Source organism: Celeribacter persicus (assembly GCF_003050785.1).
Lineage (GTDB): Bacteria > Pseudomonadota > Alphaproteobacteria > Rhodobacterales > Rhodobacteraceae > Celeribacter > Celeribacter persicus.
This window is the reverse complement of the sequence record NZ_QAOH01000009.1, coordinates 56,850-144,597: the sequence shown is the minus strand read 5'-3', so window position 1 is coordinate 144,597 and position 87,748 is coordinate 56,850. Positions and strand designations below refer to the sequence as shown.

At 60.2% G+C, this 87,748-nt stretch carries 86 protein-coding genes (1 of these 86 running past the window's edge); 48 read left to right on the top strand and 38 right to left on the bottom strand.

Features of this window, described 5'->3' with window-relative positions:
- Positions 1-390: 390 nt before the first annotated feature.
- The 7 genes from C8N42_RS22085 to C8N42_RS13100 all read left to right on the top strand — a co-directional run bounded on the left by C8N42_RS22085 (position 391) and on the right by C8N42_RS13100 (position 6,514).
- Positions 391-519: a hypothetical protein gene (locus tag C8N42_RS22085; RefSeq protein ID WP_281261416.1), complete on the top strand. Its 129-nt coding sequence runs from the start codon at positions 391-393 to the stop codon at positions 517-519.
- The gene (gene pcaD, locus C8N42_RS13125) at positions 516-1,409 is read left to right on the top strand and encodes a 3-oxoadipate enol-lactonase (RefSeq protein WP_107817025.1); all 894 of its coding nucleotides are present in this window, start codon (positions 516-518) and stop codon (positions 1,407-1,409) included. The genes C8N42_RS22085 and pcaD overlap by 4 nt, the downstream gene beginning before the upstream one ends.
- Entirely contained in the window at positions 1,366-2,136 is a 771-nt protein-coding gene (locus C8N42_RS13120; RefSeq protein ID WP_245890118.1) for an alpha/beta fold hydrolase, read from the top strand. The genes pcaD and C8N42_RS13120 overlap by 44 nt, the downstream gene beginning before the upstream one ends.
- 53 nt (positions 2,137-2,189) lie before the next feature.
- Positions 2,190-3,401 carry a TCR/Tet family MFS transporter gene (locus C8N42_RS13115; protein WP_107817024.1) on the top strand — a complete coding sequence of 404 codons (1,212 nt, stop codon included), beginning with the start codon at positions 2,190-2,192 and terminating at the stop codon, positions 3,399-3,401.
- A gap of 94 nt (positions 3,402-3,495) precedes the next feature.
- Entirely contained in the window at positions 3,496-3,684 is a 189-nt protein-coding gene (locus C8N42_RS13110) for a hypothetical protein (RefSeq protein ID WP_107817023.1), read from the top strand.
- A gap of 321 nt (positions 3,685-4,005) precedes the next feature.
- Positions 4,006-5,520 carry a succinyl-CoA:acetate CoA-transferase ScpC gene (scpC, locus tag C8N42_RS13105; RefSeq protein ID WP_107817036.1) on the top strand — a complete coding sequence of 505 codons (1,515 nt, stop codon included), beginning with the start codon at positions 4,006-4,008 and terminating at the stop codon, positions 5,518-5,520.
- A gap of 70 nt (positions 5,521-5,590) precedes the next feature.
- On the top strand, positions 5,591-6,514 hold the full coding sequence (locus tag C8N42_RS13100) for a peptidoglycan DD-metalloendopeptidase family protein (RefSeq protein ID WP_107817022.1): 924 nt from the start codon (positions 5,591-5,593) through the stop codon (positions 6,512-6,514).
- Between the two features lies 1 nt (position 6,515).
- On the opposite strand, the gene C8N42_RS13095 is transcribed toward C8N42_RS13100, so the two are convergent.
- Positions 6,516-7,820, bottom strand: coding sequence for an NAD(P)/FAD-dependent oxidoreductase (locus tag C8N42_RS13095; protein ID WP_107817021.1), 1,305 nt, complete (start codon positions 7,818-7,820; stop codon positions 6,516-6,518).
- Positions 7,821-8,009: 189 nt separating this feature from the next.
- Here C8N42_RS13095 and C8N42_RS13090 point away from each other — a divergent pair, with 189 nt between their 5' ends.
- The 4 genes from C8N42_RS13090 (at position 8,010) to C8N42_RS13075 (ending at position 11,747) form a co-directional block, all read left to right on the top strand.
- On the top strand, positions 8,010-8,816 hold the full coding sequence (locus C8N42_RS13090; RefSeq protein ID WP_107817020.1) for an IclR family transcriptional regulator: 807 nt from the start codon (positions 8,010-8,012) through the stop codon (positions 8,814-8,816).
- A gap of 380 nt (positions 8,817-9,196) precedes the next feature.
- Complete coding sequence (locus C8N42_RS13085) at positions 9,197-10,069, top strand: glycosyltransferase (RefSeq protein WP_107817019.1); 873 nt, start codon at positions 9,197-9,199, stop codon at positions 10,067-10,069.
- 46 nt (positions 10,070-10,115) lie between these two features.
- Positions 10,116-10,361 carry a cupin domain-containing protein gene (locus C8N42_RS13080; RefSeq protein WP_107817018.1) on the top strand — a complete coding sequence of 82 codons (246 nt, stop codon included), beginning with the start codon at positions 10,116-10,118 and terminating at the stop codon, positions 10,359-10,361.
- Between the two features lie 6 nt (positions 10,362-10,367).
- A complete protein-coding gene (locus C8N42_RS13075) occupies positions 10,368-11,747 on the top strand; it encodes a phosphomannomutase (protein WP_107817017.1) in 1,380 nt (459 codons plus the stop codon).
- Positions 11,748-12,022: 275 nt separating this feature from the next.
- On the opposite strand, the gene C8N42_RS13070 is transcribed toward C8N42_RS13075, so the two are convergent.
- On the bottom strand, positions 12,023-14,290 hold the full coding sequence (locus tag C8N42_RS13070) for an adenosylcobalamin-dependent ribonucleoside-diphosphate reductase (protein WP_107817016.1): 2,268 nt from the start codon (positions 14,288-14,290) through the stop codon (positions 12,023-12,025).
- Between the two features lie 124 nt (positions 14,291-14,414).
- On the opposite strand from C8N42_RS13070, the gene C8N42_RS13065 reads away from it, so the two are divergent.
- Positions 14,415-14,834, top strand: a complete 420-nt coding sequence (locus tag C8N42_RS13065; RefSeq protein WP_107817015.1) for a DUF1489 family protein — start codon at positions 14,415-14,417, stop codon at positions 14,832-14,834.
- A gap of 49 nt (positions 14,835-14,883) precedes the next feature.
- On the opposite strand, the gene hisG is transcribed toward C8N42_RS13065, so the two are convergent.
- From hisG to hisS, 3 genes are read right to left on the bottom strand one after another with little or no spacing between them, the layout of a single operon-like run.
- Entirely contained in the window at positions 14,884-15,582 is a 699-nt protein-coding gene (gene hisG / locus C8N42_RS13060; RefSeq protein ID WP_107817014.1) for an ATP phosphoribosyltransferase, read from the bottom strand.
- On the bottom strand, positions 15,582-16,679 hold the full coding sequence (locus tag C8N42_RS13055; RefSeq protein WP_107817013.1) for an ATP phosphoribosyltransferase regulatory subunit: 1,098 nt from the start codon (positions 16,677-16,679) through the stop codon (positions 15,582-15,584). The genes hisG and C8N42_RS13055 overlap by 1 nt, the downstream gene beginning before the upstream one ends.
- The gene (gene hisS / locus C8N42_RS13050) at positions 16,679-18,163 is read right to left on the bottom strand and encodes a histidine--tRNA ligase (protein ID WP_107817012.1); all 1,485 of its coding nucleotides are present in this window, start codon (positions 18,161-18,163) and stop codon (positions 16,679-16,681) included. Before hisS ends, C8N42_RS13055 begins: the two co-directional genes overlap by 1 nt.
- Positions 18,164-18,308: 145 nt before the next feature.
- Between hisS and C8N42_RS13045 the strand changes: the two genes are divergently transcribed.
- On the top strand, positions 18,309-18,521 hold the full coding sequence (locus C8N42_RS13045) for a SlyX family protein (RefSeq protein ID WP_107817011.1): 213 nt from the start codon (positions 18,309-18,311) through the stop codon (positions 18,519-18,521).
- Between the two features lie 3 nt (positions 18,522-18,524).
- On the opposite strand, the gene C8N42_RS13040 is transcribed toward C8N42_RS13045, so the two are convergent.
- The 3 genes from C8N42_RS13040 to dnaE are packed head-to-tail and all read right to left on the bottom strand — an operon-like array spanning position 18,525 to position 23,628.
- Entirely contained in the window at positions 18,525-19,052 is a 528-nt protein-coding gene (locus tag C8N42_RS13040) for a hypothetical protein (RefSeq protein ID WP_107817010.1), read from the bottom strand.
- Entirely contained in the window at positions 19,049-20,110 is a 1,062-nt protein-coding gene (locus C8N42_RS13035; protein WP_107817009.1) for a hypothetical protein, read from the bottom strand. Before C8N42_RS13035 ends, C8N42_RS13040 begins: the two co-directional genes overlap by 4 nt.
- Positions 20,110-23,628 (bottom strand): DNA polymerase III subunit alpha, encoded by a 3,519-nt coding sequence (dnaE, locus tag C8N42_RS13030; RefSeq protein ID WP_107817008.1) that lies wholly within the window; start codon positions 23,626-23,628, stop codon positions 20,110-20,112. Before dnaE ends, C8N42_RS13035 begins: the two co-directional genes overlap by 1 nt.
- 228 nt (positions 23,629-23,856) lie before the next feature.
- On the opposite strand from dnaE, the gene C8N42_RS13025 reads away from it, so the two are divergent.
- The 8 genes from C8N42_RS13025 to C8N42_RS12990 all read left to right on the top strand — a co-directional run bounded on the left by C8N42_RS13025 (position 23,857) and on the right by C8N42_RS12990 (position 33,733).
- Positions 23,857-25,218 carry a xanthine dehydrogenase small subunit gene (locus C8N42_RS13025; RefSeq protein WP_107817007.1) on the top strand — a complete coding sequence of 454 codons (1,362 nt, stop codon included), beginning with the start codon at positions 23,857-23,859 and terminating at the stop codon, positions 25,216-25,218.
- Positions 25,218-27,620: a xanthine dehydrogenase molybdopterin binding subunit gene (gene xdhB / locus C8N42_RS13020; protein ID WP_107817006.1), complete on the top strand. Its 2,403-nt coding sequence runs from the start codon at positions 25,218-25,220 to the stop codon at positions 27,618-27,620. Before C8N42_RS13025 ends, xdhB begins: the two co-directional genes overlap by 1 nt.
- Positions 27,617-28,540, top strand: coding sequence for a xanthine dehydrogenase accessory protein XdhC (gene xdhC, locus C8N42_RS13015; RefSeq protein ID WP_107817005.1), 924 nt, complete (start codon positions 27,617-27,619; stop codon positions 28,538-28,540). The genes xdhB and xdhC overlap by 4 nt, the downstream gene beginning before the upstream one ends.
- Positions 28,537-30,048, top strand: coding sequence for an ABC transporter ATP-binding protein (locus tag C8N42_RS13010; RefSeq protein ID WP_107817004.1), 1,512 nt, complete (start codon positions 28,537-28,539; stop codon positions 30,046-30,048). The genes xdhC and C8N42_RS13010 overlap by 4 nt, the downstream gene beginning before the upstream one ends.
- Positions 30,045-31,130 carry an ABC transporter permease gene (locus C8N42_RS13005; RefSeq protein WP_107817003.1) on the top strand — a complete coding sequence of 362 codons (1,086 nt, stop codon included), beginning with the start codon at positions 30,045-30,047 and terminating at the stop codon, positions 31,128-31,130. Before C8N42_RS13010 ends, C8N42_RS13005 begins: the two co-directional genes overlap by 4 nt.
- The gene (locus C8N42_RS13000; protein ID WP_107817002.1) at positions 31,130-32,056 is read left to right on the top strand and encodes an ABC transporter permease; all 927 of its coding nucleotides are present in this window, start codon (positions 31,130-31,132) and stop codon (positions 32,054-32,056) included. The genes C8N42_RS13005 and C8N42_RS13000 overlap by 1 nt, the downstream gene beginning before the upstream one ends.
- A 39-nt stretch (positions 32,057-32,095) precedes the next feature.
- Complete coding sequence (locus tag C8N42_RS12995) at positions 32,096-33,178, top strand: BMP family ABC transporter substrate-binding protein (protein ID WP_107817001.1); 1,083 nt, start codon at positions 32,096-32,098, stop codon at positions 33,176-33,178.
- A gap of 201 nt (positions 33,179-33,379) precedes the next feature.
- Positions 33,380-33,733, top strand: a complete 354-nt coding sequence (locus tag C8N42_RS12990) for a carboxymuconolactone decarboxylase family protein (protein WP_107817000.1) — start codon at positions 33,380-33,382, stop codon at positions 33,731-33,733.
- A gap of 78 nt (positions 33,734-33,811) precedes the next feature.
- Here the strand turns inward: C8N42_RS12990 and C8N42_RS12985 are convergent, their stop codons facing one another.
- Positions 33,812-34,252 carry a hypothetical protein gene (locus C8N42_RS12985; RefSeq protein WP_107816999.1) on the bottom strand — a complete coding sequence of 147 codons (441 nt, stop codon included), beginning with the start codon at positions 34,250-34,252 and terminating at the stop codon, positions 33,812-33,814.
- Between the two features lie 237 nt (positions 34,253-34,489).
- On the opposite strand from C8N42_RS12985, the gene panC reads away from it, so the two are divergent.
- The 3 genes from panC to C8N42_RS12970 all read left to right on the top strand — a co-directional run bounded on the left by panC (position 34,490) and on the right by C8N42_RS12970 (position 37,457).
- Positions 34,490-35,338, top strand: a complete 849-nt coding sequence (panC, locus tag C8N42_RS12980) for a pantoate--beta-alanine ligase (protein WP_107816998.1) — start codon at positions 34,490-34,492, stop codon at positions 35,336-35,338.
- Between the two features lie 37 nt (positions 35,339-35,375).
- Positions 35,376-36,200, top strand: coding sequence for a 3-methyl-2-oxobutanoate hydroxymethyltransferase (gene panB, locus C8N42_RS12975; protein WP_107816997.1), 825 nt, complete (start codon positions 35,376-35,378; stop codon positions 36,198-36,200).
- A gap of 339 nt (positions 36,201-36,539) precedes the next feature.
- Positions 36,540-37,457 (top strand): pirin family protein, encoded by a 918-nt coding sequence (locus C8N42_RS12970; protein ID WP_107816996.1) that lies wholly within the window; start codon positions 36,540-36,542, stop codon positions 37,455-37,457.
- A 50-nt stretch (positions 37,458-37,507) separates the two neighbouring features.
- On the opposite strand, the gene C8N42_RS12965 is transcribed toward C8N42_RS12970, so the two are convergent.
- The 3 genes from C8N42_RS12965 to C8N42_RS12955 form a co-directional block, all read right to left on the bottom strand.
- Positions 37,508-37,705 (bottom strand): CsbD family protein, encoded by a 198-nt coding sequence (locus C8N42_RS12965; protein ID WP_107816995.1) that lies wholly within the window; start codon positions 37,703-37,705, stop codon positions 37,508-37,510.
- Positions 37,706-37,773: 68 nt separating this feature from the next.
- Positions 37,774-37,980 (bottom strand): CsbD family protein, encoded by a 207-nt coding sequence (locus C8N42_RS12960; RefSeq protein WP_107816994.1) that lies wholly within the window; start codon positions 37,978-37,980, stop codon positions 37,774-37,776.
- 100 nt (positions 37,981-38,080) lie between these two features.
- Complete coding sequence (locus C8N42_RS12955) at positions 38,081-39,094, bottom strand: 2-hydroxyacid dehydrogenase (protein ID WP_107816993.1); 1,014 nt, start codon at positions 39,092-39,094, stop codon at positions 38,081-38,083.
- Between the two features lie 217 nt (positions 39,095-39,311).
- Here C8N42_RS12955 and C8N42_RS12950 point away from each other — a divergent pair, with 217 nt between their 5' ends.
- Genes C8N42_RS12950 through C8N42_RS12940 form a run of 3 tightly spaced genes read left to right on the top strand, consistent with a single transcriptional unit; the run spans position 39,312 to position 41,695 of the window.
- The gene (locus C8N42_RS12950; protein WP_425430526.1) at positions 39,312-39,794 is read left to right on the top strand and encodes an SH3 domain-containing protein; all 483 of its coding nucleotides are present in this window, start codon (positions 39,312-39,314) and stop codon (positions 39,792-39,794) included.
- A 5-nt stretch (positions 39,795-39,799) separates the two neighbouring features.
- Positions 39,800-40,789: a capsular polysaccharide export protein, LipB/KpsS family gene (locus tag C8N42_RS12945; RefSeq protein WP_107816991.1), complete on the top strand. Its 990-nt coding sequence runs from the start codon at positions 39,800-39,802 to the stop codon at positions 40,787-40,789.
- A 27-nt stretch (positions 40,790-40,816) separates the two neighbouring features.
- On the top strand, positions 40,817-41,695 hold the full coding sequence (locus C8N42_RS12940; protein ID WP_107816990.1) for a cation diffusion facilitator family transporter: 879 nt from the start codon (positions 40,817-40,819) through the stop codon (positions 41,693-41,695).
- A 38-nt stretch (positions 41,696-41,733) separates the two neighbouring features.
- Here C8N42_RS12940 and C8N42_RS12935 read toward each other — a convergent pair whose 3' ends face one another.
- The 6 genes from C8N42_RS12935 to C8N42_RS12910 form a co-directional block, all read right to left on the bottom strand.
- Entirely contained in the window at positions 41,734-43,758 is a 2,025-nt protein-coding gene (locus C8N42_RS12935; RefSeq protein ID WP_107816989.1) for a M3 family metallopeptidase, read from the bottom strand.
- 66 nt (positions 43,759-43,824) lie between these two features.
- The gene (locus C8N42_RS12930; RefSeq protein ID WP_107816988.1) at positions 43,825-44,865 is read right to left on the bottom strand and encodes a HesA/MoeB/ThiF family protein; all 1,041 of its coding nucleotides are present in this window, start codon (positions 44,863-44,865) and stop codon (positions 43,825-43,827) included.
- A complete protein-coding gene (dut, locus tag C8N42_RS12925; protein WP_107816987.1) occupies positions 44,862-45,329 on the bottom strand; it encodes a dUTP diphosphatase in 468 nt (155 codons plus the stop codon). The genes C8N42_RS12930 and dut overlap by 4 nt, the downstream gene beginning before the upstream one ends.
- Before the next feature lie 46 nt (positions 45,330-45,375).
- On the bottom strand, positions 45,376-46,575 hold the full coding sequence (coaBC, locus tag C8N42_RS12920) for a bifunctional phosphopantothenoylcysteine decarboxylase/phosphopantothenate--cysteine ligase CoaBC (protein ID WP_107816986.1): 1,200 nt from the start codon (positions 46,573-46,575) through the stop codon (positions 45,376-45,378).
- Positions 46,576-46,640: 65 nt separating this feature from the next.
- Positions 46,641-47,474: a ChaN family lipoprotein gene (locus C8N42_RS12915; RefSeq protein WP_107816985.1), complete on the bottom strand. Its 834-nt coding sequence runs from the start codon at positions 47,472-47,474 to the stop codon at positions 46,641-46,643.
- Positions 47,471-48,352: an RNA polymerase factor sigma-32 gene (locus C8N42_RS12910; protein ID WP_107816984.1), complete on the bottom strand. Its 882-nt coding sequence runs from the start codon at positions 48,350-48,352 to the stop codon at positions 47,471-47,473. Before C8N42_RS12910 ends, C8N42_RS12915 begins: the two co-directional genes overlap by 4 nt.
- 144 nt (positions 48,353-48,496) lie before the next feature.
- Between C8N42_RS12910 and cobU the strand changes: the two genes are divergently transcribed.
- The 4 genes from cobU (at position 48,497) to C8N42_RS12890 (ending at position 51,961) form a co-directional block, all read left to right on the top strand.
- Positions 48,497-49,018, top strand: coding sequence for a bifunctional adenosylcobinamide kinase/adenosylcobinamide-phosphate guanylyltransferase (gene cobU, locus C8N42_RS12905; RefSeq protein ID WP_245890116.1), 522 nt, complete (start codon positions 48,497-48,499; stop codon positions 49,016-49,018).
- The gene (locus C8N42_RS12900) at positions 49,015-49,584 is read left to right on the top strand and encodes a histidine phosphatase family protein (protein WP_107816983.1); all 570 of its coding nucleotides are present in this window, start codon (positions 49,015-49,017) and stop codon (positions 49,582-49,584) included. The genes cobU and C8N42_RS12900 overlap by 4 nt, the downstream gene beginning before the upstream one ends.
- Positions 49,585-49,659: 75 nt before the next feature.
- Positions 49,660-50,346, top strand: coding sequence for a glutathione S-transferase (locus C8N42_RS12895; RefSeq protein WP_107816982.1), 687 nt, complete (start codon positions 49,660-49,662; stop codon positions 50,344-50,346).
- 103 nt (positions 50,347-50,449) lie between these two features.
- Complete coding sequence (locus tag C8N42_RS12890; RefSeq protein WP_107816981.1) at positions 50,450-51,961, top strand: YifB family Mg chelatase-like AAA ATPase; 1,512 nt, start codon at positions 50,450-50,452, stop codon at positions 51,959-51,961.
- Here the strand turns inward: C8N42_RS12890 and C8N42_RS22080 are convergent.
- From C8N42_RS22080 to rsmI, 5 genes are all read right to left on the bottom strand, one after another.
- A complete protein-coding gene (locus C8N42_RS22080) occupies positions 51,954-52,292 on the bottom strand; it encodes an alpha/beta hydrolase (protein WP_281261415.1) in 339 nt (112 codons plus the stop codon). The genes C8N42_RS12890 and C8N42_RS22080 overlap by 8 nt on opposite strands.
- Positions 52,293-52,309: 17 nt before the next feature.
- Positions 52,310-52,828, bottom strand: coding sequence for an alpha/beta hydrolase (locus C8N42_RS22075; protein ID WP_107816979.1), 519 nt, complete (start codon positions 52,826-52,828; stop codon positions 52,310-52,312).
- Positions 52,825-53,760, bottom strand: a complete 936-nt coding sequence (gene gshB, locus C8N42_RS12875; RefSeq protein WP_107817034.1) for a glutathione synthase — start codon at positions 53,758-53,760, stop codon at positions 52,825-52,827. Before gshB ends, C8N42_RS22075 begins: the two co-directional genes overlap by 4 nt.
- 225 nt (positions 53,761-53,985) lie before the next feature.
- Positions 53,986-54,369, bottom strand: coding sequence for a YraN family protein (locus C8N42_RS12870; RefSeq protein ID WP_107816978.1), 384 nt, complete (start codon positions 54,367-54,369; stop codon positions 53,986-53,988).
- Between the two features lie 6 nt (positions 54,370-54,375).
- Entirely contained in the window at positions 54,376-55,233 is an 858-nt protein-coding gene (gene rsmI / locus C8N42_RS12865) for a 16S rRNA (cytidine(1402)-2'-O)-methyltransferase (protein ID WP_107816977.1), read from the bottom strand.
- A gap of 116 nt (positions 55,234-55,349) precedes the next feature.
- Between rsmI and C8N42_RS12860 the strand changes: the two genes are divergently transcribed.
- The 3 genes from C8N42_RS12860 to murJ are packed head-to-tail and all read left to right on the top strand — an operon-like array spanning position 55,350 to position 60,848.
- Positions 55,350-56,528 carry a penicillin-binding protein activator gene (locus tag C8N42_RS12860; protein WP_107816976.1) on the top strand — a complete coding sequence of 393 codons (1,179 nt, stop codon included), beginning with the start codon at positions 55,350-55,352 and terminating at the stop codon, positions 56,526-56,528.
- Entirely contained in the window at positions 56,488-59,310 is a 2,823-nt protein-coding gene (locus C8N42_RS12855; RefSeq protein ID WP_107816975.1) for a [protein-PII] uridylyltransferase, read from the top strand. The genes C8N42_RS12860 and C8N42_RS12855 overlap by 41 nt, the downstream gene beginning before the upstream one ends.
- Positions 59,307-60,848, top strand: a complete 1,542-nt coding sequence (gene murJ / locus C8N42_RS12850) for a murein biosynthesis integral membrane protein MurJ (protein ID WP_107816974.1) — start codon at positions 59,307-59,309, stop codon at positions 60,846-60,848. Before C8N42_RS12855 ends, murJ begins: the two co-directional genes overlap by 4 nt.
- A 126-nt stretch (positions 60,849-60,974) precedes the next feature.
- Here murJ and C8N42_RS12845 read toward each other — a convergent pair whose 3' ends face one another.
- A complete protein-coding gene (locus tag C8N42_RS12845) occupies positions 60,975-61,673 on the bottom strand; it encodes a rhomboid family intramembrane serine protease (RefSeq protein WP_107816973.1) in 699 nt (232 codons plus the stop codon).
- A gap of 78 nt (positions 61,674-61,751) precedes the next feature.
- On the opposite strand from C8N42_RS12845, the gene trpS reads away from it, so the two are divergent.
- Entirely contained in the window at positions 61,752-62,768 is a 1,017-nt protein-coding gene (trpS, locus tag C8N42_RS12840) for a tryptophan--tRNA ligase (RefSeq protein ID WP_107816972.1), read from the top strand.
- 70 nt (positions 62,769-62,838) lie between these two features.
- On the opposite strand, the gene C8N42_RS12835 is transcribed toward trpS, so the two are convergent.
- A complete protein-coding gene (locus C8N42_RS12835) occupies positions 62,839-63,423 on the bottom strand; it encodes a L,D-transpeptidase (protein WP_107816971.1) in 585 nt (194 codons plus the stop codon).
- Between the two features lie 408 nt (positions 63,424-63,831).
- Between C8N42_RS12835 and C8N42_RS12830 the strand changes: the two genes are divergently transcribed.
- The 10 genes from C8N42_RS12830 to C8N42_RS12785 all read left to right on the top strand — a co-directional run bounded on the left by C8N42_RS12830 (position 63,832) and on the right by C8N42_RS12785 (position 72,538).
- On the top strand, positions 63,832-64,287 hold the full coding sequence (locus C8N42_RS12830) for a universal stress protein (protein ID WP_107816970.1): 456 nt from the start codon (positions 63,832-63,834) through the stop codon (positions 64,285-64,287).
- A complete protein-coding gene (locus C8N42_RS12825; RefSeq protein ID WP_107816969.1) occupies positions 64,287-64,751 on the top strand; it encodes a DUF2267 domain-containing protein in 465 nt (154 codons plus the stop codon). The genes C8N42_RS12830 and C8N42_RS12825 overlap by 1 nt, the downstream gene beginning before the upstream one ends.
- Positions 64,752-64,834: 83 nt before the next feature.
- The gene (locus C8N42_RS12820; protein ID WP_107816968.1) at positions 64,835-65,398 is read left to right on the top strand and encodes a NifU family protein; all 564 of its coding nucleotides are present in this window, start codon (positions 64,835-64,837) and stop codon (positions 65,396-65,398) included.
- A gap of 20 nt (positions 65,399-65,418) precedes the next feature.
- Positions 65,419-65,865: a GNAT family N-acetyltransferase gene (locus C8N42_RS12815; RefSeq protein ID WP_245890113.1), complete on the top strand. Its 447-nt coding sequence runs from the start codon at positions 65,419-65,421 to the stop codon at positions 65,863-65,865.
- Positions 65,866-66,088: 223 nt separating this feature from the next.
- On the top strand, positions 66,089-67,078 hold the full coding sequence (locus C8N42_RS12810; RefSeq protein WP_107816967.1) for a BMP family lipoprotein: 990 nt from the start codon (positions 66,089-66,091) through the stop codon (positions 67,076-67,078).
- Positions 67,079-67,090: 12 nt separating this feature from the next.
- Positions 67,091-68,692, top strand: coding sequence for an ABC transporter ATP-binding protein (locus tag C8N42_RS12805; protein WP_107816966.1), 1,602 nt, complete (start codon positions 67,091-67,093; stop codon positions 68,690-68,692).
- Positions 68,689-69,786: an ABC transporter permease gene (locus C8N42_RS12800; protein ID WP_107816965.1), complete on the top strand. Its 1,098-nt coding sequence runs from the start codon at positions 68,689-68,691 to the stop codon at positions 69,784-69,786. Before C8N42_RS12805 ends, C8N42_RS12800 begins: the two co-directional genes overlap by 4 nt.
- A gap of 3 nt (positions 69,787-69,789) precedes the next feature.
- Complete coding sequence (locus C8N42_RS12795; protein ID WP_107816964.1) at positions 69,790-70,752, top strand: ABC transporter permease; 963 nt, start codon at positions 69,790-69,792, stop codon at positions 70,750-70,752.
- A gap of 131 nt (positions 70,753-70,883) precedes the next feature.
- Positions 70,884-71,792, top strand: a complete 909-nt coding sequence (locus C8N42_RS12790) for a sulfite exporter TauE/SafE family protein (protein WP_107816963.1) — start codon at positions 70,884-70,886, stop codon at positions 71,790-71,792.
- Positions 71,792-72,538 carry a TIGR02186 family protein gene (locus C8N42_RS12785; RefSeq protein WP_107816962.1) on the top strand — a complete coding sequence of 249 codons (747 nt, stop codon included), beginning with the start codon at positions 71,792-71,794 and terminating at the stop codon, positions 72,536-72,538. The genes C8N42_RS12790 and C8N42_RS12785 overlap by 1 nt, the downstream gene beginning before the upstream one ends.
- On the opposite strand, the gene C8N42_RS12780 is transcribed toward C8N42_RS12785, so the two are convergent.
- The 5 genes from C8N42_RS12780 to ccrA form a co-directional block, all read right to left on the bottom strand.
- Complete coding sequence (locus C8N42_RS12780; protein WP_107816961.1) at positions 72,535-74,091, bottom strand: ATP-dependent DNA helicase; 1,557 nt, start codon at positions 74,089-74,091, stop codon at positions 72,535-72,537. The two genes, C8N42_RS12785 and C8N42_RS12780, sit on opposite strands and share 4 nt — an antisense overlap.
- Before the next feature lie 41 nt (positions 74,092-74,132).
- Complete coding sequence (locus C8N42_RS12775) at positions 74,133-74,771, bottom strand: acyl-homoserine-lactone synthase (protein ID WP_107816960.1); 639 nt, start codon at positions 74,769-74,771, stop codon at positions 74,133-74,135.
- Between the two features lie 159 nt (positions 74,772-74,930).
- The gene (locus C8N42_RS12770) at positions 74,931-75,644 is read right to left on the bottom strand and encodes a helix-turn-helix transcriptional regulator (RefSeq protein ID WP_107816959.1); all 714 of its coding nucleotides are present in this window, start codon (positions 75,642-75,644) and stop codon (positions 74,931-74,933) included.
- On the bottom strand, positions 75,598-75,807 hold the full coding sequence (locus C8N42_RS21390; RefSeq protein WP_146168272.1) for a hypothetical protein: 210 nt from the start codon (positions 75,805-75,807) through the stop codon (positions 75,598-75,600). Before C8N42_RS21390 ends, C8N42_RS12770 begins: the two co-directional genes overlap by 47 nt.
- Before the next feature lie 313 nt (positions 75,808-76,120).
- Positions 76,121-77,401, bottom strand: coding sequence for a crotonyl-CoA carboxylase/reductase (gene ccrA, locus C8N42_RS12765; protein ID WP_107816958.1), 1,281 nt, complete (start codon positions 77,399-77,401; stop codon positions 76,121-76,123).
- A 390-nt stretch (positions 77,402-77,791) separates the two neighbouring features.
- Here ccrA and C8N42_RS12760 point away from each other — a divergent pair, with 390 nt between their 5' ends.
- The gene (locus C8N42_RS12760; protein WP_107816957.1) at positions 77,792-79,786 is read left to right on the top strand and encodes a protein meaA; all 1,995 of its coding nucleotides are present in this window, start codon (positions 77,792-77,794) and stop codon (positions 79,784-79,786) included.
- Positions 79,787-79,789: 3 nt separating this feature from the next.
- On the opposite strand, the gene C8N42_RS12755 is transcribed toward C8N42_RS12760, so the two are convergent.
- Positions 79,790-80,320 (bottom strand): DUF4329 domain-containing protein, encoded by a 531-nt coding sequence (locus C8N42_RS12755; RefSeq protein WP_107816956.1) that lies wholly within the window; start codon positions 80,318-80,320, stop codon positions 79,790-79,792.
- A 66-nt stretch (positions 80,321-80,386) separates the two neighbouring features.
- Here C8N42_RS12755 and deoD point away from each other — a divergent pair, with 66 nt between their 5' ends.
- The gene (gene deoD / locus C8N42_RS12750; RefSeq protein WP_107816955.1) at positions 80,387-81,097 is read left to right on the top strand and encodes a purine-nucleoside phosphorylase; all 711 of its coding nucleotides are present in this window, start codon (positions 80,387-80,389) and stop codon (positions 81,095-81,097) included.
- Positions 81,094-82,083 (top strand): aldo/keto reductase, encoded by a 990-nt coding sequence (locus C8N42_RS12745; protein WP_342747972.1) that lies wholly within the window; start codon positions 81,094-81,096, stop codon positions 82,081-82,083. Before deoD ends, C8N42_RS12745 begins: the two co-directional genes overlap by 4 nt.
- A gap of 52 nt (positions 82,084-82,135) precedes the next feature.
- On the opposite strand, the gene C8N42_RS21635 is transcribed toward C8N42_RS12745, so the two are convergent.
- The 7 genes from C8N42_RS21635 to sdhA all read right to left on the bottom strand — a co-directional run.
- A complete protein-coding gene (locus C8N42_RS21635; protein ID WP_170109298.1) occupies positions 82,136-82,306 on the bottom strand; it encodes a hypothetical protein in 171 nt (56 codons plus the stop codon).
- A gap of 157 nt (positions 82,307-82,463) precedes the next feature.
- Positions 82,464-82,658, bottom strand: coding sequence for a hypothetical protein (locus tag C8N42_RS12740; RefSeq protein ID WP_107816954.1), 195 nt, complete (start codon positions 82,656-82,658; stop codon positions 82,464-82,466).
- A gap of 159 nt (positions 82,659-82,817) precedes the next feature.
- Positions 82,818-84,242, bottom strand: coding sequence for a cell envelope integrity protein CreD (creD, locus tag C8N42_RS12735; RefSeq protein ID WP_107816953.1), 1,425 nt, complete (start codon positions 84,240-84,242; stop codon positions 82,818-82,820).
- 118 nt (positions 84,243-84,360) lie between these two features.
- A complete protein-coding gene (locus C8N42_RS12730; RefSeq protein WP_107816952.1) occupies positions 84,361-84,987 on the bottom strand; it encodes a sulfotransferase in 627 nt (208 codons plus the stop codon).
- 124 nt (positions 84,988-85,111) lie between these two features.
- Positions 85,112-85,891 (bottom strand): succinate dehydrogenase iron-sulfur subunit, encoded by a 780-nt coding sequence (locus C8N42_RS12725; RefSeq protein ID WP_107816951.1) that lies wholly within the window; start codon positions 85,889-85,891, stop codon positions 85,112-85,114.
- 147 nt (positions 85,892-86,038) lie between these two features.
- The gene (locus C8N42_RS12720; protein WP_107816950.1) at positions 86,039-86,833 is read right to left on the bottom strand and encodes a polysaccharide pyruvyl transferase family protein; all 795 of its coding nucleotides are present in this window, start codon (positions 86,831-86,833) and stop codon (positions 86,039-86,041) included.
- Positions 86,834-86,899: 66 nt separating this feature from the next.
- Positions 86,900-87,748: the 3' portion of a succinate dehydrogenase flavoprotein subunit gene (gene sdhA / locus C8N42_RS12715; protein WP_107816949.1), read on the bottom strand. 960 nt of this gene lie beyond the right edge of the window; the window shows 849 of its 1,809 coding nt (coding positions 961-1,809); its start codon lies off the right edge, out of view; its stop codon occupies positions 86,900-86,902.

The window sequence follows — 87,748 nt, the reverse complement described above, 5'->3', positions numbered from 1 at the left end:
CCTCAAGGCTTCCTACCACCCCAGCCATATTCCTCTACATCAATGAAGCAAGGCCCGACGGACCAACTCCGCCGGAAAATGCCCCTGTTTTATGCTTTTATACCCCTCCGCAGAGCTCACGCTGCTTATTTTCCCTCATCAGGGAGAGGGATTAAGTATAAACAATGATGATAAATCATAAACTTATATGACTTCTGATCTTAAGAGCAGTATTCTGCCTTCTCTACTCATAGGGAATGATGGTCTTCCTAGATTGTAGTCACAAACCTGACGATCATTTCGGTCTCAAGGGATGTTCGACGTGAGGATAATGGCGCCAAGCGTCACCCTCACCGTCTATCTCTGGCGCTCCAGTGTGGCGAAAACACCCATCTGCTGACGCGTGACTGCATGACGGAAAACCAGCCCAACCGTCCCGACATGATCGCCACAGAGGTAAAAGATTGCGGCCATGTGCCCTTTCTCAACGGACCCGAAAGCCTCAATGTGATCGCGCGGTTTCTGGAGGTATTGGCATGAGAATCGACCTTGGCGACATCACCCTCAACGTGGAAGAGAGCGGACCGGGCAATGGCGCGCCGGTGATCTTTGCCCATGCGCTCGGCACCAACCTGCACCTTTGGGACGAGGTGTTGCCACATCTGCCCGAGGGGCTGCGGCTTATTCGTTACGACCTGCGCGGCCATGGTCTGTCGGATGCGCCGAAAGGCCCCTATGCCATGGGCACGTTGGTGCGCGATACCGAGCGGCTGCTCGATCATCTCGGCGTGAAGGACGCGGTGTTCGTCGGCATTTCCATCGGCGGGTTGATTGCGCAGGGGTTGGCGGTCAAGCGGCTCGATCAGGTACGCGCGTTGGTGCTGTCGAATACCGCGGCCAAGATCGGGGCACGCAGCCTCTGGGACAAGCGTATCGCCGAAATCCACGACAAGGGACTTCAAAGCATCGTCGCGCCCACATTAGAGCGCTGGTTCGCCCCCGGTTTTCGCAAGACGGAAGCCGCCAGACGCTGGGGCCAGTCCATTCTCGACACCCCGCTCGAAGGTTATCTCGGCTGTGCCGCCGCCATTGCCGGAACGGATTTTTACACACCCACCTCGGGGTTGCGCCTGTCGTGCCTTGGCATCGCGGGGGGCTATGACGGTTCGACCCCGCCCGATCTGGTGCGCGAGACCCTGAGCGTCATTCCCGGTTCACGGTTTGAGCTGATGCGACGCTCCGGCCATTTGCCGCCCGTGGATGCCCCCGAAGATTATGCCGCCCTTCTGGGTCAATTCCTGATCGAGATCGCCCATGAAAAGCGCAATCCCAATCCGCATGATCATATTCCGAACCTCGGGCACGACCATCGTCACGATCACCATCATGACCACGACCATGATCATTCCGGGGGCTGCGAGCATGACTGATCCTGCGATCCTTTTGATCCATGGCTCCGCCCACGGCGCATGGTGTTGGCGCGATCTTCTGGCGGAATTGCACAGGCGCGGGATCAACGCACGCGCCCTCGACCTGCCGTCTCATGGCATGGACAAGACTCCTTATGCGGAGATCACCCTCGACAGCTACCGCGACGCGGTCCTTGCCGACATCGCCGCGCACGGCAATAGCCCCGTGATGCTGGTCGGCCATTCCGCCGGAGGTTACGCGATCACCGCCGCCGCCGAGGCCGCGCCCGAGCGGATCGCATCGCTTATCTATCTCTGCGCCTATGTGCCAAAGGACGGGATGAGCCTCGGCGATATGCGCCGCGCCGCGTCGGACCATCCGGTGCTGGGGCTGATCGAAAAGACCGCCGACGGGCTGGCCTTTCGTTTCAAATCCAACGCCGGTGTCGAGGCGCTTTGCCACGATTGCTCCGATGAGGCGAAAACCTATGTCCGGGCGCATCTCGGCCCGCAGGCGATCCGCCCGCAGGAGACCCCGCTGCGTGTGACCGAGGCCTCGCGCGCCCTGCCCCGTCACTATGTGATCTGCGAAAACGACCGTGTGATCCCGCCCGTTGAGCAACGCAAGATGTGCGCGGGCTGGCCCGAGGGAACAGTACATTCCCTGTCCTCTGGGCATTCTCCTTATTTCGCCCAGCCCGAGCGGCTGGCCGACACGCTAGACCGGATTTTGCACCAAACCAGATAGACAGCCGCAATCCGACAGGCCACAAAGGCGGAGTTGTTTTCAGGAAACGCCCCATGCCCCGCAATCTGCCGCTGATTTTCATTGTCACCACCGTGCTGATCGACGGCATGGGCATCGGGCTGATCTTTCCGGTGCTCCCGACGCTGATCCGGGAACTAACCGGCCAGACACTCGCCGACGCCGCGCTTTGGGGTGGGGTTCTGGCGACGGGCTTTGCCGTGATGCAGTTTTTCTTCGGGCCTTTTGTCGGCAATCTATCTGATCGCTTCGGGCGCAAACCTGTGCTGATCGCAGCGCTCTTCGTGATGATGATTGACTATCTGATCATGGCGCGGGCGCATACCATATGGCTCTTGCTCATCGGACGGCTGATCGCCGGAGTTTCGGCAGCCACGCCTGGCACGGCCGCCGCATTCATGGCAGATATTTCCAAACCCGAAGAGCGCGCGCGCAATTTCGGCTATATTCACGCGGCTCTTGGCATTGGCTTCGCACTCGGGCCGGTGATTGGCGGGATGCTTGCCACCGTGGACACGCGCGCTCCCTTCTATGCCGCCGCCGGGGTTGCCGGTCTCAACATGCTCTTCGGCCTGATCGTCATGCCCGAAAGCCTTGCGCCGGAAAAACGCCGCGCCTTCTCATGGTATCGAGCCAATCCCTTCGGTGCCTTTCGCGCCATTGGTCGGCTCAAGGGCCTCGCCGGTCTGCTCGCTGTCTTTGCCCTCTACGAGACCGCCTATTTCGTCTACCCGGCGGTCTGGTCGTTTTACACAGAGGAACGGTTCGGATTCGACACCGCCACCATCGGGCTCACGCTTTTCGCCTTTGGCGCGACTATGGGACTGGCACAGGCGGTTCTGGTCGGGCCACTGGTCAAGCGCTTCGGCGCCTATCGCGTGGCGATGGGAGGCATCCTCCTCGACGCTCTGGTCTTCATCACCTTCGGCCTCACGGCTAGCGTGCCGCTGGTCTGGATCATGTCCGTGCTCTCCGGCATTTCCGCGATCTCCATCCCGGCGCTGCAATCCATGATGAGCAGCGCCACCCCCGACGATCAGCAGGGCGAGTTGCAGGGCGTCACCGGGTCCATCGCCGCCCTCGCCACCATCGTGAGTCCCTTGGTGATGACCGAGATTTTCGCCACCTTCACCCGTCCCGACACAGTGTACTACCTGCCCGGAGCGCCATTTCTGCTGTCGCTGGTGATCGTCCTGATCGGCGGCGTGATCCTCCATCGCTGGCAGGGACGGCACGGGCGCATTTGACGCCCAGTCACAGATCTTTGACCAATTTGATCTGGATACGGGACCTGTCGCGCATTTCATGTTATACTGTGATCTGGAAAGAAGGAGGAAAATCATGACACGCCATATTACCGACACGTCGCATCGTGCACCCGGCAATAATCGCCTCATCCATTTTCTTGCCCTTGATCGCGGTGCTTCCCGCGCCCGGATTTGGGACAAAATGGATCGCGCCCGCAAAGATTCGAAAGCCGCATCGCGCGTGAAACAATTCCTGCGGATCGACCGCGGTCGTAGCGCCTGAGTCGATACAGTTCCGTCTGGTTCGGGCCCGTTTACGACGGGCCCGTTTTCATGTGCACAGGTCGAAGCTTTCAGTTTGCATATTATTGCCAAAAACTGTTTGCAAATTGTCCATCCCAAATACTTATTGCAAATATTGATTCAAAAATCTGTGCACAGATGCATACCGGGTATGCTTCCGCAGAAATCTCATCAATTGGGCTGGAAGCCCCCCGCGCCACGCGCATAGTGCGCGCAATAAGGACAACTCGGGGAGGAGGCTGGCCTTATAATATTGCTCTCAGCTCTCCCCGTGACCGCATTCCACAATGGAGAGACTGTCGTGACCACCGCCCGCCGCCCTGTGCCGCAATTCCTGCAATCCAAGATCATGTCTGCCGAAGATGCCGCCAGCCTCGTGGAGAATGGCGCGACCGTCGGGATGAGCGGATTTACCGGGTCGGGCTATCCCAAGGCGGTGCCTCTGGCACTGGCGGCACGGATCGAGGAGCGTCACGCTCAGGGCGAGAAATTCCGCATCAAGATCTGGTCCGGCGCCTCTACCGGTCCCGAGCTCGACGGCGCACTCGCCAAGGCCGACGGCATCGACTTCCGCCTGCCCTACAACTCCGACCCGATTGCCCGCGAGCGGATCAACAAGGGCGAGATGAAATATTTCGACATGCACCTGTCGCAGGTTGCGCCGATGGCCTGGCAAGGTTTTCTCGGCAAGCTCGACACCGCCATCGTCGAAATTTCCGGCATCACGCCCGAAGGCGATCTGATCCCCTCGTCTTCCATCGGCAACAACAAGACCTGGCTGGAATGCGCCGACAAGATCATCCTTGAACTGAACTCCTGGCAGAGCGAACATCTCGACGGGATGCATGACATCTATTACGGCACCGCCCTGCCCCCGGCGCGCCGGGCGATCCCGCTGATCAAACCGGACGACCGCATCGGCCAATCGCATTTCAAGGTGGACCCGTCGAAAATCGTCGCCATCGTAGAAACCGACACGCCGGACCGCAACGCGCCCTTTGCCAAGCCGGACAAGACCGCGCTGGACATTGCCGGGCACCTGCTGGAATTCCTGACCCATGAACTGAAAATGGGGCGGATGCCGAAGGAGCTTCTGCCGCTGCAATCGGGTGTGGGCAACGTGACCAATGCCGTGCTCGCCGGTCTGCTCGACAGCCCGTTCGAGAACATGACCGCCTTCACCGAGGTGATTCAGGACGGGATGCTCGACATGCTGGATGCGGGCAAACTGCGTATGGCGTCCGCCACTGCCTTCTCGCTCTCGCCGGAAGCCGCCGAGAAATTCAACGCCGAGGCGCATCGCTACCGTGACAAGCTGATCCTGCGCCCACAAGAAATCTCAAACCACCCCGAGCTTGTGCGTCGTCTGGGCTGTATCGCGATGAACGGGCTGATCGAGGCGGACATCTACGGCAACGTCAATTCCACCCATGTGATGGGCTCGCGCATCCAGAACGGCATCGGCGGCTCGGGCGACTTTGCGCGTAATGCGTTTGTTTCGATCTTCATGACACCTTCGACCGCCAAAGGCGGCGCGATCTCGGCCATTGTGCCCATGGCCTCCCATGTGGATCACATCAATCAGGACGTTCAGGTCATCGTGACGGAACAGGGCCTCGCCGATCTGCGCGGTCTCGATCCGAAGCAGAAAGCCGAACTGATCATCAAGAAATGCGCACATCCGGCCTACCGCGACATGCTGCGTGACTATTACGAGCGCGCGAAGAAAAGCTCCTTCGGCGGACACGCGCCCCACGATCTGCGCGAGGCGCTGAGCTGGCACCAGAGGTTCATTGACACCGGTTCGATGAAATAAGCTCAAAGGCCCTCTTCGGAGGGCCTTTTTGTCTCTGGCCTCTACCCGGTCAATCGGTCAGGGTACCACCATGAACCGCAGACCTATGACAGACTTCCCCTGCACGCTCGCCGCAGAACTTGCCCATGCGGATGACTTGCATCAGGCTCTTTTGCGCGCACTTGACGGCATCCAGATCAGTGAAACAGAGGCCGACACGCTCCTTCAGCGACTTCGACGCGAGGCTGGGGAGGCACTGGCCGACCGCCTCGACCGGCTTGATGCCGGATTTCTCACCGCTGTCATTCGCTATGCGGCGGGCCATATGCCTATCCCTGCCGCCGATGCAATTCAGAACTACCTAAACAACGCAGAGGTCGCCCCTGCGATGTGGCCTGACCCGCTTGATACCGCACTCACCGCCCTGCCCTCGGACCGTCCCGGGATGCCCGCCTTTTCCGACCGGGCGTTTGACGCTTGGTTCGCGGCGCTCGCCTCTGGAAAAATGCTCTATGGCTACGGGCTTTATGGCGAGAAACGTGCGGTCTATCTCGCCGATCAGTATCGCGACGCTTCCGGACCGGAACCACGGTCGCGCCATCTCGGTATCGACATTTTCGCCCCGGCGGGCACGGCAATCCATGCGCCACTTCCCGGCCGGGTACATCGTGCCGCGTATAATGCCGATCCGCTCGATTACGGCCACACGCTCATCCTCGAACATGAAACGCCTGAAGGGACACCCTTCTGGACGCTCTACGGCCATCTCGGGCAACCCGTCGTCATGGAGGGCATGGAAATCACCGCCGGACAACGCATCGCCCCTCTGGGGGACTGGCATGAAAACGGCGGCTGGGCACCGCATCTGCATTTTCAGGTGATCACCAGCCTACTCTCGCAAACTGGCGGTAATTTCTACGGCGTCGGGCATGATAGCCTCTGGCCGGTCTGGTCGCAGATTTCCCCCGACCCGAACCTGATCCTCCGCCTGCCCACGCGGGCTTTCCGACTCTGAGCTACGCCGCGCGGCGGAAGCGGGTGAGACGAAATGGCGAAGGATCGACAATGGGTGTCGCGCCCGTCACGATATCCGCCATCAGATGCCCCGCCCCCGGTCCCGTACCGAAGCCATGGCCGGAAAAGCCCGAGGCGATGTAGAAATTCGGCAATTTCGGCACTTCGGAAATCACCGGCACCGCATCGGGCGTAGCGTCGATCAGCCCCGCCCAGCTTTGCGTCATCTTGAGCTTTCCAAAGGCCGGATAAGCTTTGATCGTGTTGGCCCAGGCGTTTTTCAAATCACGCTTGACGGGTTTCGGATCGAGCGTGCGCATCAGTTCGAAGGGCGTGACCTCATCGTTTTTCCAATGGCGCGCACGCTTCCAGTCCTCGAAGAAATAGGACGTCAGACCCAGACGATATTCATGCATCGACTTCAAAGCGGTCGGCAGGAAATCAAAGAACAGCCGGAAACTGTCGAGGGTCAGGGGCGCGAGGTTGTCATTGCGGATCGCCACCGAATAGCCCCCGTCGAGACGGCGACGAAATGCGAAATCCGGTCCGCCCACGGCAAGATCGGGCAGGCTCTCGTCGGGCGATGTGCGCATCACCGTGTTGATCACCGGCAGGGTCGGGAAATTCAGCCCGAGATTGCCGGCGAAGAGACGCGACCACGCGCCACCTGCCAAAACCACGGACCCGCAGCGGATCGTACCCCGCTCTGTCACAACGGCGGAAATCGCCCCTGCCTGGGTCTCGACCCCGCGCACGGCACAGTGTTGCAGGATCACCGCGCCTTTCTTCTGCGCAGCGCGAGCCATGGCGGGCACAGCCTTGAACGGTTCGGCCGTGCCATCCGTGGGCGTGTAGAGCGCACGTTTCCAAGGCTTTGTAAGGCCCGGAAGGAGAACGGCGATCTCGGAGCCCTCGATGAACCGCGCCGAAAGCGCATGCGCGCGTGCGGACCCCATCCAACCCTCATAGGACGCAAGCGCCTTTTCCCCATCAAGCAGATAAAGCGTACCACGTTCGCGAAACCCGGTTTCCAGCCCGGTGATCTCATTCATCTGCCGCCAGAGCTTGAGGCTTTCGACGGTTAGCGGGATCTCCGCCGCATCGCGCCCCATGGTCCGACACCAGCCCCAGTTGCGGCCTGATTGCTCCGCCCCGATGATACCCTTTTCGCAAAGCGTGACAGAGACGCCGCGCTCGGCGAGAAACAGCGCCGTGCTGACGCCGATGATCCCGCCGCCGATCACGACAACGTCGCTGCGCGCGGGCAAATATTCATTTCCAGCGACGGGATCCATGGTGATGCGCATGTGCAGCCTCTGACAGTCGGCCCGATCTATGCCGGGAAGTGATTTTCCGTCACCCTAAGAGAAAACTGACGTAAGATAAGAATTTTAATTCATATAATGATAATAATTATATTATTTCTCATATTATGATGATTTTATCCTAATAAATACAATTTACTCTCACTGATCCGTCATCAAGGAGCCCGACAAATGAGCAAAACCGCCTCGCGAACACAGGCTTCTGGCACACAGGCCCTTGATCGCGCCATTGGTCTCATGCGGATCATCGCGACATCGCAAAGCACCGGCCTCACCGCACGAGAGCTGTCCAAGCACACGGGTCTCACGCAAGCGACGCTGTACCGGCAGTTGCAGGCGCTCGAAAAACACGGGCTGGTCGAAAATGAGGCGAAACGCTACCGGATCGGGCGTGGCGCGCTGTTCTTTGCCGCTGCCGCGTTCGAGGCCGATCCCTTGCACAAAGTTGCGCAACGCCCGCTGCGCCGGGTGGCGCAGGCGACCGGCTGCTCCACCGCACTGGTGATTGCACAGGACACGCTGGCGATGTGTGCGGCCCGCGCCGAAGGCACATTCACCGCCCGCACGATCTATTCCAATGTCGGCGCGACCGCACCCCTGGGCCTGGGGTCCAGTAGCCTGTGTCTTCTGGCGGCGCTCGACGACAATGAGGCGACCCATGTGATCGAAGCCAACCGGCAAGTCCTGATCGGTCCTTATTTCCTCGATGAGTTGGCACTGCGCACCGCCATTGGTCAGGTCCAGCGCGATGGCTATGCCCGCGACCCTGGCGAGATATTTCAGGATGTCTTCGGCCTTGCGGTTCCGGTGCGCTCGGAAACCGGCAAGACCATCGCCGCCATCGGTCTCTCCGCCGTTCTCGAACGCATCGACGCCGCGCGGGAAAAGTGGATCCTGTCGGTCATGCAGGAGGCGGCGGAAGAGATCGGTCGCGCCGTCAATCCCGTCACCGGACATATCCCGTACAAAGCCCAGTAAGCGCGGCTGCCCGTAAAACTGTGGAAAAGGCGAGTTTCGGTTCGATGCGGCATCGCAGCGGTCCTGATCTGACCGACATCAAATTGTATCAGCCGCATCCATCAAGGCTTTCGCATGTTGCGCTGCGGTGCAGAATCGTGTCACTCCCTTGGGGCAAGAGCCGATAAACGAGGGAACGGTGCATGCCGCGCGCACTTGTGTTAGTCGTAAATTCGATGCCTGTCGACATGGCGCGGGTTGCTCTTGGTCATGATGCAGTCGCACGAAAAGATGTCGCGAAGTTCGACACCCATGCCATTACAGGCGGCTCAGAATGGGTTCAAATGTCCATGAGCCCCTACTTGTCGTTTGCAGGGCCATAACACGAAAGGGGACTGATCATGACGCAGAATATTGCTCAACCCGTCGCGGTAATCATGACCCTCTACCGCGCCGATCCTCTCGATGCTTTCGAACTGGCACTCAGCTCGCTTGAAAATCAAACTCTTGAGGCTACGATCCGGGTCTATCTGTGTGTGGATGGCCCGCTGCCCGAAAGCCATGAAGTCTGGCTGGAGCAAAACGCAACGCGTTTCCATAAGGTCCTGCACAATGAAACCAACCTCGGACTTGCACGATCGCTCAATCGGCTTATCGACCTTCTCGAAGACGAGGAATTCGTCTTCCGCATGGATGGGGACGATATTTCACTGCCGTCGCGGTTCGAGCGTCAGATCGAACTCATGCGTGCGGAGCCGGACCTTGGGCTTTGCGGGTGTCAGGCGATCGACATCGACGATGACGGCAAGGAACTTGCCCCCCGGAAATTTCCGGTCACTCCAGAGGAAACGCGTCACCGCCTGAGCCGTATCACCCCGGTGCTGCACCCGACATTTTGCATCCGCCGTACAATCCTGCGGGATCCGAAGATGCGTTATCCCGACGCCTATCTTTGCGAAGACTTGGCCTTCCTCGTCACCCTGACCGGGGCGGGGCACAGCATATCGAACCATCCCGAGACGTTGTTCAAGTGGCGCACAGGCAAGAATTTCTTCAAGCGCCGCCAGGACGCACGACGCGAATGGGTGGAAATGAGTTGGTATTTCCGCGCGCTGCGCGCCAACGGCAGGCTATTTTCGCCGCAAGCGGTTTTTCCGGTCCTGCGCTTTATCATGCGGATCTTGCCGCAAAGCTGGATTGTCTGGCTTTACGGGTCACCACTGCGGAATTTCGTGATCGGCAAGGACGCAAAGCAGAAGTCATTCCCCACCTAGAACGCACCGCCTTCGGCACTTCTGTTTGTGAGACGTCTCAAACGGTATGCTGGAATGTGTGACACCGACATTCTCATCGGTTCGGATTGCCACAACCACCGTCGATACCGAGGTGAGACCGGTCGCCGACAACCAGCCGGTTTACATCCCGCCCGGTGCGTTGCATCGTCTGGAAAAGCCCGGCAAAATGCCTATGGTCTTGATCGAGATCCGGACCGGCTTCTATGTGAGTAAAGACGACATCACGCGCTATGATGATGTCTGTGCCCGCGATCAGAGCGCGAAAGGATAAGGCAGCATGTCTCCCAAATTCGGCACCAGCGGTTTGCGCGGTCTCGTGACGGAACTGACCGATGAACTGGTCGCGAATTACGTCCACGCATTTTTGAGCACCGTGCGGCCCGAAACGCTTTATGTCGGGCGCGATCTGCGTCCATCGTCGCCCCGGATCGCCAAGGTTATCTGTGAGACGGCACAGGTGGCAGGAGTCGATGTCGTCGATTGCGGGACACTTGGCACCCCGGCCCTCGCTCTGTCGTCCATGACGGCGAAAGCCCCGGCGATCATGGTCACGGGGAGCCATATCCCGGCGGACCGCAACGGGCTGAAATTCTATCTGCCCGAGGGCGAAATCTCGAAAGAAGATGAGGCCGCCATCAACACAGCCTATGTGTCGCGCGGGCGCTACACAGGGCAGGCGGAAGGCACGTTATGCGAACAGGACGCCGAAACGCCTTACATTGACCGTTATATCGGTGCCTTTGGCGCCGGGGCTCTTGCCGGGATGAAAATCGGCATTTATCGCCATTCATCGGTCGCGCGTGACACAATGGAGGCAATCCTCAAGGGATTGGGCGCTGGGATTGTCCCGCTGGCCCATTCCGACACCTTCATCCCCGTTGACACCGAAGCCGTCGATCCCGAAACACGCGACGAGCTGCGGTCCTGGTGTCGGGAGAACGGCCTCGATGCCATTGCCTCCACCGATGGGGATGCGGATCGCCCGATGCTCACCGATGAAACCGGCAAAGTCATTCCCGGCGACATTCTCGGGGTTCTGACCGCGCGGTTGCTGGGTGCGAAATCTGTCGTAACGCCCGTATCGTCCAACGACATGGTGCGCCGTCTGCCGGAGTTCGATGAGGTGATCCTGACCCGGATCGGTTCTCCCTTTGTCATAGCGGGCATGGTGCAGGCGACGCACCCGGAGGTTGTTGGGTTCGAAGCGAACGGCGGATTCCTTCTGGGCTTCGAGGCGCAGCTTTCCGGCCCTCTCGCCCCCTTGCCCACACGCGATTGCATGTTGCCGATCCTCGCTCCGCTCGTGGCGGCCAAACAGGTCGGAAAGTCCCTTGCAGAACTGGTTGCAGACCTCCCGCCTTGCTTCACCGCCGCAGATCGCGTGCAGGAGATCGACCGCGACAAGGCCAAGGTTTTCCTTGACGGCCTGATTACAGACAAAACCACCCGAACAGCCTTCTTTGCCCCCTTCGGTACCATTGCAACCACGGACCTGACGGACGGGCTGCGCGTTGATTTCGACAGTGGTGATGTGCTCCATCTGCGCCCTTCCGGCAATGCTCCGGAGTTTCGCATCTACGCCCAGGCCAAAAGCGATGACAAAGCCACCACCCTGATCAAAAGCGCCTATCAACGCGTCGCATACGAAGTGCTGTAAAAGAAAACGGGCCTGCCACCTTTGAACACGTATCGCGTCGCAAAAGACACAACCTTCCGTTTCTGTGTAACTTGACGCAGGACGATGCTGACCCGACATCGGTATCCAGAACTGTTGGCCAGTGACCAAACCCGGCAAACGAAAATGCCGGCCCTTCCGGGCCGGCATTTTCATTTATTTCAAATTCTTATACCACATTCGAACTTATAACTTCTCCCGGCAACCATCAGTTGCGCGAAACAGCTCCCACTTGCTAGTCGGAGTCAGCTTCTGTTTCAGCCGCATTTCGAATGGCCGCAAGAGGCGCAGGTCATGCAGCCTTCGACCATCCGCATGTCATAAGAGCCACAGGACGGGCAGGCTTTGCCGCGCGGTTTTTCCCCGATGGCCACCACTTCGGATTTCGGATCGGTTTTCAGCCCCATGCCTTCACCTGCGATGAAGCCAATCTCGACCAAGTGGGTTTCGATCACTCCGCCGATGGCCGCAAGGATGGAGGGGATGTATTTGCCCTTCATCCACGCACCACCGCGCGGATCGAACACGGCCTTGAGTTCCTCGACCACGAAGGACACATCGCCACCGCGACGGAACACCGCCGATATCATCCGCGTCAGCGCCACGGTCCAGGCGAAATGCTCCATGTTCTTCGAGTTGATGAAAATCTCGAACGGGCGGCGATGCCCGGCCACGACGATGTCGTTGATGGTGATATAAAGCGCGTGCTCGCTGTCGGGCCATTTGACCTTGTAGGTGTTGCCTTCGAGCTGCTGCGGACGGTCGAGCGGCTCGGAAAGATAGACAACCTCGGCGCCGATCTCCTGCTCCGGAGCTTTCTCCGAGGTCTCGGACACGGACAGAACAGAGCCGGTCACGTCGTTCGGACGGTAGGTGGTACATCCCTTACAGCCGGTCTCATAAGCCTCCATGTAGACTTCCTTGAAATCCTCGAAGGCGATGTCTTCCGGGCAATTGATCGTCTTGGAGATCGAGCTGTCGACCCATTTCTGCGCCGCCGCCTGCATCCGCACATGATCCAGAGGCGCAAGCGTTTGCGCGTTGACGAAATAGTCGGGCAGTTCGACATCCGCACCGAACTTGTCGCGGAAGAGTTTCACCGCGTAATCCACGACTTCCTCTTCGGTGCGCGATCCGTCCTTCTGCAACACCTTGCGGGTGTAGGCATAGGCGAACACCGGCTCGATCCCCGACGACACGTTGCCCGCATAAAGGCTGATCGTGCCGGTCGGTGCAATGGAGGTCAGAAGCGCGTTGCGGATGCCATGTTTGGCGATAGCGTCCTTGACGTCCTGATCCATGTGGGTCAGCGAGCCGGAGGCGAGGTATTTGTCCGCATCAAAAAGCGGGAAAGCGCCCTTTTCTTTCGCCAGACCCGCGGAGGCCAGATAAGACGCCCGCGCGATCATCTTGAGCCATTTTTCACAGGTCGCTGCGGCCTCCTCAGAACCGTAACGCTGACCGATCATCAAAAGCGCATCCGCCAGACCGGTGACGCCCAACCCGATGCGGCGTTTCGCCTGGGCTTCCTGTGCCTGCTGCTCCAACGGGAAGCGGGAGGCGTCCACGACGTTGTCCATCATCCGCACGGCAGTCGCGACGAGATCGGACAGAGCCTTCTCGTCCATTTCCGCGCCCGGCCCGAACGGGTCTTTCACCAGCCGCGCAAGGTTGATCGAGCCCAAAAGACAGGCGCCATAGGGCGGCAGCGGCTGCTCGCCACAGGGGTTGGTGGCCGCAATCGTCTCGCAATAGGAGAGATTGTTCATCTTGTTGATGCGGTCGATGAAGATCACGCCCGGCTCGGCATAATCATAGGTCGCGCGCATGATCTTGTTCCACAGATCGCGGGCCTCGACGGTGTGATAGACCTTTCCGTCGAACTTGAGTTCCCACGGCCCGTCCGCCTTCACCGCTTCCATGAAATCGTCGGTCACAAGCACGGACAGGTTGAACATCCGCAGCCGCGCGCTGTCCTGTTTTGCTTCGATGAACTGATGAATATCCGGGTGATCGCAGCGCATGGTCGCCATCATCGCACCGCGGCGCGATCCCGCGGACATGATCGTGCGGCACATGGCGTCCCAGACATCCATGAACGACAGGGGCCCGGAGGCATCCGCCGCCACGCCCTTCACATCCGCACCCTTGGGCCGGATGGTGGAGAAATCATAGCCGATGCCGCCGCCCTGCTGCATGGTGAGCGCGGCCTCTTTCAGCATGTCGAAAATCCCCGCCATGCTGTCCGGGATCGTCCCCATGACGAAACAGTTGAACAGTGTCACGGCGCGGCCCGTGCCAGCGCCAGCAAGAATGCGGCCCGCCGGCAGAAATTTGAAATCCTCCAACGCGTGGTAGAATTTTTCCTCCCACGCCTCCTGATCCTTTTCGACAGAGGCCAGAGACCGCGCCACACGCCGCCAGCTATCCTCCACAGATTGATCCAGCGCCTTCCCGTCGGCCTCTTTCAGGCGGTATTTCATATCCCAAATCTGTTCGGCGATGGGTGCGGCAAAGCGAGTCATGGCGGTCTTTTCCGTTCTTGATTGGCGGCGATGAGGGCGGTCGTTTAACCCGATGTTCTCGGAAGGGCAACTTGAAGAATCGCACATACGAACTATGATTTCCTACCACAGTTAGGGCGATCCAATGGCTGATTACATAAACCTAGTAAAATTATGCGTGGGCGTCGACTCTTTTGAAGAGTTGGAGGCCTATGTCGACGCCGCTCCCAAAGGAGTGCGCGGGCATACGACGCGCATGTGGCCCAAACAGGAGGAGAAGCTCCTACGAGGGGGCTCGCTCTACTGGGTGATCAAGGGCTCCATTCAGGCCCGTCAGAAAATCGTGGCGCTGGAAGAGGTTATCGGCGAAGACGGCGTGCGCCGCTGTCGCATCCAGCTCTCCGCTCCCCTGATCCGCACGCAAAACGCGCTGCGCAGACCGTTTCAGGGCTGGCGCTACCTCCAACCCGAAGATGCCCCCGCCGATCTGCCGCAAGGACGTGCGAACGAACCCGACCTGCCGCCGGAACTGGCGCAGGCTCTGGCCGAAATCGGGGTGATTTGAGTATTTTGGGCAGCAAAGGAAACAGGGGAGCACGCCCCTGTCCCGCAGTTCAGTCTCCCAGCCCCATCGTCTCAGTCAGTTCCGAGAGCGTCGCGCGGGTCTCATCGGTCCAATGCGCCATGCGCGATTTGAACAGGGTCGCCTGAGAGCGATGCACCGGATCGCAGTTGAGGATTTTGAGGTGGTTCGCGCGCAGCGTCTCCCCCGTGGAGGTGATGTCGGCAATGGCCTCGGCGGTGAGGTTCTTCACCGTGCCCTCCGTCGCCCCCTGGCTGTCGACAAGCTGGTAATCGGCGACACCGTTCGCCTTGAGAAATTCGCGCACAAGATGGTGGTATTTCGTCGCGATGCGCAGCCGGAACCCGTGCCGTGCGCGGAACGCCGACGCTGCGGCATCCAGATCGTCCAGCGTATCCACATCGACCCAGCATTTCGGCACGGCGATGATCAGATCGGCATGACCGAACCCCATGGACGCAAGTTCCGACACCTTGCTGTCCCAAGCGGCGAGCTTGTCGCGCACCAAATCGGAACCGGTGACGCCAAGATGAATGCGCCCGGCGGCGAGTTCACGCGGGATCTCCGAGGCGGAGAGCAGAACAAGCTCAACGCCCGCGATGCCCTCAACCGCGCCGGAATACTCCCGTTCGGTCCCAGCGCGCGACAACGTTACGCCGCGTTCGGCAAACCACTCGAATGTCTTGTCCATCAACCGGCCCTTAGAGGGCACGCCAAGTTTGACGACCATCATGCGCCTCCTTTCAGGGACAAAAGCACATTCGGGCGGATCACCCCGCCCACAGCCGGAATGGAGCGACCCTGTCCGAGCACAGCGGTCAGGGCGTCATAGCGCCCACCGGTGGCGACAGGCGGCAGGTCCGGGCGGCCTTCGGCGTAAAATCCGAACACGAACCCATCGTAATATTCCATCGAGGTGCGCCCGTAGGAGGCCTCGAAATCCAGATGCTCCACATCGACACCGCGCGCCGCCAGCGCATCGCTGCGACGACCGAGCAGGCTGACGGCCTCGGAGATCGCGGGCAGATCCACCGCAATGTCGCGCAGTTGCGAGAGCACATGCGGCAGGGTTTCCTTGAGCGACAGGATGTCATCGAGCAATTCGATTTCACCGGCGGAAATCGGCGGTTCGCTCGCATCCTCTTCCAACGCCTTGACCCGTGCGTCGATCTCCGTCTGGGTGCGCAAGCCGATGAAGGGGGCTTCCGCGTCCCTGAGATTGGCACGAACGCGGTCGAGGTTCTGGTGGCGCAGCGCCGTACCCGCCTCCGAGAACCGCGTCATCAGCGCACGGAACCGGCGCGGACGCCAGATGTGGCGCAGCAAAGCGGCGCGGCGGCGTTCGGTGGTTTTAAGCCCCGCCACCGCCGCCTTGAGAATGCCGATGTCGCCGGTCGCGGCATGCAGACCGGACCCTGCCAGCACCTCGGCAAAACGGGCAAAGACTTCCGCATCCGCTGCCGCCGGATCGGAACCGTCGAACACCTCGTAGCCGACCTGAAAATACTCATTGGCCCGGCTCGGCATGTCTTCCTGTTTGCGGAACACTTCACCCGCATAGGTGTAACGCGCAGGTTCCGCCCCGTTCGTCATGTGTTCCTGCACCACCGGAACAGTGAAATCCGGGCGCAGCATCATTTCGCCGCGCTCGGGATCATGGGTCACATAAGCGCGGGCACGGATATCCTCGCCATAGAGATCGAGAAGCACCTCGGCAGGAAGGAGAATATCCATCTCCACCGGTTGCGCACCGCTTGCCTCGAAAAAGGCCTTGAGCCGGGCAGCCTCCGCCTTGACTGCCGCTTTCGGAATATCGGAACGGGGCATCAGCTATAGCTCTCGATAATCTCGCGCACTTTCGCGACCATCTGGTCACGCGGCACTTCGTATTGGTTCGGACGATCTTTCCATTCCTCGACGGAGGCGTTTTCCGCCAGTTTCGTGCCAAGAATCAGATCCTTGATCTGCACCACACCGCGCTCCGCCTCATCGCCGCCCTGAATGATCGCCACCGGACTTTCGCGCTTGTCGGCATATTTGAGCTGGTTGCCGAAATTCTTGGGATTGCCAAGATAGACCTCCGCGCGAATACCCGCCTGACGCAGCTCCGTCACCATCTCCATATAATCACCCATTCGGTCGCGATCCATCACGGTCACAACGACAGGGCCTTGGGCCTTGGACCCGATCCGACCCGTGGCGCGCAGAGCGGCCAGAAGACGGTCGACCCCGATGGACATGCCGGTCGCCGGCACGGATTGGCCGGTGAAGCGTTTGACCAGATCGTCGTAACGCCCGCCGCCCGCGACAGAACCGAACTCACGCACGCGGCCTTTCTCGTCAGTGACCTCGAAGGTCAGCTCGGCCTCATAGACAGGTCCGGTGTAATAGCCCAAGCCCCGCACCACGGCGGGGTCGATGACGATGCGGTCGGGACCGTAGCCTTGGCCTTCGAGCAGCTCCGCGATCTCACGAAGTTCCGCCACGCCCTCTTGCCCGGTCGTGGCCTCGCCGACCAACTCGCCCAGACGGTCCAGCGTTGTCGCATTGCTGTCCTGACGGCCATTGACGAAACCGAGGATCAGTTCGACCTGCGCCGTCGCAAGCCCCGCACCCTTGGTGAAATCACCACTCTCATCCTTGCGGCCTTCGGTCAGAAGCGCCATGACACCTTCGTCCCCGAACTTGTCATGCTTGTCGATGGTGCGCAAAACGATGCCGCGCACATGCGTAAATTCTTCGGTATCCGGCAGGCCCGCGGCCTCCAGCACCCCGTCCAGCACTTTGCGGTTGTTCACCCGGATGATGTAATCGCCACGCGAAATGCCGACGGCTTCGAGCGTATCCGAGAGCATCGCGCAAATCTCCGCATCGGCGGCCACCGACGGAGCCCCCACGGTGTCGGCGTCGCACTGATAAAACTGGCGAAAGCGCCCCGGTCCGGGTTTTTCATTGCGCCACACCGGCCCCATTGCAAAGCGACGATAGGGAGACGGCAGGTCTTGGCGATACTGCGCGGCGACACGGGCCAAAGGCGCGGTCATATCGTAACGCAAAGCAACCCAATCCGAGTCGTCCTCCTGCCAGGCGAACACCCCTTCGTTCGGGCGGTCTACATCCGGCAGGAATTTACCCAGCGCCTCAACGGTTTCCACCGCAGAGGTTTCAAGCGCCTCGAACCCGTAAAGATGATAGACTTCGGCGATCTGATCGAGCATATGTTTGCGCTCGCTCACCTCGGTGCCGAAGTAATCACGAAAGCCCTTGGGCGTCACTGCCTTGGGGCGCGGGGTTTTCTTGGGCTTGGCCATGGCCGGTCCTTTTGCTCACTGTCGCGGGCGGCATATCGCAAGGGACTGCTCGGGGCAAGGCAAGCCACACCCGGACGGGGTGAAATCCGGGGCAAAATCGCCTATAATCGAATGTATCAGTGACCCACTGAGACGGAGGAAAGACATGTCAGACGAAACCCGCATCATCGCGCTCGAAGAACAGGTCGCCTATCTCACCAAAACCGTCGAGGAGCTGTCCGACGTGGTCGCGCAACAGGAGCGCGTGCTGGAAATGGCCGAACGGCGTTTGGGAATGCTGATGGAGGCCGAAGCGCTGCGCCAGTCCGAGACCGAAGGCTCCGTGCCGCTGGCCGACCAACGCCCTCCGCACTACTAAAAGTCACAAAAGATCGGGCAATTCCGGCTCCGGCGCTTGGGCGGCCTCAATGAAACGGATCGCGACACTGTCACGACGCGTCTCGGTGAACTGCCCCAGATAGCGCATGCCGCGATAATATCGCGACAGCACCCCCACCTGCCCCATCGCCGCGCCTTTGCCCGGTTCAATCTCCGCCTTGGCGCAAGATATCTCTGGCGCCAGGACGAGTTCTGGAGGCAACAGCGTGAAGGGCACGCATCCCCCCTGCCCTTCATGCAGCACATAGACGCCCGTTTCATGGAAATAGAGGTTCGATCCGCGCCACCACCCGGTGTCTTCAAAAAGCTGTGTCTTGAGCCTGCCAGAGGGCGACCGCAAAATGAGCGTACGATGCCAGTCACTCTGCATTGAGACCATCGGACGCAGGCGCATCGAAACCTCGATGCCCCCTCCAAGCTCTGCTGTCGCCGTGCGCTTCATTTGCGCAAAGGGCATCCATGCCAACGTCAGCCCGACGAGAATCAACACACCCAAGAGCAAATTTTTCACCGCATTTCCTCGCTTACCAGCGTCCCGTCGTGCAGCAAAAGCTCAAGCCAGTCCTCCTCCGCACCGTATTCGGGATAGACCGACACAAACGCCACCTGCCGTTCCAGCGCGCCGATCTTACCCTCCGGGCAACGCTCTCCGCGCCCGACACCACAGGTCTGGCGCTTGATCGTCTCATAGGTCTTGTCGGCTTTGGTCCAGTCTCGGTCGGTGTCCCCCGAGTAGCGCAGCACCTCATGCAAAGCCGCCTCGCCGAACATCACCAGCGCCGCCGTCACCTGCCGGACACAGCCGTCGGAAAACCCGGTGATGAACTGGCTGCGCGGCGCAGTGCTTTCTGGATCGCTGTCGTAAAGCTGCCAGATCGGTCGACCTTCGCGCGGGAACTGATCGACCTTGCGGCCCATGGACTTGACCTCACAGGCGACCCCGACCTCTCCAAAGGGCAGCACCTCTCCCGGCTTGACCGTCGGGACAGGTCCCTCCGCCGCTTGCGGTTTGAGAAAGCCGAATAACGGTTTGTGCGGTGCAACAGGGGTTTCCGCCTCGACTTCAGGAGAAACTTCACTTTCTACCCCATGTGTCTCCGGACGGGCTGTGAAACCTTCGCCTTCAAGTGGCACGGCGGCGAGCTCCACCTCTTGAGCCTCGCGGTCTTTCGGCTTCAGAAATCCGAAGACCCCACCCAATCCGGCGGTTTTGACCTTTGTCGTTTGCGCCGTGATCCCGTTTGCGGCTGCCGGGGCATTTTTACTGACCAACAAAGCCACCCCGCTCTCTGCCTCCGAGGTTTCAACCACCTCGATGTCGCTGCCTGCCAGTGGCGAAGGTTCAGGCTTCGAGGCTGGGATCAGGAAGGCAAACAAGCCTTTATCCTCAACGTTTTTCCCGGCCTTTGCAAGGACTGCGGCCTCCGCGAAGGCCTGAGCGAGCTGGTCCGCGGGCACCTCCGAGGCGGGCACATCATCCTGTGAAACCGGCGGATCGCTCACCACCCCCGGCACGGTCATCTGACAAGCCGACAACAGCGCCACGGAGCACAGGAGCGCCCCACGCATCACATATCCTCGACCATGACCACCCCGTCGAAGGACTTGATCGCCCCCTTGACCTCCGGCGTGATCACGAAGGGCTGCGGCACGTCGATCTCAACTTCGTTCTGTGTGTCCGGGGGCATCAGACAGAAACTGATCGCCCCTCTGGCAGGCTGGCGTGCCTCCTGCGTCACGCGGGTCAACAGATCGTTGACCATGACGATCGCCTGCGCATCCTCGCAATAGATCTTGAGCCCCGCCCCGCCCGCATCGGCAACCACCGTTTCCATCGGCGCGACGGAACGGATCATCGGGTCGAACTGCCCGTCGTTGAACCGCCCTTCGAGCGACATCACCAGCTTGTCGTGTTTCTCGAAAATCTCGTAAGCCGGTTCGTATTCCCCCTTTTTCGGGAACATGGCGATACCGGAAAGCTGTCCCGTCGGGTCGGAAATGTTCATCCGGAAATAGCGCGTGCCCTTACCCGATTTCATCGGTCGGAAGCCGGACACCAGCACACCCACTTTCATAATCACACCGCCCTCGGCCTCAGCTCTTTCCTGCACCTCGGCAAGCGTACCGATCTTTTTGCGTTTGAGCGCCGCTGAATAATCATCGAGCGGGTGGCCGGAGAGGTAGAAGCCGATGGCCTTCTGCTCTTCCATCAGCCGCTCAGAGGCGACCCAGTCGCCCACCGGCGAGAGGCGCGGCTCGGGAAGGTCCTCGCCCGCATCCCCGAAAAGCGACACCTGACTGGAGGCTTTCTGCTCATGGATCGCCGCGGAATATTGCACCAGCGCATCGAGACTGTCGAAGACACGGCGGCGGTTGCTGTCGAGCTGATCGAAAGCGCCCGCACGCGCCAGCATCTCAAGCGGTCGCTTCCCGACCTTCTTGAGATCGACCCGGCGCGCGAAATCAAACAGCGTCACGAAAGGCTTGCCGCCTTCTTCCCGCGCCTTGACGATGAGTTGCATTGCCTCGACGCCGACGTTTTTCAACGCGGCCAGCGCATAGACCAGTTTCTGATCCACCACGTCGAAGGTCGCCAGAGACCGGTTCACGCAAGGCGGAATGATCTCGATATCCAATCCCCGCCGCACCTCTTCGCAGAAGATCGACAGCTTGTCCGTGAGGTGGATATCGCAGTTCATGACACCCGCCATAAACTCCACCGGATGGTTCGCCTTGAGCCACCCGGTCTGATAGGAGACAACGCCGTAAGCCGCCGCGTGGGATTTGTTGAACCCGTAGTTGGCGAATTTCTCCAGAAGATCGAACACCTCGGAGGCCTTCTTGGCATCGACGCCGTTCTTGGCGGCGCCTGCTTCAAATTTCGGACGTTCGGCGTCCATCGCCTCCTTGATCTTTTTCCCCATCGCACGACGAAGCAAGTCAGCGCCGCCAAGCGAATAGCCCGCCATGACCTGCGCGATCTGCATCACCTGTTCCTGATAGACGATGATGCCCTGTGTCTCGGCAAGGATGTGGTCGATCGTCGGGTGGACCGACTGTAATTCCTTGCGCCCGTGTTTCACATCGCAATAGGTCGGGATGTTTTCCATCGGTCCCGGACGATAGAGCGCCACAAGCGCCACGATGTCCTCGATACAGGTCGGCTTCATCTGTCTGAGCGCCTGCATCATGCCCGAGCTTTCCACCTGGAACACCGCGACCGTCTTGGCGTCCGAGTAGAGCTTGTAAGTCTTCTCATCATCGAGCGGGATGAGGTTGATTTCGTTCTCCCCACCCGCTGGCGGATCGTAGAGTTTCGTGCCATCGGCAGCGATATGCAGGGGCCGACCGGATTTGAAAATCAGGTCCATAGCCGACTGGATCACCGTCAGCGTCTTGAGCCCCAGAAAGTCGAACTTTACCAGACCGGCCTGTTCCACCCATTTCATATTGAACTGGGTCGCCGGCATGTCGGAGCGCGGATCCTGATAGAGTGGCACAAGTTGGTCCAGAGGCCGGTCGCCGATCACCACACCGGCGGCGTGGGTGGAGGCGTTTCGCAAAAGCCCCTCGACCTGCTGGCCATAGGTCAGAAGCCGGTCCACGACCTCCTCATTGCGGGCCTCTTCTCGCAGCTTCGGCTCGTCCTCAAGCGCCTGCTTGATCGACACCGGTTTGACCCCTTCGACGGGGATCAGTTTCGACAACCGGTCCACCTGCCCGTAAGGCATCTGCAAGACCCGCCCGATGTCACGCACCGCCGCCTTGGAGAGAAGCGCACCGAAGGTGATGATCTGCCCCACCTTGTCGCGACCGTATTTCTCCTGCACGTAGCGGATCGTCTCTTCTCGGCGGTCCATGCAGAAGTCGATGTCGAAGTCGGGCATCGACACACGTTCCGGGTTCAGGAAGCGTTCGAACAGCAAGCTGTAGCGCAGCGGATCGAGGTCCGTAATGGTCAGCACATAGGCAACGAGCGAACCAGCGCCCGAGCCCCGCCCCGGACCGACCGGAATGCCATGTTCCTTGGACCATTTGATGAAGTCGGCCACGATCAGGAAGTAACCCGGAAAGCCCATCTGCTCGATGATGCCCAGCTCGAATTTCAACCGCTCCTCGTATTCCTCCCGCGTCCCGGCGGGCTGGATCACGGCGAGGCGTTTGTCCAAACCTTCCCAGGCCTGTTTGCGCAGCTCCTCCACCTCGTCATCGGCGAATTTCGGCAGGATCGGATCGCGCTTATAGGCCTTGAAGGCGCAGCGTTTCGCAATTTCCACGGTGTTTTCCACCGCCTCCGGCAGATCGGCGAAAAGCGCCGTCATCTCGGCCGGGGATTTGAAATAATGCTGGGGCGTCAAACGCCTGCGCGGGTCGACCTGATCGACATAGGCCCCTTCGGCGATACAAATCAGCGCATCATGCGCCTCGTACATATCCTCTTTCGGAAAATAGACATCATTGGTCGCAACCAGAGGCAGCCCCAGATCGTAAGCCCATTCTATGAATGGCCGCTCGGTCAGCCGCTCGGCCTCTGTGTGGCTGCCATCCTCGCCCGGGTGACGCTGCAACTCGACGTAAAGCCGGTTCGGATAGATCGCCTTGAACCTCTCAAGAAGCGCGCGCGCCTGCGGCTCATGGTTGTCGCGGATCATCCGCCCGACCGGCCCGTCCGACCCGCCCGTCAGGCAAATCAGCCCGGTGGAATATTGCTCCAACTCCGCCATCGTGACCTGAGGTACGCCGTCGTGCTTGTCGACGTAGAGGCAGGAGTTGAGCTTCATCAGGTTTTCATACCCTGCCTCGCTCTGCGCCAGAAAAACCACCGGTGCGGGGGGCTTTTGTCGCTCTCCCGGCTCCGGCTCGTGATACCCCACGCTGACCTGACAACCGAGGATCGGCTGAATGCCCGCGCCCTTCGCATATTCGGAGAACTCAAGCGCGCAGAACAGGTTATTGGTGTCCGTCACCGCCACGGCAGGCATACCCATATCCGCCACCATACCGCTCAGTTTTTTGAGCCGCATGGCCCCTTCGAGGAGCGAGTATTCGGTATGAACCCGGAGATGGATGAAAGTCGGATTGGTCATGTGTCCGGCAAGCTAACGCAAGCGCGCGCGCCTCGCCAAGGGCAAAACGCCGCTTTTCCACAGCTTCGTGACACAGCTCATTTTTTGATCAAAAGGGCAAAGCCTGAGCAGGTTTTCGTCCCGAATCCCTTGCCAAACACGGTCCATCCCGGTTTTCTTTCAGAAATCACACGCGCTTTCCGCCGCATCGGGTGCGTGTCTTGAACAAGAAAGCGGCAGGTCTGACGTATGGAGATCACTTTTCGGCTGAACGGCGAGCTTATCACGGCAAGCGACGCGCCGACACGAACTCTGCTTGAATATTTGCGCGAAACCCGCGACCTCACCGGCACCAAGGAGGGCTGCAACGAGGGCGATTGCGGCGCCTGCACCGTGATGGTGGAGGATGAGAGCGGCAAGAAACCTCTGAACGCCTGTATCCTTTTCCTGCCACAGCTTCACGGCAAGAGCGTCACCACGGTCGAAGGGCTGTCGAAAGGCGATACGCTGCATCCGGCGCAACAGGCCATGATCGAGGAACATGGCAGCCAGTGCGGCTTTTGCACTCCCGGCATCGTCATGTCTTTGGCCACAGCACATGCCCGTGGTGAGACCTATCACGAGGATGTTCTGGCCGGGAATCTCTGTCGTTGTACCGGGTATGCACCGATCCTGCGCGCCGCAAAGAAACTCGAAACCGCGCCGATCCCCGAAGAGTTGGAACACATCCCCTTCCCCGCGCCCGCCATAGTCGAGCGTCCCGAAAGTTCCGATGAGTTGGCGGGGCTCTACGCGTTGCGCCCCGATGCCGTACTGATCGCGGGCGCGACCGATGTCGGGCTTTGGGTCACCAAACAGATGCGCGATCTGGGTGAGGTGATTTTCCTGAACGGAGTCGAAGACCTCAAGGGCGTCACGGAAACCGCGGACGCGTTCGAGATCGGAGCGATGACCCCGATTGCCGATCTGATCGCGCTCTTCAAACCGCATTCCGCCTCGCTCTCGGAGATGTACCGCCGCTTTGCTTCCACGCAGGTGCGCGCCGCCGCAACCCTTGGCGGGAATATCGCCAACGGCTCTCCGATTGGCGACAGCCCACCGCCGCTCATTGCCGCCGGGGCTACGCTCACCCTGCGCAAGGGCGAGGATCTCCGGACCATCCCGCTCGAAGATTTCTTCATCGCCTATGGCAAGCAGGATCGCGGCGCGTCCGAGTTTGTCGAAAACGTGACGGTTCCGAAATCCGGTCTCCAGGACCTCAAAGTCTACAAGCTCTCGAAACGCTTCGATCAGGACATTTCCGCCGTCTGCGGCGCGTTTAACATCACCGTCACGGATGAAAAAATCGCCGCCGCCCGCATCGCTTTCGGTGGCATGGCCGGAACACCTGCGCGCGCCAAAACTGTTGAGGCTGCCTTGATCGGTCAGCCATGGAGCATGGCGACGATTGACGCTGCCCTACCGGCCTTCGCAACGGATTACACCCCGATGAGCGACATGCGCGCTAGCGCCGCCTATCGCCTCACCACCGCGCAAAATATGCTCAAACGCTATTTTGCGGAGACACAGGGCCTCACCACCTCGGTCCTTTCCGTCAAGGAGGGCGCATAATGTCCGTCGGGTCCCCCCTCCCGCATGACGCGGCCAAACTCCATGTGACCGGTCAGGCTCGTTATATCGACGACATTCCGCTCCCCGCCGGTGCTCTGCATCTGGCCTTCGGTCTCTCGACCGTCGCCCACGGCGAAATCACATCGATGGACCTCTCCGCCGTGCGCAAAGCCCCCGGCGTGGTCCGGGTCTACACCGCCGAGGATTTCCACGGCCACGTCCCCGATTGCTCGCCCTCGCTGGGCGATGAACCGCTACTAACGCCGGGCGAAGTGCAGTTCCTCGGCCAGCCGGTCTTCCTCGTCGTCGCCACTTCGCATCTCGCCGCGCGAAAGGCCGCAAAGCTGGGCAAGATCACCTACAAGGAACTCCCCGCGCTCTTGGATTACGACAGCGCCATGGAGGCCGACAGCCGCTTCGAAGACGGCCCGCGCATCTATGGCTGCGGTGACGCCGCCCGTGCCATCGCCGAAGCTCCGCACAGAATCGAAGGCACGATCGAGATCGGCGGTCAGGAACATTTCTACCTCGAAGGTCAGGCCGCAGCATGCGTCCCGCAAGAGGGCGGCGATATGCTGGTCCATTCCTCGACCCAGCATCCGTCGGAGATCCAGCACAAGGTCGCCCACGCGCTCCACATCCCGATGCATGCCGTCCGTGTCGAGACCCGTCGCATGGGCGGCGGTTTCGGGGGCAAGGAATCGCAGGGCAACTGGCTCGCCATCGCCTGCGCCATTGCCGCGCGGGATACCGGCAAGCCCTGTAAGATGCGCTACGACCGTGACGATGACATGATCATCACCGGCAAGCGTCACGATTTCCGCATCTCCTACACCTGCGGCTTCGATGATGAGGGCCGTATTCTCGGCATCGACTTCCTGCAAATCACCCGTGGCGGCTGGTCCATGGATCTCACGCTGCCGGTCGCCGACCGGGCGATGCTGCATGCCGACAATGCCTATTTCCTCCCCAACGCCCGGATCGAAAGCCACCGGCTCAAGATGAATACCCAGTCGAACACCGCCTATCGCGGCTTTGGCGGGCCGCAGGGTGTGTTGGGCATCGAGCGCGTCGTCGATCACATCGCACACACATTGGGCAAAGACCCCGTAGAGGTGCGCAAGCTCAACTATTACGACGAAATGGTCACGCCCACGGCGGGCGAGGGCCTTCCTGAGGATCATGTGCTTTCCCTTGAGGGCGAACCGACCTCGGAAGGCAGCATCGAACATCTCGACGCGCATCCGCGACATGCGGGCGGTCAGGTTACACCGCGCGGCAAGCTCACCCCCTATGGTCAGGAGGTCGAGGACTTCATCCTCCACGGCATGACCGAAGAGCTTCTGAAAACCTCCGACTATGCCGCTCGCAAAAAAGCCATCGCAAAATGGAACGCGGAGAACCCGATCATCAAGAAAGGACTGGGGGTCTCCCCGGTCAAATTCGGCATTTCCTTCACCCTCACCCACCTCAATCAGGCGGGGGCGCTGGTCCATATCTACAATGACGGCTCGATCCATCTGAACCACGGCGGCACCGAAATGGGCCAAGGTCTGTTCCAGAAGGTCGCGCAGGTCGCAGCAACGGAATTCGGCGTTTCGATAGACAAGGTGAAGATCACCGCCACCGACACCGCCAAAGTGCCCAACACCTCCGCCACCGCCGCCTCCTCCGGCTCCGACCTCAATGGCATGGCGGTGAAGAACGCCTGCGACCGTATCCGCACCCGGCTTGAGGTCTTCATCCTCGAACGCTTTGGCGAAAGCGATGTGACATGGGCCGGGGGCAGGGTGCATTTCGGCGTGCATGAAATGGATTTCGCCGAGTTAATCAGTCTCGCCTATATGAACCGCGTCTCGCTCTCGGCAACCGGGTTCTACAAGACGCCGAAAATCGAGTGGGACCGGATCGCGGGCAAGGGCCGACCGTTCTTCTACTTCGCCCACGGGATCGCGGTCACCGAGGTGGCGCTCGACACGTTCACCGGCGAAAACCGCATCCTGCGCGCCGACATCCTGCATGACGCAGGAGCTTCGCTGAACCCCGCGCTCGACAAGGGCCAGATCGAGGGCGGTTATGTGCAGGGCGCGGGCTGGCTTACCACCGAAGAACTGGTGTGGGACACCAAGGGCATGCTCAAAACGCACGCGCCTTCGACCTATAAAATCCCCGCCTGCTCGGATGCGCCCGATGTGTTCAACGTCACCCTCTGGGAGGGGCGTAACCGCGAGGAAACGATCTATCGCTCCAAAGCGGTGGGCGAACCACCCTTCATGTTGGGGATTTCCGCCTTCCTCGCACTCTCGGACGCCTGTGCCGCCTGTGGCCCGAATTACCCGGCGTTGAATGCCCCCGCCACGCCCGAGGAATGCCTTGCCGCGATTGAGAGGGCGCGCGGATGAGTTTCGGTCGGGACACCCTGAGCGCGGCCATTGCCCGGCATGGCCGTGTCGCGCGCGTGGTCGTGGCCGACGTGCAAGGGTCCGCGCCCCGCGAAGTCGGGGCCTCCATGCTGGTCTGGCAAACCTCCAAAGGTTTCGCGCAATCCGGCACCATCGGCGGCGGCACACTGGAATTCGAGGCGGCAAAGCACGCGTTCTCCGCCCCGCGATTGCAGCGCCTGCCGCTCGGCCCCGCCATGGGGCAATGCTGCGGCGGGACGGTGACGCTTTTGACGGAAGTCTTCGAGAGTGTCGCCGCAATCCCGGAGGAGATTTTCGCGAGAGGTCCCGGCGACATGCCCTTTTCCGTGAAAAAGGCCCTGTCGAAAGCCCGTGCGCAGGGCTTCATCACCCCGAAACTCCACGGTGACTGGATGGTCGAACCGATCACCCGCGCCACGCGGCCCATCTGGGTCTGGGGCGCGGGCCATGTCGGGCGCGCCATCGTCGCAACACTTGCCCCCCTGCCGGAGCTTGCGATTACATGGGTGGACACCTCAGCGGAGCGTTTCCCCGAGACACTCCCCAAAGGCGTCACCCAACTGATCGCAGACAAGCCCGAAGCCCTCATGGATTATGCCCCGCCCGAGGCCGAACATCTGATCCTGACCTATTCGCACGCGCTCGACTTTGAGCTGTGCCACCGCGTGCTCTCCCATGGCTTCGCCTTTGCCGGTCTGATCGGATCACGCACCAAATGGGCCCGGTTTCGTGGGCGGTTGCGCGATCTCGGCCATACGGACGCCCAAATCGCACGCATTTGCTGTCCGATTGGGCAACCTGAGCTCGGGAAACACCCGCAGGCCATTGCGGTCGGGGTCGCCGCCCAAGTAATCTCGGGACGCAAGATCACAGAATCCTATGGGGAACGGACAGGGTGACGAAGCTTTTGAAAGTCGTGGGGCTGACCCGCGAATATCCCGGTGTGCGCGCCAATGACGATGTCAGTTTTTCCATCGGCACGGGCGAGGTGCATGCGCTTCTGGGCGAGAACGGCGCCGGGAAATCGACCCTCGTCAAGATGATCTACGGGCTAGAAAAACCCGATGCGGGCTTCATGAAGCTGCGCGGCGGGTCTTATGCGCCGCCAAACCCGCAGGCTGCCCGCGCCGCTGGCGTCGCCATGGTGTTTCAGCATTTCTCGCTGTTCGAGGCGCTGAACGTGGCCGAGAATGTCGCCCTCGGCATGGAAAATCCGCCGAAGATGCGCGAACTGGCGGCCTCCATTCGGGAGGTCTCGGAAAATTACGGCCTGCCGCTCGACCCCGACCGCATCGTCGGCGATCTTTCGGCGGGGGAGCGTCAGCGGGTGGAGATCATCCGTTGTTTGTTGCAGGACCCGAAACTTCTGATTATGGACGAACCGACTTCGGTTCTGACACCGCAAGAGGTCGAAATCCTTTTCAAGACTCTGCGCAAATTGCAGTCCGAAGGCACATCGATCCTCTATATCTCCCACAAACTCGAAGAAATTCGTGCGCTCTGCGACGGGGCCACGATCCTGCGGCTGGGCAAGGTGGTCGGCATTTGCGATCCGAAAACCACGACGGCCCGCGAGATGGCGGAAATGATGGTCGGCCAGACGCTGCATGTGCCAACGCGCGAAGGCGGCGAGGCGGGCGAGGTATTGCTTGATGTGCAGGGGCTGAATTTCGTGCCCTCGAACCCGTTCGGCACCCGGCTCAAGGATGTGTCCCTGCGCCTGCGCGCGGGCGAAGTGCTCGGCATCGGCGGGGTTGCGGGCAACGGGCAGGACGAGCTTTTGTCCGTTCTGTCGGGCGAAGCGAAAACCGGCAGAGGCTCGGTGATTTTTGACGGTCAGGACGTGAGCCACATGGGCCCGAATGCACGGCGCAGGATCGGCCTTCTGGCCGCACCCGAAGAGCGTCTCGGCCATGCCGCCGCGCCTAACATGAGCCTGACCGAAAACACCGCGCTGACTGCCACAATTCGCAAGAAACTCAGCAAGAACAACTTCCTGAACTGGAAGAAGACCGAAACCTTCGCAAGTGAGATCATCAAGGATTTCGATGTGCGCACCCCCGGCCCCGGCTCTGCGGCGCGCTCACTTTCGGGCGGTAATCTCCAGAAATTCGTCATCGGGCGGGAGGTGTTGCAGGCTCCGAAAGTCTTCGTGGTGAACCAACCGACCTGGGGCGTCGACGCCTCCGCCGCCGCGGCGATCCGACAGGCGCTTCTCGATCTCGCAGCCAAGGGGGCGGGTGTCATCGTCATCTCGCAGGATCTCGACGAGCTGATGGAAATTTCCGACCACTTCGCCGCTCTCAACGAAGGCACGCTGACCGCCCCGCGCGTGGCCAAGGGCCTCACTGTCGATGAAATCGGCCTGATGATGGGCGGCGCGCATGACATGGAGGTGGCCGGATGATCGCCATCGTCAAACGCCCCGAACCTTCGAAATTCTGGACCATCGCCACGCCGATTTTCGCCGTCATCCTGACCATGATCCTCGGGGGCCTCCTATTCGCCGCCATGGGCAAAGACCCGGTTGCGGCAATCCGCACCATTTTCTGGGACCCGTTGTTCAACGAACAGTTCGCCGCCTATTCCCGACCTCAGCTTCTAGTCAAAGCCGGACCGCTGATCCTGATCGCCATCGGCCTGTCGATCGGCTTCAAGGCGGGCATTTGGAACATCGGCGCGGAAGGTCAATACATCATGGGCGCCATCACGGGTGCCTCGGTCGGTCTCGCGCTTTACCCGCTTGAGGCCTGGTGGATTTTCCCCGCCATGGTCATCGCGGGGGCTTTGGGCGGCTTTCTCTGGGCAATGATCCCCGCCATCCTCAAAACCCGTTTCAACACCAACGAAATTCTCGTCTCTCTGATGCTGGTCTATGTGGCCGAACAAATCCTCGCCTCCGCAGCACTCGGCTTCCTGCGCAACCCAGAGGGCAACGGCTTCCCCGGATCGCGCAATCTCAGCCAGATTCCATGGCTGTCGAACCCCGAACTGATCCCCGGCACCGGCGCGCATTGGGGCGTTGTCGCAGCCCTGGGCGCGGTGGTTGCTGCCTATGTGCTTTTGAACAAACACATGCTCGGTTTCCAAATTCGCCTCACCGGCGAAAGTCCGCGCGCCGCCCGGTTCGCGGGGGTCAAGGACAAGCTTCTGGTGATGTTCTGCCTCGGCACAGCGGGCGCGCTCGCCGGTCTCGCAGGCCTCTTCGAAGTCACCGGTCCCGCCGGTCAAATCTCCATCGACTTCGGCGCAGGCTATGGTTTTACCGCCATCATCGTCGCATTCCTCGGGCGCTTGAACCCCATCGGCATCCTGCTGGCCGGGCTTTTGCTGGCGCTCACCTTCATCGGCGGGGAGCTGGCACAATTCATGCTCGGCCTGCCCTCCGCCGCCATTCAGGTGTTTCAGGGCATGCTCCTGATGATCCTGCTCGCCATGGATCTGGTGGTGAATTACCGCATCATCCTCGTCAACCGGGAGGCCGCATAATGGATTTCGGTTCGATCAACCCCGTCGTCCTTCTGGCTTCGCTCATGGTGGCCTCGACCCCCATCCTTTTGGCCGCTCTGGGCGAGATGGTGACGGAGAAATCCGGCGTTCTGAACCTCGGTGTCGAGGGTATGATGATCTTCGGCGCGGTCTGTGGTTTCATCGCCGCAATCGAGACACAGTCGCCCACCATGGGCTTTGTCGCCGCCGCCGCGGGCGGTGCGGCCCTGTCGATGCTGTTTGGCCTCCTGACCCAGATCTTTCTCACGACGCAGGTCCCCGCCGGTCTCGCGCTGACGCTTCTGGGCACCGGCCTCGCCTCCCTTCTCGGCCAGAATTATCAGGGCATGTCACCCCCGCGCATGCCGGACATGAACATCCCGGTGCTGGAAAACATTCCGGTGATCGGACCGGTGATTTTCCAACATGACGCCATCGTCTATCTCTCGCTGATCATGGTGGTCGTGATCTGGGCCTTCCTGAAATTCACCCGTGCCGGTCTCATCCTGCGCGCAGTCGGTGAAAACCACACCGCCGCCCATGCACTTGGTTACAAGGTCAAGGCCGTGCGCTTTGCCGCCATCGGCTTTGGCGGCGCCATGGCCGGTCTTGGTGGGGCCTACATCAGCCTCGTGCGTGTGCCGCAATGGACCGATGGCATTACGGCGGGCATTGGCTGGATCGCACTTGCTATCGTGGTCTTCGCGAGTTGGCGGGCGGGGCGGGTGCTGATCGGCGCCTATCTGTTCGGTGGTATCACCGTATTGCAACTCAACCTTCAGGCGGCGGGTGCGAAAGTTCCGGTGGAGCTTTTGTCCATGTCGCCTTTCCTTGCGACCATTCTGGTTCTTGTCGTCATTTCCGCCCGACGTCATGGTGCCACCAGTGCCCCTGCGATGCTCGGGCGAATTTTCCACACCTCGTGAACCTCACGGGGATATATTCCAACAGGGGAGACTATTCCAATGAAACGTAGAACTCTGCTGACCGCTGCCGCGGCCTCCGCTTTGGCTCTGGGGGCGGCTTTCCCGTCCTTTGCCGCCGATCCGGTGAAAGTCGGCTTCATCTATGTCGGTCCGAAAAACGACGGCGGCTGGTCCCAGCACCACCATGAGGCCGCCATGGTCATGGCCGAGCATTTCGGCGATGCCGTTGAGATCGTCGAACAGGAAAGCGTGCCTGAAGGTCCCGACGCCGAACGCGTGATGACCCAGATGGCCCTGTCGGGCGCCGACATCATCTTCACCACCTCCTTTGGCTATATGGATCAGACAATCAACGTCGCCGCCAAATTCCCGGATGTGAAATTCGAACACGCCACCGGCTATAAAACTGCGCCGAACGTCGGTGTTTACTCCGCCCGCTTCTATGAAGGTCGCGCGGTCGAGGGCTACCTCGCCGGTCATATGACCAAGTCGAACAAGATCGGCTACATCGGCTCCTTCCCGATCCCGGAAGTGATCCGCGGCATCAACTCGTCTTTCCTGCACGCCAAGAAAGAGAACCCGGATGTGGAAATGTCCGTTGTCTGGCTGAACACCTGGTTCGACCCGGCGAAAGAGGCCGACGCGGCACAAGCCATGATCGACCAGGGCATTGATGTCGTGCTTCAGCACACCGACTCGACTGCACCACAGATCACCGCGCAGAAGGCGGGCAACGTCTACACTTTCGGTCAGGCGGCCGACATGGCCGAGTTCGGCCCGATGCCGCGCATCTCGTCCATCATCGACGAATGGGCGCCTTATTACATCGAGCGCGTTCAGGCCGTGATCGACGGCACCTGGGAGTCTGATAACACTTGGGACGGCATTGGTGCTGGCATGGTCGGTATCGGCGAGATTTCCTCCGCCGTACCGGCGGACGTGAAAGCGGGAGCCGAAGCACTCACTGCGTCGATCTCCTCCGGCGAATACCACCCGTTCACTGGCCCGATCAACAAACAGGATGGCTCCGTCTGGCTGGCCGAGGGCGAAGTGGCCGACGACGGTACGCTCGCAGGGATGAACTTCTATATCGAAGGTCTGACCGGCGAAATCCCGCAGTAATCGGGAACCAAACAGGGTCTGACAGACGTCCGGCCACAAACGAGGCCCGTGCATCCTGCGCGGGCCTTTTGTCATATCCGCGCAACGTCACGCGGCCTCTGGCAAAGGTCGCACCAGAATACGTTTGACCGGGATCAAAGTCGCGCCATGCTGCATATGCAAAAGACTGCCAATCAACGACACGCGAACAAGGAGACCCCCATGTCCTGGGTTGAAAAGAACGAAAGCATGCGCAATGCGTTGCGGGCCCTGAACAAGGCCAACAAGAATATCCCCGCGGGCTTTGGGGCTCTGTCAAAAGCCGCACTCGAAGGTGATGCGCTGGATCACAAGACCAAGGAATTGCTGGCCACGGCCATCGCGGTTGCCGTGCGCTGCGAACCCTGTGTCGGCTTTCACGTCGAAGCCCTGATGAAATACGGCGGCACGCGTGAAGAGCTCACGGAAATGCTCGCCATGAACGTCCAGATGGGCGGCGGCCCGGTCCTGATGTATGCCGCCAAGGCACTGGAATGTTGGGACGAATTGGCAGAGGTCGGGCTTCCCGCAAGCTGAGACAGGTCTGACGAGCGGTAGAGACGAAAGGCGCGAGAGGATTTCCTCCGCGCCTTTTTCAATACTCGTTCAGGATGCTCAGCCGCGTGTGACCGAACAGACCTTGCCGCCGTCGCGCTTGGTCTTGCAATCCATTTCGATCGTTTCTTCGCGTTCCCCAAACAACCAGGCACTGAGCCGTTCGAAATAGTACATGGCAAGCTCCCCGATCCCGGCATCTTCCGGCGGCCCCGGAACCTCGGGAACCTCCGGCTCCGCGCTGTACTCCGCCATCTCGCCCGTGCCATCGTCCCACACGATCTGACCGGTCCCGGCCGTCTCATCGACATGCTCAATCTCGAAACTGCGTGCTTCCGACCCGTTTTTCGGTGCTGCGACACGCATCGTCGACAGGGTCGGCAACTCGTCCTCCTGCGCCTTGCGACGCACATAGCTGTCGCTGATCACCACATTCTGCGCCACGGCCTCCCTCGTCTCAGCCTGCATATGCGAATAATGCAGATAGGCCAGCAAAGACATCACGATTCCGACCGCACAGCTTAAGGTAATGAGTATTTTTCCAAATATTCCCATGGTTACAATCCCGCCCAATGACTTATTACCGTTGCCAAAATCGCAACGAAACCTGTCAGAAATGCGGTAAGCTTGCGGATATTCGGTGGAAAAAGGGTTAAAGCCGCACAGGACGGATGCGCTGGACGCCGCTCTGCGCAATTTGTAGTCTCCGCCCGAATGCAGGCTTCGGGAGGGCTGACATTGAAAATCTGCCGGACAAAACAGGACATCCGCGAGACGGTCAAAGCCTTTCAGGCAACGGGCGAGACGGTCGCTCTGGTGCCGACCATGGGCTACCTGCACGAAGGTCACATGACACTGGTACGCACCGCCAAGGCCAATGCCGACCGCGTCGTGGTGTCGATCTTCGTCAACCCGACCCAATTCGGCGAGGCCGCCGATCTCGACGCCTATCCGCGCGATGAGACCCACGATTTCGCGATGCTGGAGGCCGAAGACGTCGATGCCGTGTTCTGCCCCTCCGTCGAAGAAATGTACCATCCTCTGAAACAGACCACAGTCCTCACCGAAGAGCTCGACAAGGTGCTCATGGGGGCTTTGCGTCCGGGTCATTTCAAGGGCGTCTGCACCGTTGTGACCAAGCTTTTCAATATCACCGGCGCGGACAAGGCATTTTTCGGAGAAAAAGATTACCAACAACTTCAGGTCATCAAGACCATGGTGCGCGATCTGGATATGCCCATCGAGATCACCGGCGTGCCGACCGTGCGCGAGGTCGACGGGCTCGCCATGTCGTCGCGCAACGTGCGGCTCACGCCCGAAGACCGGCAGGCCGCGCTGGTGCTGAACAAGGCATTGGCCTTTGCCGATTACGAGGTCTCCGACGGGCGCACCGGCCCCGGTCTCGAAGAGGAAATCCGCGAGTTCATCGCCCGCGAACCGCGCGCCAAGCTTGAGAGCGTCGATGTGCGCGACGCCGAAACCCTTGCCGAAGTGCCCGGCCCGATCACCCGCCCCGTGGTGATCCTGCTGGCGGCGCGTTTCGGCAATGTGCTACTGATCGACCAACGGGTCGCAGACCCCATGTAAGGAGAGGGTCGCGAACCCCGCCTGAGGAGGAAACGTCATGTCCAGCCAAACCGAAACCATCCGCCGCATGACCGTGCCACAAATCCGTGCGCGCAAGGGTGGTGATCCCATCGTCTCTTTGACCGCCTATCACGCCCACACTGCCGCGATTGCGGAAAAATACTGTGATTTCCTACTGGTGGGCGACAGCCTCGGCATGGTGATGCACGGCATGGAAAGCACCGTGGGCGTATCTCTGGAACTGATGATCATGCATGGCAAGGCCGTGGTGCGCGGTACCAAACGCGCGCTTGTCGTAGTAGACATGCCCTTCGGCTCCTATGAGGAAAGCCCCTCGCAGGCCTTCCGCAATGCCGCGAAGATCATGAAGGAAACCCAGTGTCAGGCTGTCAAACTCGAAGGCGGCGCGCGCATGGCGGAGACTATCAAGTTCCTGTCTGAGCGCGGTATTCCGGTGATGGCGCACATCGGCCTCACACCGCAATCGACCAATATCATGGGCGGGTTCAAGACCCAGGGCCGTGACGAAGACACTTGGCAGTTCCACATCGACGATGCTGTTGCCGTAGCGGAAGCCGGCGCTTTTGCCGTGGTGGTCGAGGGGGTGGTTGAACCGCTTGCCGACAAGATCACCAAGGCCATCGACGTGCCCACCATCGGCATCGGCGCCTCGAAAACCTGTGACGGGCAAATCCTCGTGATGGAAGATATGCTGGGCCTGAACGACTGGGTGCCGAAATTCGTCAAGAAATTCGGGGCCGTCGGCGCAGCCATCGAGGACGCCATCGCCTCTTATGCCGAAGACGTCAAATCCCGCGCCTTCCCGACGCCGGATAATGTCTACGGTTCGAACAAGAAATGAGACAGCGCCCTTAGGGGCGCTTTCCTTTGAGTATTTATAGCACAAAGGAAACGAAATGCGCCCTGACCGCCGGTACGTGGCGCTGTGGCGTCTCCGGAAGGGATTTCGGCCCACGGGTCAGGGCGTCTCCTTCGTGCACGGTCATCGGCTCTCCAGCCTGTACCGTTTCAGAATGATGCCATGTTAATCTTAACGCACGCCTAACGCCTGTTTCCTTTGTGCTGAAAAATACTCATCCCCATGTGTGCAGCCATGCACAAAGCGAGTTCAAGCAAATCTATTTACGCACCAAAACAAATCCCCACATGATGAGACAACAGCAGACACAGGAGTCTCACCATGACATTCCGCCCCATCAAAGCGACCTCTGAAGGCCAATACACGCTCGAAGGTGCGGGCGTGCATCTCTACCGCGCATTCGGTTTCCACAAGCCGCGCGAGTTCGATCCGTTTTTGTTGTTCGACGACTTTCGCAACGACGATCCCCGGTTTTATGAGAAAGGTTTCCCCTGGCATCCGCATCGCGGTATTGAGACGATCACCTATGTGCTCGACGGCGAGGTCGAGCATGGCGACAGCCTTGGCAACAAGGGCGTCTTGGGCGCAGGGTCGGTGCAATGGATGACCGCAGGCTCCGGCATCATGCATCAGGAAATGCCACGCGGGAACGCCTCCGGCAAAATGCACGGGTTTCAGCTTTGGGCCAATCTGCCCTCCTCGCTGAAAATGACCGCGCCGCGCTATCAGGACATTGAGGCGCACGATATTCCCGAAATCATCGACGACGATGGCACCAAAGTGAAAATCGTCACCGGCACGTTCTGGGGCAAGCGCGGACCGGTCGACGGGATCGCCGCCGATCCGCTTTACCTCGACATCTCCGTGCCTCCGAACACGCGCAAGGTTCTGCCGGTCGACACTTATGCGAACACATTTGCCTATATCTTTGCCGGCAGCGCATCCTTCCGCGATGCCTCGAAACCTTACGGTGTGCGGGTTGAGAAAGAGGTTAACGGTGAAGAAATCAACATCCGCGATATGTCGGGCAACCGGACCTTGGTGAATTTCGACACGGGCAATGAAATCGTGGTGAACAGTGGGCCCGAAGGCGTGCGGTTCCTGCTGATTTCCGGGCAACCGCTCAAGGAGCCTGTCGCTTGGCACGGGCCGATCGTGATGAACACCCGCGAAGAGTTGATGCAGGCGTTTCAGGAGCTGAACAACGGCACCTTCATTCGCGACCAGCGCGATCACTGACACGCAAAAACGCGCCCCTTGGGGCGCGTTTCCATGCCATCATCACAGGTTCAGAGCTTGTCGATAAAGCGGTTCACCGCCTCACGGGCCTCTTCCTTGCTCTTGCCATAGCGTTGCTGAATCTTGCCTTCGAGCTGTTCGCGATTGCCCTTGGCCTCCGCGAGATCGTCGTCGGTCAGTTCGCCCCATTCCTCACGAATGCGGCCTTTCAGCTCTTTCCATTTGCCTTGAACTTGGTCCCAATTCATTTGAGAGCCTCCTTTCTCTGTCTGGAAAGGAAACGCCCCGCCCCCGCCCAAGGTTCCGGGACAAGTCGTCAGGCGGCAGCAACCCGCTCTTTCCAGCTCGACACATCGAAGCGCACCTCGTCCGGTGTCTTGCCATAAGTCGCGACAATCTCGGATTCGAGACGATCACGGTCCCCCGCGATTTCGTCGAGTTGTTCCTCGCTCAGGGCGCTCCACTCCTGTTTCGCCTTGGATTTGAAACGGAACCATTTGTCTTCGATACTGGACCAGCGCATGATGTTCTCCTTGCGGGTTGTTCTGAATCTGTATTCAGAACACCAACGCAATTTCCGCGAGAATGGTTGCGCAGCGATGAAACCAATGGCGCACCTCGTCTCAAAGCATCTCCGGCACCACCATATCCGGCGGGCGCACACCGTTGCCGAAATTGCAGATGTTGAGCATCACCCGTTCCCCCATCTCGATCCGCCCCTCGACCGTCGCCGATCCCATATGCGGCAGAAGCACAACATTGGGCAAAGCCCGTAACCGCGGGTTGATCTGGTGCCCGTGCTCGAACACATCGAGACCCGCTCCGCCGATCTCCCCCGCGCGAAGGCCACGGGTCAGGGCGTTTTCGTCGATCACCTCACCCCGAGACGTGTTGACGATCACCGCCGTGGGTTTCATGAGCTTCAACCGCCGCGCATTTATCAAGTGATAGGTCGCGGGCGTATGCGGGCTGTTGATCGAGAGAATGTCGATGCGCGACAGCATCTGGTCGAGACTGTCCCACCAGGTCGCCTCAAGCGCTTCTTCCGTCTCCGGACGCAGCCGATGACGGTTGTGGTAATGCACCGAAAGGCCAAAAGCCTTCGCACGCCGCGCCACCGCCTGACCGACCCGACCCATGCCGAGAATGCCAAGACGTTTGCCACCAAGTCGCTGTCCGAGAAAAGCCGTCGGCGCCCAGCCCCGCCAATCTCCAGACTGCATCACCGCAAGCCCTTCGGGAATACGCCGGGTGACGGAGAGAATCAGCGCCATGACCATGTCGGCCGTGTCTTCGGTCACCACATCGGGTGTGTTCGACACCATGATGCCGCGCGCCTGCGCCGCCGCCACGTCGATATGGTCGAGCCCCGCACCGTAATTGGCGATGAGCTTCAAACGCTCCCCGGCCTGCGCCAGCATCTCGCCGTCGATCCTGTCGGTGACACAGGGCACGAGCACATCGGCCCGGCTCATGGCGGCGATCAAAGCCTCCCGACCGAGTTTGCGATCCTCCTGGTTGAGTTCCACATCGAACAGCTCTTTCATCCGGGCTTCGACCTGTTCCGGCAGGGCCCGCGTGACGACGACCTTGAGACGCTTCTTGCCTGTGGCCTCTTTACCTGTGACATTGCCCATGATCGCGACCTCACTCCCTTTCTTTTTCTGTCCCATACTGGCAAACTCGATTGCATCCCGGCAAGGCGTAAAGGATAAGATCGGGCATGACAGGCAAGGCGACAGGCGTATCACGCGGGCCTGCCACAGAGCGGGCAAATCGGGTAGGCGACAAATCGGGTTGGCAATGATGAACAGTGGTCGATTTCTTGCGGGACAGACCCTGATCAAGGCGGTGATGCTTTGCATGCTGTTGCTGGCGCCCCTTGCGGGACAGGCGGCGGACAACCCGACCCGTGGTCAGGTGACCAACTTGCCTCTGCCACGCTTCGTCTCGCTCAAGAGCGACAAGGCCAATGTGCGGCGCGGGCCGTCGCTGTCGCACCGCATTGACTGGGTTTTCGTCCATCGCGGCTACCCGCTTGAAGTCATTGCCGAATACGGCCACTGGCGACGGGTACGCGACATCGAGGGCGCAACCGGCTGGCTGCATTATTCTCTGATTTCCGGGGTGCGGACCGCGCTCGTGATGGACGACAGTATCGACCTGTTTTCCCGCCCCGATCCTACCTCCCGACTGAATGCGCAGGCGGAAAAAAACGTCATCCTGCGCCTTCTCGAATGTGATGTCTCATGGTGCAAGGTCTCTGCCGACGGGCAGAAAGGCTGGGCGTTGAAATCCGGGCTCTGGGGAGTGCGTCCGGATGAAATTCTGGAGTAACTCCGATGGAGCAGATCAAGTCCCCCCTCGCGGCCCGTAACATCCCGCCGGGGCTCAAATCCTGTGTGATCCACGGCTATGGCAGTTGGCATGAAGCCCTCGCGCAGGGTAGGCATGATTTTTTCACACGGCTGACGCCAATGCTCGCCGGCAAGGGGCTGTCGACCTATCTGGTCGAAGGCAATTCCCGAACCTCCCGTGCACTTCTGGAAACCGATCATCTCCACATCATCGTCGGCGGTCCCGCGATGTACGGACCGACGATCCTGCACGCCTCCCCCTCCTATCTTTGGGGCTTCTGGTATTTCGACGAGCTCGGACATGGCAAGGACAGTTCCCTGCGTTTTGCGCAATATTGCCCCGATCCGGAACGGCGCGAAGCGGCGGAGTATTTCTTCAACGGGGTCACCGGCTACATGCTGCGCGAAAACGTCTCCAAGCTGCGTCAGGAGCCGCGCATGGATGCGCCTCTGCGACCGGCGACCGCGACGATTCTGTGTCAGCCCCGTGAGACACAGGTACCGGGGTCGGCTTATCTGACGACCGAACAGATGATCGCCACGGCGGCGAGTTTCGACCGCGATGCGCTGGTTTACGTCAAACCGCACCCGCATCAAAGCAAGCAGGGACGCCGACAAATCCTCGAATTTTGTGCAAACCATCCGAATGTGAAACTTTCAGATGCTTCGCTACATGATCTGATCGAGGCCGCCCGAGTCGTGATCACACAGAATTCTTCCGCCGGTTTCGAAGCGCTGATGCAGAAAAAGCCGGTGATCACCTGCGGCAAAAGCGATTACTGGCACGCCACGCTGACCCCACGCAATGTGGTCGACCTCAGAACGGCGATCGAGTTCGGTCCCGAAACCATGGCCGATTTCGATTACGAGGGATATTTCCACTGGTTTCTCGAACGTCACTGCCTTGAGCCCGTCAAGGACAACTTCACGACCCGGGCCTGGGCGCGGATACGTGACAAGCTGATGCTGGACTAAGCCCACGATCCGGGGCATGACGGGGCCATGCAGGAGAAACATCTGAATCTCTCGGCAGGGATCGCCTCTGTCAGTGTTGCGACCATTCTGGTGATCGCGAAAATCTGGGCGCTGAGTGCGACCGGATCGCTGTCGATTGCCGCCTCTCTCGCGGACAGCGCGATGGATTTTCTGGTGGCCTCGGGCGGATTGCTGGCGATCTGGTATGCTTCGCGTCCACCCGATGAGGACCACACCTTCGGGCACACCTCCGCCGAGGATCTCGCCGCTCTGGGTCAGTCGATCTTCATCCTCGTCTCGGGCGGTGTCATTGCCGTCACCTCCGTGCGCAGACTGTTGTCCCCGGCACCGCTCGAAATGACCTCGGAAGCCATCGGTATCGGCGTCATGACCCTCTCCATTGTCCTGACCATTGCACTGGTCCTCTGGCAGAAACACGTGGCGCGCCGCACCCGTTCCAAAGTCGTCTCCGCCGACAGCCTGCATTACCTTGGCGATCTCGTACCCAACATCGGCGCCATTGCCGCGCTGCTCGCCTCATCGGCATTTGGCTTCGACCGGCTCGACAGTGTGGTGGCCCTCGGCGCCGCGGCGATCCTTGTCTTCGGTGCGCTCAACATCGGTAAAAGCGCCTGGGATGCGCTGATGGACCGTGCGGCCCCTCAGGAAATGGTCGATGAGATCGGGGAAATGGCGCAACACTACCCCGGCGTCTATGCCTATCACGATCTGAAAACCCGCATGGCAGGGTCCAAACCCTTCGTGAACATTCACATCGAGGTCAATGGCGATCAGACCCTGCGCGAGGCGCATGCAATCTCCGCCGGGCTGAAACGCGTCATTCTGGAAACTTATCCCGACGCAGAAGTGATCATTCACAAGGATGTCGCGGGCGAGGCGGATTAACCGCTTCGCGCTTGAGTATTCAGACCATCGGAAAACCTTCACTCGGCGGCGAGAAGCCCACGGCCCTTGAGCAACGCCTCTACGCCGGGCATGCGGCCCCGAAAGGCTTTGTAAAGCTCTTCGGCATCTTTCGAGCCGCCCCTGGAAAGGATGTTTTCCTCAAGGCTTTTCGCCATGACCGGATCGAAGGGCGAGGTGTCCTCGAACGCCTCGAAGGCATCCGCATCCATCACCTCCGACCACATGTAGCTGTAATAGCCCGAACTATAGCCATCGCCGGAGAACACATGCGAGAAATGCGGCGTCGCATGGCGCATGGTGATCGCATGCGGCATACCGATCTGGACAAGCGTTTCCGCCTGCGCCGCCATCGGGTCTTGCGGCGCGGAGCCGTCGTGGAAATCGAGGTCGACCAGTGCCGAAGCGACGTATTCGACCGTGGCAAATCCCTGATCGTAGGTCTGCGCAGCGAGCAGCCGCTCCAGCATATCGCGCGGCATCGGCGCGCCGGTTTTCGCATGCGTTGCAAACTCTTCGAGCACCTCGGGCACTTCGAGCCAGTGCTCGTAAAGTTGGCTCGGCAGTTCGACGAAATCGCGGGCGACCGAGGTGCCGGAGATCGACTCGTAAGTCACATCCGAGAGCATCTGGTGCAGCGCGTGACCGAATTCGTGGAACAAGGTCCGAGCATCGTCATAGGATAGCAAAGCTGCCTCGCCTTTCGGAGGTTTGGCAAAATTGCATACGTTGAGCACGATGGGGCGAATGTCTCCCATGAGTTTCTGCTGGCTGCGCATCGCGGTGCACCACGCACCGGAGCGCTTCGAACCGCGTGCGAAATAATCGCCTATGAACACCGCGATATGCTTGCCATCCCGCGTCACGTTCCATGCCCGCGCATCTGGATGATAAGTGGTCACATCGAGCGGCGTGAACTCAAGGCCGAAAAGCCGGTTGGCACAGGTAAAAGCCGCTTCGATCATCCGTTCGAGTTGCAGATAAGGCTTCAACTCCGCCTCGTCGAGATCGTGCTCCGCCTTGCGGCGCTTTTCGGAATAATAGCGCCAGTCCCAAGGTTCCAGATCGCCATTCACCCCGTCCTCCGCCATCATCTCCGACAGGATCGCGGCGTCACGCTCGGCCGCCTCTTTTGCCGGCTCCCAGACCCGCATCAACAGGTCGCGGACATGCTCCGGCGTCTTCGCCATTTCGGTTTCGAGCTTATAGGCAGCAAAACTCTCATACCCCAAAAGCTTGGCCCGCTCCTCGCGCAGCTCCAAAATCTCTTTCGCGATCTCACGGTTGTCGTTTGCATTGCCATTCTCGCCGCGCGCAGCCCAGGCACGGAAGGCCTTCTCGCGCAGATCGCGCCGCGGCGAGAATTGCAGGAAAGGTACGATGAGCGAGCGCGACAGAGTCACGACCGGTCCCTCGGCGCCCTTCTCTTCGCCCGCTGCCCGCGCCGCATCGACCACGAATTGCGGCAGCCCTTCGAGATCGTCCTCGGTCAGTTCCATGAACCATTCGCGCTCATCCGCCAGAAGATTCTGGGTGAACTGTGTCCCCAGTGTGGCAAGCCGCGATTTGATCGCCGCCATCCGGTCTTTATCAGAGCCTTCGAGCTTAGCCCCGGAACGCACGAAAGAGCGGCGGGTAAGCATTAGGACGCGCTGCTGTTCGTCCGTCGAATCAAGGATTTCCCGGTTTTGCCACAGCGTCTCGATCCGGTTGAACAGCCCCTCGTTGGCGGTGATTTCCGAACTGTAGGCCGAAAGTATCGGGGACAGCTCGCGCATCAGACTGTCACGCACGTCATTGGTGTCCGCCCCCGCCATGCCGTAAAACGCGCCCAGCACTTTCGACAGGGTCGCATCGGCCATTTCCAGCGCCTCGATCGTGTTGAAAAATGTCGGAGCCTCGGGATTTTCCGCGATCGCCTTGATCGCCGCCCGTCCCTCTTCAAGCGCGGCCTCAACGGCAGGTTTGACATCCTCGTCGCGCAAATCCGCGAAGGGCGGCAGGTTGAACGGTGTGTTCCACTCGGACAGGTAAGCGTTGGTCATGCGTGTCTCCTTTGGCGACAAAGCTATGCTTCGCAGGCGGTAAGGGAAAGGGCTGTCACGCGGTTTTTAATCGTGATGTTTGTGGCCACAGATCGGACAATCCTCACGCCGCTTGACCCGGATGCTCCGCGTCTCGGCATAAAGCGCATCATGGATGATCAGTCGTCCCATAAGCCCCTGCCCCGCGCCGGTAATTTCCTTGACCGCTTCCATAGCCATCATGGTCCCCAGGATTCCCGGTAAAGGCGCCGCAACCCCCGCCTCGGCGCAGGTGGGCACCATGCCCGGCGCAGGTCGCTCAGGGAAGACACATTGATAGCAAGGTCCATTTTCATGGGATTTATAGGTGCTTATTTGACCTTCCCATTGCGTGATCGCCGCCGCGATCAACGGCTTGCCATATGTCACACAGGCACGGTTCACCAGATAGCGCGTGTCGAAATTGTCGGTGCCGTCGAGCACCAGATCGTATTCGGCCACCAACTCCATGCAGCTCTCATCGAAAGCGCGATGATAGGGGCGGACTTCGATAAACGGGTTCTGCGCTTTCATTGCCTCGGCGGCGGAGTATACCTTGGGCTGACCCAACCGCGCATCCGTATGGATCACCTGACGTTGCAGATTCGAGGTCTCAACCACATCGGGGTCGATCACACCGATCACACCGACCCCCGAGGCCGCAAGGTATTCCAGCACCGGTGCGCCGAGCCCTCCGGCTCCGATGACCAAAACCCTTGCATCTTTCAGCTTCCGCTGCCCCGGTCCGCCGATCTCGCGCAGCAGAATGTGCCGCATATAACGCTCAAGTTCTGCGGGACGGAAACTGTCGTTCGCGACTTCAGATTCTGTCGGTTGCGCGCGACGCCGCAGCGCCGAAAGCCCCGCGCGATAGGCCATGACAACCACCGCCGCCACGCCGATCAGAAGCCATTCGCCCGGAGACCCGCCCAAACTCATTCGCAGCGCATGCCCCTCGGGCAGCACAAAAAGCGCAAGAACGACTGCAAGATAGAGAGCCCCAATCATCGCCCAACGTGCCCGTGTCGGTGCGCCGGTCAGCCAACCGATCCCCCAGAGCACGGCGGCGATGATCAGAAAATACGTCATTTGCGCCCAGTCGAACCGAACCCGCCCACCCCGCGCAGGGTGTCGGTAAGACTTTCGACCACGGTATAATCGCCCTGCACCACCGGCGCGACGATCATCTGGCCGATGCGCTCACCATGAGGCACATGGAACGGCTCTTGCCCGTGGTTGATCAGAAGAATACCCACCGGTCCGCGATAATCCGCGTCGATCGTGCCCGGCGTATTGACCATAGAAATTCCGTGCTTGAGTGCGAGGCCCGAACGCGGCCGTACCTGCACCTCATATCCCGGCGGGATTTCCATCGCAAAGCCCGTCGGGATCAGCGCCCGTGCACCCGATTCCAATACGACACCCGCATCCCGCATCTCCGGCGGGAAATTCGCACGCACATCGCCCCCCGCCGCATGTTCGGTTTCATAGGAGGGCAGTTTAATCTCGGGATCGGCCCCGTCGAGCCACTGGATTCTGATTGCGACGCTCATATCTTCTCCACGATGTTTTCTGATGGCTCAAATACTCAATGCCCGGTCAGGATCCAGTCAGGTGATCGGCGATCCGGTGCGCAAGCTGGCGCGCCACCTCATCCTTGCCCATGCGCGGCCAGTCTTCGGCCCCGCGCTCGGTGATCAGGGTCACGGCATTCTCCGCCCCTCCCATGATCCCCGTGGCGGGCGACACGTCATTGGCGACGATCCAGTCACAGCCCTTGCGCTTGCGTTTGGCGGTCGCATGCGCGATCACATCGTCGGTCTCGGCGGCAAAACCGACCACCAGACGCGGGCGCCCTTCCATCATCTGGCTCACACGCGCCAGGATGTCGGGATTTTCGGAAAACTCCAGAACAGGCAGCTTTCCCTGCTCTTTCTTGATCTTCGATCCACTCTCGGACACCACGCGCCAATCCGCCACGGCGGCGGCAAACACCGCCGCATCGGCGGGCAAGGCGGCATCCACCGCCGCTTTCATCTCGCGCGCGGTTTCCACCGAAATCACCCGTACTCCACGCGGTGGCGGCACATCGGCGGGACCGGTCACGAAACTCACATCGGCCCCGAGATCGCGCAGCGCCTTGGCAATCGCCGTGCCCTGCGCCCCCGAGGACCGGTTGGCGATATAGCGCACCGGATCAATCGGCTCGTGGGTCGGGCCGGAGGTGACGAGGATATGCTTGCCCTTTAACGGCCCTTCGGTCAGCGCACTGCGAATGGCGGCGATGATGTCGGGCACCTCCGACAGACGACCGGGACCAAATTCGCCACAGGCCATGCTGCCCTCTTCGGGACCGACAAACAGCACACCATCGCTTTTGAGCGTCGACACATTACGCTGACAGGCGGGATGCTCCCACATCCGCACATTCATCGCAGGGGCGACCAGCACGGGTTTGTCCGTGGCCATCAAAAGCGTGGAGGCCAGATCATTGGCGAGCCCCCCCGCCATCTTGCCAAGAAGATCGGCGGTCGCGGGCGAGACGACGACCAGATCGGCGGCGCGAGACAGTTCAATATGCCCCATCTCCGCCTCATCCGTGAGGTCGAACAGATCGCGATAGACCTTCTCGGCGGCCAGAGCGGACACCGACAGGGGCGTCACGAATTCCTCGGCGGCTTTCGTCAGGACCGGCAACACCCGCACACCCTCTTCCCGCAGACGCCGGATCAGGTCGAGCGATTTGAACGCGGCAATGCCGCCGCCGATGATCAGCAGGATGGTTCGTCCGTTCAGCATGCCAGCTCTCCCTCGGGCGCGTTACGAGGATCGGTTCTAAGCCAAGCCCCGGCCTGAGACAATGCTCAGCCCCCGTCTTCGTTCCCATCCCCGGATGGAACCGCAAACCCCGCACAGGGATCGTCGCGCTCCACAGGCAGGGTGACCAGCCATAGATCATAGGGCGGGGTCTCTTCGGGCGTGTCTTCCAACTGCCCGATGGACAGGACACGCAATTCCGGGGCCGCCAGAGACAGGGCCGCAGGCATGCCCCAGTCGGTGCGTGCATGGCCGTTGCCGGTGATTACCGCGACGGGGCCGCCAGTGTCCTCATAAGCTTCGATCACAGTGCGGGAAAAGCCGGCATCGCGAAGCCGCTGCGCCTCGACCATACCCGACATCATATTCAGCGGCATCGCCGCGCAATGGGCCTCGAACTGAAGTGTTTCGCGTGCGGCCTGAACCTCCTCGGGCAAGGCGCGATCAAGCCCGTACCGCACCGCCTCCTCGCCAAAGCTTTTCGCCGCCCCTTCGGAAAACGCCGCGCGCACGGCCTCGCGCGGTAGGGCTGCACCATACACCGGAGCATCGCTGGCGATAAAAATACTGTAATACATGGAGAAATCCGGCCAGCCGGAACTTTCCCATTCCAGAACTGCCGCCAAAGCCGCCTCATCATTGCGCAGTTCCGGCGTAACAACCTTCGCCTGCTCCGGGCTCAACATTTCGAACACAATCGCTTTCGGCGCGAAAGCTGCAACCGCCCGCGTCTGATGTTCGTGATGGAACGGGTTGTCATGGATTTCGCCAAGAATCACGACATCCGCCGGGGGCAGGCTTTCAAGCGCCTCCGGCGTGATCTGATCCGAATAAACGGGGCTTGCAGTCAGAACGACCGCGAGGGCAATGATCTCTCTCATGAGAGGAAATGATGGACCTCACGGCGGTTCGTTTCAAGCATGGAGCGCATTTTCTGCAAAGCACCGGCCTCCAATTGCCGCACGCGCTCCTTGGAGAGAGACAACTCCTCACCGAGGCTTTCCAAGGTGCGCGGCTCATCTGCCAGCTTGCGCTCACGCAGAATAAAGCGCTCCCGCTCACTCAGCGTCTCCATTGCTTCGCCGAGCCAAGTCCTGAGTTGCGCCTGATCATGCGCCTCACCGACCATCTCGGCGGTGGTTTCGCCTTCATCGGCGAGGGTCTCGATCCATTCGCGCCCCTCTTCATCGCTGGATTGCTGGGCGTTCAGCGAGAAATCCGAGCCGGACAAGCGCCCGTCCATCATCTCGACATCGCGCAGCGGCACACCCAAATCCATGGCGATCATCTGCAACAGTTGATCGCGGTCAAGCGCCGCGCCCTGCGCCATTGCCTCGCGCTCAAGACGAGCCTGAACCCGGCGCATGTTGAAGAACAGCGATTTCTGTGCCGACGTGGACCCGGTCCGGACCAGCGACCAGTTGCGCATGACGTAATCCTGCACGGAGGCCTTGATCCACCACACGGCATAGGTCGAAAACCGCACGCCGCGATCGGGGTCGAATTTCTCGGCGGCTTTCATGAGCCCCAGCCCCGCCTCCTGAATAAGATCGCTCATCGGCGCGCCATAGCGTTTGAACTTCGCCGCCGTCGAAATCGCCAAACGCATATAGGCGGTGATCAGACGGTGCAGCGCCTGTTCGTCGCGCTGGTCCCGCCAGGCGCGTGCAAGCTGCATCTCCGTCTCCGCATCCAGCATTTCCGCTTTCATCGCCCGCCGCGGCAGGACATTGTCCGATGCAGTCACATCAAGTGCCATGGTCCCCTCCTGTAGGTCTGTGTGCGCTCTGGCTCTGGCTCAAAGGCGGATCCGATGACAGCCATTTGCGAGCGGTGGCTACTCCTGATACGCAAAGCCTAGCAAAATGGTTCCAAAATGGTTCTCACGATCATGTGCGCAAATATGACAGTCGTCCTTGGCGGCGCCTCTTCCGGAAAGTCCGATTTTTCGGAAAAAATATGTTTTCACAGTGGCTTGGAGAAAATCTACCTCGCCAGCGCACAGGCCTTCGATGAAGAAATGCGCACAAAGGCTGAGCAACACCGCACAAATCGCGGCCCCGACTGGTGCACAATCGAGGAACCCTTTGCCGCAGATCGGGTCATTTCCGAGGTCCGGGAGGGTCAGATTCTGTTGTTCGATTGTGCGACACTCTGGCTGACGAACCATTTTCTCGCGGATCACGACCTTGAGCGGGAGACGGAAAGCCTGCTCTCTGCGATCCGGCAATGCCCCGCGCAAATCGTCGTCGTGTCCAATGAGGTCGGACTTGGCATCGTGCCGGAAAACGCTCTTGCCCGCCGGTTTCGCATTGCCCAAGGCGCGCTGAACCGGAGGCTCGCCGAAGAGGCGGGCACGGTGGTCGGGGTCATGGCGGGGCTGCCTTTCGTACTCAAGGGCGCGCTGCCGGAGGGGCTGTTGTGAGCCGCCTCTGGCTGATCCGCCATGGACCGACCCATGCGAAAAGCTTTGTCGGCTGGAGCGATCTCCCCGCCGATCTCTCCGACCATGCGGCCATCGCCCGGTTGGAACAGGCCCTGCCGCAGGTGCCGGTGATCTCATCCGATCTGAGCCGAGCCGTGGACACCGCCAGCGCGATTCAGGCTGCGCGCCCCCGCCTGCCCCACGACCGACGCTTGCGGGAGACACATTTCGGCGACTGGGAGTTGCTGCAATGGTCCGAAATCGAGGCCCGCGATGGCGATCTGGCGCGTCGGGTGTTCGAAACGCCGGGTGACGTGGCGCCTCCGGGCGGCGAAAGCTGGAATACATTCTCCGCACGGGTTCACAATGGGATTTCGGCCCTGTCCGGCGAAACCATCGTGGTGGCGCATATGGGGGTGATCCTGGCCCTGCTGCAAAAGGCCCTGCGCTGTACCGCCTTTGAAGCGCTCGCTCATAAGATTGATCCGCTGTCCTGCACCCTGATCGACTGTCCGGAAGGCCTGTCAGGCCCGTGGTCCTGCACGCAAATAAATCACAAATATTGATAATTTATGTTACAAATATGAATTTTTATGATGATAAAAAGCCGCCTACCCTGCCTGTACCATCAGGAGGTTCCCATGTCTTATGATCTTTTCATCGGCGATAAAAGCTTTTCAAGCTGGTCCCTGCGCGGCTGGCTCCTGTTCGAGAAATTCGACATCCCGTATCGCGAAATCATGGTCGGACTTTATGCCGGCACGATGAAACAGGACCTCACGCCGCTCTCCCCCGCCCGCTTCGTGCCCACCGCCTGTACGCCCGAGGGCTGGGTCATCGGCGAAAGCATCGCGCTGGCGGAGACCCTCGCCGAACGCCATCCCGAAGCGGGTCTCTGGCCCTCCGATCCGCAGGCCCGCATCTATGCCCGTTGGCTGGTCGCCGAGATACACGCTGGCTTCTCCGCCCTGCGCTCCGCCTGCGCCATGCAGCTATTGCACCGCTATCAAGGATTCGAGGTGAGCGCCGAGGTTCAGGCGGATCTCGACCGGCTGGAACTCGTCCTCGGTCATGCCTTCGACCGTTTTTCCGGCGAGGGGCCTTGGTTGTTCGGCGCCTATTCCGCCGCCGATGCTTTCTACGCACCGGTTGCCGCCCGGATCGCGGGCTATGGCCTGCCGGTCTCCAACCGTCTTGCCGCCTATGTGAACGCACACCTTGCCGACCCGGCCTTTCAGAAATGGCGCGCGGACGGGTTGACCGTCACTTACGATCCCGTGCCTTATGCGCTCGACCTGCCGACTGCCCCATGGCCCGTTGAAATCTGACCTGCCACGCGAGAATTCCGCACCACGACGAAGCCCCGTTAACCATTTGCTAACCACGTTCGCGGTAGCACGGGTTAACATTCGTTAACGGGAGTTTCAGACCATGGTCGCACGGACCTTTTCCGTCGCATTCGAGGGCGTCGAAGCGCGGCGCATCGAGGTGCAATGCGCCATTGCTCCGGGTCTGCCGAGCTTCACCATCGTTGGTCTGCCGGACAAGGCTGTTACCGAAGCGCGCGAAAGGGTCAGGGCTGCGCTCGCCTCCATGCAGATCGCCCTGCCCTCCAAGAAACTCGTCATCAACCTCTCCCCCGCCGACCTTCCCAAGATCGGTTCGCATTTCGACCTGCCTATCGCGATAGCCATTCTCGCCGCCACCGGCCTGATCCCCGAAGAGAAGGCCGCTGAGACCCTGTCCTTGGGAGAACTGGCCTTGGACGGCTCGCTCGTGGCGGTCAATGGCGCACTCCCCGCCGCACTGAAAGCGGCAGAGCTGAACTGCGTGCTTGCCTGCCCAGAGGGCTGTGGGGCCGAGGCCGCCTGGGTCGGGGCGACCCCGGTTTACGGCGCCAAAACGCTGGCGCAGCTTTTGCGGCATTTCACCGGGGACCGCCCTCTGCACGAGGCCCATCCCGGCGAAATCACCCTCCCCGATCACACCCGCGACCTGCGCGACGTCAAGGGGCAGGAAAAAGCCAAACGCGCGCTGGAGATCGCCGCCGCAGGTGGGCATCATCTCTTCATGGTCGGCACGCCCGGTTCCGGCAAATCCATGCTGGCCGCGCGTCTGCCGACGATCCTGCCCCCGCTGTCGGCGCAGGAAGCGCTGGAAACCTCAATCATTCACTCGCTTGCGGGACTTCTCGACGAGGGTGGCATTTCCCGCGCGCGGCCCTTCCGGGAACCGCATCACACCGCCTCCATGGCCGCCATTGTGGGCGGAGGGCGTGGCGCGCAACCGGGCGAAATCTCTCTCGCCCATAATGGCGTTCTGTTTCTTGACGAACTGCCCGAATTCCCCCGCCCCGTTCTTGAAACCCTGCGCCAGCCGATCGAGAGCGGCGAAGTCATGGTGGCGCGCGCCAATGCCCATATGCATTACCCGGCGCGGTTCATGCTGGTGGCTGCGGCCAACCCCTGCAAATGCGGCTATCTGCCCGACCCGGAGCGGGCCTGCGCCAAGGTGCCGCTTTGCGGCGAGGAGTATCTCGGGCGGATTTCCGGTCCCTTGATGGACCGGTTCGATTTGCGCCTCGACATGCCGCCGGTGCAGTTTCAGGACCTCGACCTGCCACCCTCCGGCGACAGTTCCGCCACCGTCGCCGCCCGCGTGGCCGAGGCCCGCACGCTTCAGACGGAGCGGTTCGAGGGCACAGGTTTTCGGGTGAATGCCCAGATCGAGGGACGCCAGCTCGAAGAGATCGCAACGCCCGATGCCGAGGGGCGGGAGCTTTTGCAAAAGGCCGCCGAACGCCTCGGGCTTTCGGCGCGGGGCTATCATCGGGTCTTGCGCGTGGCGCGGACCATCGCCGATCTGGCCGGAGACATGGACATTCGCCGCCCGCATCTGGCCGAAGCCTTGAGTTACCGGGTGGTTGCAGGGCTGCTCAATTGAGCGCCTCAATGAACTGCCCCGTCTCCTCAATCGCCTGACGCGCCTCCGGGAACAACCCGTCGAACATCTGCCAGACATGCGGCGCACCTTGGGTCACACTCAGCCTCACCTCCGCCCCTTCGTGGCGCAGATGATCGGCCATACGGATACTGTCATCGCGCAGAATTTCGCAATCCGAAGCCTGCAACAGCACCGGCGGACAGTTCGGGAAGGATGCAAAAAGCGGTGAGACATTCGGGTTTCGGGGATCGCTGTCACCAAGAATCATTCCGATCAGTTCCTCAGCACGCATGGCCGGAAAAAAGTGATCGCGCGTCGCGTTTTCCGTCATCGACGGACTCGAAAGCGTCAGATTGGTGAAAGGCGACCAGCCAAGGCACCGGCGGGCGGCGTTCCACGCATGCAAAGCCCGGACAGAAGCGTAAGAGCCAAACCACCGCCAAGCACGATGTCCCCCGGCGCAAAACCGGAGGAGATAAGCGCCTGCCAGATGATTTTCGCATCCTCGAAAGCCGCGGGCAGGGGGTGCTCGGGAGCCAGCCGATAGGCCGGAAGAAACACGGACCGCCCCGCGCATTTCGCAAGCCGCCAGGCCAGGCGTTTATGGGTATGCGGGCTGCCCGCGACATAACCGCCACCATGGAAAAACAGGATCACGCGGGAAGCGTCGCAACCCGGAGGGCGAATCCACATACCCGGAAGCCCCGGCACATCCCGCGTGACCTCCGTATCGCGCGGCACGAACAAGGTGGCCTTCGCCGTCAGGTCCACCCCTTCCCGCAGCGGCACCGGATTTTGCGCGTGGCTGAATGCGGCCTTCACGATGGGGCTCAACGCCCCCGCGACCAGCCGCATTCTGAGGCTCATGCGCGCTTTGCCTCGATCGCCTGCCAGATGATTTCCGCCGTGTTGGTGCCGTCGAAACGTTCTAGCTCCTGAACCCCCGTCGGCGACGTCACGTTGATCTCGGTGAGGTAGTCGCCGATCACGTCGATACCGACGAACACCTGACCTTTTTCTTTCAGAAGCGGCCCGATTTTTGCGCAAATCTCCAGATCGCGCTCGGTCAGGCCAATTTTCTCAGGCCGCCCGCCGACATGCATGTTCGAGCGGGTTTCTCCCGCCTGCGGCACCCGGTTGATCGCCCCTACAGGTTCGCCATCGACCAGAATCACCCGTTTGTCGCCGTTGGACACGTCGGGCAGAAATTTCTGCACGATCATCGGCTCGCGCGACATGGAGGTGAACAACTCATGCAACGACGACAGGTTGCGGTCGTTCGGATCGAGCCGGAACACCCCCGCCCCGCCATTACCGTAAAGCGGTTTGAGAATGATATCGCCATGTTTGGCCTTGAAGGCGCGGATGGTTTCCAGATCGCGGGCGATGGCGGTGGGCGGTGTCAACTCCGGAAAACGCAGCACGAGCAGCTTCTCGGGATAGTTGCGCACCCAGAACGGATCGTTCACCACCAGAGTGCCGGGCGTGATCAGCTCCAGCAGATGCGTGGTCGTGATATACCCCATGTCGAACGGTGGGTCCTGCCGCAGCCAGACCACATCGTAATCCGACAGGTCCACTTCGGTCATTTCCCCGAGGCTGTAGTGATCTCCCTCGACACGACGGACTTTGACCGGCCAGCCGCGTGCGGTGACACGACCCTCCTGAAACGCCAGATGCTCCGGCGTGTAATAGAACAGCTCATGTCCGCGCTTTTGCGCCTCTTCCATGATCCGGAACGTGCTGTCGGCATTAATGTTGATCGGACCGATCGGGTCCATCTGGATCGCGACTTTCAAGGGCGCAATTGTCGAAGGCAAGGGTTTATCTCCCGGAACTAAAGCGTTTCTCAAACACTTGAGGCACTCACTTTTGAGAAACGCCGCGACTTCATTATCTGCGGCAACGTTTTCCGCCAAGCCTGAAGCAGGCTCAACGAAAACCGCTTTGATTTCCCTTTAGATGGACCAGCCCGGCTTCGCATTCAATGAGAATGTCCTGTGCGCAAGGTCACATGCACTTCCTCACATCAGCGCATTCTCAAGGCACGCGACCTCGCCCGCCCCGTTCACGAGCGCAACGTCGATCCGCATCGGCGTCAGAAGCCCCTTTGGCAGGCGCCCGATATAATCCTCGGCACTGACACAAAGCCGGGCCTGTTGCCTTGCACCGAGTGAGGCGCCAGCCCGGCCATGGGTTTTCGAGGCTTTCACCTCGACAAAGACGATGTCTTCACCCCGTTGAAAGATCAGGTCAATCTCCCCGCCTGCCCCTCGCCAGCGGCGTTCCAATAGCGCATAGCCTCGCCGTTCGTAGTTTCGCGCCACACTTTCTTCCGCTGACAAGCCGAAGTGATAGGCCCGCTCCCCGCGTGCACGACGTGAATTATCGGTGTCTTCTTCGGACATACCGCTTCACTTCCCGGTCATCGCAAGCGCCATCTGATACACATCCCGTTTCTTTAACCCGTGTTTCGCCGCCACCTCATGGGCCGCATCCTTAACCGACATCTGACCCAGCGCCTCCGCCAAATCCGCTTCGAGATCCGCCTCTGAAACCTCTTCCGTCTCCGCGCGTCCGACCAAAAGGACGATCTCGCCCTTCACCGGCGCGTCGCGCAGGCTTTCTTCCAATTCCCTGAGCGTACCCTTGCGCACCTCCTCGAATTTCTTGGTCAATTCCCGACACAGCGCCGCCGGACGGTTCTCCCCCAGAGTGTCACACAATTCTCCTAACGTTCTGTGAACGCGCTTCGGGCTTTCGTAAAAACCGAGCGTCGCGGGAACGGTGGCAAAGGAGGAAAAGAATTTCAGCCGTGCCCCTTGAGAAGAGGGCGGAAACCCCGCGAACAGAAAACGATCCGAGGGCAGGCCGGAGATCGTCAGAGCCGCGATCATCGCGGACGGTCCCGGCGCGGAGGTCACGGGGATGCCACGCGCAAGGGCCTCCCGACAGAGCGCAAATCCCGGATCAGCCACCAGAGGCGTACCGGCCTCCGATGCATAAGCCACGGATTTTCCCTGTTCCATCAAGGCAATAAGACCGGGTCTCGCCTGCGCCCCATTATGGTCGTGATAGGCGATCACATGACGCCCGTTCAACGGAATGCCGTGGATTTCCATCAGCTTGCGCAGACTGCGGGTGTCTTCTGCGGCAAGAACATCGGCGGAGGCCAGCAGATCGAGCGCCCGTAGCGTGATGTCACGCGCGTTCCCGATGGGCGTGGCGAGAAAGTAAAGTCCGGCGGGAAGCTGCTTGGCTTGATAAATCACTGGTCTCTCGGTTTTTTGCGGCGTTTACTCTTGGGAACGTGTCGCATAGTCTGCCCGCTAAATCGCGTGGCCCTTCGTGTCGCGTCCGTGTTTGCCGTCAGGAATGAGGTTTCCCCATGTTCGCCGTTCTGCGCGCCGCCCGCAAGTCGCTCGCCAAATTCGCGCTTGGCCTGTCCCTTCTGGGCCTTGCCGCCTGTGATCCGGGTGCACTCCCGGTCGGAGGCGGCCCGACGATCAACACCTCGAAACCGGTGCCCGTCGCGCTGCTCGTGCCATACGAATCAGCCAGCGCGGGGGACGTGGCGCTCGCAACTTCACTCGAAAACGCCGCTCGTCTGGCGATGGCCGATCTCGGCGGCGTGACCATTGACCTGCGCGTCTACCCGACCGGCGGACAGGCCGAACGCGCCTCCGCTGCCGCATCTCAGGCCGTTGCCGACGGTGCGAAAATCATCCTCGGACCGGTATATGGCGGCTCCGCCAAGCTCGCGGGCATCCCGGCGGCCAATGCCGGAATCAATGTGCTGTCCTTCTCGAACAACCCCGACATCGCGGGCGGCAACGTCTTCATCCTCGGACCGACCTTTGAGAACACTGCCAACCGGCTGATGTCCTATGCCCGTGCCAACGGCAAGGGCCGTATCATGGTGGTAAACGGCAACAGCGCCGCAGAAAACGCGGGCGCTGCGGCGATCAAGGCCGCGATCTCGCGTCAGGGCGCAACCCTGGTCGGGGAACAAAGCTTCGAGATGAGCCAGCAGGGCGTGGTTCAGGCGATCCAGCCGATTGCTTCCAAAGCCCGCAGCACCGGTGCCGATGCGATCTTCTTCACCTCCGGCAATGACGGGGCTATGCCGCTTCTGGCGCAGATGCTGCCGGAAAACGGCATCAAATCGCCCAACCCGCAATATATCGGGTTGCAGCGCTGGAACGTCCCGGCGTCGGCCCTTACCCTGCCCGGTCTGCAAGACAGTTGGTTCGCCATTCCCGATCAGCAGTTGACGGCCAATTTCTCCGGCCATTACAGCGCCACCTACGGCCAGCCGCCCCATGCGCTCGCAGGTCTCGCCTATGACGGCATCGCGGCCATCGGTGCGCTTGTAAAAGCGGGCGATCAAAACGCACTGACCACACAGGGCCTGACCCGCAACTCCGGCTTCGTCGGCGTCAACGGCATCTTCCGCCTGCGCACCAACGGCACCAACGAACGCGGCCTCTCCATCGCGACCATTCAAAACAATCAGGTGATCGAGATTGACCCTGCACCAAGAGCCTTCGGTGGCGCCGGGTTCTGACACCCCGGCGCTTGCCAGTTTTCTACCAAGCCCACCCGGCACTTTGATCTGTGCTGAAGACGCGATTTTCGACGTCGCCGAAGTGGCAGCGCAGCTCGAGGCGTGCTGGGAGGACACCCCTGACGCCGCCGCCTTGCGCAAGGCCACGGTCAAGGTTCTGAACGCCGCACAGGAACGCGGTCGTGCCGCCATTGCAAGTGCCATGACGGAAGCGCCGCGCAACGCCCGCCCTGCCCTGCGTGCCTATGCTTGGCTTACCGATTGCCTCGTCACAACGGTGCTTTTTACCTCCATGACCCGGCTGCATCCGAATCCGAACCCGTCAGAGGGAGAGCGCATCGCGGTTCTGGCCGTTGGCGGTTACGGGCGTGGGGAGATGTCGCCCTATTCCGACGTCGATCTCCTGTTTCTTGCGCCGCACAAGATCACCGGCTGGATCGAAAGCGTGGTGGAGAGCATGCTCTACATGTTCTGGGACCTGCATCTGAAGGTCGGCCATTCCACCCGCACGATCCGCGATTGCATCCGGCTCGGGCGCGAGGATTTCACCATCCGCACCGCCATGCTGGAACTGCGGTTTCTGGCGGGCAACCGCAAACTCGCCACACAACTCCACCAACAGCTTCGCGACGAGCTGTTCCGCAACTCTGCACGCGAGTTTATCGAAGCCAAGCTTGAGGAACGCGCCTCCCGACATCGCAAGCAAGGCGGGCAACGCTATGTGGTGGAACCGAACATCAAGGAAGGCAAGGGCGGGCTTCGTGACCTGCACACGCTGTTCTGGATCGCGAAATACGTGCACGGGGTGCGCAATGCCGCCGATCTGGTGAAGGCGGGCGTCTTCACCCCGGAGGAGTTTCGTCAGTTCGAGGAGGCCGAGACCTTCCTGCACGCGGCGCGCAATGCACTACACCTGATCGCCGGGCGTCCGATGGACCAGCTCACCTTCGACATGCAGGTCGAGGTGGCCGAACATCTGGGCTATATCGACCATTCCGGCCGCCCCGCCGTCGAGCATTTCATGCAGGATTACTTCCGCCATGCCACCCGCGTGGGTGAGTTGACGCGGATTTTCCTGACCTCGCTCGAAGCGCAGCACGTCAAGCAGGAACCCGCGCTTCAACGTCTGTTCAAGCGTCGGCGCAAGATCAGCAGCCAGTACGAACTGGTACACAACCGGCTCAACGTGCGTGATCGCCAAGCCTTTCTTTCCGACAAGCTCAACCTGCTGCGCGTCTTCGAAGAGGCTCTACGCACCGGCTATCTCCTGCACCCCGACGTGATGCGACTGATCTCGGCCAATCTCGGTATGATCGACAACGAGATGCGGGGCGATCCCGAGGCGCAGCGCATTTTCATCGACCTGCTCTTGAAACACGGCAACCCGGAACGCTCGCTGCGCCGGATGAACGAGTTGGGCGTCTTGGGCGCTTTCATCCCGGAGTTTCAGCACATCGTCGCGATGATGCAGTTCAACATGTATCACAGCTATACGGTGGACGAGCATACCATCCAGGTGATTTCCAACCTCGCGGAGATCGAGCGCGGCGAGCTGGAAAACGCCCTGCCCTTGGCCTCGCGCATCCTCAAGGGGGGCGTGAACCGTCGGGTGCTTTACATCGCCCTGCTGCTGCATGACATCGGCAAGGGGCGCAACGAGGACCATTCGGTGATCGGCGCGCAGATCGCGCGCAAGGTTGCGCCGCGTCTGGGATTGAAGCCTGCCGAATGCGAAACCGTCGAATGGCTGGTGCGTTATCACCTTCTGATGTCCGACATCGCCCAGAAACGCGACATTGCCGATCCGCGCACGGTGCGCGATTTCGCCAAGGCAGTAAAGACCCGAGAACGCCTCGATCTCCTGACCGTGCTTACGGTCTGCGACATTCGCGGCGTTGGCCCCGACGTGTGGAACAACTGGAAAGCGACGCTGATACGCAACCTGCACACGCAGACCGCCTATGCGCTGGAACACGGGCTCGAAGAAATCAACCGCGATGCCCGCGAGGGCGAGGCCAAGAAGGAACTGCGCTCGCGCCTCGCGGACTGGAGCGCCGCCGACAAGCGCACCGAAATTCAGCGTCATTACAGCACTTACTGGCAGGGCCTGCCCTTTGCCGCCCACGAGATTTTCGCCCGTTTGCTGCGCGACATCCAGGCCGACGAGATTCGCATAGACCTGCATCAGGACGAGGATCGCGACGCCACCCGCGCCTGTTTTGCACTGGCCGATCACCACGGGATTTTCTCGCGTCTTGCCGGGGCACTGGCGCTCGTCGGGGCCAACGTCGTGGATGCACGCACCTATACCTCGAAAGACGGCTATGCGACTGCCGTGTTCTGGATTCAGGACAAGGACGGCAACCCGTTCGAGACCGCCCGCCTGCCGCGTCTGCGCCAGATGATCGACAAGATTCTGCGCGGAGAAGTGCTGGCCCGCGATGCACTCAAATCCCGCGACAAGATCAAGAAGCGCGAGAGCAAGTTCGACGTGCCGACCTCGATCTCGTTTGACAACGAAGGCTCGGAGATATTCACCATCATCGAGGTGGACACGCGCGACCGGCCCGGCCTTTTGTACGACCTGACGCGGGTTTTGGCCGAAAACAACATTTCCATCGTCACCGCCCAGATCGCCACCTACGGCGCGCAGGTGGTCGACGTATTCTATGTGAAGGACATGTTCGGGATGAAACTCCATGCCGAATCCAAGCGCAAATCGCTTGAGAAGAAACTGCGCGAGGCCATCGTGACCGGCGCGAAACGGGCCCATTCCGAATGAAACCGATTCGCCTCGTCCGGGGCTTTGTCACCGTTGGCGGCTGGACTCTTCTGAGCCGTGTCCTCGGCTTTGTCCGGGATGCTCTGATCGCCGCCTATCTCGGCGCGGGTCCTGCCGCAGAGGCCTTTGTCGTAGCTTTTTCCCTCCCGAATATGTTTCGCCGCTTTTTCGCCGAAGGGACTCTGAACGTCGCCTTCGTGCCGCTCTTCGCCAAGAAATTCGAGGCCGAAGAAGATGCAAAGGGGTTTGCCGAAAACACGCTGTCGGTTCTGACCACAGCGCTCATTGTCCTCACTCTTCTGGCAACGCTGTTCATGCCTGTTCTGGTCGCCGCCATGGCGGCGGGGTTCATCGGCGACGAGCGCTTCGATATGGCGGTGGATTTCGGACGCATCGCCTTTCCTTATGTGCTTTTCATCTCCATGGGGGCGCTGTTTTCCGGCATTTTGAACGCCACAGGTCGTTTCGCCGCGGCCGCTGCCGCGCCCGTGCTTCTGAACATTGTGCTTTCCGTCGCCATGGTTGGGGCCGCGAAACTCGGTCTACCAGTGGATCGGGCGCTGATCTGGGCCATCCCGGTGGCAGGCATCGCCCAACTTGCCGTGGTCTGGTATGCCGCTGCCCAAATCGGCTTCAACCTGCGTCCGCGGGTGCCGCGGCTGACACCGGAACTCAAACGTCTGCTGATCCTTGCCGGGCCTGCGGCCCTCGCAGGTGGTGTCGTGCAGATCAACCTTCTGATCGGCCGTCAGGTCGCATCGTTTTCCGAAGACGGCGCGCTTCAGTATCTCAATCTTGCCGACCGGCTCTATCAACTCCCCCTCGGCGTCGTCGCCATCGCCATCGGCATCGTGCTTCTGCCCGATCTGTCGCGGCGCTTGCAGGCCGGGGACGGCGAGGGGGCACGCTATGCCTATAACCGGGCTTTCGAATTCGCGCTTTTGCTGACCGTACCCGCCGCCATGGCGCTGATTGTCATTCCCGAACCGCTGATTTCCTTCCTGTTCCAGCGTGGCGCTTTCACTCCCGAGGATGCGCACAAAACGGCGCTGGCGGTGATGATCTATGGTCTCGGCCTGCCCGCCTTCGTGATGCAGAAAGTGCTGCAACCTCTGTATTTCGCCCGCGAGGACACCCGCAGCCCCTTCCGCTTCGCACTCTACGCCATGGTGATCAACGCAGTCGTGGCGATCGGCCTGTCTTTCGTCATTGGCTATCTCGCCGCCGCCGTCGCCACGACGTTTGCCGCCTGGGGCATGGTCGCGCTTTTGTGGTTCGGTAAGAAGGGTATGGGCGACGAAGTCCATGCCGATGCCCGGCTGATCCGCCGCACACCGCGCATTCTGATCGCCTCTCTGCTGATGGGCCTGCTCCTTTGGGGCAGCGAAATCGGACTATCTCCGGTGTTCGAATTGTCCCGGGGGCTGGGGACGCTCCTGCTCGTTGCCATCGGGATCGTCGGTTATTTCACCATCGCCCACCTGATCGGCGCGGTGCGGTTCGTCGAATTGAAAGGCTCGGTGCGGCGCGGCGGCTGAAAGCGCTTCACCTCCCGCGCACCAACACCTCGCTACCCTTTACCCCGCATTAAGGTTAATCAGGTTAACCTTAATGCCTGTTAACGAACTGTTCCGGCAAAGCATTCGACACGACCGCCAGCGCGCTCACCTCTGCCGAAGCCGTGCGACGATCCGCCCGAATGCTCCCGGCACCAGAAGTCCCGCGACGACGAATCCGGCAACAAACCCCGCCAGATCGGCCACCCAATCGGGAGAGCCACCGAACAGCAGGCCATAGACCAGTTGCAGCCCCATCAGAAAACCGATCAGGGTGAAGGCCCGCATCCGGTTCTGTTGCATCGCACCGAGACCCAGCCAGAGGATGAACGTATAGGCGCCGATAAAACCGTAAGCCGCCGGATAGGCCCCGGCCAGCGGACGCTCGACGGTCAGCAACAGCCCATAGGCCAGAGACCCCGCGAGCGTGGAGACGACGAAGATGATCAACACGGCAAGATTGCCAAAGGTCTCCCCCACCATCTTGCCCAGCGCCAGAATGAACACCATCGCCATCAACGCATGGGTCATCGAGAAATGCACGAATGCATAGGTGAAGAAGCGCCGCACATGCTCGAAGGGCCAGAGGCCGAGACTGCGCATCTGCTCGAACACCGAGTCGTAGAAACCGAAATCCTGAATCGCCGTATTGCGCCAACCGATTGCATCGGGACCTCCGACAATCCCGAAGGACCCGATCTGGAACAGCAGTTCGACCGCGCCCAACACCAGTGCAATCGCCACAACCATCGGCGGCAGAGCGTTGAACGGTGCCTCGGGACGGGAATACTCGGGATCATCGGACATTGAACGGGCCTTTCCTTGACGCTCTCGCCCCGCATAGGTAAGCCACGATCACCTATTAATCCAGTGACGGAGTTCCAGATGGACAAGCCTGCCTTTACCCCCCGCGTCTTCTCGGGGATCAAGCCTTCGGGCGGGCTCACCCTCGGCAACTATCTCGGCGCGATCAAACGCTTCGTGGATATGCAGGGCGGTGAGTTCGAAACCATCTATTGCGTGGTGGATATGCACGCGATCACCGTCTGGCAAAGCCCCGAGGACCTGCGCCACGCCACCCGCGAGGTTGCCGCCGGGTATCTCGCCGCGGGCATTGATCCTGACAAGTCGACCCTGTTCAACCAGTCCCGCGTGTCGGCCCATGCCGAGCTTGGCTGGCTGTTCAACTGTGTCGCGCGCGTCGGCTGGATGAACCGCATGACGCAGTTCAAGGACAAGGCGGGCAAAAATGCCGAAAACGTCTCTCTCGGTCTCTACGCCTACCCATCGCTCATGGCGGCCGACATCCTCTTGTATCACGCCACCCACGTCCCGGTGGGCGAGGATCAGAAACAACACGTCGAACTGACCCGCGACATCGCCAACAAGTTCAACCACGATTACAAGGTCGATTTCTTCCCGGAATGCACCCCCGTGATCGAAGGCCCGGCGATGCGGGTGATGAACCTGCGCGACGGCACCAAAAAAATGTCCAAATCAGGCGAGAGCGACATGGAACGCGTCAACATGACGGATGATGCGGACACCATCGCCAAGAAGTTCAAAAAGGCCAAGACCGATCCCGAGCCGCTGCCGGAAGAAATGGAAGGGCTTGCGAACCGTCCCGAGGCGCGCAACCTTGTCAATATCTACGCGGGTCTCGCCAATATGACCGGCGAAGAGGTTCTGGCGGAATACGGCGGTCAGGGCTGGGGCTTTTTCAAACCGGCGCTCGCCGAGCTTGCGGTCGAAAGACTCGCGCCGATCTCAACCGAGATGGCGCGCCTGATGAATGACCCCGCAGAGATTGACCGCATCCTCGCCAAGGGCGCGGAAAAAGCGAAAAAGATCGCCGATCCGATCCTCGACAAGACGTTCGAGATTATGGGGTTCGTTCGCTGAACGCAGCGATCCACCAATAGAAAGGGCGCCCGAGTGAGGCGCCCTTTTCGTTTCCTTTGTGCCGAAATACTCAGATCAGCTTCACCTGCGTCCCCACGGTCACCCGGTCGTAGAGATCGACGATCTGCTCATTGTAAAGCCCGATACAGCCGTCCGAGGACCGCCGCCCGATCTTGCGCGTGTCATGGGTGCCGTGGATACGGTAATATTGCCACGACAGGTAGAGCGCCCGCACGCCCAGCGGGTTTTCCGGTCCCGCAGGCACCGTCACCGGCAGGCTCGGATCGCGTTCTCGCATCGAAGGCGTCGGCGTCCAGGTCGGGTTCTTCACCTTCTTGATCACCGAGGTATAGCCACGCTTCGTGAGGTCTTCCGAGATCGGGACCGATGTCGGGTAAAGCTTGTAGCCCCCTTCCGCGTCCCAGAAATGCAGCGCGCGGCTCACCGTGTCGGCCACGATCGCCCCTTGCCCCAAGGCTTCGAAGTGATCACGCCAGTCGATGGTGCGAAAGCTCGAAATGTTGTTGCGTGCGTTTTGCGGGGCCTTGGCTTCTTCCGGCAGGGTCAGGCCAATCTCCTGGGCCAGCGCCGTGCGGGCCAGAAAAGGTGTGGCAAGCGTAGCGGCAATAAAACTGCGTCGCTTCATCGTGCTCATGACATCGTCCTCTATACTTTTTTGTGCGTTTCGGGAGTTCCCGTCGAATTGCCCCGAATGAACCTCAGCCCGACCGTTCAGCACAAATCACGAAGGAGTTAACCCGCCTCCGGAACCGCAATCGCGGCCACAATGTCACATAAGGGATTCAATCTCCCCGTATTGAAAGGATGCAGGTCATCAGAATCAGGCCCGTCCCCGCCCGAGGCGCTTGCCCTTACGCGCCCGATGCCTGCGAGCTGATCGTTTTTCCCCGACAGATCAGATTCCATACGACCCCCGGCCTCGCGCCGGGGGTTTCTCTTGTGGTCCACCGTGATCCGCGACACGCGCGCCGCTTGCGTCCGGCGTCCCGCTCGGTCATCATCGCCCCAGACCGGCACAGATGTGTCCAAGACCGAGGCCAGAATGCGCAAGTTTCTCGTCATCCTCGATGACAGTCGTGAATGTCTCAACGCCATGCGCTTTGCCGCCATGCGCGCGGCCAAGACCGGTGCGGGCGTCACCATCCTGTCGATCATCCCGCCGGAAGAGTTCAACCACTGGATCGGGGTGGCCGATCTGATGCGTGAGGAAACCCGCGAGCGCATCGTCGCCCATTACGAGGTTTTCGCCAAATGGATGCGCGACCGCCAAGGCATTGACCCCGAACTGGTGATCCGCGAAGGCGAAGCGGTGCATGAGATTCTCTCCCAGATCAAGGAAGACCCCTCTATCGGGGTTCTGGTTCTGGGGGCGGGCACGGAGAAATCCGGCCCCGGCCCGCTGGTCACCGCGATGTCGAAACAGGCGGGTTTTCTGCCAATCCCGATGACGCTCGTGCCCGGTGAGATGTCGAAAGAACGGCTGGAGGCCGTGACCTGATGCCGATGCCCTGGACTTATCGCCACTCGGAAAAGGAATTCAAATCTTTCCTGAGTGACGCCAAGGACCGCATGGGTCATGTCATGGAGAGCGACAACATGACCTACACCGCCGTGGACGGGGTGTTGCAGTGTTTTCGCCGCCGTCTGACCCCGCCACAGGTGATCGCATTCGGCGATGTCATCCCGTCGACGCTGCGCGCCATGCTGGTCTACAACTGGCGGGTCGATGCCGTACCTCTGCCTTTCGGCAGCCGGGCCGAGATGATCCGGGAGGTGCAATCGGTCCGCAAGGAACACAACATCACGCCGCTCAACGTGATCGAGGCCACCGCTTACGCGCTCTGGCGGCATTGCAACCACCGCGACCTCGAACGAGTTCTGGTGCAGATCGGTCCCGAAGCGGTGACATTCTGGCACGTTCCCGGAGCCGCGCCCGGCGATCTTGAACAGCGGATTATTTGACGCTATTATTTAGAACCGTTCTAAATATTGACTTTCAGCGTTGGAAAGCGCATATCCGACCTGATCACTAAGGAATACGCGCCATGTTCATCCAGACCGAATCCACGCCGAACCCCGCCACGCTGAAATTCCTGCCCGGCCAGACCGTTCTGGAAACCGGCACCGCAGATTTTACCACGGCTGACGCCGCCGCAAGCTCGCCGCTCGCGTCGCGCATCTTCAAGGTCGGCAATGTCAGCGGCGTCTTCTTCGGCTCCGATTTCGTCACCGTCACCAAAGACGAGGCAACCGATTGGGACCATGTGAAACCGGCGATCCTCGGTGCGATCATGGAGCATTTCCAGTCCGGCGATCCGGTCATGGAAGGCGAAAACACCGCCCCCGCCGGTCATGCCGATCACGATGGCCCGGACAGCGAGATCGTCCAGCAGATCAAGGAACTTCTGGACACCCGCGTGCGTCCGGCCGTGGCGCAGGACGGTGGCGACATCACTTTCCACGGCTTCGATCGCGGCATTGTCTATCTGCATATGCAGGGTGCCTGCGCCGGTTGCCCCTCCTCGACGCTCACCCTGAAAATGGGCATCGAGAACCTGTTGCGGCATTACATCCCCGAAGTGCTCGAAGTGCGCCCGGTTGCGGCCTGAGGCCCCTGTCCCTGAACCCCGTGACCCTGAAACCTGTGTCTGAACTGACCACGGAAGACTTGGCCGCTCTGCATGCGGCCTGTTTCACCACACCACGTCCTTGGTCCGCGACGGAGTTCGCGGACCTTCTTGCTTCCCCCGCTGTATTTCTCGTGACAGGCGAAGGCCCCTCCTTCGCCTTGGGTCGCGCGGTGGCGGGCGAAACTGAACTTCTGACTCTTGCCGTGGCGCCAGAAGCCCGTGGACACAACCTCGGGCGTCGTGCCTTGCAAGGCTACGAGGCGGAGGCTTTGGTGCGTGGAGCAGAGGACGCCTTTCTCGAAGTCGCCACAGACAACACGGTCGCGATCTCTCTCTATCGCTCGGAAGGTTATCGCGAATCCGGGCGACGCAAAGGCTATTACGTTACTCCGGATGGGGAGAAAATCGACGCTCTGGTGTTCACAAAGCGCATAAAACAGACGTGACCCAACGTTATACTGTGCGTAGAACCGCAATCCCCGTCGGAACTGCGACCGATTGGTCAAATATGGTAAAATGTGTATTGACCCCCGGACAGGGACACGCCCTAATCCGGGCCAAGGCGCGCATTTCGTGCGTTTAGACACGGGCCGTGACGTGTCTGTCTTGCCGGGTTCTTCCGGGATGGCATGGGGCGGCCCCAATACAAGTACCTAACGGGAGATTACCATGACCCTGATGAAAAGCTTTCTCGGCGCGGCGGCCACTCTGGCACTCACCTCTGGTGCCGCTATGGCCGAACCTGCGATCATCTTCGACCTCGGTGGCAAGTTCGATAAATCCTTCAATGAAAGCTCTTACAACGGGGCCGAGCGCTGGAAAGCCGAAACCGGTGGCACCTATCGTGACGTCGAATTGCAATCCGACGCCCAGCGTGAACAGGCTTTGCGCCGCTTCGCCGAAAACGGTTTCAACCCGATCGTGATGGCGGGCTTCTCATTTGCCACCGCGCTGGAAACCGTCGCGGCCGATTTCCCGGACACGAAATTCACCATCATCGACATGGTCGTGGACGCGCCGAACGTGCGCTCCGTGGTGTTCAACGAACATGAAGGCTCCTACGTCGTGGGCGTCGCCGCCGCTTACGCAGCGAAAGGCGATACCGTCTCCTTCGTCGGCGGCATGGACATCCCGCTGATCTCCAAATTCGCCTGCGGCTACGCTCAGGGCTTCAAATCCGTGAAACCCGAGGGCAAGGTCATCGTCAACATGACCGGCACCACGCCCGCGGCCTGGAACGACCCGGTGAAGGGCGGCGAACTGACCCGTGCGCAAAAAGCGGCTGGCTCCGAAGTGGTCTTCGCGGCGGCTGGCGGCACCGGTCTCGGTGTTCTGCAAACCGCTGCCGACGAAGGCATGCTCGCCATCGGTGTGGACAGCAACCAGAACTACCTGCAACCGGGTCACGTCCTGACCTCGATGGTCAAGCGCGTGGACAACGCAGTTTATGACGCCTTCATGCAGGGCGAAGACCTCGAACCCGGCATCTTCGTGATGGGTCTCGCCAATGACGGCGTCGGAGCCGCCATCGACGAATACAACGAAGCCCTGATCACCCCGGAAATGAAAGCCGCGATGGACGATGCCACCGCGAAAATCATCTCCGGTGAGGTCGTGGTGCACGACTACATGACCGACGAAACCTGCCCGGCTTACTGAGGCAGGTCGCGCATGAGCGTTCAGAACGAGGCGGGGCGGCAGGAAACTGTCGCCCCCACCGCATCCGCCCCCGCAATCGAACTGCGCGGGATTTCCAAAGCGTTCGGCCCGGTACAGGCCAACAAGGACATCGCGATATCGGTGGCCAAGGGCTCGATTCATGGCATCATCGGCGAGAACGGCGCGGGCAAGTCCACGCTGATGTCGATCCTCTACGGGTTCTACAAGGCCGACAGCGGCCAGATCCTCATCAACGGCAAAGAGGTCCATATCACCGACAGTCAGGCCGCGATTGCCGCTGGCATCGGCATGGTTTTTCAGCATTTCAAACTGGTGGAGAATTTCACCGTTCTGGAGAATGTGATTCTCGGCGCCGAAGACGGCGGACTGTTGAAGCCCTCGCTGGCAAAAGCCCGCAAGCTTTTGGAGCAACTCTCTGACGAATATGAACTTTCCGTCGATCCCGACGCCTTGATCGAAGACCTCTCCGTGGGCCACCAGCAACGGGTCGAGATTCTCAAGGCGCTCTATCGGCAGGCGGATATCCTGATTCTCGACGAACCCACGGGCGTGTTGACACCCGCCGAGGCCGATCACCTCTTCCGCATTCTCGAAGGGCTGAAAGAACAGGGCAAGACGATCATCCTGATCACCCACAAACTGCGCGAGATCATGGAGATCACCGACACGGTGTCCGTGATGCGGCGTGGCGAGATGACCGCGACCGTAAAGACCGCAGAGACCTCGCCCGAGGAGCTTGCCGAACTGATGGTCGGGCGCAAGGTTTTGCTCCGCGTCGACAAGAAACCCGCTACGCCGGGCAAACCGGTGGTGCAGATCGAGAACCTGCGCGTCGTCGACGAACAGAAGGTCGAGCGTGTCAAAGGCGTGTCCTTCGAGGTCCGTGAAGGCGAAATTCTCGGCATCGCTGGCGTCGCGGGCAACGGTCAGACCGAACTTCTCGAAGTGCTGGGCGGTTACATGAGTGGCACTGGAAAAATCCTCATAAACGGTCAGGAGATCGACCTCTCCGGCAAGCACTCGAACGGCCAGACCCGGCGCGCACGCGGCATTTCCCATGTGCCGGAGGATCGCCATGACGAGGGTCTGATCCTCGAATTCCAGGCTTGGGAAAACATGGTGTTCGGCTATCACCATGCTCCGGAATATCAGAAAAACGCGCTTTTGATGGACAATGCCGGGATCAAGGCAATGACCCAGAAGAGCATGGACAAATTCGATGTCCGCCCACCGAACCCGAAGCTTGAGGCCAAATCGTTTTCCGGCGGCAACCAGCAGAAAATCGTGCTGGCCCGCGAGATCGAGCGCAACCCGGACCTCTTGCTGGTCGGCCAGCCGACCCGTGGCGTCGATATTGGCGCGATCGAATTCATCCACCAACAGATCGTGGCGCTCCGCGATCAGGGCAAGGCGATCCTCCTCGTCTCCGTGGAACTCGACGAGATTTTGTCTCTTTCCGACCGGATCATCGTCATGTTCGACGGTCAGATCATGGGCGAGCGCAGACCTGCGGAAACGAACGAAGGGGAACTTGGTCTTTTGATGGCCGGGATCACCGATGAGAAGACGGAAGAAGCGGGGGCACAGAAATGAGCAAAATGCCGAAATGGGCGGATGCCGTCCTCATTCCGCTGATCTCCATCCTGATCGCCTTCTTCTTTTCCGGAGTGGTGATCTGGGCCATCGGCAAAGACCCCTTCGTGGCGATCAAGACCATGGTACAGGGCGCGTTCGGCTCGACCCAGGGCGTCGGCTATACGCTCTATTACGCCACGAATTTCATCTTTACCGGCCTTGCTGTGGCCGTCGCCTATCACGCGCGCCTGTTCAACATCGGCGGCGAGGGGCAGGCAACATTGGGCGGGCTTGGCGTTACGCTCGTCTGCCTTGCCGTACCGTGGCCGCACTGGGCGCTCGCGCTTCCGGCAGCGATGATCGGCGGCGCGCTCTTCGGTGCCGCCTGGGCCTTCATCCCGGCGTGGCTTCAGGCGAAGCGCGGCAGCCATATCGTGATCACCACGATCATGTTCAACTATATCGGCGCGGCCCTTTTGGGCTATGTGCTGTTGAACGTGTTGAAAGTTCCCGGTTCCATGCTGACCGAGAGCGCGCGGTTCCCGGCCGGGGCTCACCTGCCGACCTTCCATGAAATGCTTGCCCCCTTCGGCATCAATTTCAATAAAAACGCACCGGCGAACATGTCCTTCCTCGTCGCCATTCTGGCCTCCGTCGCCTTCTATTTCCTGATCTGGCGCACCCGGCTCGGTTATGAAATCCGGGCCTACGGGCAATCGGAAACGGCAGCGAAATACGCGGGTATCAACCCCGCGCGGATCGTGATCATCGCCATGCTGATCTCCGGCGCGCTGGCGGGTCTCATGGCAATCAACAACGTCATGGGCGAGGCCGAGCGCCTCATCGACAACGCCGTCGAAGGCGCAGGCTTCATCGGCATCGCCGTGGCACTGATGGGCCGCAATCACCCCATCGGCATCTTCCTCGCCTCGATCCTGTTCGGATTTCTCTATCAGGGCGGTGCGGAACTGGCGTTCTGGGAATCGATCCCACGCGAATTGGTCGTCGTCATTCAGGCGCTCGTGATCATGTTCACCGGTGCGCTCGACAACATGGTGCGGGTGCCGCTCGAAAAGCTGTTCCTCGCGTTCAGCAAAAAGAAGGAGGCGTAAGAGATGGACTATCTCACGATCATCCAGATCCTCGACAGCTCCGTGCGTCTCGCGACGCCCCTGCTTCTGACCTGTCTCGCCGGGCTCTTCTCCGAGCGCGCGGGTGTCGTCGACATCGGTCTTGAGGGCAAGCTTCTTGCCGCCGCCTTCCTTTCCAGCGCCGCCGCCGCCGTCACCGGCTCGATCTGGATCGGGCTTCTGGCAGGCATCGCGGGCTCGCTCGCCTTCTCCATGATCCACGGGCTCGCCTCAATCACCTTCAAGGGCGATCAACTCATTTCCGGCGTGGCCCTCAACTTCCTTGCCGCCGGTCTCACCGTCGTCGTGGGTCAAAGCTGGTTCCAGCTTGGCGGGCGCACCCCCTCGCTCAACGGGGCCGAGCGGTTCAGCCCATGGACCCTGCCCTTCTCCGAGGCACTGGCGAAAATCCCGGTCATCGGTCCGGCCTATGACGAGTTGATCTCCGGCCACACGGCGCTCACCTATCTGGCGCTTCTCTCGGTGCCATTATCTTGGTGGGTGCTCTATCGCTCCCGCTTCGGTCTGCGTCTGCGCGCCGTGGGGGAAAACCCCAGTGCCGTGGACACCGCCGGGATTTCCGTCGTGCGCCTGCGTTACGCAGCACTTGTGATCGCGGGTGTGCTCTGCGGTCTCGCGGGCACCTACCTCGCCTCTCTGGCGGCAGGTTTCGTCAAGGATATGTCGGCGGGTCGGGGCTATATCGCGCTTGCCGCACTGATCTTCGCCAAATGGCGTCCGTGGTATGCACTCTGGGCGACACTGCTCTTCGGCCTTCTGGAAGCCATAGGCAACCGATATCAGTCCATCGCTTTGGGCGATATCGTGATCCCCGTGCAGTTCATGCAGGCCCTGCCCTACATCCTGACCGTGATCATCCTCGCCGGTTTCGTCGGCAAGGCGATCCCGCCGCGCGCCAGCGGTCAATCCTATGTGAAGGAACGCTGAAACAGAATTTCGACACTTGCGAAAACGGGCCTTCAGGCCCGTTTTTTGTTCCATCCTCACGGCTCAGCATTTGACGCGCCCTGCAAATCATTGCATTGCTGGAAGAAACACGCCGCGAAAGCCTGAGCCACATGCAGATTTTCCTCCCCATCGCAGAAGTCTCGGTCAACGCCTTCACCCTTTTAGGGCTGGGCGGCATCGTCGGCGTTCTCTCGGGCATGTTCGGCGTCGGTGGCGGTTTTCTCATCACGCCCCTGCTGTTCTTCGTCGGCATCCCCCCCGCCGTCGCCGTGGCCACTTCCGCCAATCAGATCGTCGCCTCTTCAGTCTCGGGCGTACTTGCGCATTTCAAACGCAAGACTGTCGATCTCAAGATGGGTTTTGTGCTTTTGGCAGGGGGCCTTGTCGGCTCCGCCATCGGCATCCAGATTTTCAACCTGCTCAAGGCCATGGGTCAGGTCGATCTGCTCGTGACCCTGTGCTACGTCGTCTTCCTCGGCATCATCGGCTTTCTCATGCTGATCGAGTCGATCCGGGCAATCAAACGTGCCAAGGGCCGCCCCGGCGGACGTCCGGCGCGCAAGAAACATCTCTGGGTTCATACCCTGCCCTTCAAGATGAAATTCCGCGCCTCCGGGCTCTATATTTCCGCCATCCCGCCCATTGCCGTCGGTGTCATGGTGGGCATGCTCGGCGCGGTGATGGGGGTCGGCGGTGGCTTCATCATGGTGCCCGCGATGATCTACATCCTCGGCATGCCGACCAAGGTGGTGATCGGCACCTCCCTGTTCCAGATCATTTTCACCGCCGGGTTCACCACGCTTCTGCACGCTTACACGAACCACACGGTCGATGTGCTTCTGGCCTTCCTCCTTCTGGTCGGCGGCGTCATCGGTGCGCAGATCGGCACCCAGATCGGTCTCAAGCTCAAGGCCGAACAGCTCCGCATCGCGCTCGCCCTGCTTGTGCTCGCCGTCTGTCTCAAGCTCGGGATTGACCTTCTGATCCCGCCCAAAGACCTCTATTCGCTGGGGTCGTGATGATGCATCGGATTGTCGCCCTCCTCCTTCTCTGCCTCCTGCCACTCGGCGCGCAAGCCGAACAGGTCATTGCCGCCCTGAGCCAGACCCGCGTCTCGGTGAACGCCAATTTCGACGGTTCGGAAATCCTTGTCTTCGGCGCCGTGAAACGCGACCGGCCCGCCCCGGAAGACAGCCCGCTCGACGTGATCATCACCGTGTCGGGGCCGGAACGGGTCGAGACCATCCGGCGCAAGGACCGCCGTTATGGCATCTGGATCAATGTGGAGGCGCAGGTGATGGGCCACTCGCCGACATTCTACACCGTTGCGACGACCCGTCCGCTTGCCGATATTCTCCCGCCGCTGACCGACAGCCTGTGGAAAATCACCGATGACAAACGCGTTCTGCCCGGCATGCGTGGCCATCCGGCACGCGAGGCGCTCATTGAGCTACGTGAAAAGGCAGATCTCTACCGCACCCGCGAAGGCGAGGTCGAGTTGAGCGCAGACACCCTCTTTGACACCTCCATCGCCCTGCCCTCCAACATCGTCGAAGGGGCCTATAACACGCGGATTTTCCTGTTGCGCAACGGTGAGGTGATCGACAGCTACGGCACCTCGATCAATGTCCAGAAGGTCGGGATCGAGCGCTGGCTCTACAACCTCGCCTATTCGCAGGCGCTGCTTTACGGCATCATGGCATTGGCGATCGCGGCACTGTCCGGCTGGGGCGCATCCGAATTGTTCCGTCTGATCCGGCGTTAAAGCCCGTCTTCAAATCCCATATCTGCCTGTGGCTCCAGCGTCAGAGGCGCTGCGGTTTTTGCCGTAAGATCGGCCACCGAAAGCGGCCCGGAAGGTTTAGCCAACATGGATCGCGTGACCCAGAACAGCCGCGTTTCCGCCCGTGTGATCGCCACATAAGCCAGACGTTTCCACAAGGGGATGCCCGCCTCCGTCCGCCCTGCGCGCGCGGCAGCGTAGAGATCGGGCGCGAAGACCTGCACATTCTGCCACTGGCTGCCCTGCGCCTTGTGGATCGTGACCGCCGCACCATGCAGGAACGCCGCCCCCATGCGCGCAGCATAGGGGATAAAGGGCTCCTCCTCGTCGGGAAATTCGATCTTTACGATGGAGGCCGCCGAGATGTTCGGATCTTCCGCCCCCATCACATGCAGGCGCGAGAAACCGGGTTTACGACCGGGGCCGAGATAGACAACCTGCGCGCCTTTGATCAGTCCGCGTGCTTCGAGATCGAGCCGCTTCTTGCGGTGCTTCATCGGTAGCTCGATGCCGTCACAGATCAGCGGCTCACCGGGCAAAAGCGCATCGTCGGGCGCATCGAACACCTTGCGAAATGCCTGAATGAGCCGAATGCGCGTCGCGTTGCGCCAGACGAGCACCGGAGAGCGCGCCATCAGATCGCTTTCGACCCGGCTGGCATAAACCACCCGGTCGTCGCGCCGGGCGGCGTCTTCGATCATCCGTTCGAATTGCTCGAACCCGAGGTTCGGGTCCGCGAGTGCGTGGGCGAGATCCAGGATCGGGTTATCCGCCTCCTGCCGGTGAATGCGGTGCAGAACGTGTTGCTTTTCCTCGGGCAGGCTCTCAAACACCATCTCACCCGACTGGTTCACCGGCGCAAGCTGCGCCGGGTCGCCGAACAGCACGAGTGTGGGAAAGATTTCCTGCAAATCCTCGAACTGACGCTTGTCCAGCATCGAGCTTTCATCAATGAATCCGATGTCGAGCGGGTCTTCGCGGCGTTTCCAGCCGGTGATGAAATCCGAACCCCGAAGCCCCGCCGCCGCCAACGCGCCGGGAATGGATTTGTGGTTCTGGTAAAACGCATAGGCCCGGTCGAGCGCCGCGTCCGTGAGCCCTTCGATCTGCAAACCCTCTAGGTCCGGCCGGTCACCATTGCCCGCCAGCCATTCCGCAATCGCCTCATATTCCGGGTCATAGACCGGCGTGTAGAGAATGCGGTGGATCGTCGTCGCAGGCACGCCGCGTGCGCGCAGCACCGAAGCCGCCTTGTTGGTCGGTGCGAGGATCGCCAGTGTGCGACGCTCCTTGCGCCTCTTGCCCTCCCAGTCGCCGGAGACGATCTCCACCCCGGCGGCATCAAGCGCCTTGTACAGCTCGGAAAGCAAAAGCGTCTTGCCCGAACCGGCCTTGCCGATCACGGCGCAGAGCTGGCTCGTCACCGTGGCCTGCGGCGTGATGACACCATCCTCCAAATCGACACCCACACGTGCGAGCATTGCGGCGATGGCATCAAAGGCTTCGGCCTGATCGGAGGAGAAGGTCAGCGTCATGGGGGGACCATAAAGGTCCCCCGCACGGGGCGCCAGAGGGATCAGGCGATGGCACGCTGATCCTCGACATAGGGATGATCGAAGGCGTCACGGAACCAGCGCTTCGAGGTCTCGCGATCAATGCCGGCTTTCTCAAGCGTCGGTGCGAACACTTCTTCGTGCATCTCCCAAAGCCCGACACCGACCGCCTCCCGACCCTCGCCGGACCGGCCAAGCACATCGGGCTTGAGCCCCATGAGCGAATAGATGCGTTCCATCCGCGGGTCGAACACACCGACGAAATGCTTGAGGTGGAATTCCTCCATGATCTCGCCCGCACCCAGCGTGAGCGCGGCAGTCACCTGGCGATCCGCGCCGGGGGCGAGGCAAAAGCGGGTGCACTCCCAGATGAACGGGCTTTCGATCCGCACCCCATCGGTCAGGAACAGGAAATGATCGTTCACCATCGTGTTCCCCGTCGTCGGCAGGAACCGCATCGAACCGCCGTGGGTGCCATCGGGCTTTTGCCAGATCACATAGAGCGGGTTGATCTCGTCGTATTCATCATGTTCCTCGCCTGCGGCATTGACATGCACGTCCCACCCGAGACGGCGTTTGAACTGATCGGCGCGGTCCCGGAACATGGTGTCGCGCAGCAGCGGGAAATGGCAAAGGTCTTGTCCGTAAATATAGCGCAGCATTGGGATATATCTCCTGTCTCCGTCAACTCAACTGGACATTAGCGTCCAAGAGTTAACCATAGACTACCCCGGGCGTACGCCATTCGCGTACAGATCCCGGAACACGCTCCAGAGCATTTTTTATGCAGAAATCCTGCGCAACCTGACGTAAATCGGCACTCAGATGATGATCAACCCTAAGGAGAGAGCCCGAGCCACGGCATGAGTCGTGTTCATCGCCCCGAGTTTGTGCCGCGCAGATTCGATATAAACCCGCAGGGTATGCTCCGATATCCTCATCTCGGCCGCCGCCTGCCCACGGCTAAACCCCTTGGCGATCAACGTAATGGCGGCGGTTTCCCGGGGCGACAAGGTCGGACCACTCTGCACATCTCCCGGCGCATCGAAAGACAGGGCCTTCTTGTTGAACTCATGCGCGACGATCATCAGATCACGTTCGTAGCGCGTGATGAAACGCTCCCATTGATCATCCGTGGCATTATGGCTGAGGGTCAGAAGCGCGAACTGACCATTCGGGCCACGCAATGGGATTGTGTAGCCCTGATTGCCGACCCCGTGATCCAGCGCATCGCGAAAAAAGGCTTTTGCTGCTTTGGAGGACCAGTCGAGCTGCTTCCAGTTGACCGGCGTGAAGCGCTGGAAACAACCGAACAGCACCGGGTCCATGCGCAGGTAATCTTTTTCGAGATAGCGATCGACCCATTCCGAGGAGTAGGTGCCCGCGCCGAAGCGTTCCCCGACACTGTTTACCCAATGGTAAACAACATGAGTAATATTCAGGAGATCGCGCAACCCGACGGTCGCCTCCTGAAACCTCTCAAACGTGTCAACTTGCTGAATAACCTCCAGAAAGTCTTGCAACTCCGTCGCCATGCACCCCCGCCTGTTCCGACAACGCGGCCTGATCCCTGTTCGACAGTTCTGCGGCCACAACAAGACAGGTATCGGCGAGCTGTTCCGCGCTCGTTGTCAGCCCGTTCTGTTCCGCGAAAGTCCGCAGATCTGTGAGTACATCAAGAATCCAATCGTTGCGCATGTAAACCCTCTTTCGGCATTCGGATGGGTGTATTTTCAACTTTAGGCATGGATTTTGCATTTTGATATTCGCGGTTTCACCCTCCCCATAAATGGTGAGGTAAGTTCACGTAACCGGATGAATTCAAATATTCCGTTAATTTTCACGAGATTGCTCGTTGAGATGCGGAGGATTTCAGGATTTGCGAAGCCGCATCGAGGCGCAGAGGCAAAATCAACCGATAGTTGCGCCCCTCTAACAGCCAAAAAAAATCCCGCCCTCTCATAACGAGGGCGGGACATTGCACGGGGATTGCGCCCCTCTCAGGAAGATCTTATTTTCCAGCGTCAAGTACATCCTGCAACGTATGAAGCCCGGTTTTCGGCGACTGCACCAGAACTGCCATGTTGCCCGGTTTGTGCTGGTTTTTCAGCATCTTCATATGTGCCGCCGGAATATCTTCATAGCTGAACACTTCCGACATGCAGGGGTCGATTTTTTCCTCGATCACCAGACGATTGGCTGCGGCGGCCTGTTTCAGGTGGGCGAAGTGAGACCCCTGCAAGCGCTTCTGATGCATCCAGATGTAACGCACGTCGAAGGTACAGTTGAACCCGGAGGTCCCGGCACAGATCACCACCATGCCGCCCTTCTTGCAAACGAAGGAAGACACCGGGAAAGTCGCCTCACCGGGGTGTTCGAACACCATATCGACGTTGTTCCCCTTGCCGGTGATGTCCCAGATCGCCTTGCCGAACCGACGTGCTTCTTTGAACCACGCGGCATATTCCGGCGTGTTCACCTTGGGCAACTGCCCCCAGCAATCGAACTCCTTACGGTTGATCACGCCTTTCGCGCCTAGCCCCATGACGAAATCGCGCTTGTCCTCACCGGAGATCACCCCGATCGCATGCGCGCCCGCCGCCTTGGCAAGTTGGATCGCGAAGGAGCCGAGACCGCCCGAAGCGCCCCAGACCAGAACCGTCTGGCCGGGCTTCAGATCGTGCGGCGCATGACCGAAGAGCATCCGGTAGGCGGTCGCCAGAGTCAGCGTATAACAGGCGCTCTCTTCCCAGCTCAGATGCTTCGGACGCGGCAGAAGTTGCTGCGCCTGAACACGGGTGAACTGCGCGAACGATCCGTCCGGCGTCTCGTAACCCCAGATTCGCTGGGACGGCGAATACATCGGATCGCCACCGTTACATTCCTCGTCGTCGCCATCGTCCTGATTGCAGTGGATCACAACCTCGTCGCCAACTTTCCAGTTCTTCACACGGTCGCCAACCGCCCAGACGATACCCGAAGCATCGGAACCCGCGATGTGATATTCGGCGCCATGGCCGTCAAAAGGCGAGATTGGCACACCGAGACCGGCCCAGATACCGTTGTAGTTCACACCCGCCGCCATCACGAGGACAAGCACCTCGTGGCTGTCCAGCTTCGGTGTGTCCACCACCTCGTTCTTGAAGGAGGTTTCCGGCTCGCCGTGGCGTTCACGCCGGATCGCCCAAGCGTACATCTTCGGCGGCACATAGCCCATCGGCGGGATTTCCCCGATCTCGTAGAGCTCTTTCTCTTCGACCTCATAGACCGGCTGGTTGGTGTCGAGCGCCATGTCATGTCCTCCAGTTCTTCCCAAGGCCGCGTCGGATCGCGCTTCTGATCCCGGTTGAGCCCGCCTTGGAACACCCTCCCGTGCCGCGATGCAGAATCGCGGCGCACTGACATGGTGATACGCGCCTAAGTGAAATTATGCAATGCTATAGCAATCATTTTTGAAATTATATAACCGAGCAAATGCAGAAAAATAAGATAAATCCAAAGAAATCAACAATGTTATTCGAAAATCATCAGAGAAATATCCTTACGTCACAAGGCAAATCATGAAATTTTCCTGCTCTGCCGCGACGCGGCGAATTGACATTGGCACATTATTCCACGCATAAAACGTCCTGAGAAATATTGTTGCACGCAACAAGATAAACACACGAATGGGAGGTTTGCGATGACCGACACGGCACATGAGGTGAAAAAGGATCCCCTCACCAAAGATCGTCCCTGGCTCTTCCGCACCTATGCGGGGCATTCCACGGCCAAGGCCTCCAACGCGCTTTATCGTACCAACCTGTCCAAGGGCCAGACCGGCCTCTCCGTCGCTTTCGATCTGCCCACGCAAACGGGTTATGACAGCGATCACGAACTGGCGAAAGGCGAAGTCGGCAAGGTCGGCGTGCCGGTCGCGCATCTGGGCGACATGCGGATGCTGTTCGACCAGATTCCGCTAGAGCAGATGAACACCTCGATGACGATCAACGCGACCGCGCCTTGGCTTCTGGCGCTTTATATCGCCGTCGCGGAAGAACAGGGCGCGGATATTTCCAGGCTTCAGGGCACAGTTCAGAACGACATCATCAAGGAATATCTCTCCCGCGGCACCTATGTCTGCCCGCCCCGCCCGTCGCTGCGGATGATCACGGATGTCGCCGCCTACACGCGCGAGCACCTGCCGAAATGGAACCCGATGAACGTCTGCTCCTATCACCTGCAAGAGGCCGGTGCGACGCCGGAGCAAGAACTTGCCTTCGCCTTGGCAACCGCCATCGCCGTTCTGGACGACCTGAAAGAGAAAGTGCCTGCGGAGGCCTTTCCGACCATGGTCGGGCGGATTTCGTTTTTCGTGAACGCAGGCATCCGGTTTGTCACCGAGATGTGCAAGATGCGCGCCTTCGTGGAGCTTTGGGACGAGATCACCCGTGAACGTTACGGCGTCGAGGACCCGAAATTCCGCCGCTTCCGCTACGGGGTGCAGGTCAACTCGCTGGGCCTCACCGAGCAGCAACCGGAGAACAACGTTTACCGCATCCTGATCGAAATGCTGGCCGTAACCCTGTCGAAAAAGGCCCGCGCCCGCGCGGTGCAGCTTCCGGCTTGGAACGAGGCGCTCGGCCTGCCCCGGCCTTTTGACCAGCAATGGTCGCTGCGCATGCAACAGATTTTCGCCTATGAAACCGACCTTCTCGAATATGAAGACCTCTTCGACAACAACCCCGCCGTGGAGCGCAAGGTTGCGGAACTGAAAGAGGGCGCACGGGCCGAGTTGCAAACGCTCGACAGTATGGGCGGCGCGATCGAGGCGATCGAATATATGAAATCGCGTCTCGTGGAGGCCAATGCCGAACGCATCGCGCGGATCGAGGCGGGCGAGACCGTTGTCGTCGGTGTGAACAAGTGGACCACGGGTGAGCCCTCGCCACTTACAGCGGGCGATGGCGGCATCATGAAGGCCGATCCGGAGGCCGAGGCCGATCAGATCGCGCGCCTCACCGCATGGCGCGAGAGCCGCGACGAGCAAGCCGTGCAGTCCGCACTCAAGGAGTTGCGCGAGGCGGCGGCCAGCGGCGTCAACGTCATGCCTGCCTCGATCAAAGCCGCGAAAGCGGGCGCGACGACCGGCGAATGGGGAGATGTGGTGCGCGCGGCCTTCGGCCAGTATCGCGGCCCCACGGGCGTCTCGACCAACCCGTCGAACCGCACCGAAGGCTTGGACGAGATCCGCGAAGAGGTCGCTCGCGTGTCCGCATCTCTGGGCCGCAAGCTCAAGTTCCTCGTTGGCAAACCCGGCCTCGACGGGCATTCCAACGGTGCCGAACAGATCGCCGCCCGCGCTCGCGACTGCGGTATGGACATCGCTTATGAGGGCATCCGCCTGACCCCGGCCGAAATCGTTGCCGCCGCCAAAGCCGATGACGCTCATGTGGTTGGCCTGTCGATCCTGTCCGGCTCGCATATTCCGCTGATCGAAGAGCTGATGCGTCAGATGAAAGAGGCGGGACTGGGACATATTCCGGTGGTCGCAGGCGGCATCATCCCCGAAGAGGATGCCACCTATCTGCGCTCCATCGGGGTTGCCCGCGTCTACACGCCGAAGGATTTCGAACTCAATCGCATTATGTTCGACATCGTTGCACTGGTCGATCCGGCCTCCAAAGCCGCAGAGTGATCCTCACTCGTCGAAGTAAGTGACGAGCGCATCGTAGGAATAGCTTTCCGCGACAGGCCCCATATCCTCCGGGTCGAATTTCGCATCCCAAGGCAGGCAGTGCAGACCACAAACCTGTGCTGCCACCATCTCCGTCGTGTCGATGTACCAAAGCCGCCCGCCGGGCGTTGCGACCCAGCCGTCGATACCCTCGCTCTCATCGGCCTCCATGTCATCGACCGAGGGCGTTTCAGAAGCATAACCAGATACGAAAGCCCCATGGCTGTGATAAGAGGCCGTCACCACGGCAAGCTCCACCGGATCACCGGGACGACAACCATATTTCCCGCCACGCTTCGGCTGGGTGGCTTTCAGCGTCCCCTCCGCAGTCAACCCGATATACCCGCAATATTCCCGGTTCTTTCGGATCGAGAGCGGCTGCACCTCGGCAAACAGCGCTTTGACCAGGCGAAGCTCTGCACCGTCCCGTGCCTGCGCCCCCGCGCTCAAGATCACCGACCCCAAAGCGGCAAGCAAAAAAATCGGTCTCTGCATCCTATACAATCCCTGCACGGGCTGGCTTTATACCCTCCAAAGAGGTTTACCACGAGGATACGGACCATGCCGACCCCCCATATTTCCGCCCAGCCGGGCGATATTGCCGAAACCGTCCTGATGCCGGGCGATCCTTACCGCGCCAAATGGGCCGCAGAAACCTATCTTGAGGACATCAAGCTGGTGAACGAAGTGCGCGGCATGTTTGGCTTCACCGGCACGTACAAGGGCAACCGCGTCACCATCCACGGCTCCGGCATGGGAATGCCCTCGATCTCGATCTACGCCAATGAGTTGATCACGGAGTACGGCGCCAAAACGCTGATCCGCATCGGCTCCTGCGGCGCGATGCAGCATCATATCAAGGTGCGCGACGTGATCATCGCCATGACCGCGACCACCATGGGCACGACGCCGTCCGCTGGTTTTTTCAAGGAAATCAACTACGCACCCTGTGCCGATTACGGTCTTCTGGAAGCCGCCGTTGCCGCCGCGCGTCAGAAAGACACCGGCGTGCATGTCGGCAATATCTATTCCTCCGACGTGTTCTATGCCGAGCGTCCCGACCTCGATGAGGTGATGATCCGCCACGGCATCCTCGGTGTCGAAATGGAAGCCGCCGAGCTTTACACCGTCGCCGCCCGTCATGGCGTCCGCGCATTGGGTGTGATGACCGTGTCCGATCACTTGCTGACACATGAGGCGCTTCCGTCCGATCAACGCGAGAGGAGCTTTGGCGACATGGTCGAGATCGCGCTTGAGGCGGCTTTCGCATGAGCATGCCCAAGCGCCAGCTCGGCGCAAATGGCCCGATGGTGAGCGCCATCGGCTTTGGCTGCATGAGCTTCGCAGGGTTCTTCGGCGCGGCCGATGACGAGACCTCGCTCGAAACCCTCGCCGCAGTCGAGGCCGCGGGCATCGACTTCTGGGACACCGCGAATCTCTATGGCATGGGCCGTTCCGAACGGATCATCGGCCAGTACCTCAAGGAAAGCAGTGCGCAGGTGACGCTTGCGACCAAAGTCGGCATCATCCCCGGACCGCCCCGCGCGTTCAACAATGAGGAAGATTACATTCGCGCCGAGCTGGAAAGCTCGCTCGAAAAGCTGAATCGCGACAAGGTCGAGCTTTACTACATCCACCGTCGGCAACAGGAACTTCCCGTCGAGAAAGTCGCCGAGACCATGGGTAAGTTCATCGAAGAGGGATTGATCGACGCCTGGGGCCTTTCCGAGGTTGCGCCCTCGACCATTCGCCGTGCGCACAAGGTCGTGCCTGTTACTGCCGTCCAAAACGAATACTCGCTCTGGACCCGTCAGCCTGAGTTGGGCGTGATCCAGACCTGCGAGGAGCTGGGCATTACCTTCGTCCCCTTCTCCCCCATCGCGCGTGGGGCGCTGGGTGTCGCCGATCTCGACCCCGCCGCTTTCCACGACAGTGATTTCCGCAAATCGAACCCGCGCTTCATGGGCCAAAACTGGTTGGAAAACATGGAGTATATCCGCGCATTCCGAACCTATGCCGCGAAAAAGGGCGTCTCTACACCTGCACTGGCGCTCGCATGGGTGCTGCATCAGGGTGATCACCTCATCCCGATCCCCGGCACGAGGACGAAAGAACACCTCGCCGACTGGGCCGATGCGGGAGAAATCGGCCTCTCGGAGGACGATCTTTGGGAAATCGAGCAGATTCTGCCTGCGGGCTGGGCGGCGGGCGACCGCTATGCCGACGCACAAATGGTCGGCGTCGAACGCTATTGCTGAAATGACAAAAGCCCCGCGAGGGGCTTTTTCACTCAAACGATCAGGCGATGCCTTATTCGTAATAGGCGTACATCTGGTCGAGCACGTCCAGCTTGCGTGGTGCCATTTGCTCGCCGGTGTTCACCGCCGGGGTGGACGGTGCATAGTATTCCAGCCATTCGGAGACTTTCATCGTGGTCTCTTTCGCGGCGGCGTCTTTCAGTTTCGCGTCGTGCAGGGTCATGTGTCAGTCTCCGTTAAGGGTCCTTTGGGCCCTCCCTTGCGCACATAGGTATGCCGCAACGCCACCTGTGACAGCCCCCATATGGCGCATAGTCGTCATGCGCATGCTGCAACGCAGCGCCGGGGATACATCTTTCAGGAGTTTTCAGAGACGCGTGCTATTCCCGCCCGCCGCAGAACTTAGGCTCCCCCTCTTCGGTCTCGGCCTCTGCGCCACAGACCGGACAGCGCCAGCGCACGCCGTTCTCATCCTTGCCAATCTGTCGCCAGCGGCATGCGCCGGTCTTATTGGAGCGCATGAGATACATGCCGACGTAAAGCGCGATGACGATGAGAGGGACGAGGAACAGCATGCCCTCTCATAAAGCGTTTTTCTTTTTATCTGAAACAGGGAAAAAGCAAAACGCGGTACAACATATAAACGGTGTGAGCGTTTCACACTAAATCTGTGGTTAAGATTTAATGCGAAACGCTTTAGCCTCCGGCACCCGAATTGGGAAAGCACGGTTCCGTTACGGTTTTGGCCCGGGCTCTTGTGACGTCACGGCTGCGACGGCTTTGCGTTTGCGCCCCCAGAAGCCCGTGCCTTCCGGCCCGTACCAATCCTCGTTGCGCGTGAAATACATGGTCGCGGCCAAGGCGACAAAAGCCAGAGACGCCCCTGCAAGCAACGCATAATCCGCAGAGCGCAGGATCAGATAGAGCACACCATAAAGCACCAGAAGCATCACCCCCAGCACCGCCGTGCGCCGCCCGAGTTTCAGCCCCACAGCTCCGAAGAAGGTCAAAAGCGCCACGGTCGCACCGGCGGAGAGGGCATATGCAGGACCGAATCCGATCTGTTCGGAATAGGCCACCATCAGCAGGACGAAAATCGACTGCGCCAGCCCAATGAGAATGTATTGCACCGGATGCGCCGGGCGCTCCGTGCCCTTTTCCACCAACAGAACGGTGAGGAAGGTCAGCGCGATGAACAGAATCGAATAATTCGCCGCCCGATAGGACTTTTGATAGAAATCGTTCGGTTCGATGAAATCGACCCCGAAGGCCATACCATAACGCAGCGCCCGGGTGTAATCCTCCCGCGTCATCTGCGGCAGCGTGCGCGCCAGGTGCGGGATGGTCCATGTTGCCGAAAATCCGGCGTCGGAAATCTCTGATCCGTCCGGCAAAAATGCACCGCGGAAACTCGGGTGCGGCCAATCCGAGGAGAGCGTTACCACACTCTGGCGTCCGACAGGTGCGATCTGGAGCAATTGCGCCCCATTGGCCCCGAGCGTCAGCTTATACTCGCTCTTGCCACGCGGGTCGCCCAAAGCCGCCATGATCCCTGCCGCCTCGTCGGCAGAGGCAATCGGTTCGAGCGGCACCTCCGTCCCATCCACACTCAGCACCGCCTGCCCGCGCAGCGCGGCATTCGACGACAGCGACAGGATCAACTCGGCCTGATCCCAAAGGATGACCTCATCATTCACCGCCTGAGACGCGATCTGGTCCCAAGGGAAATCGAACCCCATCTCAATAGCCGCCTGATACACCGGCACAGAGAAAATACCACGGTGGCGGATTTGCGTCCTGGTGTCGATGGCCACATCGAACCGCCCCGGATAGACATAAATCGGATCGCGATTCACCGTGACCTTGCGCGTCACCTGCCGCTGGCGCGGAGTGCCATCGGTGTCCAGTACGACCTCCCCGGTTTCCGGATTGATGACCGCTTCCCGCTCTATACGCTCCACGGTTTCCTCGACCGGAATGACCAGCATCGGCCCCGCAATCACCTGCTCGCCGCCCCATTCGCGTCCGACCTCGCGCAATGTGTTTTGCGAATAGTTCTTCCGGCTCTGCACAATGTCGGAGACAAAGAACAACGGAATAAACATCAAAAGCGTCAGCAAGCCGACGATCAGAAACCGGGCTCCGATGGATTTGCGCATAGAGGACTCCTTAAACAGTCAGGCAAACGATGCCGAGCCGCAAACTCTGGTTCAAGGGGGAGAAGCACGCAAAGAAAAACCCCGCCGAGTTGGACCGACAGGGTAAACGGCACAGAGGTCAGGCCGTCGCTTCCGCATTATGAACGCCGAAATTTTCCAACGGCAGGGTATAGTGCTCTTGCAGAAATGCGATGAGTTTTTCCGGCCTGTCCTGCGTGATGTGGTATTCGCAGAACCGGGCTTCCGGACGTTCTGCAAAAAAGTCACGCATCCGAGCCTCAAACTGCGGTTTATATGCTTCCCAATGCCGCTCAAGAACGTCCTGTCTCTGCCCCATCGCGCGAAGCGCCCTGTCGATAAAAGAGCCGAATCCATTGGACTGATGGCGGATTCTGGATCTGATCCAACTTTCAGTGGAACGTGTGTTCAGGATGAAATAGGCATTCGGATAGGCCTCGTAGAGTTTATCGAAAAAATAATTTGCCTCGAGAAAATAATCATCCCGCACATTTGAAAATTCGGAATAACAGTCAAAATCTTCAATCGTTTCCAGAGGCGGACGTCCACAGGTGATATTTGAAATCAGGATATTCGCCAGATAGCGCCCCGGTTTGTTTTTCTTTGGGAGTTCGCCCCAGTGAAAGGACCGATAGCCTGACAGCTTGAACCATTGGTGCAGCGCCGTAGTCGCGGTTTTGTTAAACCCCAGAATGAAAACCTTGGGGCGATCAGGCGATCGGGACATTTCTGTCTAAACTCCATTCAGGGATGTCATTAATAACAGGCAAGCGCGCTCCTTATGGGAACGCGCTTGTTTGATCGTCCAAGAAGCCGTGAGCACGTTACGCTTTCACCGAACACGCTCTATATTAGTGAGCCCGTTCGAGCATCATCTTCTTGATATGCGCGATTGCGGCCGCCGGGTTCAGACCCTTCGGGCAGGTTTTCGCACAGTTCATGATGGTGTGGCAGCGGTAAAGCTTGAAGCTGTCTTCCAGATCATCAAGACGCTCGCCGGTGGCCTCGTCGCGCGAGTCGATGATCCAGCGGTAGGCGTGCAGGAGTGCGGCCGGTCCAAGATACTTGTCGCCGTTCCACCAGTAGCTCGGGCAGGAGGTCGAGCAGCTGGCGCACATCACGCATTCATAAAGACCGTCGAGTTTCTTGCGATCCTCGATGGACTGACGCCATTCTTTTTCCGGACGGTTGGTCTTGGTCTCAAGCCAGGGCATGATCGAGGCGTGCTGGGCATAGAAATGCGTCAGATCCGGGATCAGGTCTTTCACCACCGGCATGTGCGGCAGCGGGAAGATGCGCACGTCGCCCTTGATCTCGTCGAGACCGTAGATACAGGCCAGCGTGTTGATCCCGTCGATATTCATTGCGCAGGAGCCACAGATGCCTTCGCGACAGGACCGGCGGAAGGTCAGCGTCGGGTCGATCTCATTCTTGATCTTGATCAGCGCGTCGAGAACCATCGGACCGCATTTGTCCATGTCGAGGAAATAGGTGTCCACCGACGGGTTCTTCTCGTCATCCGGGTTCCAGCGATAAATCTGGAACTTGCGGACATTGGTCGCGCCCTCAGGCTTCGGCCAGGTCTTGCCCGTCACGATCTTGGAATTTTTGGGAAGGTTAAACTGAACCATGGCCTGTTCCCCTAGTTTGACGCCGGACCAACCGGCAATGAGTTAAGTTTCGTAGCTGCCAGCGGTTTGGCAACAATATCGGACCGAAAGCGCAATATGACGGATGTCCGTGCGTCCCGTCCGATGAGATACCTTGTTAGGAGTGCGTCAGGCATAGATTGCCCTCTTACATTTATGCTCTTCCGGAAAAGCCTCCACAAGCCGCACCTGTGCCTGTTTCACACCATCCGCATATGAGATCGGGGCGACGCCCGTTTCCAGCACATGTTCGATCTGCTCCACCGGGATCGGCAACGGCAGGACGCGCCCGACCCCTGCGGCATAATCGTAAAATTTCAGCCGCGCACAGTCATGGTTACCATCAGGATCGAGCCAGACGTTCGGAACACCAAAGGCATCCGCGACGATCAGACCGTGCAGGCTCGACGAAAATACCGCCTCGCAGCCTGCAATCTGGCGCACCACATCAAGATGATTTTCCTGTGCCGGGTCGATAATCATCACTTCATCGCCAAGCCCGGCCAGTCGTTCGGCGGTTTCCGAGATTTTCGTGAAATGTGGAATGACCCCGATCCTGCCCGTCTTCGCGATTTTCTCGTCGAGAACCAGCGACATCAGCACCCCCGGATCTCCGAATACATCCGTCTTCAGACCGAGAATTTCACGCGTGATCGGTCCCCGCACCGCTGCAACGCGGATATGATCGACGAAATCGGTATTCATCGGGCGCAACGCACCGGAACCCCAGATCCAAGGTTGTCCTTCATTCCCGCGCCGGATCCCGCGCCGGACATCGAGCATGATACTGCCGATCGCGAAAATGTCTGCATTTGCAGCATTTTCACGCTTGATCTCCTGACCGGAGACATACGCCACCACATCCTCGGTAATCCTGTCGCCGAAGTTCGGGGTAGCAGCCCACCAATAGGTTCTCAACGGCATCACATGGCTCCCGATCAGTTTTGTGGTCGCTCCCCAGAGCGACCACAACTCCTATCCCCATACACTTTAGAACGTCCTCGCTTTCGGCGCGATCTTCTTGAGGCTGATGCCACCTTCTTCTTCGGTGGTCAGCGGGGCCTCGATGATCGGACGATAGCTGAGTTCGACATTGGTGCCATCGACACGGCTGATGGTGTGAATCCGCCAGTTCTTATCGTCGCGTTCCGGGTAATCTTCATGGGCATGCGCGCCACGGGATTCTTTCCGGGCTTCGGCGCCATGAATGGTCGCGAGAGCGTTCGGCATCAGGTTCGCCAGTTCGAGCGTTTCCATCAGGTCCGAGTTCCAGATCAGCGACCGGTCGGTCACGCCCAGATCGCCCATCTTGCCCGCCACGATGGTCATCTTCTCGACCCCCTCTTTAAGGGACTTGTCGGTCCGGAACACGGCGGCATCGGTCTGCATCGTGCGCTGCATCTCAAGCCGCAACTCGGCGGTCGGGATCGCACCCTTGGCGTAGCGCAGGCTGTCGAACCGGTCGAAAGCCTTCTCCACGGACGCCATATTCAGCTCCGGGTTCGGCGCTTTCGGATCGACGACCTGACCGGCGCGGATCGCGGCGGCACGGCCAAAGACCACGAGGTCAATGAGCGAGTTGGAGCCGAGACGGTTCGCCCCATGCACAGAGGCACAACCCGCCTCACCCACGGCCATCAGGCCCGGCACCACAGCGGTCGGATTGTCCGCCGTCGGGTTCAGAACCTCACCGTGATAGTTGGTCGGGATACCACCCATGTTGTAGTGCACCGTCGGCAGCACCGGGATCGGCTCTTTGGTTACATCCACACCGGCGAAGATTTTCGCAGACTCGGAAATGCCCGGAAGACGTTCCGCCAGCGCCTCGGCCGGAAGGTG

What these genes read in the sequence shown, in the direction of transcription:
- C8N42_RS12825 (WP_107816969.1), top strand. Translation starts at nt 64,287, where the DNA reads ATGCCGATGCCCTGGACTTATCGCCACTCGGAAAAGGAATTCAAATCT.
- C8N42_RS12915 (WP_107816985.1), bottom strand. Translation starts at nt 47,474, where the DNA reads ATGAGAGAGATCATTGCCCTCGCGGTCGTTCTGACTGCAAGCCCCGTT.
- C8N42_RS12940 (WP_107816990.1), top strand. Translation starts at nt 40,817, where the DNA reads ATGCAGGAGAAACATCTGAATCTCTCGGCAGGGATCGCCTCTGTCAGT.
- C8N42_RS13055 (WP_107817013.1), bottom strand. Translation starts at nt 16,679, where the DNA reads ATGCCCCGTTCCGATATTCCGAAAGCGGCAGTCAAGGCGGAGGCTGCC.
- dut (WP_107816987.1), bottom strand. Translation starts at nt 45,329, where the DNA reads ATGAGCGTCGCAATCAGAATCCAGTGGCTCGACGGGGCCGATCCCGAG.
- C8N42_RS12945 (WP_107816991.1), top strand. Translation starts at nt 39,800, where the DNA reads ATGGAGCAGATCAAGTCCCCCCTCGCGGCCCGTAACATCCCGCCGGGG.
- trpS (WP_107816972.1), top strand. Translation starts at nt 61,752, where the DNA reads ATGGACAAGCCTGCCTTTACCCCCCGCGTCTTCTCGGGGATCAAGCCT.
- C8N42_RS12780 (WP_107816961.1), bottom strand. Translation starts at nt 74,091, where the DNA reads ATGACGCTGACCTTCTCCTCCGATCAGGCCGAAGCCTTTGATGCCATC.
- C8N42_RS13080 (WP_107817018.1), top strand. Translation starts at nt 10,116, where the DNA reads ATGCTGGAATGTGTGACACCGACATTCTCATCGGTTCGGATTGCCACA.
- cobU (WP_245890116.1), top strand. Translation starts at nt 48,497, where the DNA reads ATGACAGTCGTCCTTGGCGGCGCCTCTTCCGGAAAGTCCGATTTTTCG.
- C8N42_RS12760 (WP_107816957.1), top strand. Translation starts at nt 77,792, where the DNA reads ATGACCGACACGGCACATGAGGTGAAAAAGGATCCCCTCACCAAAGAT.
- dnaE (WP_107817008.1), bottom strand. Translation starts at nt 23,628, where the DNA reads ATGACCAATCCGACTTTCATCCATCTCCGGGTTCATACCGAATACTCG.
- C8N42_RS13025 (WP_107817007.1), top strand. Translation starts at nt 23,857, where the DNA reads ATGGAGATCACTTTTCGGCTGAACGGCGAGCTTATCACGGCAAGCGAC.
- pcaD (WP_107817025.1), top strand. Translation starts at nt 516, where the DNA reads ATGAGAATCGACCTTGGCGACATCACCCTCAACGTGGAAGAGAGCGGA.
- C8N42_RS12790 (WP_107816963.1), top strand. Translation starts at nt 70,884, where the DNA reads ATGCAGATTTTCCTCCCCATCGCAGAAGTCTCGGTCAACGCCTTCACC.
- C8N42_RS12755 (WP_107816956.1), bottom strand. Translation starts at nt 80,320, where the DNA reads ATGCAGAGACCGATTTTTTTGCTTGCCGCTTTGGGGTCGGTGATCTTG.
- C8N42_RS12990 (WP_107817000.1), top strand. Translation starts at nt 33,380, where the DNA reads ATGTCCTGGGTTGAAAAGAACGAAAGCATGCGCAATGCGTTGCGGGCC.
- C8N42_RS13035 (WP_107817009.1), bottom strand. Translation starts at nt 20,110, where the DNA reads ATGCGTGGGGCGCTCCTGTGCTCCGTGGCGCTGTTGTCGGCTTGTCAG.
- C8N42_RS12730 (WP_107816952.1), bottom strand. Translation starts at nt 84,987, where the DNA reads ATGTCCCGATCGCCTGATCGCCCCAAGGTTTTCATTCTGGGGTTTAAC.
- C8N42_RS12775 (WP_107816960.1), bottom strand. Translation starts at nt 74,771, where the DNA reads ATGCTGCGCTATATTTACGGACAAGACCTTTGCCATTTCCCGCTGCTG.
- hisS (WP_107817012.1), bottom strand. Translation starts at nt 18,163, where the DNA reads ATGGCCAAGCCCAAGAAAACCCCGCGCCCCAAGGCAGTGACGCCCAAG.
- C8N42_RS13100 (WP_107817022.1), top strand. Translation starts at nt 5,591, where the DNA reads ATGAACCGCAGACCTATGACAGACTTCCCCTGCACGCTCGCCGCAGAA.
- C8N42_RS12860 (WP_107816976.1), top strand. Translation starts at nt 55,350, where the DNA reads ATGTTCGCCGTTCTGCGCGCCGCCCGCAAGTCGCTCGCCAAATTCGCG.
- C8N42_RS22085 (WP_281261416.1), top strand. Translation starts at nt 391, where the DNA reads ATGACGGAAAACCAGCCCAACCGTCCCGACATGATCGCCACAGAGGTA.
- C8N42_RS12870 (WP_107816978.1), bottom strand. Translation starts at nt 54,369, where the DNA reads ATGTCCGAAGAAGACACCGATAATTCACGTCGTGCACGCGGGGAGCGG.
- C8N42_RS12955 (WP_107816993.1), bottom strand. Translation starts at nt 39,094, where the DNA reads ATGGGCAATGTCACAGGTAAAGAGGCCACAGGCAAGAAGCGTCTCAAG.
- murJ (WP_107816974.1), top strand. Translation starts at nt 59,307, where the DNA reads ATGAAACCGATTCGCCTCGTCCGGGGCTTTGTCACCGTTGGCGGCTGG.
- C8N42_RS12720 (WP_107816950.1), bottom strand. Translation starts at nt 86,833, where the DNA reads ATGCCGTTGAGAACCTATTGGTGGGCTGCTACCCCGAACTTCGGCGAC.
- C8N42_RS12805 (WP_107816966.1), top strand. Translation starts at nt 67,091, where the DNA reads ATGAGCGTTCAGAACGAGGCGGGGCGGCAGGAAACTGTCGCCCCCACC.
- C8N42_RS13005 (WP_107817003.1), top strand. Translation starts at nt 30,045, where the DNA reads ATGATCGCCATCGTCAAACGCCCCGAACCTTCGAAATTCTGGACCATC.
- C8N42_RS21390 (WP_146168272.1), bottom strand. Translation starts at nt 75,807, where the DNA reads ATGCGCAACGATTGGATTCTTGATGTACTCACAGATCTGCGGACTTTC.
- C8N42_RS13000 (WP_107817002.1), top strand. Translation starts at nt 31,130, where the DNA reads ATGGATTTCGGTTCGATCAACCCCGTCGTCCTTCTGGCTTCGCTCATG.
- C8N42_RS12970 (WP_107816996.1), top strand. Translation starts at nt 36,540, where the DNA reads ATGACATTCCGCCCCATCAAAGCGACCTCTGAAGGCCAATACACGCTC.
- C8N42_RS22075 (WP_107816979.1), bottom strand. Translation starts at nt 52,828, where the DNA reads ATGAGCCTCAGAATGCGGCTGGTCGCGGGGGCGTTGAGCCCCATCGTG.
- C8N42_RS12830 (WP_107816970.1), top strand. Translation starts at nt 63,832, where the DNA reads ATGCGCAAGTTTCTCGTCATCCTCGATGACAGTCGTGAATGTCTCAAC.
- C8N42_RS12800 (WP_107816965.1), top strand. Translation starts at nt 68,689, where the DNA reads ATGAGCAAAATGCCGAAATGGGCGGATGCCGTCCTCATTCCGCTGATC.
- C8N42_RS13075 (WP_107817017.1), top strand. Translation starts at nt 10,368, where the DNA reads ATGTCTCCCAAATTCGGCACCAGCGGTTTGCGCGGTCTCGTGACGGAA.
- coaBC (WP_107816986.1), bottom strand. Translation starts at nt 46,575, where the DNA reads ATGCTGAACGGACGAACCATCCTGCTGATCATCGGCGGCGGCATTGCC.
- C8N42_RS13065 (WP_107817015.1), top strand. Translation starts at nt 14,415, where the DNA reads ATGGCTGATTACATAAACCTAGTAAAATTATGCGTGGGCGTCGACTCT.
- C8N42_RS12910 (WP_107816984.1), bottom strand. Translation starts at nt 48,352, where the DNA reads ATGGCACTTGATGTGACTGCATCGGACAATGTCCTGCCGCGGCGGGCG.
- C8N42_RS13095 (WP_107817021.1), bottom strand. Translation starts at nt 7,820, where the DNA reads ATGCGCATCACCATGGATCCCGTCGCTGGAAATGAATATTTGCCCGCG.
- C8N42_RS12965 (WP_107816995.1), bottom strand. Translation starts at nt 37,705, where the DNA reads ATGAATTGGGACCAAGTTCAAGGCAAATGGAAAGAGCTGAAAGGCCGC.
- C8N42_RS12960 (WP_107816994.1), bottom strand. Translation starts at nt 37,980, where the DNA reads ATGCGCTGGTCCAGTATCGAAGACAAATGGTTCCGTTTCAAATCCAAG.
- ccrA (WP_107816958.1), bottom strand. Translation starts at nt 77,401, where the DNA reads ATGGCGCTCGACACCAACCAGCCGGTCTATGAGGTCGAAGAGAAAGAG.
- C8N42_RS13110 (WP_107817023.1), top strand. Translation starts at nt 3,496, where the DNA reads ATGACACGCCATATTACCGACACGTCGCATCGTGCACCCGGCAATAAT.
- C8N42_RS13045 (WP_107817011.1), top strand. Translation starts at nt 18,309, where the DNA reads ATGTCAGACGAAACCCGCATCATCGCGCTCGAAGAACAGGTCGCCTAT.
- C8N42_RS13085 (WP_107817019.1), top strand. Translation starts at nt 9,197, where the DNA reads ATGACGCAGAATATTGCTCAACCCGTCGCGGTAATCATGACCCTCTAC.
- C8N42_RS12740 (WP_107816954.1), bottom strand. Translation starts at nt 82,658, where the DNA reads ATGCTGTTCCTCGTCCCTCTCATCGTCATCGCGCTTTACGTCGGCATG.
- C8N42_RS12810 (WP_107816967.1), top strand. Translation starts at nt 66,089, where the DNA reads ATGACCCTGATGAAAAGCTTTCTCGGCGCGGCGGCCACTCTGGCACTC.
- C8N42_RS12745 (WP_342747972.1), top strand. Translation starts at nt 81,094, where the DNA reads ATGAGCATGCCCAAGCGCCAGCTCGGCGCAAATGGCCCGATGGTGAGC.
- C8N42_RS12785 (WP_107816962.1), top strand. Translation starts at nt 71,792, where the DNA reads ATGATGCATCGGATTGTCGCCCTCCTCCTTCTCTGCCTCCTGCCACTC.
- C8N42_RS12835 (WP_107816971.1), bottom strand. Translation starts at nt 63,423, where the DNA reads ATGAGCACGATGAAGCGACGCAGTTTTATTGCCGCTACGCTTGCCACA.
- C8N42_RS21635 (WP_170109298.1), bottom strand. Translation starts at nt 82,306, where the DNA reads ATGACCCTGCACGACGCGAAACTGAAAGACGCCGCCGCGAAAGAGACC.
- hisG (WP_107817014.1), bottom strand. Translation starts at nt 15,582, where the DNA reads ATGGTCGTCAAACTTGGCGTGCCCTCTAAGGGCCGGTTGATGGACAAG.
- C8N42_RS13070 (WP_107817016.1), bottom strand. Translation starts at nt 14,290, where the DNA reads ATGACTCGCTTTGCCGCACCCATCGCCGAACAGATTTGGGATATGAAA.
- C8N42_RS13115 (WP_107817024.1), top strand. Translation starts at nt 2,190, where the DNA reads ATGCCCCGCAATCTGCCGCTGATTTTCATTGTCACCACCGTGCTGATC.
- C8N42_RS12985 (WP_107816999.1), bottom strand. Translation starts at nt 34,252, where the DNA reads ATGTCTTTGCTGGCCTATCTGCATTATTCGCATATGCAGGCTGAGACG.
- C8N42_RS12820 (WP_107816968.1), top strand. Translation starts at nt 64,835, where the DNA reads ATGTTCATCCAGACCGAATCCACGCCGAACCCCGCCACGCTGAAATTC.
- C8N42_RS12930 (WP_107816988.1), bottom strand. Translation starts at nt 44,865, where the DNA reads ATGACGTATTTTCTGATCATCGCCGCCGTGCTCTGGGGGATCGGTTGG.
- C8N42_RS13120 (WP_245890118.1), top strand. Translation starts at nt 1,366, where the DNA reads ATGACCACGACCATGATCATTCCGGGGGCTGCGAGCATGACTGATCCT.
- C8N42_RS12890 (WP_107816981.1), top strand. Translation starts at nt 50,450, where the DNA reads ATGGTCGCACGGACCTTTTCCGTCGCATTCGAGGGCGTCGAAGCGCGG.
- xdhB (WP_107817006.1), top strand. Translation starts at nt 25,218, where the DNA reads ATGTCCGTCGGGTCCCCCCTCCCGCATGACGCGGCCAAACTCCATGTG.
- creD (WP_107816953.1), bottom strand. Translation starts at nt 84,242, where the DNA reads ATGCGCAAATCCATCGGAGCCCGGTTTCTGATCGTCGGCTTGCTGACG.
- C8N42_RS13090 (WP_107817020.1), top strand. Translation starts at nt 8,010, where the DNA reads ATGAGCAAAACCGCCTCGCGAACACAGGCTTCTGGCACACAGGCCCTT.
- C8N42_RS22080 (WP_281261415.1), bottom strand. Translation starts at nt 52,292, where the DNA reads ATGACGGAAAACGCGACGCGCGATCACTTTTTTCCGGCCATGCGTGCT.
- panB (WP_107816997.1), top strand. Translation starts at nt 35,376, where the DNA reads ATGTCCAGCCAAACCGAAACCATCCGCCGCATGACCGTGCCACAAATC.
- C8N42_RS12795 (WP_107816964.1), top strand. Translation starts at nt 69,790, where the DNA reads ATGGACTATCTCACGATCATCCAGATCCTCGACAGCTCCGTGCGTCTC.
- C8N42_RS12950 (WP_425430526.1), top strand. Translation starts at nt 39,312, where the DNA reads ATGCTTTGCATGCTGTTGCTGGCGCCCCTTGCGGGACAGGCGGCGGAC.
- C8N42_RS12725 (WP_107816951.1), bottom strand. Translation starts at nt 85,891, where the DNA reads ATGGTTCAGTTTAACCTTCCCAAAAATTCCAAGATCGTGACGGGCAAG.
- C8N42_RS12845 (WP_107816973.1), bottom strand. Translation starts at nt 61,673, where the DNA reads ATGTCCGATGATCCCGAGTATTCCCGTCCCGAGGCACCGTTCAACGCT.
- C8N42_RS12995 (WP_107817001.1), top strand. Translation starts at nt 32,096, where the DNA reads ATGAAACGTAGAACTCTGCTGACCGCTGCCGCGGCCTCCGCTTTGGCT.
- C8N42_RS12935 (WP_107816989.1), bottom strand. Translation starts at nt 43,758, where the DNA reads ATGACCAACGCTTACCTGTCCGAGTGGAACACACCGTTCAACCTGCCG.
- C8N42_RS12770 (WP_107816959.1), bottom strand. Translation starts at nt 75,644, where the DNA reads ATGGCGACGGAGTTGCAAGACTTTCTGGAGGTTATTCAGCAAGTTGAC.
- deoD (WP_107816955.1), top strand. Translation starts at nt 80,387, where the DNA reads ATGCCGACCCCCCATATTTCCGCCCAGCCGGGCGATATTGCCGAAACC.
- xdhC (WP_107817005.1), top strand. Translation starts at nt 27,617, where the DNA reads ATGAGTTTCGGTCGGGACACCCTGAGCGCGGCCATTGCCCGGCATGGC.
- C8N42_RS12895 (WP_107816982.1), top strand. Translation starts at nt 49,660, where the DNA reads ATGTCTTATGATCTTTTCATCGGCGATAAAAGCTTTTCAAGCTGGTCC.